Origin of the sequence: Streptomyces sp. NPDC050418 (assembly GCF_044458745.1) — a bacterium.
Lineage (GTDB): Bacteria > Actinomycetota > Actinomycetes > Streptomycetales > Streptomycetaceae > Streptomyces.
Genome location: NZ_JBITIG010000010.1, coordinates 286,939 through 373,496, shown reverse-complemented (window position 1 = coordinate 373,496; position 86,558 = coordinate 286,939). Strand labels below are relative to the sequence as shown.

Sequence of the window (86,558 nt, the reverse complement as noted above, 5' to 3'; positions counted from 1 at the left end):
ATTCCGAACCCGGAAGCTAAGCCTCACAGCGCCGATGGTACTGCAGGGGGGACCCTGTGGGAGAGTAGGACGCCGCCGAACTAATTTTGATAAAGACGCTGGTCCCCGAACTTCGGTTCGGGGACCAGCGTCTTTTTGTTTTGCGTCACTTGCCGTTCACGTTGCCCCGACAGCATCCGCGGCATGGGGACTAGCGCACTGCTCAAGGCCGCAGGGATCGGACTCGGTGACGAGGTGATCGTGCCGGCCTACGGGAACGTCGAGATCGCCGAAGCCGTGGTGTCCGTGGGCGGGCTGCCCGTGTTCGCCGACATCGACCCCGGGACGTACTGCCTCGAGAGCGAGGCCGTCACCGCGGCCATCGGGCCGTGCACCGCCGCGATCGTCGCGGTACGGCGCTTCGGAGGTGCGGCAGGTCTGCGGCGGGTCCACGAAGTCGGTTCGGACAAGGGTCTGTTGGTCCTGGTCGAGGATGACGAGACCGCTCCTGTGCCGGCCGGCGAGATCATGCAGCGACAGGCGCAGGCAGCGTATTTGTCGGCCCGGCTGCGGGGTGTGGATGCTCCGGTGCACAACGAGGGGCACACGTACGGGCAGTACGTGGTGCGGGTGCCCGGGAACGGGCGGCCCGACCGGGATGCCTTCGCCCGTGCCGTACGCGCCAAGGGTGTGCGGTGTTCGGTGCCGGTGAAGACGCCCGTACACCGGCTGCCCGAGTACCGGCGCGATGTCGAGCTGCCCGAGACCGAACGTGCCGCCGACGAGACGCTGGCGCTCCACATCGGCGGCGGGCTCGGGCGGCGGGACCTGCAGCGGATGGTGTCCGCGTGCAATGCGCTCGGCGGCCTTCTGGTGCCTGCCTTTTGAAGAGGGCTCAGGGCAACGCGTCCAGGAACGCGCGGGTCGCGGGTGCCGGATTGAAACGGCTCCAGGCCACGTACTCGACCCGTTGCGGGCCGTCGACGACCGACAGGACGTGGACCTCCCGGTGGGCGTGGGCGATCGGCGGTGGGAGCATCGCGACCGCGAGGCCGCGGCTGACGATGCGCAGCATCAGCTCCGCCGACATCAGCTCGTAGGCGACTTCGCGCTCCAACTCGGCCGCCTCGAAGGCGAGATCGCTCTGGGCGCGGCCCTGTGAGCCGACCGGGAAGTCCGCGAACGGGGACTCGGCGAGACGGCGCAGGGTGACCTTGCTCTGGTCCGCGAGCGGGTGCGTGGGGGAGACGACCGCCACGAGTTTTTCGCGGGCCAGCTCGCGGGTGTCGACGCCTTGGGGTTCCCGGCCGGCAGGGAGGCCCAGGAAGGCGACGTCCAGGTTGCCCGCCGCCACGTCGGCGCTCATCGCATCGCTCGCTGCCACGTGCAGGCTGACGGAGACCTGTGGATACAGCTCGCGGTAGCGCTGCAGGACAGCGGGGATGTCGACCGCTGACACCGTCGGGATGATGCCGATCCGCAGCCGTCCGCGGACCTGGCCCACCGCCGCGGCCGCTTCCGCCGCGGCCAGGTCGGCGGCCTCGATGCACTGACGGGCCCGTACGAGGAACGCCTCGCCCGCGGGGGTCAGTTCGACGCGGCGGCTGGTGCGGGCGAAGAGCTGGACGCCCAGCTCCCGCTCCAGGGAGCCGATCTGGTGGCTCAACGCGGACTGGGCCACGAAGCACTGGCGGGCGGCACGGGTGAAGTTGCGGGTCTCCGCCACCGCGAGGGTGTAGCGGAGTTGTCTGAGCTCCATGCGATCTATCGTGCAGCGCGATCGGTTCGATGACAACCATGTGTTGGACCGATGGATAGGTGCGGGCCGAGACTCTTCCTATGACCACAGTGATGAGCCCACAGACCGTGAAGTCCGCGCAGCCGGTGAAGTCGCCGCAGCGTGCGGCAGTTGTCGGCGGTACGTTCGCCCTGATTCTCGCCACCGCTCTCGCGCCGATGGCGTGGGGGACGACGTACGCGGTGACGACGGAGTTCCTGCCCGCCGATCACCCGCTGTTCGCCGCCCTGTTGAGGTCGCTGCCGGGCGGGTTGCTGCTGCTTCTGCTCACGCGTGTCCTGCCCAGCGGGGTGTGGTGGTGGAAGGCCGCCGTGCTCGGGGTGCTGAACATCGGGGCCTTCTATCCGCTGCTGTTCCTCACCGCGGAGCTGCTGCCCGGAGGGGTGGCGGCCACGCTCGGCGCCGTGCAGCCGCTGATCGTGGCGGGACTCGCGGTGGGGGTGCTGCGGGAGCGGCCGTCGGTGTGGCGGATCGGGTGGGCGGTCGCGGGCGCGGCCGGGGTCGGGCTGGTCGTGCTCGGTCCGGCGGCCGGGCTGGGGCTCGCCGGGATCGGTGCCGGGTTGCTGGGGACGGCGTCCATGGCGCTCGGGGTCGTGCTGACCAAGCACTGGAAGGCGCCCGCGGGTGTCGGGCCCATGACGATGACCGCGTGGCAGCTCACCGCGGGCGGCCTGTTCCTGCTGCCGCTGGTGTTCGTCTTCGAGGGCGCGCCGCCGCAGATCGACGGTCCTGCGGTGCTCGGTTACCTGTGGCTCGGCACGGTCGGCGGCTTCATCGCCCACACGCTCTGGCTGCGGGGGATCGGACGGCTTCCGGTGACCGCGACCGCGCTGCTCGTCCTGCTGTCGCCGCTGGTGGCCGCCGTGATCGGCGCGACGTTCCTGGGGGAGTCCTTCACCGGTCTGCAGACCGTGGGCCTGGTCCTTGCGCTTGGAGCGCTGGTCGCGGGACAGCTCGCCCCTCGGCGCCGTACGCGCCGGAACAGCTGACGACGTCCACGATGCAGAAGGGAATGAGTGGGATGAGGATCGCAGTCATCGGAGCCACGGGGATGGTCGGCAGCCGGGTCACCGCCGAGGCCGTACGTCGGGGGCATTCCGTTGTCGCCGTCTCGCGCAGTGCGCCCCGGGAGCTGCCCGAGGGGGTCGAGTGGGTGGGTGCGGACGCGGGGCGGCCCGAGGAGCTCAAGCCCGTCGTCGCCTCGGTCGATGCCGTGGTGCTGGCCGTCCGGCCGGCGCCCGGGGCCGAGGCGGAGCTCGCGCCGCTCACCGCGCGGCTGCTCGACGTGACCGCAGGGACGCCGCTCCTCGTGGTCGGCGGTGCGGGTCCGCTGCGCAGTCCCTCGCGGGGACGCGTGGTCGATGATCCCGCGTACGTCCCCGAGCAGTGGCGGGCGATCGCGCGCGCCAGTGCGGAGCAACTCGAAGTGTGCGCCGGACACTTCAGTACCGACTGGACCTACCTCAGCCCGCCCGCGCTGCTCGAACCGGGCGAGCGGACGGGAACGTACCGGCGCGGTGGTGACACCCTCCTTGTCGGTGCCGACGGGCGTTCGCGGATCAGTGCCGAGGACCTGGCAGTCGCCGTGCTCGACGAAGTCCAGGCCCCCTGCGGGCTGCGGCATCTGACGGTCGCGTACTGACGCAGGTCAGCGGGCTAAGCGGCCTTCTTGGGGTGGGACTTGAAGAACTCCCACATCAGGTCGGTGGCGCTCACCGCCGCGTCCCGCTCGGCCATGTCCGACTTGCCCTGCGGCCAGGCGTGGCCCATCTGCGGCATCCGGTAGACCTCGACCGCGGAGCCGTCCGAGCACTTCGCCGCGGTGTGCGTGATCTTCTGCTTGAGCTTCGCAGGGGGCCCGGTCCTGCAGTCGAGGCGGGACTGCCAGGTCTTGAGGCCGTCGTCGAACGCCGGGTACCACTTGTCCTCGCCGCCGATGAACGTGATCACCGAGACCGGGGACTTGGGCATGTACGAGTCCTTGGTGGTGGGACTACCGCTGTAGCCGCCGCTGACCGGGGCGATGGCGGCGATCGTGTCCGAGAGTTCCACGGCCAGCTTGAAGGCCATGTCGCCGCCGTTGGAGATACCGGTCGCATAGATGCGCTGGGGATCGGCGCCCCAGGTGTCCACCAAGGACTCGGTCATCGTCTTGAGGAAGCCGACGTCGTCCTCGCTGCCGCAGCAGACCAGCGCGTTCATCCCGCCGTTGAGGCCCTCGGGGTAGACGGCCAGGAAGTTCTCGCGGTCGGCCTTCGCGGAGAGGTCGCTGAGCTTGGCGACGTGGGTGGCCGTGCTGGGGTACGGGTGCATCACGATCACCAGCGGGAGCTTCTTGCCCGGGGTGTACGAGGGCGGGGCATGGACCGTGTACGTGCGCTTCTGGCCCTTCCAGTCGAGGGTGACCGACTGGTCGCCAGGCGCCGGATTCACCTTCGGCGCCGAGGACTTGGACGGCTTCTTCGGCTTCTCGCTCTTACCGTCCCCCGAGTCGGAGGAGCAGCCGGCGAGCGCGAGGACCAGTGCGAGCAGGGCTGCGGTGAGGACGCGGCGTGGACCCGTGGGCGGCATGCGCGCATGGTGCCAGCGGCCGGGGGGTCGGTCCAGAGGAAGCGGTGGTTCTGCCCAAGCTGTGATCCGGGGTATGATCTGTCTCGTTGCCGCGCGGGAAACCGTGCAGGTCAACAGGCCCCTATAGCTCAGTCGGTAGAGCGTCTCCATGGTAAGGAGAAGGTCTGCGGTTCGATTCCGCATGGGGGCTCAGGAGAGCGAAGACCCCGCCCGGATCCGGGCGGGGTCTTCTGCGTAGCGGGACCGGAACAGGCCCGGCCGGGCTCAGTCCGTATGCGGCTCGGGGACGCGCATCGCGAGGATCGCCATGTCGTCGGAGGGCGCGTCGGTAGCGAAGCGCTCGACCGCGCGCATGACGCGGGAGGCGACCGCGCCCGCGGTGAGGCCGGTGCAGGTGGTGAGGACGTCCGTCAGGCCGTCGTCGCCGAGCATGCGGGTGCCCTCGCGGCGCTCGGTCACTCCGTCCGTCACGCAGAGCAGGACGTCGCCGGGCTCCAGCGTCATCGACTGCTCGTACAGCTCCAGGTCCTCCATCACACCGAGAAGCGGCTGCGGTTCGGCGAACGGCTCGACCGTGCCGTCCTGGCGCAGGCGCAGCGGCAGCGGATGGCCGGCGCAGACCAGCTTCAGGATCGCCGAGCCGTCCTCCTGCGGCCACAACTCCCCGTACAACAAGGTGAGGAAGCGGCTGCGGGCGCCCTCGTCGAGGATGGCCGCATTGAGGCGCTCAAGGACCGCGGGGCCGCCGAAGCCCTCGCGGGCGAGGAGCCGCAGCGCGTGGCGGGCGAGGCCGGTGACCGCGGCGGCCTCCGGGCCCGTGCCGCAGACATCGCCGATCGCGAAGCCGTACGCGCCGTCGCGGATGGGGAAGAGGTCGTAGAAGTCGCCGCCCACCTCGTTGCCCTCGCCGGCCGCGCGGTAGATCACCTCGACCTCGACGCCCGGGACCTGTGGGAGGCCGGGCGGGAGCAGGCTGCGCTGGAGGGACTGGCTGATGGCCATGCGCTCCGAATACAGGCGCGCGTTGTCGAGGGCGAGGGCCGCCCGGCGGGAGAGGTCCTCGGCGAGTTCGAGGATCTCCTGGCGGAAGTGCTCCTCGGAGGGCTTGCCGAGGGTGAGCATGCCGATGACGCGGTTGCGGGCGACGAGCGGCAGCACGACCGTTTCGCCGCCGACCGCGGAGGCCGTGGCGAGCGTGGTGCCGATGCCGGCCGCGAGCCGCGTGGGCTCGCCGAGGCCCAGGCTGCGCATCGAGGTGCGCAGGGCGGCGCGGTGGGCGGCCTCCGACGGCGCGTTCCACACGCGGGCGCCGGGGGTCGGGACCGGGTCCGGCGGATCGATGCGCTGGAGCAGGGCCTTGAGGCCGTCGATGCGGTCCTCGTCCTCGTGCAGTACGTAGGAGAGGTACGGCTCCGAGGACTGGTCCGCGATCGTGTAGACCGCGCACCAGGTGGCAAGCGTCGGGACCGTCATCTGGGCCATGAGCGCCAGGGTCTGGTCGCGGTCGAGGGTCCCGGCGAGCAGATCGGAGGCCTCGACGAGGAAGCTCAGCGAGCCGCGGCGCAGGCGCTCCAGCTCGCCCAGGCGGGCCGATTCGACGTTCAAAGCGATGCGGTCGGCGGCGAATTGGAGGCGGAGCGCCTCCTCGTTCGAGTACCGGCCGGGGGCCTCGGCCGCCACACCCAGCGAGCCGGTGAGCCGGCCCTCGACCTTGAGCGGGACGGTGACCACGGAGCGCATCCCGGTCCCGTTGAGCAGCGGGGCCGCGCCCGGGACCACGGTGAGGTCCTCGTGCACGGCAGGCATCCGCGCCGATCCGTACCGCCCGGTGCCCGCCTCGACCGGGACGCGGGCGAAGCGCTGGCGGGCGGAGGGCAGGCCGGTGGAGGCGCGGACCTCCAGTTCGGTCTCGTCGTCGGTGGCTAGCAGCAGGAAAGCGGCGTCGCCGTCGAGCATGTCGCGGGCGCGCTCGACCGTGCGCTGCAGGAGACCGTCGAGGTCGTCGGGCGCGGGGGAGCCGATGAAGGTGTCGAAGGGGTCGGCGGGGCCGCCCGTCTCCGGCAGGGTCGCCGCGTCGGGGGCGGGGCCGCGGTGCGGGGTCTGCAGGACCGCGCGCTCCTGGTCGCGCACGAGCAGACAGACCGTGGACGGATCGCCCTCGCTGTCCCGTACGCGCAGATGGGAGGCGTAGACGGGGATCACCCGGCCGTCGGCGCCGCGGATGCCGTAACTGCCTTCCCAGCGCGACAGCTGGAGCGCCTCGGCGATACCGGTGCCGGTGCCGGGGGTGTGCGGCCAGGCCGCGAAGTCGGTGAGCGGACGGCCGAGGACCTTCTGCGCCTCGTATCCGAACAAGCTCTCCGCGTCGTCGCTCCACGCGGTGATCGCGGCATCGCGGTCGAGCTGGACGACGGCGACGCGGACGCGCGGGTCGGTGACCGGCAGGAGTTCGACAGGGAGCGCGGGGCCCGCGGTGCGGGTGCCGACCGGGCGCTCGGGGAGGTCGAGGCGGAACCAGACCTGCTTGTGGGTGGGCGTGTACTCGACGCCCCAGCGGCTGGCGAGCGCGGCGCAGAGCTGGAGGCCGCGGCCGCCCTCGCGGTCAGGGCTGCCGAGTGTGCGCAAAGACTGCTGAAGCGGGATCTCTCGCTCCGGATAGCGGTCGGCGACCTCGATCCGTACAGCATCTTCACTGCGCAGGCACAGCACATCGGCGTTGGTGCCCGCGTGGACCACTGCGTTGGTGACGAGTTCGCTGGTCAGGACCACCGCGTCGTCGATGATGTCGGTGTGGCCCCAGCCCTGGAGGGTGTCGCGGACGAAGGCGCGGGCGCTCGCCACCGAGCGCCCGACCGGGTCGAATGTGGCGGCCGCTCGCGCGGTGATCACAGCACTCCTTGTCCGCGTGTCGGTCCCGGATCCGTCGACGTACACGTTTCCCCTGCCCATCGTGCGGCCGCCCCTCCGAAAGCGCGTCAGCCCGTGTGTTTCTCGTAACCACCGCCCAGGCCGGGCGGACCGGGGTGGTTGGACAGCCGGATGCCAGATTACTTACCTTCGCGGTTCATGCGGATGCCGGTTGCCGTGTTTTCGCCCGGAGGGTGCCTGCGGTGGCGATTTCCGTGGTGTACGAAGCTGCCGAAGTGTTATGGCCTGGTTCGGGCAGGGTGAAACACTGGGCAGGCTTCAATCGAGCGAAGTGGTCGACCCCTGCGGGAGGGACACGGTGGAGTCCGGTACAGCTGCGCGAGGCAAGGCCTCGCGCGCGAAAGGCGCTCAGCCCCGTGGCAGTCGCGGGAACGGGACCGTCGAGGTCGATGCCGCGGCCCTGAACAAGCTGGTCGCCGCGCTCGCCGCGATGCGGGACGGCAACTTCCGCAGGCGGCTGACCGTCGGCAACGACGGCGTGATGGGCGAGATCGCGGCGCTCTACAACGACGTCGCGGACCGCAATCTGCATCTGACCGGCGAGCTCTCGCGGGTGCGGCGGATGGTCGGACGTGAGGGAAAGCTCACGGAGCGGCTGGAGAGCGGCGCGTACGAAGGCTCGTGGGCGGTCGCGATCGACGCGTCCAACGCGCTGGTCGACGATCTCGTACGGCCCGTCTCGGAGGTCGGCCGGGTGCTCTCGGCCGTCGCGGAGGGCGACCTGGAGCAGCGGATGGAGCTGCGCGCGCCCGGGCCCGACGGCTCGGTGCATCCGTTGCGCGGGGAGTTCCTGAAGGTCGGACGTACGGTCAACAACCTCGTCGACCAGCTCTCGCGGTTCACCGACGAGGTCACACGGGTGGCCAGTGAGGTCGGTACCGAGGGCAAGCTGGGCGGTCAGGCCCGGGTGCGCGGTATGTCCGGTTCGTGGAAGGACCTCACGGATTCGGTCAACACGATGGCGTACCGGCTCACGGCGCAGGTGCGTGACATTGCTCTCGTCACCACCGCCGTCGCCAAGGGCGATCTGTCGCGCAAGGTCACGGTGCAGGTCGCGGGCGAGATGCTCGAGCTGAAGAACACCGTGAACACCATGGTCGACCAGCTCTCCTCCTTCTCCTCCGAGGTCACCCGCGTGGCCCGCGAGGTGGGCACCGAGGGCGAGCTGGGCGGGCAGGCGCAGGTGCCCGGGGTCGCCGGTGTGTGGAAGGAGCTCACCGACTCGGTGAACCTGATGGCCGGCAACCTCACCGCGCAGGTGCGCGGGATCGCCGAGGTCACCACGGCCGTCGCCAACGGTGATCTGTCCCGCAAGGTCACGGTGAGCGCGCGCGGCGAGGTGGCCCAGCTCGCCGAGACCATCAACCAGATGACCGAGACACTGCGTACGTTCGCGGACGAGGTCACCCGCGTGGCGCGCGAGGTCGGCTTCGACGGGCAGCTCGGCGGGCAGGCGCTCGTGCCGGGTGCGGCGGGCACGTGGAAGGACCTCACCGACTCGGTGAACACGGTCTTCCGGAATCTGACGACGCAGGTGCGCGACATCGCGACCGTGACGACCGCGGTGGCCAGCGGCGATCTCTCGCAGAAGGTCACGGTCGACGTGGCCGGCGAGATGCTGGAACTCAAGAACACCGTGAACACCATGGTCGACCAGCTCTCGGCCTTCGGTTCCGAAGTGACGCGGGTGGCGCGCGAGGTCGGCGTCGAGGGCGAACTGGGCGGCCAGGCCGAGGTGTCCGGCGCGGCGGGCACGTGGAAGGACCTCACCGACTCGGTGAACACCGCCTTCCGCAACCTCACCGGTCAGGTGCGCAACATCGCCCAGGTCACCACGGCGGTGGCGAACGGCGACCTGTCGCAGAAGGTCACGGTCGACGTCTCCGGCGAGATGCTCCAGCTGAAGAACACCGTGAACACGATGGTGGACCAGCTCTCCAGCTTCGCCGACCAGGTGACCGTCATGGCCCGTGACGTGGGTACGGAGGGCCGGCTCGGCGGCCAGGCACGCGTGGACGGCGTCTCGGGTACGTGGAAGGACCTCACCGACTCCGTCAACTTCATGGCCGGCAACCTGACTTCACAGGTGCGGCAGATCGCCCAGGTCACCACGGCCGTGGCGCGCGGCGACCTCTCGCAGAAGATCGAGGTCGACGCGCGCGGCGAGATCCTGGAGTTGAAGAACACCATCAACACGATGGTCGATCAGCTCTCCGCCTTCGCCGACCAGGTGACGCGCGTGGCCCGCGACGTGGGTACGGAGGGCCGGCTCGGCGGTCAGGCGCAGGTGCCCGGGGTCGCCGGTGTGTGGCGCGATCTGACCGACTCCGTGAACGGCATGGCCGGCAACCTCACCGCCCAGGTGCGCAACATCGCGCAGGTCGCGACCGCGGTCGCCCGAGGTGACCTCTCGCAGAAGATCGAGGTTGATGCGCGCGGCGAGATCCTGGAGCTGAAGAACACCCTCAACACGATGGTGGACCAGCTCTCCAGCTTCGCCGACCAGGTGACCCGCGTGGCACGCGAGGTGGGCACCGAGGGCATCCTCGGCGGCCAGGCCGAGGTGCAGGGCGTCGCGGGCACGTGGAAGGACCTCACGCAGTCCGTGAACTTCATGGCGAACAACCTGACTTCACAGGTGCGCAACATCGCCGAGGTCACGACCGCGGTCGCCATGGGCGACCTGTCGAAGAAGATCACGGTCGACGCGAAGGGCGAGATCCTCGAACTCGTCACCACCGTCAACACCATGGTCGACCAGCTCTCGAATTTCGCCGAGCAGGTCACCCGCGTGGCCCGCGAAGTGGGTACGGAGGGCCAGCTGGGCGGTCAGGCCCGGGTGCCGGGAGTCACCGGCATCTGGAAGGACCTCAGCGACAACGTGAACCTGATGGCGTCCAACCTGACCAGCCAGGTGCGCAACATCTCGCAGGTCGCGATGGCGGTCGCCAACGGTGACCTGACCCGTACCGTCACGATCGAGGCGCGCGGCGAGGTCGCGCAGCTCGCCGACACCTTCAACACCATGGTGCGCACGCTGAGTTCGTTCGCGGACCAGGTCACCAAGGTCGCCCGCGAGGTGGGCACCGACGGAATCCTCGGCGGGCAGGCCCGCGTCCCCGGCGTCGCCGGGACGTGGAAGGACCTCACCGAGTCCGTGAACCAGATGGCCGCCAACCTGACCGGCCAGGTGCGCAACATCGCGATGGTCACGACCGCCATCGCCAAGGGCGATCTCACCAAGAAGATCGACATCGACGCGCGCGGCGAGATCCTGGAGCTCAAGACCACCATCAACACCATGGTCGACCGGCTCTCCGCGTTCTCCCAGGAGGTCACCCGCGTGGCCCGCGAGGTGGGCACGGAAGGCCAGTTGGGCGGCCAGGCCCGCGTACGCGACGTCGACGGCACCTGGCGCGACCTCACCGAGTCCGTGAACGAGATGGCCGGGAACCTGACCCGCCAGGTGCGCGCCATCGCCGCGGTCGCCACCGCGGTGACCCGCGGCGACCTCAACCTGAAGATCGACGTCGACGCGGCGGGCGAGATCCAGGACCTGCAGGACAACATCAACACGATGATCGCCAACCTGCGCGACACCACCATCGCCAACAAGGAGCAGGACTGGCTCAAGGGCAACCTGGCCCGTATCTCCGGCCTCATGCAGGGCCGCCGCGACCTCGCGGACGTGGCCGGTCTGATCATGAGCGAGCTGACCCCGGTGGTCTCCGCGCAGCACGGCGCGTTCTTCCTGGCCGCGCCCACGGACGACCTGGGCGGAGCCGCCGAGGAGGACGCGTACGAACTGCGCATGATGGGCAGTTACGGCTACTCGATGGGCTCGATGCCCACGTCCTTCAAGCCGGGCGAGACGCTCATCGGGACGGCCGCGCAGGAGCGCCGCACGATCCTCGTCGAGAACGCGCCCTCCGGCTATCTCAAGATCGCCTCCGGTCTCGGGGACGCGCCTCCGGCGCAGGTCATCGTTCTTCCGGTGCTCTTCGAGGGGAAGGTACTCGGAGTGATCGAGCTGGCGTCGTTCCAGCCGTTCACGCAGATCCAGCGGGACTTCCTCAGCCAGATCGCCGAGATGATCGCGACGAGCGTCAACACGATCTCCGTCAATACGAAGACGGAGGTGCTGCTCAAGCAGTCGCAGGAGCTGACCGAGCAACTGCGCGACCGCTCCGAGGAGTTGGAGAACCGGCAGAAGGCGCTGCAGCTCTCCAACGCCGAACTGGAGGAGAAGGCCGAGCTGCTCGCCCAGCAGAACCGCGACATCGAGGTCAAGAACACCGAGATCGAAGAGGCCCGCCAGGTGCTCGAGGAGCGCGCCGAGCAGCTCGCGGTCTCGATGCGCTACAAGTCCGAGTTCCTCGCGAACATGTCGCACGAACTCCGTACACCGCTCAACTCCCTGCTGATCCTCGCCAAGCTGCTCGCGGACAACGCGGAGGGGAATCTCTCGCCCAAGCAGGTCGAGTTCGCCGAGACGATCCACGGCGCGGGCTCCGACCTGCTCCAGCTCATCAACGACATCCTCGACCTCTCCAAGGTCGAGGCGGGCAAGATGGACGTCTCGCCCACACGGATCGCGCTCGTCCAGCTCGTGGACTACGTGGAGGCCACGTTCCGTCCGCTCACCGCGGAGAAGGGCCTCGACTTCTCGGTTCGGGTCTCCCCGGAACTGCCCGCGACGCTGCACACGGACGAGCAGCGCCTGCTCCAGGTGCTGCGCAACCTGCTGTCGAACGCGGTGAAGTTCACCGACTCCGGCGCCGTCGAGCTGGTCATCCGGCCCGCGGGCGCGGACGTACCGCACGAGATCCGCACCCAGCTCCTGGAGATGGGCACGCTGACCAGCCCGGACGCGGACGTCATCGCGTTCTCGGTCACGGACACCGGTATCGGTATCCCGGGCAGCAAGATGCGGGTCATCTTCGAGGCGTTCAAGCAGGCCGACGGCACCACGAGCCGCAAGTACGGCGGTACGGGCCTGGGTCTGTCGATCAGCCGGCTCATCGCGCGGCTGCTCGGCGGCGAGATCCACGCGGCGAGCGAACCGGGCCGCGGCTCGACGTTCACGCTGTACCTGCCGCTGCACCCGAGCGAGCTGCCGCCGCAGGAATACGCCCAACTGGCCACCGCCATCGAGCCGGAGGGCCAGACCGGGCTGCCGCCGCTGCCCGCGCTGCCGCCCGTGCCGGCCGACGAGCCGTTCACGGTGAGCGACAACAACGGCCGGCCCGAGCCGGTCGCACCGGAGCCGGTGTCCGGACACGGGACGCTCTTCAGGCGCCGCCGCCGCTCGGTGCAGGCCGTGGAGCCGCGGGCCGCGCTGCCGGGCCAGACGGCCGGGCAGACGGGCCAGGGTCCCGGCGGACAGGATCAGTGGGCGGAGCCCGAGCAGCCGGCGCCGCAGCCGCGGCCGAGCTTCCACTTCGGCGGCGAGAAGGTCCTGATCGTCGACGACGACATCCGCAACGTGTTCGCGCTGACCTCCGTCCTCGAGCAGCACGGACTCGCGGTCCTGTACGCGGAGAACGGGCGCGAGGGCATCGAAGTCCTGGAGCAGCACGACGATGTGACGCTCGTCCTGATGGACATCATGATGCCGGAGATGGACGGCTATGCGACGACCACGGCGATTCGCCGGATGCCGCAGTTCGCGGGCCTGCCGATCATCGCGCTCACCGCGAAGGCGATGAAGGGCGACCGGGAGAAGGCCATCGACTCCGGCGCCTCCGACTACGTCACGAAGCCGGTCGATCCCGATCACCTGCTGTCGGTGATGGAAAGCTGGATGAACGAGAAGTGATCGCCGGCCGGTCGGTAAGCGTCCGGCCGGTGATCAGGATCGTGCATGATCTGCCCGTGTGCGGCGTCCCCCATGGTCCGCCGCACACGGGAACCGCACAGAATCCGCTGACGGAACGTGTCCATTACCGTGTAGAAGTGCGGGATTCGGGGAACCTTCTGGTCTCCGCTTGCGTTTCTGCTACGTGCACAGTGACATCGCGGTGACAGGGTGTGGCGACGGGCGGGGTGCGGCTACCATGACCGGCACAAGGACGGGCGGCGTGACGGAGTCGTCCGCTGGGGTGGCGAGAGGTGCTGCCCCAAGTCCTTCGGACAGGGGAGGCCCCGTACCGGGGCGAGGAGGACGGGCCATGGTGCAGAAGGCCAAGATCCTCCTGGTCGATGACCGGCCGGAGAATCTGCTGGCGCTCGAGGCCATCCTCTCTGCGCTCGATCAGACACTGGTGCGGGCATCGTCCGGGGAGGAAGCGCTCAAAGCACTGCTCACGGACGATTTCGCGGTCATTCTGCTGGACGTCCAGATGCCTGGAATGGACGGTTTCGAAACCGCGGCGCACATCAAGCGCCGGGAACGGACCCGTGACATCCCGATCATCTTCCTCACGGCGATCAATCACGGTCCGCACCACACCTTCCGCGGGTACGCGGCCGGTGCGGTCGACTACATCTCCAAGCCCTTCGACCCGTGGGTGCTGCGCGCGAAGGTCTCGGTGTTCGTCGAGCTCTACATGAAGAACTGCCAACTGCGCGAGCAGGCCGCTCTGCTGCGGCTTCAGCTCGAAGGCGGCGGCAAGGCGCCGGTCGGGGACAGGAGCGAGCCCGCGGGTCTGCTCGCCGAGCTGTCGGCGCGGCTCGCGGCCGTCGAGGAGCAGGCCGAGGCGCTCTCCAAGCAGCTCGACGACGAGTCCGCGGACGCCGCGGCCGTGGCGACGGCGGCACACCTGGAGCGCAAACTCACAGGCCTGCGCCGGGCACTTGACGCGCTGGAGCCGGGCGCCGGCCCCGGTGCCCCCGCGGTTCCCCCGCAGAACTGAGCTCACTCTCCTCGCTCCACCTGCGCAATTGATCCGGCGTCAGTTCTGCGCCTCGGTATGCCGACACGAACGGGTGAAGCAGTAGGCACACGTGTCCGCAGGGGTTCGCACCGGTAACCTCACCCCCATGGCCTCACGTCCCTCCGCAGCCAAGAAGCCGCCCGCCAAGAAGGCGGCCGCGCCCAAGAAGGCTCCGGCGAAGAAGGCCGCAGCATCCAAGGCGCCGGCCAAGAAGGCGCCGGCGAAGAAGGCCCCCGCCAAGAAGGCCGCGGCCAAGCCGGCACCGAAGCCCGCCCCGAATCCGACCGGCGGCGTCTACAAGCTGGCCCGCGCGGTCTGGCTCGGGCTCGCGCACGCGGTGGGGGCGACGTTCCGCGGCATAGGGCGTGGCGCCAAGGGGCTCGACCCGGCCCACCGCAAGGACGGGCTCGCGCTGCTCCTGCTCGGCCTCGCGCTGATCGTCGCGGCCGCCACCTGGTCCCAACTCCGCGGCCCCGTCGGCGATCTGGTGGAGCTGCTCGTCACCGGCGCGTTCGGCCGGCTCGACCTGCTCGTGCCGCTGCTGCTCGGCGGGATGGCCGTACGGCTGATCCGCCACCCCGAGCAGCCGGAGGCCAACGGCCGTATCGTCATCGGGCTTTCGGCGCTCGTCCTCGGTGTGCTCGGCCAGGTGCACATGGCGTGCGGCGCGCCCGGGCGCGGTGAGGGGACCGAGGCCATAAGGGATGCCGGCGGGCTGATCGGCTGGGGTGCGTCCCGTCCCCTGATCTTCACGATGGGCGAGGTGCTCGCCCTGCCGCTCCTCGTCCTGCTCACCGTCTTCGGGCTGCTCGTGGTCACGGCCACGCCGGTGAACGCGGTGCCGCAGCGGCTGCGGCTGCTCGGCCGGAAGCTCGGCATCCTCCAGCCCGAGCCCGCGACGGACGCGGACTTCTCGGAGGACGACGCGCGCTACGACGACCAGTGGCGCGAGGCGGTGCCCGCGTCCGGCGCCCGCCGCAAGCAGACGCCCGCCCCCGAGTCGTACGACCCGGACAGGGCCGAGGAGGAGGCGCTCACCAAGCGGCGCAGGCCGCGGCGGACCAGCGTGCAGCCCGAGATGGAGCCCTCGCTCGACGCCATCGACGTGGCCGCGGCGGCCGCCGCCGCGCTCGACGGCGCGGTGCTGCACGGGATGCCGCCCTCGCCGCTGGTCGCCGACCTCACGCAGGGCGTGACGGTCGAGCGGGAGCCCGAGCCGACGCCCACCCCGCTGCCGGGCGCACGCGTCCAGGAGCCGCTGCCGGCCGCGCGCGCCCAGGAGACCCTGCCGGCCACCGGGACAGCCGTCCCCGACCTCACCAAGCCCGCGCGCGAGGAGCCGCGCGATCTGCCGCCGCGTGCCGAGCAGCTGCAGCTCTCCGGTGACATCACGTACGCGCTGCCCTCGCTCGACCTCCTGGAGCGCGGCGGTCCCGGCAAGTCGCGCAGCGCCGCGAACGACGCCGTCGTGGCCTCGCTCAGCAACGTGTTCACCGAGTTCAAGGTGGATGCCGAGGTCACCGGCTTCACGCGTGGCCCGACCGTCACGCGCTACGAGGTCGAGCTCGGCCCGGCCGTGAAGGTCGAGAAGATCACGGCACTCGCGAAGAACATCGCGTACGCCGTCGCCTCGCCCGACGTGCGGATCATCAGCCCGATCCCCGGCAAGTCCGCGGTCGGCATCGAGATCCCGAACACCGACCGCGAGATGGTCAACGTCGGCGACGTGCTCCGCCTCGCGGACGCCGCCGAGGACGACCACCCGATGCTCGTGGCCCTCGGCAAGGACGTCGAGGGCGGCTATGTGATGGCGAACATCGCGAAGATGCCGCACGTCCTGGTCGCCGGCGCCACCGGCTCCGGAAAGTCCTCCTGCATCAACTGTCTGATCACCTCGATCATGATGCGGGCAACCCCCGAGGACGTCCGGATGGTCCTCGTCGACCCGAAGCGCGTGGAGCTCACCGCGTACGAAGGCATCCCGCACCTGATCACGCCGATCATCACCAACCCGAAGCGGGCCGCGGAGGCGCTGCAGTGGGTCGTGCGCGAGATGGATCTGCGCTACGACGACCTCGCGGCGTACGGCTTCCGGCATATCGACGACTTCAACGAGGCGGTACGGAACGGGAAGGTCACCGCGCCCCTCGGCAGCGAGCGGGAGCTCCAGCCGTACCCGTACCTCCTGGTGATCGTCGACGAGCTCGCCGACCTGATGATGGTCGCGCCGCGGGACGTCGAGGACTCCATCGTCCGGATCACCCAGCTCGCGCGCGCCGCCGGTATCCACCTCGTGCTGGCCACGCAGCGGCCCTCGGTCGACGTCGTGACCGGTCTGATCAAGGCGAACGTGCCCTCGCGGCTCGCGTTCGCCACCTCCTCGCTCGCCGACAGCCGGGTCATCCTGGACCAGCCCGGCGCCGAGAAGCTGATCGGTAAGGGCGACGGGCTCTTCCTGCCGATGGGGGCGAACAAGCCGACCCGTATGCAGGGCGCCTTCGTCACCGAGGCCGAGATCGCCGCCGTCGTGCAGCACTGCAAGGACCAGATGGCGCCCGTCTTCCGCGAGGACGTCACGGTCGGCACCAGGCAGAAGAAGGAGATCGACGAGGAGATCGGCGACGATCTGGATCTGCTGTGCCAGGCCGCCGAGCTGGTCGTCTCGACCCAGTTCGGATCCACGTCGATGCTCCAGCGCAAGCTCCGGGTCGGGTTCGCGAAGGCGGGGCGCCTGATGGACCTCATGGAGTCGCGCAACATCGTCGGGCCCAGCGAGGGCTCGAAGGCACGGGATGTTCTGGTCAAGCCGGACGAATTGGATGGAGTGCTGGCGGTGATCCGCGGGGAGGCTCACCCTTAAGGGAACAGGAGGCAACCGTTTCTCTTCGGGCTACGTCAAGTTGGATGGAGAGACGGCAACCTGTCCCACCATCAGGATGTCCGGTCATGGTGAAGGTCCGGCCAGCCTGATGGCGTACAAAGTGCTCCCGCCCGGTTGCCTCACCCTTTCGTACCCCCCCTAGACTGAACGTCCAGCAGGTGGCTACACGCTCGAAAGGCGCCCCCGTGTCCATCGGCAACTCCCCTGAAGACGACCGGCCTTCGATCCCGGAAGTCGACGACGACCGTCCCTCGATCGGACGGGCCCTCCAGCTCGCCCGCCTCGAGGCGCGACTCACGGTCGACGAGGTCAGTGCGGCGACCCGGGTCCGCGTTCCGATCGTGCATGCGATCGAACAGGATGACTTCTCGCGCTGCGGCGGCGACGTCTACGCCCGCGGGCACATCCGTTCCATCGCGCGCGCCGTCGGCATCGACGCAGCTCCGCTGCTCGACCAGTTCACCGCGGAGCATGGCGGCCGGACCACTCCGACCCCCGCCGCACCCCTGTTCGAGGCCGAACGCATCCGGTCCGAGCCGCGGCGGCCCAACTGGACCGCGGCCATGGTCGCGGCCATCGTCGCCGTGATCGGCTTCGTCGGGTTCACGATGTTCAGTGACTCCGGCACCGGCGGCAAGGACTCCGTGGCGGAAGGCTCGGTGACCCCCTCGCCGGAGGCGGGCAAGGACACCGGCAAGCCCGCGCCGTCCAAGCCCGCCGACCCCAAGCCGGACCCGGCCGACAGCGCCATCGCCAATGCGCCCAAGGACAAGGTCACCGTCCTGATCAGCGCGGATGCCGGCCAGAGCTGGATCTCCGCCAAGGACCACAACGGTGTGACGATGTTCGACGGGCTGATCAACAAGGGCCAGACGAAGACCTTCACCGACGACGACCGCATCGATCTCGTGCTCGGGAACGCGGGAGCCATAAAGCTCTTCGTGAACGGCAAGGAGATCAAGGACGACTTCCAGCAGGGACAGGTCGAGCGGCTCTCCTACACCAAGGAGGACCAGCAGGAGGCCGACCCCCAGGCCGGCTGACGCCCGCCATCGCCTCGAGAACGCCCCCGCCGGCCGTGTGCCGGCGGGGGCGTTCCCGTGTCCGCGGGCCCTCGGCGGGCGGCGTCCGGACGCGCGGCGAGGGGTGTCAGAGGAACCAGATACTCTGGACGTTATGCCCGAACGCCGTACCGTCGCCCTTGTCACTCTTGGCTGCGCCCGTAACGAGGTGGACTCGGAGGAGCTCGCAGGCCGCTTGGAGGCGGATGGCTGGGAGCTCGTCGAGGACGCCTCGGACGCCGACGTCGCCGTCGTCAACACCTGCGGATTCGTCGATGCCGCCAAGAAGGACTCCGTCGACGCCCTCCTCGAGGCCAACGACCTCAAGGACCATGGCCGGACCCAGGCCGTCGTCGCGGTCGGCTGCATGGCCGAGCGGTACGGCAAGGAGCTCGCCGAGGCACTGCCCGAGGCCGACGGTGTGCTCGGCTTCGACGACTACACCGACATCTCCAGCCGCCTGAACACCATCCTCAGCGGCGGCAATGTCGAGGCACACGCCCCGCGCGACCGCCGCAAGCTGCTGCCGATCACGCCCGCCGAGCGCCAGGCCGCCGCCGCGGGCACCGCGCTGCCCGGGCACGCACAGGCACCCGAGGACCTCCCGGAGGGCCTCGCCCCCGAGTCCGGTCCGCGCGCGCCCCTGCGCCGCCGCATGGGCACCGCGCCCGTCGCCTCCGTGAAGCTGGCCTCCGGCTGCGACCGCCGCTGCTCGTTCTGCGCGATCCCGTCGTTCCGCGGCTCCTTCATCTCGCGCCGCCCGAGCGATGTCCTCGGCGAGACCCGCTGGCTGGCCGAGCAGGGCGTCAAGGAGATCATGCTGGTCTCCGAGAACAACACCTCGTACGGCAAGGACCTCGGCGACATCCGGCTCCTGGAGACGCTGCTGCCCGAGCTCGCGGCCGTCGACGGCATCGAGCGGGTGCGCGTCAGCTACCTGCAGCCCGCCGAGATGCGTCCCGGCCTCATCGACGTCCTCACCTCCACCGAGAAGGTCGCCCCGTATTTCGACCTCTCGTTCCAGCACTCCGCGCCGAACGTGCTGCGCGCGATGCGCCGCTTCGGCGACACCGACCGGTTCCTGGAGCTGCTCGACCAGATCCGCGCCAAGGCGCCCTCCGCGGGCGTCCGGTCCAACTTCATCGTGGGCTTCCCCGGTGAGACCGAGGCCGACGTGGACGAGCTGGAGCGCTTCCTCACGGGTGCCCGCCTCGACGCCATCGGTGTCTTCGGGTACTCCGACGAGGACGGCACCGAGGCCGCCACGTACGAGAACAAGCTGGACGAGGACGTCGTCGCCCAGCGTCTCGCGCGGATCTCGCAGCTCGCCGAGGAGCTGACCTCCCAGCGGGCCGACGAGCGCATGGGCGAGACCCTGCAGGTGCTCGTCGAGTCCGTCGACGGCGAGGACGGCGCGACCGGCCGCGGTGCCCACCAGGCACCGGAGACCGACGGACAGGTGGTGTTCACGTCGCGTCAAGGCTTGACTGTCGGTCGTATGGTCGAGGCAAAGGTCGTCGGAACCGAGGGCGTCGACCTGGTGGTCGAGTGTCTTGAGGAGGCAGGCAGATGACGGGAGTCCCGGCATCCGCGGCGGGCGGGGCCGGCGGTAAGCCGGTGCCCGGCGGCAAACTGGGTGCTGCGGCCGTCAATCAGGCCAGTCTCTGGAACATCGCCAACATCCTCACCATGATCCGGCTCCTCCTGGTGCCGGGCTTCGTGCTGCTGCTGCTCGGCAACGGGGGATACGACCCCGCCTGGCGCTCCTTCGCCTGGGCGGCCTTCGCCATCGCGATGATCACCGACCTCTTCGACGGTCATCTGGCGCGGACGTACAACCTCGTCACCGACTTCGGGAAGATCGCCGACCCGATCGCCGACAAGGCGATCATGGGCGCCGCGCTGATCTGCCTCTCCTACCTCGGTGATCTGCCGTGGTGGGTGACCGGAGTGATCCTCGGCCGGGAACTCGGCATCACGCTGCTTCGTTTCATCGTCATCCGGTACGGCGTCATCCCCGCCAGCCGCGGCGGCAAGATGAAGACCCTCGCGCAGGGCACCGCGGTCGGGATGTACGTGCTCGCGCTCACCGGCCCGCTGGCCACGCTGCGGTTCTGGGTGATGGCCATAGCGGTGGTGCTCACCGTCGTCACCGGCCTGGACTATGTGCGCCAGGCCGTCGTGCTGCGTCGGCAGGGAATCGCGAAGGAGCGGGCACAGGCCCTGGAGCGGGCCGAGGCACAGGAGCGGGCCGAATCGTGACGGTCGGGGCGGAAGCGGGCGCTGGGGCGGCCGAGGCTGCCCTGATCCCCGAGGCTGCCCTGATCCCTGAGGCTCTCCTGGTACAGAAGCTTCTGGTCGAACGCGGTCAGACGCTCGCCGTCGCCGAGTCGCTGACCGGCGGCATGGTCGCGGCGGAGATCACCGCCGTGCCGGGCGCCTCGAAGGTCCTGCGCGGCTCCGTCACCGCGTACGCCACCGAGATCAAGCACCAGGTGCTCGGTGTGGACGATGCTCTGCTGGCCGCTCGCGGCGCGGTCGATCCCGACGTCGCGCGGCAGATGGCCCTCGGGGTGCGCCGGCTGCTCGGCGCCGACTGGGGAATCGCCACCACGGGCGTGGCCGGTCCCGATCCGCAGGACGGCCAGGAGGTCGGCACCGTATTCGTGGCCGTCGCCGGACCGGGCGACACGACCTTCGCCGGACCGGGCGAAGAGGTCACGGAAGCGGACGAACCCATCGGGCGTGCGCGTCCGGAACATGGGAAAGTCGCTGCTCTGAGGTTGAACGGCGACCGTACGGAAATTCGTAGGGAGAGTGTACGCAGCGTGCTCGGACTGCTCGTGAGCGAACTGACCGGGAACGCGCGGGCACAGGATACGGAACAGAACGGGGGGAATTGATGTTTGCAGCCCTGAGTGAACACGACATCGCTCCCCGCACGGCCGCCCCGCGAGGCGGTACGGTGGGGCGTGAAGGATGCGGCTACGCGGTCCGAGGAGGGAGCCACCGATGATTCTGCTCCGTCGCCTGCTGGGTGACGTGCTGCGTCGGCAGCGCCAGCGCCAGGGCCGTACTCTGCGCGAAGTCTCCTCGTCCGCCCGAGTCTCGCTCGGCTATCTCTCCGAGGTGGAGCGGGGGCAGAAGGAGGCTTCCTCCGAGCTGCTGTCCGCGATCTGCGACGCGCTGGACGTACGGATGTCCGAGCTCATGCGGGAGGTCAGCGATGAGCTGTCCCTCGCCGAGCTGGCCGAATCGGCCGCCGCGGGCGAGACCGCCGCGCGCGAGCCGGTGCCTGCGGGCGTTCCTGCCGGAGTGCGTCCCATGCTCAATTCCGTCTCCGTGGCCGGTGTGCCTCCGGAGCGGGTCACCATCAAGGCGCCCGCCGAAGCGGTGGACGTCGTCGCCGCCTGAGCGATCTTCGGGACAGCCCCGGCCGGGATTCCGGCCGGGGCTTTCTCATGCCCGGGGTTCTCCTGAGCCCTGGATGTCCGCTTTAGGTCGACTATGCGAAGGTGGGGTGCGTCAGGGGGTCGTCTCTACGGGAGAAACGTATGTACGTCGTGAAGAGCCCGCTGTCCGACACCGACCTGAAGACCGTCTCCGAGGCGCTGCAGGGCGCGCTCGTCGATCTGGTCGATCTCTCGCTGGTGGCCAAGCAGGTCCACTGGAACGTCGTCGGGCCCCGCTTCCGCTCCGTCCATCTGCAGCTCGACGAGGTCGTGGACACCGCGCGGCTGCACTCCGACACGGTGGCCGAGCGCGCCTCGACCCTGGGCGTCTCGCCCGACGGGCGGGCCGGGACCGTGGCGGGGACCAGCGGTATCGGTACGGTGCCCGCGGGCTGGGTGAAGGACGTCGATGCCGTACGGACCCTCGTGGACGCGCTCGGCGCGGTGATCACACGGATGCGCGAGCGGGTCGGTGCGACCGGGGACGCGGATCCGGTGAGCCAGGACATCTTCATCGGGATCACGGCGGATCTGGAGAAGCATCACTGGATGTTCCAGGCCGAGAACGGCTGAGGGCGGCCGTCCTTCCGGCCGGGGGGCAGGCCCCGGCCGGAACGGCCCGTCGTCAGGCGTTGCCGAACTTCTGGCGGTCCGGGGCGGCCTTGGCCAGCCAGTCCGCCGCCTCCTGCGGGGCGAGGACCCGCTCCAGGGCCAGGTTGCCGTACATCCCGGGGAAGAAGCGGCCTGCCGCCCAGCCGCGCTCGTACGGCGGCGGGTCCAGGACGATCAGACGGGCGCCGTCGACCGTGGGGATGTCGTCCGGGCAGCCCTCGTTCCAGATCCACTGGCCGGCCGCGTCGACCAGGTTGAAGGACCCCGTCGTCTGGACCTGGCCCGGGGCGTCGCGGCAGACCGCGATCTCCTCGGCGGACGGGGCCCTGCCGGGCAGGTGACCGCCGGCGATGAGCGCGCCGGCGAGCAGCGTGTGGAGCTGGAAATTGTCGCCGATCCCGCTGATCCGCAGCGCGAAACCGGCGCCTGTGGCGCGGTGCAGCACGATGACGGGCTCGTCGTCGAGGGCGCGCAGGGCGTAGGTGAGGCACTTGAAGTCATGGCCGGAGCGCTCGGTCACCCGCTCGGCGGCGGCAAGCAGCTCCGGCTTGCCGGGCGCGCTCTTACGGACGGCCTGGGAATTGAGCATGGCGACGCTCGCCATCTCCCACTGCGGGAGCGTGCACCAGCCGATCGCGGTGTCGAGGCCGGTGCGCTCGATGATCTCATCGTTCAGGCCTTCCTCCGGGTCCGGCAGATCGTCCGGTGTGCCGCCCGTCGCCGACCAGCGGGTGCAGAACTCCGCGGCGGCATCGAAGGCCTCGCGGGCCCCGGCGAAGATGTGCGGTGCGCAGGCCGCCGCGTCCGCGCCGTGCTCGACGCAGGCCCCGGTGAGGACGGCGAGATGGCTGCGCGGGCCCGGCGGTATGCCGGGAAGCAGGGCCGCGAGGCGGGGTGCCGCCTCGCGGTACTCCGACTCGTCGGCCCCTCCGTAGTGGCGGGCGAGCTCGTTGAAGGCCTGTTCGGCGGCTTCGGAGTCCTGCTGTCGTACGGCCTGCTCGAAGGTGGTGACGGCGCTGAGGAATGTCTTGTCTCCGGATATCACCCGCACATCCTGCACGGCTCCCGGCCTGCGCACAGCCCTCGTACGGGAGTTGGGGGCGCGGGAGCCGGGCCGCGGTGGCATGGTCGGGGTATGACGTCCGGACTCTCGGCGCGGTTGGCCGCGGTGGTGGAGGCGCTGCCCCTCGTGCCCGGCATGAAGGTGTTGGAGATCGGCTGCGGGCCGGGGGCCGCGGCGCGTGCGGTGGTCGCGCGGATCGGGGACGGGAGCGTGCTCGCGATCGACCGGTCCGCCACAGCGGTGGCACAGGCCGAGGCGGCCTGTGCGGCGGAGATCGCCGCGGGGCGGCTCCGGGTCCGGCAGGCCGCCGTGGAGGACTTCGTGGCCCAGGACGGTGAGGGCCCGTTCGATCTCGTCTACGCGGTACGGGTCGGGGCGCTCGACGGGCGCCATCCCGAGGCAGGGCGGCGGGCCCTGGAACGGATCGCCGTGGTGCTGGCGCCCGGCGGGCGGGTCTTCGTGGACGGCGGGGATCCGTTGCGGGAGGTGTCGGTGGGGGAGTGAGGCGTTGCGTTCCTGGATGCGGTGCGGGCGTGAGGTGTCCCGTTCCTGGATGCGGTGCGGGAGCGGGCGTCGGAGACTGGGGCCAAGGCGGCGCTGGGTGCCCGGGCTGGGAGGTGGTGGCCGTGGCCGGTGGGATCGTGGCGAAGGTTCCGCGCCCCGCGCTGGCCGTGCTGGCGCTGGCCGCGGGTGCCGTGTGGTGGTGGGCGATGGGGCGGCTTGTGTTCGCGACCGGTGACGCCGGAGCCGTCGAGGCGTCCATAGTCGCCGGCGGGTGGGGGCTGAGCCTGCTGCCCGTGCACACCGTGCCGTGGGCGCGGGCCGTCGGACCGCGGCGCGTACGGGCCGCCTACCGGGCCAAGGCGCGACGGCAGACGCAGTGGCGGCGGGGTGTGCGGGCGGTGCGGGGGCGATGGGGCGGAACACAGGCGCGGGCGCGGCTCACCAAGGCATCGCGACGCCGCCGTTCGGGCGGAGGATCTGGCCCGTCGTGAACGAGGCCGCGTCCGAGGCCAGGTGCAGCACCGCGTGCGCGATCTCCTCGGGGAGACCGACCCGGCCCAGCGGGGACATCCTCGACATCAGGGCCTCGGTGTGGTCCTGGACCTCGCTGTTGTTGTGGCGCAGGGTCATCGGGGTGCGGATCCAGCCGGGGGCGACCGCGTTGACGCGGATGCCGTGGCGGCCGATCTCGGTGGCGAGCGTCTTGGTCAGCTGGACGACCGCGGCCTTCGCGGCGCCGTAGCAGAGAAGTCCGGGGCCGCCGGTGTCGACCGCGCCGGAGGCCATCGTGATGATGCTGCCCCGCGTGCCGTTCGCGATCATCACGCGGGCGGCTTCCTGGCAGGCGTAGAGGATGCCCTTGAAGTTGATCGCGAGGACACGGTCGAGGTCCTCGTCGGAGGTCTCCAGGACCGGGCTGCTGTGCATGACCCCGGCGACCGCGGCGAGGATGTCGGGCTGCGCCTCGACGATCGCCGCCTTGACCTGGGCCCGGTCCGTGACGTCGAGGACGTGCAGCTGCGCCGTACCGCCTTCGGCCTTGACCGCCGTGACGGTGGCGTGCAGGCCGTCCGCGTCGCGGTCGGCGCAGTGCACGACGGCGCCCGCGCGGGCGAGGAGGAGCGCGCTCTCGCGCCCGATGCCGCTGGCGGCTCCCGTGACGAACGCGGTGCGGCCGGTGAGGTCGTACGCCTGGAGGACGGGCATGGGAGGACGGTACGGAGGTTTCTGACGGGTCGTCAAGACCGGGGCGTCGGGCCCGATTGGCAGCGTGGGCACCAGTACGTGGGACGGTCGCGGCTGCCGTCGCCCTGCTGGGCCGTGCGGATGGGGGTGCCGCAGCGCAGGCACGGGCGCGCGGCGCGGCCGTAGACGTAGAGGCGCTGGTCGCGGCGGTTCGTGGTGGTGCGGAGCGGGTGGTCGCGGTTGGCTTCGAGGACGCGGTGGGCGGCGGCGACCAGACGCGGGGTGAGGCTGTCGGGGAGGTCGCCGACCGGGGTCCACGGGGTGACCGAGGCCATGAAGCAGAGCTCGCTCTTGTAGATGTTGCCGATGCCGGCGAGGTTGCGCTGGTCGAGGAGGGCCTCGCCGAGTTCGCGGGCGGGGTCCGCGAGGAGGTTGGCGAGGGCCTGGTCCGGGTCCCAGTCCGGGCCGAGGAGGTCGGGGCCGAGATGGCCGACCGCCTTGAACTCGTCCGTGGTGCGCAGGAGTTCGAGGACGGGGAGGCGGTAGCCGACCGCTGTATTGTCCTCGTTGCCGAGGATCGCGCGGATCTGGTGGGCGGCTCCGCCTGTCCAGCGTTCGGTGGTGGTGAACACCTTCCACGCGCCGTCCATGCGCAGGTGCGAGTGGAGGGTGAGGCCGCCCTCGATCCGGGTCAGCAGGTGCTTTCCGCGGGGGGTGACGTCCAGGACCGTACGGCCCGTGAGGTCGGTGGTGGCGTACTTCGGAACGCGCAGATCGCTGCGGGTCAGCCGCCGGCCGGCCAGGGCGGTGTGGAGGCGGGTGGCGGTCTGGTGGACGGTGTCGCCTTCGGGCATGGGGCAATTGTGCGGGCGGGAGGGCGAAGTGTCGCTTTCTCGCTCGCGGTCGGTGGGTGGTGCGGGCGAGGGCTGGGCCCCGTGGGTGCGGGCTCAGCCCTCGCCGTTGGCGCGGACGCCGTGGTGCTTCTTCAGGGCCCCGTCTCGCATGGGCTCGGCCTTCACAGGCTCCGTGCGGTGATGTTGCCGTACGACGTGGTGGCCTTGATCTCCAGCGTCGGGGTGGCCGCGGCGTTCTTGAGCGCGTTGGTGATGCGGCCGTAGCCCGTGCCCGCGTCGAGGGTGGCGGAGGCGTCCTGGGCGGCGGTGAGGGTGATGTCGCCGTGCTCGGTGCGGAGTTCGAAGCTTCCGCTCACTGCCTCGGCGATCTCGATCGTGCCCTTCTGGGTGGTGATCTGCGCCGGACCGCCGAGGCGGCCGACCGTGACATCGCCGGCCATGAGCGTGAGCTTGGCGCCCGCGGTCTCGTCGAGCTTCACGGTGCCGTGCGCGCCGTCGAAGGTGACCGCGCCGAGGCGGCCCACGCCGCGGAGCTCCGAGCTGGCGGCCTTGGCGTCGACCTGCGAACCGGCCGGGAGCTGGACGGTCACCTCGACGGAACCCGGGTGGCCGAGCGCCTTGTGCTGCGCCGGGTCGGACGTGATGCGCAGGACGCCGTCCTCGAAGGCGACGGTGACCTGCTCGGCGGCCTTGGCGTCGCGGTCCGAGGCGGTCGCGGGGAGGACCTCGACCGTGGTGTCGGCGCGGTCGGCGGCTATGAAGCGGAGGTTGCCGGCGGCGATGTCGATCACGGCGGAGATCGGGGCGGGGGTGGCGAAGGTCTGCATCGTTCTCTCCTCTTGAGTTCCGCGTGAGTGCGGTGTGGGCGCTGCTGTTTCTGACATGTGAAACGCTACGTTGCGTTCGCGGGGGTGGCAACGTGCTTGCTGGGCTCAACTTGCGTTATTGCAGGTGGGAGTTGGGAAATCATTGCAATGGAGTTGAATCGAACGCAACGTGCGAACTGGGTTCGCATTGCAATGAGTTCGGAGTGAACGCTATGTTGAGCCGCGGTGGAGGCGGGCGGGTGTGAAGGAGGGGCCGCGATGCCGGGAGGCAGGCTCACACAGCAGGAACGGCAGCAGATCGCGGGGGGCTTGGCCGACGGTCTCGCGTACGCGGAGATCGCCCGGCGCCTCGACCGGCCCACTTCGACGGTGACACGTGAGGTGCTGCGCAACGGCGGGCCCGCCGCCTACCGCGCCGATCTCGCGCATCGCGCCACCGAACGCCGCGCGCGCCGGAGCCGGCAGCACGTGCCGCGTCGCGTTCCGGCGCCCGCGCGCGTGACGGACCACGTGGCCGGACGGGACGGTGCGGCCGTGCACGCGTACGAGGAGAGCTTCGCGGAGCTGCTGACGCAGCAGGGGCTGCCCCGGATGATGGCCCGCGTCCTCACGTGCCTGTACATGGCCGACGAAGGCAGCCTCACCGCGGCCGAGTTGGTGCGGCGGCTCCAGGTCAGTCCGGCGTCCGTGTCCAAGGCCGTCGCGTTCCTCGAAGGGCAGGGCCTGGTCCGGCGCGAGCGGGAGGAAGGGCGCCGTGAGCGCTACAGCGCGGATGACGACGTCTGGTACCAGTCGACGGTCGCCAGCGCGCGGGCCAGCCTTCGGCTCGCGGAGACCGCGCGGCAGGGCGTGCAGGTGCTCGGGCCGGGGACCCCGGCCGCGGTGCGGCTCGAGAACATCGCGCGGTTCGTCGACTTCATCGGCGAGAGCATCAACCGGGCCGCGGAGCAGGCGCGGGAAGTGCTGCACATCAAGGGGGAGGGGCCGGGCGGGAGTTAGGGCGCACCACGGCCGGTACGAGCGAGGCCCGGCGGGCAGGCCCTCTTGTCTCCGTCCACCGCCCCCGCGGCCCTCACGCCCTCAGCCGCAACCCCCGAGGTGTCGCCAGGAAGCCCGCTTCCTCCAGGAGGCGGCCCAGGGGTGACGTCAGGGACGCCACGCCGTTGATGCGTTCCACCGTGACCGTGCCCAGGGTGCCTGCGCGGGCCGCGTCCGCCAGGGCGGCGGCAGCCGTTTGCAGCCGGGGGTCGTCCGGGCCCGGAGGTTCCTCCGGGGTGGTGGGCCAGGCCAGCAGGGTCTTGCCGCCGCGCTCCATGTAGAGCGTCAGCTCGCCGTCGACCAGGACGACCAGGGAGCCCGCCTTGCGGCCGGGCTTGTGGCCCGCGCCCGTCGGAGGCTCGGGCCAGCTCAGGGCCGCGCCATAGGCGTTCGCGGGGTCGGCGGCCGCGAGGACGACCGCCTGGCCGCTCTCGGCGTCGAGGCCGCGCTCATGTGCCGTGGCGGCCGCGCGCAGCCGGTCCACCGCGCCGTCCATGGCGAACTGGGCCGCTCCCAGCCCCTCCACCACGTACCCCCTGCGTGCCTGGCCGCTGTCCTCGAAGGCGGACAGGATGCGGTAGACCGCGGAGAATCCGCCCTCGACGCCCTCGGCGGCGACCGCTCCGCGCGTGACGACGCCATGGCGGTCGAGGAGGGTGCGGGCCAGCGCGTGGGCACGGACCGTCGGGTCGCTCTCGCGGGCCGGGATCAAGGACCAGCGGCCCGCGACGGTCGGCGGCCCCGTACGGGAGGCGGGCCGGGCGGTTCCGGCCAGTGCTCCGTAACGGCCGCGCGGGACCTGGCGCTTGGCGCGGTGGGCGGTGGATCCGGCGGTGCGGCCCGAGCCGAGGAGTGCGCGCAGCGGGGCGAGGGTGTCGTTGGTGAGGCGGCCGGACCAGGCCAGTTCCCAGAGGGCGTCGGCCAGTTGGGGGTCCGTCGCGTCGGGGTGGGTGGTGGCGCGGACCTGGTCGGCGATCTGCCGGAAGAACAGCCCGTAGCCGCCGGAGAGCGCCGTCATGACCGATTCCTGGAGGGCGGTCGGTTCCATGGGGTGCGGGTCGGGGAGCAGGAGCGGGGCCGCGTCGGCGAGGTACAGGGAGATCCAGCCGTCCTTGCCGGGGAGCGCGCCCGCGCCCGCCCAGATCACCTCGCCGGTGGTGGTGAGCTCGTCGAGGAGCGCCGGGTGGTAGCCCTGGACGCGGGACGGCAGGACGAGCTTCTCCAGCGCCGAGGCCGGGACCGAGGCGCCCTGGAGCTGCTCGATGGCGCGCACCAGGCCGTCGGTGCCGCGCAGTCCGTGGCTGCCGAGGTGCTGCCACTGCGGCAGGAATCCCGCGAGGGCCGCGGGCGGTACGGGTTCGAGCTCCTGGCGGAGTGCGGCCAGGGAGCGGCGGCGCAGTCGGCGCAGGACGGTGGCGTCGCACCACTCCTGGCCGATGCCCGCGGGGTGGAACTCCCCTTGGACGACCCGGCCGTTCGCCGCGAGGCGCTGCAGCGCCCCCTCCGTGACGGCGATGCCCAGGCCGAAGCGGGCGGCCGCCGTCGCCGAGGTGAACGGGCCGTGGGTGCGGGCGTGGCGGGCGAGGAGGTCGCCGAGCGGGTCCTTGACCGGTTCGGTGAACGCCTCGGGGACGCCGACGGGGAGCGCGGTGCCCAGCGCGTCCCGCAGCCGGCCCGCATCCTCGACGGCCGCCCAGTGGTCGGCTCCGGCGATACGGACCCGGATGGCGCGGCGGGCGCCGGCGAGCTCCTCGGGCCAGGTCGGGTCGGCGCCGCGCTCGGTCAGCTCCTCGGTGGTCAGCGGTCCGAGGAGGCGCAGCAGGTCGGCCACGCCTTCGGCGTCCTTGACCCGCCGGTCCTCGGTCCGCCACTGCAGCTCCTGCTCCAGCTCGGCGAGCACCTCGGCGTCGAGCAGCTCGCGCAGCTCCGCCTGGCCGAGCAGTTCGGCGAGGAGCCGGGAGTCCAGGGAGAGGGCGGCGGCGCGCCGTTCGGCCAAGGGTGAGTCGCCCTCGTACAGGAACTGCGCCACGTATCCGAAGAGCAGCGAACGGGCGAACGGGGAGGGCTCGGGGGTGGTGACCTCGACCAGGCGGACGCGGCGGGACTCGATGTCGCCCATCAGCTCGGTGAGGCCCGGCACGTCGAAGACGTCCTGCAGGCACTCGCGTACCGCTTCGAGGACGATCGGGAACGAACCGAACTCGCTCGCCACTTCGAGCAGTTGGGCGGCGCGCTGGCGCTGCTGCCACAGCGGGGTGCGGCGGCCGGGGTTGCGGCGGGGGAGCAGCAGGGCGCGGGCGGCGCACTCGCGGAAGCGGGAGGCGAACAGGGCCGAGCCGCCCACCTGGTCCGTCACCAGCTGGTTGACCTCGCCCTTGTCGAAGGCGACATCGGCGGCGCCCACCGGGGCCTGCTCGCTGTCGAACTCGGTGCCGAGCTTGGCGGGCTCCTGGTCGAGCAGGTCCATGCCCATCAGGTCGGCGTCGGGCAGGCGCAGGACGATGCCGTCGTCGGCGTGCATGACCTGGGCGTCCATGCCGTACTTCTCGGTGAGCTTCGCGCCGAGCGCGAGGGCCCACGGGGCGTGCACCTGTGCGCCGAACGGGGAGTGGACCACCACGCGCCAGTCGCCCAGCTCGTCGCGGAAGCGCTCGACCACGATGGTGCGGTCGTCGGGCACATGGCCGCAGGCCTTGCGCTGCTCATCGAGGTATGCGAGCACATTGCCCGCCGCCCACTGGTCGAGGCCCGCGGCGGCGAGCCGCGCCCGGGCGTCGTCCGCGCCCAGGCCGCCGATCTCGCGCAGGAACGCGCCCACCGCGCGGCCGAGTTCGAGCGGGCGGCCCAGCTGGTCGCCCTTCCAGAACGGGAGACGGCCGGGCACTCCGGGGGCGGGGGAGACGAGCACGCGGTCGCGGGTGATGTCCTCGATGCGCCACGAGCTGGTGCCGAGGGTGAACACATCGCCGACCCGCGACTCGTACACCATCTCCTCGTCGAGCTCGCCGACCCGTCCGCCGCCCTTCTTCGGATCGGAGCCGGCGAGGAAGACGCCGAAGAGACCGCGGTCGGGGATCGTGCCGCCGGAGGTGACGGCCAGGCGCTGGGCACCCGGGCGTCCGGTGATCGTGCCCGCCACGCGGTCCCACACCACCCGCGGGCGCAGCTCGGCGAACGCGTCCGAGGGATAGCGGCCCGCGAGCATGTCGAGGACCGCGGTGAAGGCGGACTCGGGGAGCGAGGCGAAGGGGGCGGCCCGGCGCACGAGGGCGAGCAGGTCGTCCACCTGCCAGCTGTCCAACGCGACCATCGCGACGAGCTGTTGGGCCAGCACGTCCAAGGGGTTGGCGGGGATGCGCAGCGACTCGATGCCGCCCGTACGCATCCGCTCGGTGACCACGGCGGCCTGCACGAGGTCGCCGCGGTACTTCGGGAAGACCACGCCGGTGGACACCGCGCCCACCTGGTGGCCCGCGCGGCCCACGCGCTGCAGGCCGGAGGCGACGGACGGCGGGGACTCGACCTGGACCACCAGATCCACCGCGCCCATGTCGATGCCGAGCTCCAGGGAGGACGTGGCGACGACAGCGGGCAGCCGCCCTGCCTTCAAGTCCTCCTCCACCAACGCCCGTTGCTCCTTCGACACCGAGCCGTGGTGGGCGCGGGCCAGCACCGGAGGGGCGCCTTTAGCCGCGCCCGAGCCGCCCATCAGCTCCGCCGGGGAGTGGTCCTCGGGCAGGGTCGTGCCGGAGGCGCGCGAATCGAGTACAGCGCCGGTGGCCCGCTCGTACGCGATCTCATTGAGCCGGTTGCACAGGCGCTCGGCGAGACGGCGGGAGTTGGCGAAGACGATCGTGGAGCGGTGCGCCTGGACCAGGTCGGCGATCTTCTCCTCGACATGCGGCCAGATCGAGGGGCGCTCGGCCTGCCCGCCGTCGTCGGTGACCGGGGACCCGGCCAGCTCCCCCATGTCCTCGACCGGGACGACGACGCTCAGGTCGAACTCCTTGCCGGAGGGCGGCTGCACGATCTCCACGCGCCGCTGCGGCGAGAGATAGCGGGCCACCTCGTCGACCGGCCGGACGGTCGCGGACAGGCCGATGCGGCGTGCCGGGCGCGGCAGCAGCTCGTCCAACCGCTCGAGGGACAGGGCGAGATGGGCGCCGCGCTTGGTGCCGGCCACCGCGTGCACCTCGTCGAGGATCACCGTCTCGATGCCGGTCAGGGCCTCGCGGGTGGCCGAGGTCAGCATCAGGAACAGGGACTCGGGGGTGGTGATCAGGATGTCCGGCGGACGCGTGGTGAGCGCGCGGCGCTCGGCGGCCGGGGTGTCGCCGGAGCGGATGCCGACCTTGATCTCCGGCTCGGGCAGCCCCAGCCGGACGGATTCCTGGCGGATTCCGGTCAGCGGGCTGCGCAGATTGCGCTCGACATCGACCGCGAGGGCCTTCAGCGGCGATACGTACAGCACCCGGCAGCGCTTCTTCGTGTCCGCGGGCGGTGGTGTGCTCGCCAGGGAGTCCAGCGCCGAGAGGAACGCGGCGAGGGTCTTGCCGGAACCGGTCGGGGCGACCACGAGCACGTCCGACCCCTCCGCGATGGCCCCCCACGCGCCCTCCTGGGCGGCGGTGGGCGCGGAGAAGGCTCCCGTGAACCAGCTGCGGGTCGCGGGGGAGAACGTGTCGAGCGCTGTCCCGGTCATGCAGTCCATCGTGCACGGCGGGACTGACAATCGGGGCCGGGCGCGGAACCGGACCCGGCCGGAGGCCGCCGCGTCATGCACCGGAAGGCAGCCACGCCACGGACCGGAGGGCCGCCGAGCCAAGGAGCGGCGGCCATCCGCCCGCCCCTCACTTCGGTGTGTTCAGGAACCAGCGGTGACCGAACGGATCATGGAAGACGGCCACGCGCCCCGCGTACTCGTCGTCCTCCGGCTCCCGGTCGAGGGCGACGCCCGCCGCGGTGACCTCGGCGCAGACAGCGTCGACGTCGGCGACCGTCAGGTGCAGCGAGACCGCCGCACCCCGGCCGGCGGGCGGCGGGGCGACCCCGGCCTCCGGGAACTCCTCGGCCATCATCCAGCCGGCCCCGTCGATGCTCAGCTCCACATGTCCGATCCGGCCGTCCGGCATCTCGATCGGCGCGTAGGTCACCTCGGCGCCGAGCACCTCGGTGTACCAGGCGATCGCGGCCCGTGCGTCGGCCACGCACAGGTGCGGTGTCAGCTCGCTCATCGTTCCTCCTCGGTGTGCAGGGGCTGCATGAACGACCACAGCCCGCCTTCGGTGTCGCGTGCGCCGTACTCGCGCACGCCGTACGGCATGTCCGTCGGCTCGTAGACGATCCGGCCCCCGGCCTCGCGTACCCGGGTGCAGTGCGCCTCGACGTCGTCGACGTGCACCGCCATGCAGTGGCTCGCGCCGCCGAGCGTGGCGGGCGAGGCCAAGCCGTGCCCGGCCGACTCGCGGTGCATCCAGATCAGCCCGTCGCCCGCGTACACCTCGCCGTGCACCACGGCTCCGGCGTCGTCCCGCGTGAGCTCGCCCGGGGCGAACCCGAAGACGTCCACGAGGTGGCGCTGGGCCGCCTCGATGTCCCGGTAGACGAGCAGGGTCAGGCGCCGCGTCACCGCCGCGTCCGGGTCGGCCAGGGCCGTCAGTACGCCGAGCAGCTCCTCGTCGGCCGGTGCCTGCCCGCCCATCAGGCGCTCCTCCACCGTGCGCACCCGCTCCCGCTGGCGCGCCAGGCCGGCGATGCGGTGGTCGAGGTCGGCCAGGTGACGGCTGGTGAGTGTCAGGAGATCCGTGCCGTCCGGGTCGATCTCGGCGACCGGCGTGCCGAGGGCGCGCAGCAGACGGATCCGGTAGAGCCGGTCGATCTGTTCGGCGCCGTACAGGCGGCGGCCGGCGCCGTCGCGCGCGGGCGCGAGGAGGCCGAGCTCCTCGTAGTAGCGCAAGGTGCGTTCCGTGACCCCAGTGCGGTGGGCCACCTCACCGATCGTGACGTCCATGACCGCACGCTAGGACTTTCCGTTACGTCAGGTGCAAGTCTTCCCGGCGGGCGTGGCGGGCGTGGCGGGCGTGGCGGGCGCGGGCCGTGCGCCTGGGGTCCGGGGCCTGAGCCTGAGGCCTGGGACGGGAGGCGGGAGGCGCCCGCCTGAGAGAATGGGCGCATGGCCGAAGGGGAGTGGGCGAGGTACTGGCAGCACGAGCATCTGCCGGGCATCGACCTGCTCAAGGCGCACTATGTGCGGCACACCTTCACCCGGCACAGCCATGAGGGCTATGTGTTCGGGGCGGTCAGCGGCGGCGTCGAGGATGTGTTCCTGCCCGAGGGGACCGTGCACGCGGGGCCCGGGTCCGTGATCCTGATCAACCCCGAGGTGCCGCACTCCGCGCGCGCCGGGGTGCCCGAAGGCTGGATCTACTCGACGCTCTACCCCTCCACCGACGTGGTCGCGCGGATCGCCGAGGAGACCACGAACCTGCGCGGCACCCCCGGCTTCGCCGAGGTGGACGTACCGGATCCGGAAGGCGCGCACCTCATACGGGAGGTGCACCGGGCCGCCGAGGAGGGCAACGCCCTCGCCGCCGACACCGTCCTCAAAGTCCTGGTCGCCCGGCTCCTGCAACGGCACGGCAGCGCCCTGCCCGCCCGCGCCCAGCGCTCGGCCGGGGCGCGCAACGCGCAGCGGGCGCGGGCCGTGCTCGAGGAGTGCATGGCGCAGCCGCCCACGCTCGAAGCGCTCGCCGCCGAGCTCGGGACCAGCCCTTTCGCGCTGCTGCGCGCCTTCAAGCAGCAGTACGGGATGCCTCCGCACGGCTGGCTCACCAACGCACGCGTACGCCGGGCGCGCGAGCTGCTCGACGCGGGGACGGCGCCCGCGGAGGCCGCCGCGGCCGTCGGCTTCACGGACCAGCCGCACCTCAACCGGCACTTCAGCCGGATTGTCGGGGTGCCGCCGGGCGCGTACCAGAAGGGGCGGGGGAGTCCGTACGAGATCGGGCGTCCGGTGACACGGGCGGTGGGCCGTGAGGGCGCGACCAGGGCGGTCCGGGAGCGCGCGAACGGTGCCCGCAAGAACGTACAAGACCGGACCGAACCCCTCCGCGTACCGTCGAACGTGTGGCAGAACAGCAGACACCCGCACCTATACGTGCCCAAGGACGAACCCCGGACCCCGCCGGGGCAGCAGCCCCCGACCCCTTGACTGCGGACGGCGGCAAGCCCGACTCCGCCGTCGTACGCGATGCGCTCGGCGTCGGCGTGGCCGTCGGACTCTCCGGCTTCGCCTTCGGCGTCACCTCCGCGAGCAATGGCCTCAGCCTGCTGCAGACGTGCGCGCTCAGCCTGCTCGTGTTCACGGGTGCCTCGCAGTTCGCGCTCGTCGGGGCGCTCGCGGGCGGCGGCAACCCGGTGACGGCCGCGGCGGGTGCCTTCTTCCTCGGCGTACGCAACGCGTTCTACGGGCTCCGGCTCTCGCAGCTGCTGCAACTGCCGCGCTGGGTGCGCCCGTTCGCGGCGCAGTGGGTGATCGACGAGACGACCGCGGTGACGCTGGCGCAGCCGACGCGGCGCGCGCGGCGGCTGGGCTTCGTGGTCACCGGACTCACGCTGTACGTGCTGTGGAACCTCACCACCCTGCTCGGCGCGGTGGGCGCCGAGGCCATCGGGGACACGCAGGCATGGGGGCTCGACGCGGCCGGGCCCGCCACCTTCCTCGCGCTGCTCGCACCCATGCTGCGCACGGCGACGGAGCGCGCTGTCGCCGCGCTGGCCGTCCTGCTCGGGCTCGGGCTGCTGCCCGTGCTGCCGAACGGTGTGCCCGTTCTCGTGGCAGCGCTCGCGGCGCCGCTCGTGCTGTTCGCGCAGGGGCGGCGCAAGGGGGATGTCCCGGCGACCGCGGCCGGGGCGGAGACGGCGCCGCCGTCCGGCACCTCCACGACCTCGGAGCCCAGCCCCTCCGAACCCGGAAACTCCCAGGAAGGAACCGACCGTTGAACGTCTGGATCGCGATTTTGGTGACCGCGGTCGGCTGCTACGCCGTCAAGCTGGCCGGACTGCTCGTCCCCGCGGGCGTACTCGAGAAGCCGCTGGTCCGGCGCATGGCAGCCCTCCTGCCGGTGGCGCTGCTCGCGGCCCTCACGGCGCAGCAGACCTTCGCCGAGGGTCAGGAGCTGATCCTCGACGCGAAGGCGGCCGGGCTGCTCGCGGCGGCGGTGGCGTTCGTGCTGCGCGCGCCGTTCCTGCTGATCATCGGGGCTGCCGTGGTGGTCACGGCGGGGGTGCGGGCGATCGGGGGCTGAGCGCGGCCGCCGCCCACGGAAGGCTCACCCCAGCTCCCGCCCGTGCGCCCGCAGCGTCCGCAGCGCCTCGATCGTCACGATCGGGCGCCACTCCAGGGCGGTGCCCGGTGCCCACTGGCGCCACGGGACCGGCCAGCCGCCGTCCGGTTTCTGTTCGGCGGCGAGGTGGTCCAGGGAGCGCTCCATCTCCTCGTCGGTGAACCAGGCGCGCGCCAGCGAGTCCGGTACCCGCGCGTAGTCGTGCGGGAAGTGGTGCTCGCCCGGCGCGTAACCGGCAGCCACCGGGTAGTCGTCGCGGCGGCGCGGATCGAGCACCGCGAGGCGCTGGGCGCGCACGAGCCGGCCCAGACGGTCCGCGGCGGCCTGGGCGCGGGAACGGTCGGGGGCACCGTCCAGGAACGCGACGGCCGCGTGGATCTCGTACGGATGCGACTTGTCCAGCGCCTCGACCGCCGCCCAGCAGTAGTCGGTCGCGCGGAACAGCCAGGCGTGCCAGACCTGGTTGCGGTGGAGCAGACCGACCACGGGACCGGTGGCGAGCAGATCGCTCGGCGGGTTGTCGACGACCGGCACGAACGGGGCGTACGGATAGCCACGCTGGCTCGGGTGGATCGCGGGGAGGGCGCCGTCCGGGGTCGAGACCTCGGAGAGGTAGCGGCAGACGCGCTCCACGCGCTGTCCGCCGCAGCGGCCGATCGCGTCGAGGACGCGCAGCGCGTGCGCGGTGTGCAGCGGCTGGCTCACGGGGCCGCGCAGATCGGGTTCGAGCGCGTGGCCGTAGCCGTCGTCGTCGGTACGGAAGGCGGCGAGGGCGGTCTCGACCGGCTCGGCGGCGGCGCCGAGGAAGTGGTACGCGAAGCGGCGCTGCTCCAGGACCCGTGCCGTGAGCCAGACGAACTCCTCGGCGCGGGCGAGTACGGACCGGTGCGGTGACGGTTCTGCACCGGCGCGGTCCGCGGGTGGTGTGGTGGGGGACTGCCCCCGGGCTACGGATTCAGCCATGCACGGCACCGTAGGCCGCAAAGCACTCCGGGCAAGGACTTCGGGGCAAGGCCCACCCGCACGGGCTGGATACTGGAGTCATGCGGTTGACGGTCTTCTGGCAGCGGATGGCGGAGCACTTCGGTGCGGGGTACGCCGACACCTTCGCGCGCGATCATGTGATGTCCGAGCTCGGCGGGCGGACGGTGCACCAGGCGCTGGACGCGGGCTGGGAGGCGAAGGACGTGTGGCGGGCCGTGTGCTCGGCGATGGGGGTGCCGGCGGAGTCGCGGTGACGGTTGTCCCGAATGTGACGCGGGCGTCACCCGGCCACCTGCCCGAACCCCGGGCGCGTAGGCGAGACTGACCCCGTGGCAGCCACCGAAGACACCGCAGCAGCGCAGGACACCGGACCGCCCACGGCCGAGGAGCCGTCGGGGCGGCCGCAGACGATGCCTCGGTGGCTGCCGCGCGCCATGGTGCTCGCGCTGGCGCTCTTCGCCTGCTTCCAGCTGGGCAGTTGGGCCTTCCACCAGCTGACCGGGCTGCTGATCAACGTCCTGATCGCGTTCTTCCTCGCGCTCGCCGTCGAGCCCGCCGTCAGCTGGATGGCACACCACGGCCTGCGCCGCGGGGCGGCCACCGGAATCGTCTTCCTCGGCGTGATCGTCGCGGGCGCCGGGTTCATCACGCTGCTCGGCTCGATGCTCGCGGGCCAGATCGTGGAGATGGTCGAGGACTTCCCGAAGTACCTCGACTCGGTGATCAACTGGATCAACACGACCTTCCACACCGAGGTGTCCCGGGTCGAGCTGCAGGACAGCATCGTCCACTCGGACTGGCTGCAGAAGTACGTCCAGAACAGCGCCACCGGCGTCCTCGACGTCTCGGCACAGGTGCTCGGCGGCCTCTTCCGGCTGCTCACGATCCTGCTGTTCTCGTTCTACTTCGCCGCCGACGGACCGCGCCTGCGCCGCGCGCTCTGCTCGGTCCTGCCGCCCGCCAAGCAGGCCGAGGTGCTGCGGGCCTGGGAGATCGCCGTCGACAAGACCGGCGGCTACCTCTACTCGCGCGGTCTGATGGCGCTGATCTCCGGAGTCGCGCACTACATCCTGCTCGTCTCGCTCGATGTGCCCTACGCACCCGCGCTCGCGGTGTGGGTCGGTGTGATCTCGCAGTTCATCCCCACGATCGGTACGTATCTGGCGGGCGCCCTGCCGATGCTGATCGCGTTCACCGTGGACCCCTGGTACGCGCTGTGGGTGCTGATCTTCGTGGTCGTCTACCAGCAGTTCGAGAACTATCTGCTGCAGCCCAAACTCACCGCCAAGACCGTCGACATCCACCCGGCGGTCGCCTTCGGTTCGGTGGTCGCGGGCACGGCGCTGCTCGGTGCGGTCGGCGCGCTGATCGCCATCCCGGCCGTCGCCACGCTGCAGGCATTCCTCGGCGCGTATGTGAAGCGGTACGACGTGACGGACGATCCGCGCGTGCACGGCCACCGGCGCCGTGGCGGCCCGCCGCTCGCCCGGCTGCGCAAGGCGCTGCGCGGCGAGGAGACCGGGACGCCGGTGGACCGGACGGACACCGGGAACGAGGCGGCCGCCGCCGCCGCGGGCAGGCACACCGCCGAGGACGGGACGGGCCCGGCCGCCGGGGATCCCGACGACCGGACCTGATCTCCCTCACCCGGGGGCGACTCAGTGCCGCTCCAGCTCCACACGCGGCAGCACCCTGCCCAGCCACGCGGGCAGCCACCACGCGCGCCTGCCGAGCAACTGCATCACGGCGGGCACGATCAGACAGCGGATCACGACCGCGTCGAGCAGGATCGCCACCGCGAGCCCGAGGCCGAACTGCTGCAGCATCCGGTCGGGGCTCAGGATGAACGCCGCGAAGACGACGATCATGATGGCCGCGGCCGCCGTGATCACCTTCCCGGTCGCCGCGAGCCCCTCGCGTACCGCCGCCTGCGGGTCCTTCGTGCGCTCCCACTCCTCGTGGATGCGGGAGAGCAGGAACACCTCGTAGTCCATCGACAGACCGAAGACGATCGCGAAGATCATCACCGGGATGAAGGCCTCGATCGGACCGGGCTCCACACCGAACCAGCCGTGCTGGAAGACCAGCGTGATCGCGCCGAGCGCCGCGCCGATGCTCACAAGATTGAGCAGGGCCGCCTTGAGCGGGATCAGGACGCTGCGGAAGACGAGCAGGAGCAGCAGTGCCGACAGCCCGACCACGATCGCGACGAACAGCGGCATCCGCTCGGAGACGGTGGACGCGAAGTCCTCGGTGGCGGCGGTCGATCCGCCGACCAGGAGCCGTGCCCCGGTCTCGTCCTCCAGCGGCGGCAGTACGTCGCCGCGCAGATCCTTGACCAGCGTCGAGGTCGCCTCGTCCTGAGGCGCCGACTCGGGGAAGACCAGCAGCGTGCCGGACTCGCCGTCCTTCGACGGGATCGGTCCGCCGACGGCGGCGACGCCCGGGGTGTCCGCGAGGGCCGTACGCACCGGACCGAGGTCCTGGGCGCCCTCGGCGACCACGAACAGCGGCCCGTTGAAGCCCGGTCCGAAGCCCTCGGCCAGCAGGTCGTAGGCCTGACGGCTGGAGGTCGTCCGGGCGTCGTTGCCCGCGTCCGCGAAACCGAGCCGCATACCCGCGGCCGGCGCGGCGAGCGCACCGAGCGCCACCACGGAGACGATCAGCGCGACCCACGGCCGCCGCTGCACGCCCGTGGCCCAGCGCCGCCAGCCCGCTCCCTCGACCCGCTGCGACTTGGCCGCGCGCTTGGCGACCTGGCGCTGGATCCGGGCGCCGAAGATCCCGAGCAGCGCGGGCAGCAGGGTCAGGGAGGCCGCCATGGTGACGAGCACGGTGAGTGCGACGGCGAGCGCCACGCCCTGCAGCGACCCGAGGCCGAGCGCGACAAGGCCCATCAGGGCGATGATCACGGTGCAGCCCGCGAAGAAGACCGTACGGCCCGCGGCGTCCAGGGCGGAGCGCGTGGCCTGCTCCGGTGCGGCGCCGCGCAGCAGTTCGGTGCGGTAGCGCGAGAAGATCAGCAGGGCGTAGTCGATCCCGACGCCGAGGCCGACCAGCATCATGATCGGCGGGGTGAAGTCGGCGACGTTCGCGAGATGCGAGGCGAGCGCGATCAGCCCGATCGACGACCCGACCGCGAACAGCGCCGTCAGCACCGGCAGGCTCGCCGCGACCAGCGACCCGAACAGGAACACCAGGATCACCAGCGCCCCGAGGATCCCGGCCCCTTCGGCCGCACCGCCCCCGGCCTCCTCCGCGCCGCGCGCGGCGTCCCCGCCGACGGCGGCCTCGGTCCCGTCCCCGTCCAGGGAGTCGGCGGCCTCGATGATGGCGAGGACATGTTCCTTGGGTACGTTTTCGGCGGCGCCGTCGAGCGTCACGGTCGCGTAGCCGACGGTGCCGTCTCGTGAGACCGCCGCCTCGTCCTCGTACGGGGAGATGACGCCGGTGACGCTCGGCAGGCCCTCGACCTTCGCGAGCACCTCCTCGACCCGGTCGCGTACGCCGGCGTCCCGTACGCCGCCCGGGTCCTTGACCACGATCTGCACGGAGGCGTCGGCCTGCGCGGAGCCGTGCCGCTCCAGGACGCTCTGCGCGGTCTGGGAATCGGTGCCGGGCAGCGAGAAATCGTTGTGGTACGCGCTGCCGACCGCCATGGACACCCCGGTGATCCCGGCGACGAGCACGACCCACAGGACGAGGGCCCGCCACCGGTGGCGGTGCGAGAGGACGGCGAGCCGCTCGAAGACGCTCGACTGCCGGGGTGGGCGCGTGAGTTGATCAGTGGACATGAGGGGCTCCAGGATCTCTGTGAAGGCCGGTGGTCAGAGGTAGGAGGGCCGTGTCACGCGGCCCCGGAACGTGTGCCACATCCACGCCTGGACGGCCACGAGCAGTGGCGTCACGACGAGCAGGGCGGGCACGAGCAGATCGATGGACGAGCCGGCCGACTCCGTGAGGGGCAGCCGGAGGCCGGCGAGCAGCGGAAGGGCCGCCATCAGGGCGGCCGTCAGCGCGAAGGACTGCCAGGCGCGGGCGGTGCGGCCGACCAGTACGCGTGCACGGGCGTACGGGTCGCCGGTCAGCCGCAGCACCGCGAAGCCGAGCCCGTGCGCGGCGAAGAGCGCGGCGACCGCGAGGGCCGTGAGCGCGGCGACGGGACCGTTCGCGGGCGCGTCGAGCGAGCCGCTGAACAGCCCGGCGAGCAGCCAGCCCCACGCCAGCGCGACGGCCCAACTGCCGCCTGCCACCGCCGTATCGCAGACGAGACGCCAGGTGCGTCCGTCACCGCTCTCACCCGGGTGTCCGCCCACGCGGCCGCGCAGCCACAGCCCCATGTCGCGCACGATCCAGCCCGCGAGCAGGGCCACGACGACCGGGAACTGGCCGCTCAGCAACTCCCCTTCCAGATCGGGGAAGCAGCCGATGAGCAGTCCGGCGGTGGCCACCAGCCACACCTCGTTGCCCAGGAAGAACGGGGCGAACGAGGCGATCACCAGACGGCGTTCGCGGTCCGTGCGGCCCAGGTACGGGGCGAGCATCCCGGTGCCGATGTCGGCGCCCGCGAGGACGAAGTAGCCGGCGGCGAAGAAGCCGAGCAGGGCGATGGCGAGGGTTTCCATGGTGGCGGCTCCTAGTAACGCGCGGCGGGCAGGGCGACGGCGGGGTCATCGGCCTCGCGTTCGTCGAGGCCCAGGTCGGTCTCGACGGGGCCGCGGCGGGCGTGGCGCGCGATCAGCCAGAAGTTGAGGACGGCGAGCAGCGCGAAGAGCGTCGTGAAGACGATCAGCGACAGCCGCATCGAGCCGGGGGAGACCTGCGAGACGGCGTCCTCGGTCTTCAGCAGGCCGTACACGACCCAGGGTTGGCGGCCCGCCTCGCGGAACACCCAGCCGCTGATCATCGCGAGATAGGGCAGCGGCACCGCGGCCATCAGGACCACGTGCCAGAACCGGAAGCGGAGGACGACCTTGCGGAAGAGGGCGAGTACCGCGCCGCCGATGCAGAGCCACATCATCAGCGCGAACGCGAGCAGCATCAGGATGCCCGCGGTGCGCGTGACCGCCTCCGAGGGCACGTAGTCACCGGGCCCGAACCGCTCCACCATCTCGGCCTGCAGCTTGGCGATCTCGGCGGTCTTGGCGCTGAACACGGCCTCCTTCATCGGCTGCATCCCCACGAACTGCAGCCCGCCGAAGGTCGCCGTCACGAACAGCGCGGGCAGCGCGAGGAACACGCCGATGCGCAGGCTCTTGCCGAAGAACTCCCACTCGGCGGTGCGCTTGAACAGGTGGTACGCGGAGACGCCCGCCATGAAGAACCCGGCCGTGAGCAGCGCGCCGCCCAGGACGTGCCCGAAGGCCAGCAGCGCGGAGGGGTTGGTGAACACCTCGACCGAGTTGTCGAGGACGAGGCGGCCGTTCTCCTCGCGGTGTCCGACGGGGTTGTTGAGGAAGCCGTTGGCGACCAGGATCCAGTACGCCGAGGCGTACGCGGTGAGCGTGACGCCCCAGATCAGCGCCAGGTGCACCCACTTGTTGAAGCGGTGCCAGCCGAAGATCCACAGTCCGAGGAACGTGGACTCGACGAAGAAGGCGATGACGGTCTCCAGCGCCATCGACGAGCCGAAGACATCGCCCGCGTGGTGGGTGAGACCGCTCCAGCTGAGCCCGAACTGGAACTCCATCACCAGACCGGTGACGATGCCGACCGCATAGTTGATCACGTACAGCTGGCCCCAGAAGCGCACCATCCGCGGGTACAGCGGCCGGTTCCCCAGCGTCGCCGCCGTCTGGAGACAGGCGACGACGGTCGCGAGGCCCAGGGTGAGCGCGACGAAGAGGAAGTGGCCGCCCGCGGTGAGCGCGAACTGCAGCCGGGCGAGATCGAGCGTTTCCGGATTCACGCCCTCAGCGTCGGACTACGGCTTGGGGCGGGGCGTCGGGCCGGGGTGGACAGTGGGGGTACTACCTGGGTTGTGGGGTGGGGTGGGGGTGTACCACTGGAGTTGTGTCGGGGGTGGTGGTGGTGTCGGCGTCGGGCCGGGGTGGCGGTGTCGGCGTTGGTGGTGGTGGCGTTGTCAGTGGTGGCCGATAGCCTTGAACGGGCCGGTGGGCCCCCGGGCGGGAGGGGTCTGTCCGGCCCGGGAGGTCCGGCCCGTCAGCCCAGCCACCCCGGCGTGATCATCCCCGACTCGTAGGCCAGGATCACCAGTTGGGCGCGGTCGCGGACGTCGAGCTTGGTCATGATCCGGCTGACGTGGGTTTTCGCGGTCGCGGGGGACAGGACCAGGCGCTGGGCGATCTCGTCGTTGGACAGACCGGCCCCCACCAGGCCCATCACCTCGCGCTCGCGGTCGGTGAGCGCGTTGAGCCGCGGGCTCGGGTCGGGCTGCTTGGCGCGGCCCGCGAACTCCGCGATCAGGCGCCGCGTCACGGCCGGGGCGATCAGGGCGTCGCCGCGCGCCACCACGCGTACGCCGTGCAGCAGCTCCATCGGCTCGGTGTCCTTGACCAGGAACCCGGAAGCGCCCGCGCGCAGCGCCCCGTACACGTAGTCGTCCATGTCGAAGGTCGTCAGGATGATCACGCGGACGCCTTCGAGCGCCGCGTCCGCGGTGATCCGCGCGGTCGCCTCCAGGCCGTCGAGCACGGGCATACGGATGTCCATGAGGACCACGTCCGGTCGCAGCTGCTTGGCGAGCGCACAGGCCTGCTCGCCGTCCGAGGCCTCGCCGACCACCTCGATGTCGTCCTCGTCGTCGAGCATCGAGCGGAAGCCCGCGCGCACCAGCGTCTGGTCGTCGGCGAGCAGGACGCGGATCGCGTCGGTCCCCGTACCGCCGGCTGCCTGGTTCATTCCGCCCCCTGGGTCGTGGTGATGGACGAGAACGGCAGCCGGGCCGTGACCCGGAAGCCGTGCTCGGTGTTCTCGGTGCTCAGATCGCCGCCGAAGGCCCTGGCCCGCTCGGCCATTCCGCGGATCCCGCTGCCCTGCCCGTTCTCGTCGGGCGCCCCGAGCCCGTTGTCCTCGATCACCAGCCGCAGCTCGTCCGTACCGTAGCCGAGCTCGATGACGGCTCCGGTGGCCTGCGCGTGGCGGGTCACGTTGGTGAGGGACTCCTGCACGATCCGGTACGCGGCCAGGTCCAGGGGCGGTGGCAGCGGGCGCGGGTCGCCTTGTGTCCTTGTCTCCACGTCGAGCCCGGCGCTCCTCGCCCGCTCGACGAGCTCGGGCAGCCGGTCGAGGCCCGAAGCGGGCGCGGTCGGTGCCGCCTCGCCCGCGCCGCGCAGCATTCCGAGTGTGGAGCGCAGCTCGCGCAACGCGTCCTTGCTGGTGGACTTCACGGCCTCCAGGGCCTCTTCGGCGGTGACGAGCGCGGTCGCGGGGTCGGCCGCGTGCTGCTTCTTGCCCAGCTTGTGCAGAGCGGCACTCGACTGGACGTTGATCAGCGAAATGCTGTGCCCGAGCACGTCATGCACCTCGCGTGCGATCCGCAGCCGCTCTTCGGTCGCGCTCTGCTGCGCCCGCGCCTCCTGCTCGCGCGCGGCGGCGAGCGCACGGGCGCGTACCTCCTCCAGATAGGCGGTACGCGTGCGTTGGGCCCGGGCGAGCACCAGGATGCTCAGGAGCCAGCCCGCCAGCATCATCACCGACTCGTCGCTGACGTGCCGCTGGTCCGCCGGCCCTCGCACCTCCCCGTAAGCGATCATCAGCATCACCCCGATGCCGAGCGCGACCGCCGCGGCGAACCGGCCCTCGGCCGCTGTCGTGTACAGCGCGATCACGAAGGTGATCAGTAGTGGGCCGTCGGACACGCTGAGCGGGTAGTACGCGGCGCAGGCGGCGAGCGTGAACAGGGCGACGGCGACCGGACGGCGGCGGCGGAAGTACAGCGCGCCGCAGGCCAGCGCGATCAGCGCCCAGCCGAGCGCGGCCTGCCAGAACGTCTCGCTGCGGCCCCGCATCGACCAGAGCGTTCCCCCGGTCACGATCACCGCGACGGTCACCGCCACGGCGATGTCCGTGCCGCGTTCCGACAGACGGCCGGCGAACGGGCGGGGCGGGGAGTCAGACATGGTCGAAGGATATTCGTGCGCCGCGGGGGCGGCCCGGCCCATCCTGGACGGATGCCTTTTCCTGATGAAGCAGGGCCCGTGGCCGTGGTGGACCACCGGCCGCAATGGGCGGCGGACTACACACGGCTCGCCGGGGTCCTGCGCGACGCGCTCGGTGACCGGGCACTCGCCGTCGACCACGTCGGATCCACGTCGGTGCCGGGGCTGGCGGCGAAGGACTGCATCGACGTGCAGGTCCTCGTCGAGAGGATCGACGAGGACGCACAGACGGCGCTCATGGCGGGGATCGGCTTCCGCTGCCGCCCCGAGCCGTGGAACCGCTCGGAAGTGTCGAGTGGCCTGCACCTTCCCAAGCTGGTGTTCGCGCCGCCTGTGGGGGCGCGCCGCTGCAACGTCCATCTCCGCGTGGCGGGCGGTGCGGGCGCCCGGTTCGCGCTCCTGTTCCGCGACTATCTGCGCGCGGACGAGACGGCGCGTGAGGCATGGGGCGCGTTCAAGCAGCGGCTCGCCGTGAGCGTGACCGACGCCCCGGACTACGGGCAGATCAAGGTGCCGGCCACCGTGGTCCTGATGGGGGCTGCCGAGCGGTGGGCGGCCGCTGCCGGATGGGAGGTCGCACCCGCGTGGTGCGCTTGACACGTAAATCGAACATCCATTCTCATTGATGTACCGGCCTCACACCAGGCCCACGCACAGGCCTCGCGCAGGCCCAGGATTCCGGGGTTCTGCCGGGGTCGCTCCGGGAATCCGCGCGGGAGTTATCCACAGGCCGGACGGGCGTCGGGACGGATTGTCAGTGGCAGGCGATAGCGTCTTTGACGTGAAGCGATCGACTCAAGCAAATCGGGTGGAACCCATGGCAGGAACCGACCGCGAGAAGGCGCTCGACGCCGCGCTCGCACAGATTGAACGCCAATTCGGCAAGGGCGCAGTGATGCGCATGGGCGAGCGGCCGAACGAGCCCATCGAGGTCATCCCCACCGGGTCGACCGCCCTCGACGTCGCGCTCGGCGTCGGCGGCATCCCGCGCGGCCGCGTCGTGGAGGTCTATGGGCCGGAGTCCTCCGGTAAGACCACGCTGACCCTGCACGCGGTGGCCAACGCGCAGAAGGCCGGCGGCCAGGTCGCGTTCGTGGACGCGGAGCACGCGCTCGACCCGGAGTACGCGAAGAAGCTCGGCGTCGACATCGACAACCTCATCCTGTCCCAGCCGGACAATGGTGAGCAGGCCCTCGAGATCGTCGACATGCTGGTCCGCTCCGGCGCCCTCGACCTCATCGTCATCGACTCCGTCGCCGCGCTCGTGCCGCGCGCGGAGATCGAGGGCGAGATGGGCGACAGCCACGTGGGTCTGCAGGCCCGCCTGATGTCCCAGGCGCTCCGCAAGATCACCTCGGCGCTCAACCAGTCCAAGACCACGGCCATCTTCATCAACCAGCTCCGCGAGAAGATCGGCGTCATGTTCGGCTCGCCGGAGACCACGACCGGTGGCCGCGCGCTGAAGTTCTACGCCTCGGTGCGAATGGACATCCGCCGTATCGAGACCCTGAAGGACGGCACGGACGCGGTGGGCAACCGCACCCGCGTCAAGGTCGTCAAGAACAAGGTCGCGCCGCCGTTCAAGCAGGCCGAGTTCGACATCCTCTACGGGCAGGGCATCTCCCGCGAGGGCGGCCTGATCGACATGGGCGTGGAGCACGGCTTCGTGCGCAAGGCCGGTGCCTGGTACACGTACGAGGGCGACCAGCTCGGCCAGGGCAAGGAGAACGCCCGTAACTTCCTGAAGGACAACCCCGATCTCGCCAACGAGATCGAGAAGAAGATCAAGGAGAAGCTGGGCGTCGGTGTGAAGCCGGCGGTCGAGGGCGAGCCCGGCGCTGACGCCGCGGGTCCCGCGGCCGACGACAAGGATGCGGCCGCCAAGACGGTCCCGGCACCGGCGGCCAAGGGCAAGGCGACCAAGGCCGCGGCGGCCAAGAGCTGATCCGTGGTACGTCGCACCGAATGGCCCGGGGAGCCGGAGGACTCCGGCTCCGGGCCGCCCGCGTCCCGGGGGCGCGGGCGCCGTGGAGGCGGACGCCGACGGGGGTTCGGCGAACAGGACGGACGCCGGAGCGCGTCCGGTGATGAGGACAGCGGTTCCCCCGCTCCGTCGAGGGCCGGGGAGGGGGAGCCGCGCCCGCCGAGGGGCGGATCCGAGCGGGAGGCGGATCCGGCCGAGCGCGCGCGGAACATCTGCCTGCGCCTGCTCACGGGCACCCCGCGCACCCGCAAGCAGCTCGCCGACGCCCTGCGGAAGCGGGAGATCCCCGACGAGGTGGCCGATGAGGTGCTCACCCGCTTCGAGGAGGTCGGGCTGATCAACGACGCGGCGTATGCCGACGCGTGGGTCGAGTCCCGGCACCACGGCCGGGGGCTCGCCCGGCGCGCGCTGGCCCGTGAGCTGCGCACGCGCGGGGTCGACTCCATGACGATCGACGAGGCCGTCGGGCAGCTCGACTCCGACCAGGAGGAGGAGACGGCCCGCGAGCTGGTCGCCCGCAAACTCCGCGCGACCCGCGGCCTCGACCGCGACAAACGCATCCGCCGCCTCGCAGGCATGCTCGCCCGCAAGGGTTATCCCGAAGGGATGGCGCTGCGGGTGGTTCGGCAGGCGCTGGAGCAAGAGGGGGAGGACGTGGAGGAGTTGGGGTTCGGGGAGGAGTGAAGGGGCGCCCGGGTGGGGGCCGGGGCGGGGGGTCCGGAGGGGGAGCGGGTTCGGTCGGGTGTGAGGGGCTGGGGCGATTTCGTCCCAGGGTATGGGGACGAATCGGGCGCTGTGTGGGACGAAGACGCCACCAGCCTTGGGTCAGTGGCCGATCGGCAGCACAGGACGGTCAATCGGCGTCCACGGCCTGGATCGCCGGACGTGCCACGACCCCTTCGGACGCACCCCGGCCCACCGCCTTCGCCCCCTCCGGCCCAGCGCTCTCCTCCGCGGACCGCTCCTCGGAGCCGGCCTCCGCCACGCCGGCCTCAATCACGCCGGTCTCCGCCACGCCATCCTCCGGCGACCGGCCCGCCGCCCGCCGCGCCCCCGAAGCCGGGGCGGGCAGTCCTCCGCGCGCCGCGTCCGCCGCCTCGTACAGCTCCGCGGGCCGTACGCCGCCGAGCGCCGTCACCAGATGGCCGTCCGGACGGATCAGGAGCACGGTGTGCGCGACCGCGCCGGGATAGCCCTCCGCGACCAGGAGTTCGGCCGGCAGCGGCAGCGCCGTCACCGCCGCCGCGAGCCGGGGCATCACCCCGGCGGTCAGCCAGTGCCGCCGGTCCCACACGCCCGTGCCCGGCGCGACCAGGACCACCAGCATCCGCCCGCGCCCCAGCCGCTCCCGCAGCGGCACCAGCGCCCCGTCGGGCGCGGTCACCGGCACGTCCGTGACCGGCGCGCCCTCCGCCGTACCCACCACGACCCGGGACGCGGCGGGTTCGTCGGGCGCCAGCGGCGACGCCTCGTACGAGGGCAGCGCGCCCAGCGGCCCGCGCCCCAGGTGCCCGTCCGTGAGCAGCGCGTCATGACCGCGCGCCGTCCCCGGCACGTACGCCCGCAGCCCTCCGCCGCCGCGCAGTATCGGCAGCGCCTGGTCGGCGGCGCGCAGCCGGGCCGCGACCGCCGTGCGGCGCTCGGCCTGGTAGCTGTCGAGCAGCAGCTCCGACTCGCCGTGATCGCGGCACAGCGCCAGCTTCCACGCGAGGTTGTCCGCGTCGCGCAGACCCTCGTCCACCCCCTGTGTGCCGAGCGCGCCGAGCAGATGCGCCGCGTCCCCCGCGAGGAAGCAGCGGCCCACGCGCCAGCGCCGCGCGAGGCGGTGGTGCACGGTCTGCACACCGGTGTCGATCAGGTCGTACGGAGGGGTCGCACCGCACCAGCCCGCCAGGGTGTCGCGGACGAGTGCCACCAGTCGCTCGGGCGTGACGAGTTCGCTGCGGGCGGGCAGCAGCCAGTCCAGGCGCCACATGTCGTCGGGCAGCGGACGCGCGGTGATCTCGGCCGGTGCGCCGCGCCAGGGCGCCATCCGGTGCAGCAACGCCTCGCCGGGCCACGGCAGTTCGGTGCGCAGCGCCGCGACCGCGTGCCGCTCCACGGCCGTACGGCCCGGGAAGCGGACGTCGAGCAGCTTGCGCACTGTGGAGCGCGGGCCGTCGCAGCCGATCAGATAACTGCCGCGCCACCACGTGCCCTTGGGGCCGCGGGTGTGCGCGGTGACCCCGCCGGCGTCCTGCTCGATCGAGTCGAGGCGGCTGTTCACGGCCACCTTGACCAGACGCTCCTCCTCGGCGGCGGCCCGCAGGGCGGCGGTCAGCGTGTGCTGGGCCAGGTGCGCCGGGCCCGGATCGGCGGTGTCGAAGGTGACCTGCCGCAGCTCCTGCTTGCGGCGCAGCGAACGCCAGCCGGTCCAGCGGGCGTCGCTCAGCGTGATCCCCGTGAGCCGTTCGGTGAGGGCGGCGGTGTCCTCGCGCAGCACCACGGTGCGCGCGGGACGCTGTTCGTCCTTGCCCGGTCCCTCGTCGAGGACGACGGACGGGACGCCATGCCGGGCCAGGGCCAGGGCCGATGTGAGGCCCACGGGCCCGGCGCCCACGATGATCACCGGGTCCACGGTGCGGCGCCTCCTGCCGGGAGGGTGCTGCAATGCTGCGGACAACGGGCAGTTGACGCGGGGTGCACGATCACAGAACGTATGCAACCGACTGCATGCCTCCCTAGTCAAGCCGCGCCCCCCAAGCCCACGGAACCCTTCCCTCCGGAGAGCCGCCGTGTTAGCGACGGGCACCCGCACCCGGTGTGACCTCGGCCCTGGTGTTCACCGTCCGTGACCTGGCAGGATCGCCCGCATGCAGCTCGCACTCCCACGCATCGGCAGGCGCCGAGCCCTCCAGGGGGCGGTCGCCGGCCTTGTCGTGTTCGGGCTGCTGCTGTGGTGGCTGCTGCCGTTCGGCGAGGACCGGCCCGGTGGGCGCGTGGTCTTCAGCACCGGCGGCGTCGGCGGTGTCTACGAGGAGTACGGCAAGCTGCTCGACCAGGCGGCCGCCGACGATCTCCCCGATCTCGACATCGACCTGCTGACCAGCAAGGGCTCCAAGGAGAACGTCGAACGCGTCGCCGACGGCGAGGCCGACTTCACGATCGCGGCCGCCGACGCCGTGGAGCAGTACAAGCTCAGCGGCGCGAGCGGCGCGGCCCGGCTGCGCGGCTGCGCCCGGCTCTACGACGACTACGTCCATCTGGTCGTCGCGGCCGACTCGGGTATCGAGGAGGTCTCGCAGCTGCGCGGCAAGCGGGTCGTCGTCGGTCCCGAGGGGTCGGGCGTACGGATCATCGCCGACCGGGTGCTCGCGGCGGCGGGTCTCGACCCGGCCGAGGACATCGAGCCCTTGGAGGTCGCCTCGCAGGACGGTGACGATCTCCTGGAACAGGGCGAGGTCGACGCGTTCTTCTGGTCGGGCGGTCTGACCACGCCGTTCGTCGAGAAGCTCTCCGAGCGGATGCAGATCTCGCTCGTCCCGCTCAACGAGATCGTCGACAAGCTGCACGACCAGCCCGGACCCTCCGGGTACTACCGGGAGTCGGTGATTCCCGCCGACGCGTACAGCAAGGCCCAGCGCGGCAAGGACATCGGCACGATCGCCGTGGCGAACCTGCTGATCACCACCGACCGCACCGACGACCGGCTCACCGAGTGGCTGACACGCGTCGTCATAGGGCACCGGGACAGCATCGGCAACGAGGTGCACGCGGCCCAGGTCGTCGATCTGCGGACCGCGCTGTACACCGATCCGCTGGATCTGCACGACGGGGCGCGGCGCTACTACCGCTCGGTCAAGCCGTAACGCCCGGACCGGAGCGGGCCACCGAAACGCCGCCCGCCCTCACGTCCCTCACGTCCCTCACGTCCCTCACACCCCGTCCGGCCCCACGCGAGGCACCGTCACGGTCACCTTCAAGCCGTGCGGCACGTTCTGGGCGTATGCGATCGAGCCGCCGCAGGACGTGAGCAGGGCCCGGGTGATGGACAGGCCGAGGCCCGAACCCTTGACGTTCTGATGGCGGTTGCTGCGCCAGAAGCGGTCGCCGACCCGGGTCAGTTCCTCCGGGGTGAGCCCGGGGCCGCCGTCCGCGATCTCGACCGTGACCGTCGAGCCGTTGGCCGCGACCGCCACCGTGACCTGCTCGCCGGACGGCGTGAACTTCAGGGCGTTGTCGACGACCGCGTCCAGCGCGCTGGACAGCGTGACCGGGTCCGCCCAGGCCGTCGCCGCGCGCAGCCCCTCCGAGCGCAGCACGACCCCCCGGTCCTCGGCGAGCGCGCCCCAGGCCGCGACCCGCTCGGCGACCAGCTCGCCGACGTCCGTCAGCTCCGGCTCCACCCCCGCGTGCTCCGCGAGCGCCAGGTCGAGCAAGTCGTCGAGGACCTGCGCGAGCCGCTTGCCCTCCGTGCGGACGGAGGCGATCTCCTCGTTGCCCTCGGGCAGTTCGAGCGCGAGCAGCTCGATCCGCAGGAGCAGCGCGGCGAGCGGATTGCGCAGCTGGTGCGAGGCGTCCGCGACGAAGGCGCGCTGCTGCTCCAGGACGTCCTCGACGTTGTCCGCCATCTCGTTGAACGAGTGCGCGAGCCGCCGCAGCTCGGGCGGCCCGCCGGCCACCGCGACCCGCGACTTCAGCCGCCCCGTGGCGATGTCGTGCGTCGTCGCGTCCAGATCGCGTACGGGACGCAGCACCCAGCCCGTCAGGCGCAGCGCCGCCCCGATCGCCAGGAACATGGCCGCCGTCTCACCGGCCGCGATCAGCACCCAGCCGCGCAGGATCTCCGACCGCATCTTGCCGGTGGGGGAGTCGGTGAGGACGACCGCGATCACATCGCCGTCCCGTACGACCGGTGCCGCCACGAACAGCCGGCGCTGCTGCCAGGGCCAGATCTGCTGCGGATCCTGGTTGCTGTGGCTGTAGAGCGCGTCGTCGAAGGCCTCGCGGCCCTCGCCGTCGAGCGGAACGTCCCAGGCGTGCGAGCGCGCCATCACCTCGCCCTCGCGGTGGAACACTCCGGCCCGGATCCCGTAGACCTTGTAGTAGCGCTCCAGGTCCCGGCGGAGGGTCTTGAGGCGCTCGCCCTCCTCGGTCGTCGGATGGGACTTCTCCGTGACGAACTGGGCGAGTCCGGCGAAACGGGTCGCGTCCTCGATCCGGTCCACGACCACGCGCTGCTGCTGCGCCGCGGCCAGGCTCACCGCGAGCGGGAAGCCGAGGGCCAGCAGGATCGCCGCCATGAGCACGATGAGCAGCGGCAGCAGACGCGTACGCACGAAGGGGTCCTATGCGGCAGGGGTGACGAGCCGGTAGCCGACCCCGCGCACCGTCTCGATCAGCGCGGGCATCCGCAGCTTCGAGCGCAGCGAGGCCACATGGACCTCCAGGGTACGGCCCGTGCCTTCCCAGCTGGTCTGCCAGACCTCGCTGATGATCTGCTCGCGACGGAAGACCACGCCGGGGCGCTGGGCGAGCAGCGCGAGAAGGTCGAACTCCTTGCGCGTCAACTGCACTGCCTCACCCGAAACGGTGACCTGGCGGGTCGGCAGCTCGACGTGCACGTCGCCGAGCGTGATGCCCGTCTCGACCGGCCCGGTGGAGTCGTCCTGGTTCGTCCGCCGGCTCACCGCGTGGATACGGGCCAGCAGCTCGCCGGTGTCGTACGGCTTCACGACGTAGTCGTCGGCGCCGAGGTTCAGACCGTGGATCCGGCTGCGGATGTCGGCGCGTGCCGTCACCATGATCACCGGGGTCGTGCTGCGCTTGCGGATCTTGCCGCAGACCTCGTAGCCGTCCTGGTCGGGCAGGCCGAGATCGAGCAGGACGACACCGAAGGGCGGCTTGTCCGTGGGGAGAAGGGCGCGCAGCGCCTCCTCGCCGTTGCGGGCGTGCACCACGTCGAAGCCGTGCCGGGCGAGAACGGCGGACAGCGCGGCCGCCACGTGGTCGTCGTCCTCGACGAGCAGCAGTCTCATTGCGTCCCCCCTCCGTTCACCCGGTCCTTATGCACTAGGGCAGTCACGCTGATACAGCGTGACGGCGTCAAGGCCGGTCCTGTTACATACGGGTTCCGTTATCCAGCCGGTACGCGCGACGGGCGTCCCCTTCACGCAGTGTGTCCGGTTGCGGCCGGATCGTTATGCTCAATTTCCCCTCAGATGTAATGACGCTGGTTAGGTGGGGTTACTACTGTCCTCCCAACCGATGAGGACGGAGCAAGAACCCCCATGGCCGAAGTATCGGTGACCAAGGACGCCGCACCGGCGGCGGACGAACTGGTCGTGCTGAAGAACGTCAACAAGCACTTCGGCGCGTTGCATGTGCTCCAGGACATCGACCTGACCATCGTCCGCGGCGAGGTCGTGGTCGTGATCGGGCCCTCGGGCTCGGGCAAGTCGACGCTGTGCCGGGCGATCAACCGCCTGGAGGGCATCGATTCCGGGAGCATCACGCTCGACGGCAAGCCGCTGCCCGCGGAAGGGCGTGAGCTGGCCAAGCTCCGCGCCGACGTGGGCATGGTCTTCCAGTCCTTCAACCTCTTCGCGCACAAGACAGTGCTGGAGAACGTCACGCTGGGCCAGATCAAGGTCCGCAAGAAGAGCAAGGCCGAGGCCGAGACCAAGGCCCGAGAGCTCCTCGACCGGGTCGGCGTCGGCACCCAGGCCGACAAGTACCCCGCTCAGCTCTCCGGTGGCCAGCAGCAGCGTGTGGCGATCGCCCGCGCTCTGGCCATGGAGCCGAAGGTCATGCTCTTCGACGAGCCGACCTCCGCGCTCGACCCGGAGATGATCAACGAGGTGCTCGAGGTCATGCAGCAGCTCGCGCGCGACGGTATGACCATGGTCGTCGTTACCCATGAGATGGGCTTCGCCCGCTCGGCGGCGAATCGTGTCGTCTTCATGGCGGACGGGCAGATCGTCGAGCGCGCGACGCCGGAGAAGTTCTTCACGGCGCCCAAGAGCGACCGCGCCAAGGACTTCCTGTCGAAGATCCTGCACCACTGAGCCCGCGCGTCATCTGGCTTGCGCATCATTGAGCTGCTGCAACTCACCGAAAAGCAAAGGATGTTCACCATGAAGTTCCGTAAGGCCGGCCTCGCCGCCGCTTCCGTCCTGACCCTCGCGCTCACCGTTTCCGCCTGTGGTGACGGCGGCAAGAAGGACAGCGGCTCGGGTGGCACCGACGGCGGCGGCAAGGACAGCATCAAGATCGGCATCAAGTACGACCAGCCGGGCATCGGCCAGAAGACGCCGGACGGGTTCGCGGGCTTCGACGTCGACGTTGCCACGTTCGTCGCCAAGGAGCTTGGCTACGACGAGAAGAACATCGAGTTCGTCGAGACGCCCAGTGCCGACCGTGAGCAGGCGCTGAGCCGCGGGGACGTGGAGTTCATCGCCGCTTCGTACTCGATCAACGACGAGCGCGAGAAGCTGGTCGACTTCGCGGGCCCGTACCTGCTGGCCCACCAGGACCTGCTGGTCGCCGCCGACTCGGACATCGCCAAGGGCACCGACCTCAACGGCAAGAACCTCTGCTCGGTGACCGGCTCGACCTCCGCGCAGAACGTCAAGAAGACGATCGCGCCGAAGGCGAACCTCAAGGAGCTCAGCACCTACTCCGAGTGCATCGAGGGCCTGGCGTCCGGCAGCATCGACGCCCTGACCACCGACGACTCGATCCTCGCCGGCTACGCCTCGCAGCCCGCGAACAAGGGCAAGTTCAAGCTCGCCGGCCTCAAGCTGAGCAACGAGAACTACGGCATCGGTGTCAAGGAAGGCAACACCGAGCTGAAGGACAAGATCAACAAGGCGCTCGAGAAGATGGTCGCCGACGGTGCCTGGGACGAGGCCGTGAAGAAGAACTTCGGCCCGGCCAACTACAAGAACGAGCCGGCGCCGAAGATCGGCAACATCGTCAAGTAACCCTTGACCAGCGGCCCTTGCGGTGCGCCCGGCTCCTGGCCGGCCCGCCGGCCGCGTTGAACTGACGGTGCGCCGCCCGGTCTCCGGGCGGCGCACCTCACCAACGACACGCGGAAGCGCGGGAGATCGTGTTCGACTTTCTTGAAGGCTACGACCTGCTCGGGGCGTTCTGGACGACGGTGCAGCTGACCGTGCTCTCCGGAATCGGTGCCCTGGTCTGGGGCACCATTCTGGCCGCCATGCGGGTCAGCCCCGTGCCGCTGATGCGCGGGTTCGGAACCCTGTACGTGAACGTGGTGCGGAACATTCCGCTCACCGTCATCATCGTCTTCACGTCGCTGGGTCTCGCCGACATCTTCGGCATGACGATGGGCGCGGCCGACGACTTCCCGACCCAGGCCTTCCGGCTCTCGGCGCTCGGACTCGCCGCGTACACCGCCGCGTTCGTCTGCGAGGCGATCCGCTCGGGCATCAACACGGTGCCGGTCGGTCAGGCGGAGGCGGCCCGGGCCATCGGCCTCAACTTCACTCAGGTCCTGAGCCTCGTGGTGCTTCCCCAGGCGTTCCGTGCAGTGGTGGGTCCGCTCACCAACGTGCTGATCGCGCTGACGAAGAACACGACAGTCGCTTCCGTCATCGGTGTCACCGAGGCGGCACTCCTGATGAAGGAAATCATCGAGACCGAGGCGCAGTTGCTGATCACCACGGCGATCTTCGCGCTCGGGTTCGTGATTCTCACCCTGCCGACGGGGCTCTTCCTCGGCTGGATCGGCAAGCGCGTGGCGGTGAAGCGATGAGTTCCGTTCTGTACGACATTCCCGGCCCCCGGGCCAAGCGGCGCAATCTGATCTTCTCGGTCGTCTTCCTGGCCGCGATAGCGCTCGGTACGTGGTGGGCGATCAGCACCCTCGGTGAGGAGGGCCAGCTCGAATGGGCCAAGTGGGAGCCCTTCGTCAAGGGTGAGGCCTGGACCACGTACCTGCTGCCCGGCCTGGCCAACACGCTCAAGGCCGCCGCCCTCTCGATGGTCATCGCGCTGCCGCTCGGAGCGGTGCTCGGGATCGCCCGGCTGTCCGACCACGCCTGGGTCCGCGCCCCGGCCACGGTCGTCGTGGAGTTCTTCCGCGCCATTCCGGTCCTGATCCTGATGGTCTTCGCCAATGTGTACTACTCGCAGTACTGGTCGCTGACCATCAGCAACGAGGACCGCCCGATGTACGCGGTGGTCACCGGTCTGGTGCTGTACAACGCGTCCGTCCTCGCGGAGATCGTGCGGGCGGGCATCCTGGCCCTGCCCAAGGGCCAGACCGAGGCGGCCAAGGCGATCGGTCTGCGCAAGAGCCAGACGATGCGGACGGTCCTGCTGCCGCAGGCCGTGACCGCGATGCTGCCGGCGATCGTCAGCCAGCTCGTGGTGGTCGTGAAGGACACCGCGCTCGGCGGCGCGATGCTGAGCTTCACCGAGCTCCTCAACTCGCGCAAGACGCTGGCCTCGTACTACAGCAACGTGATCCCCAGCTTCATCGTCGTCGCGGTGATCTTCATCGTGCTCAACTTCCTCCTGACGTCGTTCGCCTCCTGGCTGGAAAAGCGGCTGCGGCGGGGCAAGAAGAGCACGGGTGTGGTGCTCGGGGCCGGTGACGCCGGCGAGGGCCTGGCAGGAGCGCCGACGCCTCTGGTCCCGGACGACGGCCGGGCAACGTAGCCGAGGGTGACGCAGAGTGGATTTGGGAGGGCAGCGGTGACGACACCGCTGCCCTCCGCGTATGCCCGCACGGGTCCGCACGGCTGGCAGCAGGACGCCCCCCACGCCTCGTAAACTGGATGACCGGCCGTCCGTCCGAGCGGGTGGCCGATAGCCCCGGACCTCCCGTAGACCTTCGTTTGGACTGATCTCTCGCATGTCGGCCACCCCGCGCACGTACGAAGTAATGACCTACGGCTGTCAGATGAATGTCCATGACAGCGAGCGGCTCTCCGGGCTCCTGGAGGACGCCGGCTACGTCCGCGCGCCCGAGGGCGCCGACGGCGACGCCGACGTGGTCGTCTTCAACACCTGCGCGGTGCGCGAGAACGCCGACAACAAGCTGTACGGCAACCTCGGCCGGCTCGCCCCGCGCAAGACCACGCGCCCGGGCATGCAGATCGCCGTCGGCGGCTGCCTCGCGCAGAAGGACCGCGACACCATCGTCAAGAAGGCCCCGTGGGTCGACGTCGTGTTCGGCACGCACAACATCGGCAAGCTCCCGGTCCTCCTGGAGCGCGCCCGCCTCCAGGAAGAGGCGCAGGTCGAGATCGCCGAGTCCCTGGAGGCCTTCCCGTCGACGCTGCCGACGCGTCGCGAGAGCGCGTACGCGGCGTGGGTGTCGATCTCCGTGGGCTGCAACAACACCTGCACCTTCTGCATCGTCCCGGCCCTGCGCGGCAAGGAGGAGGACCGCAGGCCCGGCGACATCCTCGCCGAGGTCGAGGCCCTGGTCGCCGAGGGCGTCTCGGAGATCACCCTGCTCGGCCAGAACGTCAACGCCTACGGCAGCGACCTCGGCGACCGCGAAGCCTTCAGCAAGCTTCTGCGCGCCTGCGGCGGGATCGAGGGCCTGGAGCGCGTGCGCTTCACCTCGCCGCACCCGAAGGACTTCACCGACGACGTGATCGCCGCGATGGCCGAGACGCCGAACGTGATGCCGCAGCTGCACATGCCCCTGCAGTCCGGTTCCGACACCGTGCTGCGGGCGATGCGCCGCTCGTACCGGCAGGAGCGTTTCCTCGGGATCATCGAGAAGGTGCGGGCCGCCATGCCGTACGCCGCGATCTCGACCGACATCATCGTGGGCTTCCCCGGCGAGACCGAGGAGGACTTCGAGCAGACGATGCACGTGGTGCGCGAGGCGCGCTTCACGAACGCGTTCACGTTCCAGTACTCGAAGCGTCCCGGGACCCCCGCCGCCGAGATGGACGGGCAGATCCCGAAGGAGGTCGTGCAGGCGCGCTACGAGCGTCTCGTCGCGCTCCAGGAGGAGATCTCGTGGGACGAGAACAAGAAGCAGGTCGGGCGGACGCTCGAGCTGATGGTCGCCGAGGGCGAGGGGCGCAAGGACGACTCCACGCACCGGCTCTCCGGGCGCGCGCCCGACAACCGCCTTGTGCACTTCACGAAGCCGGAGGAGGCCGTACGGCCCGGTGACGTGGTGACCGTCGAGATCACGTACGCGGCGCCGCACCACCTGCTGGCCGAAGGCCCGGTGCTCTCGGTACGGCGGACGCGGGCCGGGGACGCGTGGGAGAAGCGCAACGCGGCGCCCGCGGCTGCTCCGGCCGGCGTGATGCTCGGTCTGCCGGGCATCGGCGCTCCGGCTCCGTCGACCGTTCCCGCCGGGTCGGGCTGCGGCTGCGACTGAGGTTCCGCGGACACCTCGTATCGAGGCTTCGTACGGATCCGGGTCACGCCGGACGCCGGCAGCCCGGCTTCGTGCGGATCCGCCTCAACGTCACTCGGACTGTTGGGTACCCTGCCGATCATGCTCGTAGCCGCAGCCGTCTGTCCCTGTCCGCCCCTGCTCGTGCCCGCCGTGGCCGCCGGGGCGGCGCATGAGCTCGATGGGGCGCGTGCCGCCTGCGCGGACGCGCTCGGTGTGCTGGCCGCCGCGCGGCCGGACCGGCTGATCGTCGTCGGGCCCGCCGAGCAGAGCGGGCGGGGTCCGCACGCGCAGGGATCCGTCGGCACCTTCGAAGGCTTCGGTGTGGATCTCTCCGTACGACTCGGGGCCGGGGAGGCGACGGACGGCGTGCTGCCTCCCTCCCTCGCCGTCGCCGCCTGGCTGCTGGAGCGGGCGCAGTGGGCCGGACCCGTCGAGGGGCTCGGGGTCGGGGAGCCGCTCGCGCCCGAGCGCTGCTTCGAGGCCGGCGCCGCACTCGCCGGGCAGGCCGAACGCGTGGCGCTCCTTGTGATGGGTGACGGCAGCGCGTGCCGGACGCTCAAGGCACCCGGCTACCTCGACGAGCGCGCCGAGGGCTTCGACGCGGAGGCCGCCCGCGCGCTCGGTGCGGCCGATGTCGCGGCCCTGAAGGCGATCGACGCGGAGCTCGCGTACGAACTGAAGGCGGCGGGCCGCGCTCCCTGGCAGGTGCTCGCGGGTGCGGCGGAGGGGGCCGGGCTCGGGGGGCAACTGCTGTACGAGGACGCCCCGTACGGCGTGGGGTACCTGGTCGCGGCCTGGAGCTAGTGCCGCCGCCCCCGGAAGGATTCCGCCGCTCTGCAGGCGAGGACGAGAGACGGCCGCGGGGCAGGTGCCCCGCGGCCGTCGTCATGCGTGCGGCCCGCGCCCGTCGCAGGAAGTCCGGCCAGGCGGCTGCCTCGTCAGGAGGCCGGCGGCGTCGGCGTTCCGCCGGCAGCCGGAGGCGTGCCCTGACCCGGTGAACCGGGCCCCTGGCCGGGAGAGGACGACGGGCCCGAGTCCGATCCCGCGGCCAGCCGGTCGAGGGCGTCCTTCGCCTTGCCGGTGCCGGTACGGATCTTGTCGCTGTACTTGCCCTTGGTCTTCTCGTCCACGGTCTTCGCGGCCTTGTCGAGGCCGTGCTCGATCTTGTCCCCGTGCTCCTTGGCGAGGTCGCCGACCTTGCCCTTCGCCGGGGCGAGCCTGGCCTTCAGTGTGTCAAGGAGGCCCATGGCGCACCTTCTTCGTCGGACCGCCGCGGCCGCTGCCGGTCACGGGGACCTGCGCGTGCGCGGTCGGCTACTTGCGGGCGCCGTCACCGGCCTCGTTGTCCGCCGCCTGGTCGGCCGACTGCTGCTTCGGGATCTCCACCGACTCGGCGGTGGCCTCCTCGGCCTTCTCCTCGGCCGGTTCCGCCGCGACCTCGGCGGTGGCCTCGGCCTCGGGCTCGGCCGTCAGAGTGGCCGTGGATCCCTCGGCCGTTGACGCGGCCTCGGTCTCCTTCGCCTTACGACGGAACCGTGCAAAAACGCCCATTTCTACTCCAAAAGTACTCGTGCGAGCGAAATCCCGCCCCACCCGGAGCGTCTCCTTGCGACTCCCGGGGTTCCGGTCCTCGAAACCGGCGGCCGAAACCTCGCAACAGGCAACGAAGGCGAACGTGTGGCGTCACGTAGCTCGTTCGAGGACTTGCCGGGCGCCTGCGAGACTGGTCCGGTGAGTACCGCAGCAGCCACGCCCGCCCCAGGGCCCCGTGTCATCGCCGTCGTCGGCCCGACCGCCGCCGGCAAGTCGGATCTCGGCGTCTTCCTCGCGCGTGAACTCGGCGGTGAAGTCGTCAACGCGGACTCCATGCAGCTGTACCGCGGGATGGACATCGGCACCGCCAAGCTGACGCTCGACGAGCGCGCGGGCATCCCGCACCACCTCCTCGACATCTGGGACGTGACCGAGGCGGCCAGCGTCGCCGAGTACCAGAAGCTGGCCCGCGCCGAGATCGACCGGCTGCTCGCCGCGGGCCGCTGGCCGGTCCTCGTCGGCGGCTCGGGCCTGTACGTGCGCGGCGCCGTCGACCAGCTCGAATTCCCGGGTACGGACCCGGTGGTGCGCGCCCGCCTGGAGGAGGAGCTCGCCCTGCGCGGCTCCGGCGCCCTGCACGCACGGCTCGCCGCCGCCGACCCCGACGCGGCCAGGGCGATCCTGCCGAGCAACGGCCGGCGCATCGTGCGCGCCCTGGAGGTCATCGAGATCACGGGGCAGCCCTTCACGGCGAACCTGCCCGGCCACGACTCGGTCTACGACACCGTCCAGATCGGCGTGGACGTCGCCCGCCCCGAGCTCGACGAGCGGATCGCGGTGCGCGTCGACCGGATGTGGGAGGCCGGTCTCGTCGACGAGGTGCGGGCGCTGGAGGGGCAAGGGCTGCGCGAGGGCCGTACGGCCTCGCGGGCGCTCGGCTACCAGCAGGTCCTCGCCGCGTTCGCGGGGGAGTGCACCGAGGAGGAGGCGCGCGCCGAGACCGTGCGCGCCACCAAACGCTTCGCGCGCCGCCAGGACTCGTGGTTCCGGCGTGACCCGCGGGTGCACTGGCTCAGTGGGGCGGCCGCCGACCGGGGGGAACTCCCGGCCCGTGCAATGGCGTTGGTCGAACGAGCGGTTACAGCCTGATCACGTGATGGCATCGGGACGCTCCGGCGGTCATCGGGGCCTGACCGCCCGTGCCATCATCGAGCTTCGATCGACCGTGGAGTCCAGTTGGGAGGGCGTGTGGCAATGGAGGCCGGCCCTCGCGACACCGCACATGAGGAGCAGGGAAAGCTGAGCTCCGATGGTCCTGAGGCGCTGCCCGGACCCGGTTCCGACGCGCTCGCGGACCACGAGCTGACGGACGGCGGCGTCGTGTCCGACGGACCCGATCCCGAGGAGGAGGCCGCCGCGCTGGCGGGCTCCGAGGTAGAGGTCGAACTGCGGCCGCAGCGCAAGCTCCGGATCTGGCAGATCGCCCCGATCGTGGGTCTGGCGACGCTCGGCTCGCTGATGTTCGCCTTCCCGCTCGCCTTCGAGTTCGGTGACGGCGGGGCCGTCGTCGCCATGCTCGGCCTGCTGATCAGCTGCTGTGCGGCCGGCTGGGGTGTGATGGCCGCGCGGCGCGTGGGGCACACCTGGCCCGGGCTACCGGCCCGCGGCTCCGGCCGGCGTCCGGACTGGCGGGTCGTGCTGGCGTACACCGCCGTCGTCGGAGTCCTCGCGGTCCTGGCCGTGTGGCGGGTCGCCCGCCTGCGCTGAGGCGGCTGCCTCAAGAGGCCCCGTGCACGACCCGCGCCCGCGGGAACGGTGCGCGCACCCCGTACGATCGAGGGATGAGCATCGCCTTCCTCAAGGGTCACGGCACGCAGAACGACTTCGTGATCGTGCCCGATCCGGACAATGCCGTCGCCCTGAGCCCCAGCGCGGTCGCCGCGCTCTGCGACCGGCGGGCCGGGATCGGCGGTGACGGCCTGCTGCATGTGGTGCGCTCGGCCGCCCACCCCGAGGCCGCGCACCTGGCGGGCGAGGCCGAGTGGTTCATGGACTACCGCAACGGCGACGGCTCGGTCGCCGAGATGTGCGGCAACGGCGTCCGCGTCTTCGCCCACTACCTGCAGCGCACCGGACACGTCGAGGCGGGCGACCTCGCCATCGCCACGCGAGGCGGCGTCAAGCGCGTGCACATCGCGAAGTCCGCCGACGGCGAGGAGGTGGCCATCACGGTCGGCATGGGCAAGGCCGTCCTGCCCGAGGAGCAGGCGACCGTCACCGTCGGCGCGCACCAGTGGCCCGCGCGCAACGTGAACATGGGCAACCCGCACGCCATCGCGTACGTCGAGGACCTCGACCAGGCCGGCGACCTGTTCACCGCCCCCGCCACATCGCCCGCGTCGGTCTACCCGGACGGGGTGAACGTCGAGTTCGTCGTCGACCGCGGCGAGCGCCACGTCGCGATGCGCGTGCACGAGCGCGGCGTCGGCGAGACCCGCTCCTGCGGTACGGGGGCGTGCGCGGTGGCCGTCGCCACGGCCCGCCGCGACGGCCTCGACCCGGCGGTGACCGGGTCCCCCGTCACGTACACGGTCGATGTGCCCGGCGGCCGGCTCGTGATCACCGAGCGGGCCGACGGGGAGATCGAGATGACCGGTCCGGCCATGATCGTCGCCGAGGGCGAGATCAGTTCCGAATGGTTCGAAACCCTTGACGCCTGAACCTTCGCTCGAATGGGTGATCCGTTTCACGCTCGGCGAGAGCTGGTGAGCAGCGCGTGATGAGGTCGGTAGCATCAAGCACCGGCCCGGAGGGCGTACTCACACCGGAGATACGCCGTCCTGATCCCGAGGGTGCCGGTCGACGCAGCCGGAGGTGCCCAGCATGAGTGCAGAGGCGACAGGCCCCGCAAGTCCCGGCGCGCCCCGCAGGCGCGGCCGGTCCCGGCTCGATCTGCGCCGCCTCGGGCGCGCCGCGCTCCTCGGCTCCGCCTCCCGCGACCGGATGCCCGACGCCATCGGCCATGTCGTCGAGGCCCATCGCGCCCACCACCCCGACGCGGAGATCGACGCGCTGCGCCGCGCCTATGTGCTCGCCGAGTCCTCGCACCGCGGGCAGATGCGCAAGAGCGGCGAGCCGTACATCACGCATCCGCTCGCCGTGACCCTGATCCTCGCCCAACTCGGCGCGGAGACCACCACGTTGGTGGCCTCGCTGCTGCACGACACCGTCGAGGACACCGACGTGACCCTCGACCAGGTGCGGGACGGGTTCGGCGACGAGGTCTGCTATCTCGTCGACGGCGTCACCAAGGTGGAGAAGATCGATTACGGGGCCGCCGCCGAGCCCGAGACCTTCCGCAAGATGCTCGTCGCCACCGGCAACGACGTCCGGGTGATGTCCATCAAGCTCGCCGACCGCCTGCACAACATGCGCACTCTCGGTGTGATGCGCCCCGAGAAACAGGCGCGGATCGCCAAGGTGACCCGCGATGTGCTGATTCCGCTCGCGGAGCGGCTGGGTGTGCAGGCGCTGAAGACCGAGCTGGAGGACCTGGTTTTCGCGATCCTGCACCCCGAGGAGTACACGCGCACCAAGGCCCTGATCGCCGAGAACGAGCGCGCCTCCGACCCCCTCGCCGTCATCGCCGACGATGTGCGCGAGGTGCTGCGCGAGGCCGACATCGAGGCCGAAGTCCTGATCAGGCCACGGCACTTCGTGTCCGTGCACCGCGTGCGGATGAAGCGCGGCGAGCTGCGCGGCGCCGACTTCGGACGTCTCCTCGTGCTCGTGAACGAGGACGCGGACTGCTACGGCGTGCTCGGCGAGCTGCACACCTGCTTCACGCCGGTGGTCTCCGAGTTCAAGGACTTCATCGCCGTACCGAAGTTCAACCTGTACCAGTCGCTGCACACCGCCGTCGTGGGACGCGAGGGCGGGGACGTGGCCGAAGTCCTCATCCGTACGCACCAGATGCACAAGGTCGCCGAAGCCGGCGTCGTCGCCCTCGGCAATCCGTACGCGCAGCCCGCACCGGAGGAGCCGGGACCCGACGGCGAGCGCGCCGACCCCACCCGGCCCGGCTGGCTCTCGCGGCTGCTCGACTGGCAGCAGGCGGCGCCCGACGCGGACACCTTCTGGTCCTCGCTGCGCGAAGAGCTCGCCCAGGACCGCGAGATCACCGTCTACCGCGCCGCCGGCGGCACGCTCGGACTGCCCGCGGGTGCGACCTGCGTGGACGCGGCGTACGCGCAGTACGGCGAAGGCGCGCACTTCTGTATCGGCGCGCGGGTCAACGACCGGCTTGTCGCGCTCAGCACGGTCCTGCGCGACGGTGACACGGTGCAGATCCTTCTCGCGCCCCGCGAGACCGGCTCAGGACCCGACGCGGAGTGGCTGGACCACGCGCGCACCCCCGCGGCCCGGATCGCCATCAAGGGCTGGCTGGCCGCGCACCCCGAGGAGCCTGTCAGCGAGCCCGCCGCGCCGCGGCCCGGGCTCACCGTCGCGGGCGCGCGGCACAGCGCCGCCAACGCCGTGGTGGATCTGCCGGGCGCCGCGGTCCGCCTCGCCGGCTGCTGCACCCCCGTGCCACCCGACGCCGTCACCGGCTTCGCCGTGCGCGGCAATGTGGTGACCGTGCACCGGGTCGGCTGTCCCGCCGTCGGGCGGATGGCGGCCTCCGGGCGCGGGCCCGTGGGCGTGCACTGGGTGGACTCGGCGCAGTGCCGCGTCACGCTCACCGCCGAGTCGTTCGGGCGGCCGCATCTCCTGGCCGACCTCACGGAAGCCATCGCGATCGAGGGCGTGGCCATCGTCTCGGCCACCGTCGAGCCCCCGACCGAAGGCCGCGTACGCCACACGTACACGCTGCAACTCCCGGACGCCGCGCGCCTTCCCGGCCTCATGCGGGCCATGCGCAAGGTCGCCGGGGTGTACGACGTGAGCCGGGCGCAGCACCGGGCGGCCGCCACTTCGTAGCCTCGTTCGGGTGGGTGGCGCTCGTGCCGTCCACGTTCGGCGGCGTCGCGCTGATAGCGGTAATCCATGCTGCTCACGCCCCGCCTCAAGGCCGCGCTCCTGGCCGCCGCCTCGCTGTCCCTGATCGCCGCGAGCGCTCCCTCGCCCGCCGTGCCGCTCGGCATCGGCGATCCGCTCTTCCCGCACCTCGGCAATCCGGGCTACGACGTCCGCTCGTACGACATCGCGTTCACCTACCGAGGCTCCAACACGAAGCCGCTCGACGCCGTCACCAAGATCGACGCGCTGACCACCGAGTCCCTGGACCGGGTCAACCTCGACTTCGCGCAGGGCACGGTGCGTTCGGTCGAGGTCAACGGGGCCGAGGCCGACTTCGTGGGCAAGGGCGAGGACCTGGTCGTCACGCCCGGGCAGCCTCTGTTCGCCGGGAGCCCGCTGCGGATCACCGTGCGGCACACCAGCGACCCGACGCCGGACAAGCGGTACGAGGGCGGCTGGGTGCGCACCGGCGACGGGCTCGTCATGGCGAACCAGGCGGACGCCGCGCACCTGGTGTTCCCCTGCAACGACCACCCCTCCGACAAGGCGCAGTTCACCTTCCGGGTGACGGCGCCGCGCGAGTACACCGCGGTCGCCAACGGCCTGGAGGCCGGGCGCGAGCGGGCCGGTGCCGCCACGACGTGGACGTACCGCACCGAGCACCCCATGGCGACCGAACTCGCGCAGGTGGCCATCGGGGACTCGGAGGTCGTGCGCCGCGAGGGCCCGAACGGACTGCCCGTACGCGATGTGGTGCCGCGCGGGGACAAGAGCAGGATGGAGCGCTGGCTGCGCAAGACGCCCGGCCAGATCGCCTGGATGGAGGGGAAGATCGGCCGCTACCCGTTCGAGACGTACGGGCTCCTGATGGCCGACGCCGAGACGGGCTTCGAGCTGGAGACCCAGACGCTGTCGCTCTTCGAACGGTCGCTGTTCACGCGCCCCGAGTTCCCCGAGTGGTACGTCGACTCGATCATGGTCCATGAGCTGGCCCACCAGTGGTTCGGCAACAGCGTCAGTCCGCGCGGCTGGTCCGACCTGTGGCTCAACGAGGGACACGCCACCTGGTACGAGGCGCTGTACGCGGAGGAGAAGGCCAAGCAGCCGATGGTGGACCGGATGCGGGACGCGTACCGGCTGTCCGACCAGTGGCGCGCGCAGGGCGGCCCGCCGGCCGCGCCGAAGAAGCCCGCCCCCGGCCAGAAGATCAGCCTGTTCCGGCCGGTCGTGTACGACGGCAGCGCACTCGTCCTGTACGCGCTGCGCCAGGAGATCGGCGCGAGCTCCTTCGAGCACCTGGAGCGGCTGTGGGTGGCGCTGCACGCGGACGGGGTGGCGACGACGGCGGACTTCACACGACTCGCCGCCCAGGTCTCGGGCCGCAATCTGGACGACTTCTTCCAGGCATGGCTGTACGGGGCCAGGACGCCCGCGATGCCGGGCCATCCGGAATGGACAACCTCCAGCCCCGCCGGCGTTTGAGGCGATCCGAGCGAAGCCCGGATGCGCACATCGATACGGCCGGGAAGGGGCGGGGTGGGGGAAAAGCCGGATGACGAGACGTCCCGTGCCGTGCGACCATCGATGCCGTCGACACCGCACGGGGCCCCGGGAATCCTGGAACAGCCCCGATCGTTGACCTAAGCGCGGGTCCCGGACAACGGCACCCGTATCCATCACGACGTAAAGGATCCAATTGACCTTCTCTTCCGCTTCCCAGGACGCGCAGGACCCGCAGCACGCCGAAAGCGACCACCTCGCGCCGAGCCTCCCCGAAGGACTTCGGGCCGAAGCCCTGATGGAAGAGGACGTCGCCTGGAGCCAGGAGATCGACTCGGAGCGGGATGGTGAGCAGTACGACCGTTCCGAGCGAGCCTCCCTTCGACGCGTGGCGGGCCTGTCCACCGAGCTCGAGGACATCACCGAGGTCGAGTACCGCCAGCTCCGCCTGGAGCGAGTGGTGCTCGTGGGCGTCTGGACCGACGGCACGCTGCAGGATGCGGAGAACTCCCTCGCGGAGCTCGCCGCCCTCGCCGAGACCGCCGGTTCCCAGGTGCTCGACGGCGTCTTCCAGCGCCGCGACAAGCCCGACCCGGCGACCTATATCGGTTCCGGCAAGGCGCTGGAGCTGCGCGACATCGTCCTCGAAACCGGAGCCGACACCGTCGTCTGCGACGGTGAGCTCAGCCCCGGCCAGCTCATCCACCTCGAAGACGTCGTCAAGGTCAAGGTGGTCGACCGGACCGCTCTGATCCTCGACATCTTCGCCCAGCACGCCAAGTCCCGAGAGGGCAAGGCGCAGGTCGCGCTCGCGCAGATGCAGTACATGCTGCCGAGGCTCCGAGGCTGGGGTCAGTCGCTCTCCCGTCAGATGGGTGGCGGCGGCGGTGGCGGCATGGCCACCCGTGGCCCCGGTGAGACCAAGATCGAGACGGACCGGCGACGGATCCGCGAGAAGATGGCGAAGATGCGCCGTGAGATCGCGGAGATGAAGACGGGCCGCGACATCAAGCGCCAGGAGCGCAAGCGCAACAAGGTGCCGTCGGTGGCCATCGCCGGCTACACCAACGCGGGCAAGTCCTCGCTGCTCAACCGCCTCACCGGCGCGGGTGTGCTGGTGGAGAACGCGCTGTTCGCCACCCTCGACCCGACCGTCCGCAAGGCGGAGACGCCGAGCGGCCGGGTCTACACCCTCGCCGACACGGTCGGCTTCGTCCGGCATCTGCCGCACCACCTCGTCGAGGCGTTCCGCTCCACGATGGAGGAGGTCGGCGAGTCCGACCTGATCCTGCACGTGGTCGACGGTTCGCACCCGGCGCCGGAGGAGCAGCTGGCCGCCGTGCGCGAGGTGATCCGGGATGTCGGCGCCACCGACGTACCGGAGATCGTGGTGATCAACAAGGCGGACGCGGCGGACCCGCTCGTGCTGCAGCGCCTGCTGCGCACCGAGCGGCACGCGCTCGCCGTCTCGGCCCGTACGGGCGAGGGCATCGACAAGCTGCTCGCGCTCATCGACGCCGAGCTGCCGCGGCCCTCGGTCGAGATCGACGCCCTGGTGCCGTACACGCAGGGCGCGCTCGTCGCCCGCGCGCACGCCGAGGGCGAGGTCCTCTCCGAGGAGCACACCGCGGAGGGCACGCTGCTCAAGGCGCTGGTGCACGAGGAGCTGGCAGCCGAGCTGTCGACCTTCGTGCCGGCCAAGGGCTGATCACGGCGCTTCGGCGCGGGGCACTGCCCACGCACATGGCGAAGGCCCGCCTCCCTCGGGGGAGGCGGGCCTTCGTGCTGCCGTGGGGAGCAGGGCGCGGACTGCGGCGCCCCGCTCCCCGTACGACTAGCTCTTGCCGTACTTCTCGCTCATCTGCAGGAACAACTCCTCGGCGCCGGAGCCGAGTTGCGGACCGGCGAGCCAGCCCGAGCCGCCCGCCGGGCCGATCGAGGTGTTCGAGACCAGGTAGGTCTTCTTGCCCTTGACGTGGAACCAGCCACCGCCGGACGAACCGGCCGTCATGGTGCAGCCGATACGGAACATCGTCGGCGCGGACTGCGTCAGCGACAGACGGACCGGCTTGTCGAGGCACTTGTACATCTGGACACCGTTGAACGGCGGCGCCTGCGGGTAACCCCAGGCCCCCATCGTGCCGATCTCGGTCGCGGACGGAGCGCCGAAGTCGACCGGCAGGGCCGCGCCGACCGTCTCCTCCAGGGACTTCCCGCCGTTCTCGGGCTTCACGTGCATCACGGCGTAGTCGTACTCGTACGAGGCACCGGACGTCTCCGCCGTCGTGCCCTCGATCCACTCACCGGACGTGGAGACCCAGTCCGCCCAGAACTGTCCGTACGGCGCGACCTCCTCGGCCGGCGCACCCTGCAGCTGCTCCGGGGACTTGCCCTCGCGGTTGTACGCCGGGATGAACGCGATGTTGCGGTACCAGCCGCCCTCCGCGCCGCCCGCGTGCACACAGTGGCCCGCGGTCCACACCAGGTTGGACTTGCCCGGGTTGTTGGGGTCCTTGACGATCGTGCCGGAGCAGACCGCGGGGCCCTCGGGGGTCTCGAAGAAGATCTTGCCGACCGGAGCGGCGTGCTTCCAGTACGGCTTCTTCTCCTCCTGCGCCTCCACCGGAGCGGGCTCCGGGTCGGTCACGCCCGCGTCGCTGCCCGAGGCGGCCTTGGTGTCGATGGTCTCGACCGGGTCCTTGGCCTTGTCCATCCGGTCGCGCTTCCAGTGGTCCTCGATGACCGGGTTGACGAAGTCCCCGGCCTCACGCAGCCACTTGTCCTTGTCCCAGTTCTTCCAGCCGCCCTTCTCCCACTCGTCCAGGTCGATGCCGTGCTCTTTGAGCCGGTCGGTGAGGTCGGCGGGGATCTCGGGCAGCTCGTCGGAGCCCTTGTCGGCGCCCTGGGACGTGTCCGGCTTGCCGTTCGCCTTGGAGTCGTCCTTGCCGCCGCAGGCCGTCAGGGCCAGCGCCGAGACGAGACCTACCGCGACCAGGCGCAGGGCAGTTGGTCGGATGGAGCGCATGGTGGTGTGACCCCCGTTGATGCTCGTGGTGCTTGGTTGGATGCGTGCCAGGACGTTGTCGCCAGGGCGTATGCCGCCAGGGACGTATGTCGTGCACGCCTGTCATGGATGCGTCAGGGCGACGCGTGAACGCGCCCGCGTTCAGGCACGAGAACCCACTATGCACGGTGAGTTGTGGGTACTCGACGGCGGGTGCGTGAAGATATCGGCAGGGCGCGCAACCTGTTGGCGCGCGCCCTGCCGGGGCGTCAGCCCGCGTACTTCTCGGACACCGCTTCGTAGATCCCCTTGGCCTCGTCACCCAGCCGCGGACCGGCCAGCCAGCCGGCCGTCACCGGGCCGATCGAGGTGTTGGAGACCAGGGCCGGCTTGCCGTTCTTGCCCTTGGCGACCCAGCCGCCACCGGACGAACCGCCGGTCATGGTGCAGCCGATGCGGTACATCGTCGGGTCCTCGGCGTTCAGCGACAGACGGCCCGGCTTGTCGGCGCAGGCGAGCTGGCGCTGACCGTCGTAGGGCGGAGCCGCCGGGTAACCCGTGGCGGTCATGGAGTCGATCGAGGACACGGCCGGTGCGCTGAACTCCACCGGGAGCGCGCCGCCCACGGTCTCCTCCAGCGACTTGCCGTTGTCCTTCTCCGGCTTCACATGCAGCACCGCGAAGTCGAACGGCGCACCCGCGCCGCCCGTCGGACCACCGGTCTCGATCCACTGCTGCGAGGTCTGCGCCCAGTCCGCCCAGTAGAGGTCGTGCGGAGCCATCTCCTCGCGCGGCGCGCCCTCGATCTCGGCGGCCGACTTGCCCTGGTTGTTGTACGAGGGCACGAACATGATGTTGCGGTACCAGCCGCCCTCCTTGCCCGCGTGCACACAGTGGCCCGCGGTCCACACCATGTTGGACTTGCCGGGGTTGGCCGGGTCCGTGACGACCGTCGCCGAGCAGACCATCGAGCCCTCGGGGCCGTCGAAGAACAGCTTGCCGGTGGCGGGGGAGGACTCGGTGTACGGCGTGCCGAGCGCGGCCGCCTCGACGGGCGCCGGGGTCGGGTCCGTCTTGCCCTGATCGCCCGAGATGTCGTCCTCGACCGGCTTCGCGGGCTGCTTGTCCGCGTCGCGCATCCGGTCCTCGTCCCACAGATCATCGATGATCGGGTTGACGAAGTCCTCGGCCTCGCGCAGCCAGTCGTCCTTGTTCCAGTTCTTCCAGGCCCCGCCCTTCCAGTCGTCGAGGTCGATCCCGTGCTCCTTGAGCCGGTCCTTGACGCCGTCAGGAATGGTGATGCCGTCCTCGGCGGAGGCCGAGGGATTCTTGTCCGCCGCGTCACCGCCGTCGTCGCCGTTGCAGGCGGTGGCGGTCAGCGCGAGAGCGGCACAGAGCGCGAGCGCGGACAGGGGAGTGCTGCGACGGCGTGCGGCTCTGCTGCCCGCGCCCCTCCTCGCGCGTACGGCATGCAGCGGGCGTATGGGTCGCATATCCGGATCTCCCCCTGGTCGGAAGTTCGTTGGGCTGTCGTGCGGTGTTCTGCGCCGATCCATGGGCGGATCGGGCGGCCACCACCCTATGCCGGTGCCGTTGGGGACTTCCGACGGATCCGCAACGGTTCCGTCACGGCAAGGATCTTCTCCGTGACCGTGATCCCCCGCTCTCCGCGTCGTTGGTACGTACGGGGGATTCACGCACTGCGTTCAACTCCCCAGCTGTCCGCGGACATCCGCGCCTCTTTCGCCGTACGGAGAGGGCTGAGCCCTTCGTCGTACGGGCTGCGTACATCGGTCGAACCCGAAGTGTGCGGCCTGTCACTCGTACGAGGAGGGGGAGCGGCGTCCGCACCGCCGCCGCACCAGGGGAGGACCGAACGCCGTGGCCGTGACCGAGCCGACGGTGAGCGCCGACGCGCCGCCAGTGAAGACCGGGGGAGGGCTGCCGGCCGCGCGGCAGAGCTCCTTCGGCGAGGGGGCCGCCGCCCACGGCGCCGAGGGGATCCTGCGGCGCCAGTCGTCGCGGGAGTCGGCGGCGCGCACGTATGCGCGCTCGCTGCCGATCGTTCCCGTGCGGGCCAGAGGGCTCACGATCGAGGGCGCGGACGGGCGGCGGTATCTCGACTGCCTGTCCGGCGCGGGGACCCTGGCGCTCGGGCACAACCACCCGGTGGTGCTCGAAGCCATCCGTGACGTACTGGACTCCGGGGCACCGCTGCACGTCCTCGACCTCGCGACCCCCGTCAAGGACGCCTTCACCACCGAGCTGTTCGCCACCCTCCCGAAGGAGCTCGCCGACCGCGCCCGCGTGCAGTTCTGCGGGCCGGCCGGGACGGACGCGGTCGAGGCCGCACTGAAACTGGTGCGCACGGCGACGGGACGCGGCGGGTTGCTCGCGTTCACCGGGGCGTATCACGGGATGACCGCCGGGGCCCTGGAAGCGTCGGGCGGTGCGCAGGACGTACGGGTCACACGGCTGCCGTTCCCGCAGGACTACCGCTGTCCCTACGGGGTCGGCGGCGCCCGGGGCGCCGAGCTCGCCGCGCACTGGACCGAGTCACTGCTCGACGACCCCAAGTCCGGGGTGCCCCGGCCCGCCGGGATGATCGTGGAACCCGTGCAGGGCGAGGGCGGCGTACTGCCCGCGCCGGACGACTGGCTGCGGCGGATGCGGTCCCTCACGGCCGCGCGCGGGATCCCGCTGATCGCCGACGAGGTGCAGACGGGGGTGGGGCGCACCGGGGCCTTCTGGGGCGTGGAGCACAGCGGGGTCGTGCCCGATGTGATGGTGCTGTCGAAGGCCATCGGCGGCAGCCTGCCGCTCGCCGTCGTCGTCTACCGCGACGACCTCGACGTCTGGGAGCCGGGCGCGCACGCGGGCACGTTCCGGGGGAACCAGCTCGCGATGGCGGCGGGCGCGGCAACACTCGCCTACGTCCGCGAGAACCAACTGGCCGAGCGTGCCGCGTCGTTGGGGGAGCGGATGCTCGGGCAGCTGGGGGAGCTGGCGCGTGCGTATGAGTGTGTCGGGGATGTGCGGGGGCGCGGGCTGATGATCGGGGTCGAGTTCGTGGATCCGGAAGGGGGTGGGGTGGGTGGTTCGGGTGGTTCGAGTGGCCCGGGATGTTCGGGTGGCTCGGGCGGCCTGGGTGGTCCGGGGCGTTCGGGTGGCTCGGGCGACCGGGATGGCTCGGGTGCGGGTGCGGGGGCGTTGCCTGCCGCGCCGGGGCTTGCGGCGGCTGTGCAGCAGGCGTGTCTGGAGCGCGGGCTGATCGTCGAGCTCGGCGGCCGCCACGCGAGCGTCGTCCGCCTGCTTCCGCCGCTCACGCTCACCGACGAACAGGCCGACGCCGTCCTCGACCGGCTCGCGGACGCGGTGAGCGCGGCTTGCGCCCGCCACCGCCCCGACCGCCCGGAACGTTCGCTGTCGCGAGGGACCTCGGCGCCCGTTGCGTCAGCTACGGCCTCGCCACCCGTTGCGTCACCGACGGCACCGGCTCCACTCGTGTCACCGACGGCACCAGCTCCCCACGCGTCTCCCATGTCGCCGGACTCGCTCGCGTCTCCGGCGACATCGGCTGACCACCGCTTCGGATGACGCTGTGTGTCCAGGATTTCGGGCGGCGTCGGCTGTCCACGATGTGGCGGATGGCGTCCGCTGCCCGCGAGTTCGGGCGGCGTCGGCTGTCCACGGCTGTGGGCGGCATCGGCCATCCACGGCCTCGGGTGGCGACGCAGTCCACGACCGTGGATGGCGTCGTGTCACCACGGCCACGGGCGGCGTCCGCTGTCCACGATTTCGGGCGTCGTCGGCCTCCGAGGCCGCGGATGGCCGACGTCATCCACGACCGCGGGTGAAGTCGGCTGACCACCGGTTCATTCGCGCCACCTTCAACCACCGCACAAGGAACCCCTCTTGAACCGCACACCGACACCAGACGGCACGGCGCACTCCACCGGCTCCGCCACGGACACCGCCCCACCCCCGGCAACCCTGCCCCGCCAGAAGACGGGGGAGGGGGCGACGAGCGGCACGACGGGGCAACCGCGCTCGGGGGCAGGCCGACAGGCAGGGATGACCGAGAGGGATCGGGCGGCCGAGGGGGATCGGGCGGCTGACGGGGGTCGGACGGCTGACGGGGAGCAGTTGGCTGAGGTGACTGCTGTGGCGGTTGCCGTGGTGGAGCCGCAGCCGCAGCGGGAGTCGGAGTCGGAGTCGGAGCCGCATCCGCTGTTGGGGCTGGGGCCGGAGGGCGAGGGCGACGCGGTGCGGCGATTGGGCGCGGGAGCAGGCGGCGGCGTTGGTGCGGAGTCCCGTGCAGGTGTAGGCGGCGGCCGTACGGCGGCCAGGGCGGGCGTAGGTGGTGGCGGCGCGGGGGCCAGGGCAGGCGTAGGCGGCGTCCGTACGGAGGCCGGGGCGGGCGCAGGTGAAGGCGCGGAAGCCGGGGCCGGCGTGCGTGGTGGCCGGGAGTCCGCCCCGTTCCCCGCACCGCGCCGCGAACTGAACGCGTACGTCGACCAGTTGGAGCACCCCGACGCGGGCGCCGCGGCGAATGCGGCGGGTGTGGAGAACCTCCTCCGCTGCTGGATCCGTGAGCGCAACCTCATCCCGAACGCGAGCGGCCACACCCTCCGCGTCGACCTGCCCGCAAGCGGCACGGCACTGCACGTCCCCGTGCACTACTGGTCCCCGACGGGCTGGCACCGACTGGGCCCGCCCACGTTCGCGGCGGGCCCCGTCGGCGCACCCCCTCTCGACGCCGTCACTGTGGCCGCACTCCTGAGCCGTGAAACGGCCGTCCCGGCCCCGCACCCGGCGCAGGCGAACCCGGCCGGACAATCGGGCACACCGGCCACCCCCGATTGCCAGGCCACCGAGCCCAACGCCCCTGCAGCCGGGACCGCCGCACACACGAACGGCACCCCCACGACCCCGCACCCCGCCCTCCCCAGCCACCCCGTCACCCCGTGGGCGCAGCCCGGTGACGGCAGTGATCTGGTGGGGCGTGTGGCGGACTCCGTGCGGCGGACCGCGGAGTTTCTGGTGGTTCGGCGTCGGCGTGAGGAGCAGGCTGGGACCGATCTGTTCCTGACGGCCGAGCAGTCGCTCGTTCTCGGGCACCCCCTGCATCCGACCCCGAAGAGCCGTGAGGGACTCTCCGAGGCGGAGGCCGAGCGGTACTCGCCCGAGGCGTACGGGTCCTTCGCGCTGCACTGGATGGCGGTCGACCGCTCGGTGCTCGCCCTCGACTCGGCCTGGACCGAGCGCGGCCGCACCGTCGCCGCCGATCAGCTCATGGACCGCCTCGCAGGTCCCGCGGCAGAACAGGCAGGCGCCGAGCGCGCCGCCGAACTACCGGAGCACTACGCCTTGTTGCCCGTCCACCCCTGGCAGGCGAGCGATCTGGCGCACCGCCCCGAGGTCGCCGACCTCATCGCGCGCGGACTGCTCACCGACCTCGGTCCCCTCGGCACCCCGTGGTACCCCACCTCCTCCGTCCGTACCGTCTACCAGCCCGGCGCCCCCGCCATGCTGAAGCTCTCCCTCGGCCTGCGCATCACCAACTCCCGTCGCGAGAACCTGCACAAGGAACTCCACCGCGGTGTGGAGGTCCACCGACTGCTGCGGTCCGGCCTGTCCGCCCAGTGGCAGGCCGCGCACCCCGGCTTCGACATCGTGCGCGACCCCGCCTGGCTCGCGGTCGTCGACGCCGACGGCGCCCCCGTCCAGGGCCTGGACACCGTCGTCCGCAACAACCCGTTCGCCGCGGCCGACGACGTGACCTGCATCGCGGGCCTCGTCTCGCCGCGCCCGGCACCGGCGGACCACGGGACGGGAGCCCCCATGCGCTCACGCCTCGCCGAACTGGTCGGCACACTCGCGGCCCGCACCGGACGCCCCCGCAGCGCCGTGGCCACGGAGTGGTTCCTGCGCTACCTCGAACAGGTCGTACGCCCTGTCCTCTGGCTCGACGGCGAAGCGGGCATCGCGCTCGAAGCCCACCAGCAGAACACCCTCGTGGTCCTCGACGCCGACGGCTGGCCCGCCGGCGGCCGCTACCGCGACAACCAGGGCTACTACTTCCGTACCTCCCGTCGCACCGAACTGACCCGCCGCCTCCCCGGCATCGGACTGCACAGCGACACCTTCGTCGCCGACGACGTCACCGACGAGCGCTTCGCCTACTACCTGGGCATCAACAACGTCCTGGGCCTCATCGGAGCCTTCGGCTCGCAGCAGCTCGCCGATGAGCAGCTGCTCCTCGCCGCCTTCCGCCGCTTCCTGACGGAGTGCGCCGCCGGATCCCGCAGGCTGCGCAGCCCGCTGCCGGCCCAATTGCTCGACACACCGGTGCTGCGCTGCAAGGCCAATCTGCTGACCCGGCTGCACGGCCTCGACGAGCTCGTCGGCCCCGTGGACACCCAGTCCGTCTACGTCACCATCGCCAACCCCCTTCATTCATCTCGTACATGACCATCTGCCTGTGAGAGGAGCGTCGCCGTGCCGTCCACCGACGCGAGCACCAACTCCCAGCCCTCCCCGACCGGAACCGAGCCGAGCACCACGTCCGACGACACCCTGGACCTCCGTCTGCCGCCCGAGTTCCTCGCCCTCTTCGCGGAAGAGGGCGCAGACGCGAGCCCGGCCGACGAGGTCACCGCCGCACCGGACGCGAGGACCCTGGACGAGCACGACCGCCCCGCCGACCTGGCGGCACCCGACGCGCACGCCCCAGCCGTCCGCCCCTGGCCCACCGACCTCGTGCACGGCTACCCGCCCCTCGAGGATCTGCTCGACGGTGTCTCCGGCTGGGGGCCAACCGCAACCCCCGTCGGCGCGTTCCAGCTGGTCCCCGTCGTCCTTGAACGCGATCTCGCGCTGATCAGCGGCTGGATGAACGACCCCGCCGTCGCCGCGTTCTGGGAGCTCGACGGCGACCTGTCTGTCACCGCCGACCACCTGCGCCCCCAACTCGACGGCGACGGCCGCAGCGTGCCCTGCGTCGGACTGCTCGACGGCACTCCGATGAGCTACTGGGAGATTTACCGGGCCGACCTCGACCCTCTCGCCCGGCACTATCCGGCGCGCCCGCACGACACCGGAATCCACCTGCTCATCGGGGGCGTCGCCGACCGGGGCCGGGGCGTGGGCACGTCCCTCCTGCGCGCCGTCGCCGACCTCGTACTCGATCGCAGACCCTCGTGCACCCGCGTTGTGGCCGAACCCGACCTGCGCAACACCCCTTCTGTGTCAGCCTTCTTGAGCGCAGGGTTCCGCCTCAGCGCCGAGGTGGAGCTTCCCGACAAACGCGCCGCGCTCATGGTCCGCGACCGCGCGCTGCGCGACAGGCTCTGACCGCCGCAGGACCGGCCTCCTCCCCACGGCAGCGGACTGCCCCACCCGGCATCCACCGCACGGCCGTCGACCGCATGCCCCTCACCTCCAATCCGCCGGATCCCCACCGGCGTTCGTGTCTTCGCACTTCTGATACACCGCCCGGTCCGACCGGGTTCCCGTTCTCGGCTCACGAGTTTCCGCCGCCGCCGACCCGCTCTCGCTCCCCGTACGCCTCACTCAGTCCCTCCAGGGCCCACCCCACGCCCCAAAGGCCCTGTGCAAGCCCCACCCAGGCCCGCACCCCGCTTGATTCCGGAGACCCCGTGCACAATTCCGCCGCCGCCCCCGATTCGGCAGAGCGCCCCTCGCTCTACGATCCGCCGGAGCTCAGCCGGGCGGCCTGGCACCTGGCAGGCCGTCGGCTGCTTGCCAAGATGCTGGGCGAGTTCGCCCACGAAGAGATCATCCAGCCGCAGCCGCAGCCGCAGCCGCAGCCGCAGCCGCAGCCGCAGCCGCAGTCGACTTCGCCGGACGCCCCAGCCGGCCACCGCCACACCATCCCCCTGGACGACGGCCGCCGGCTCGCCTTCCACGCGAGCCGCGGCGCATACGACTCCTGGCGTGTGGACCCGGAGAGCATCACGGTCGCGGACCTCCCCTATACCGACCCCGTCCGCTTCGTCATCGAGGCCCGGCACACGCTCGGCCTCGACGGCACCACCCTCGGCCACCTCATCCGCGAGTTGAACGCCACGCTGGCCGCCGACACCCGCCTCGACCACACCGCGCTCACCGCGGCCGCGCTCGCCGATCTCGACTACGCCGCGCTCGAAGGCCACCAGACCGGCCACCCCTGGCTCGTCCTCAACAAGGGCCGCCTCGGATTCTCGGCACAGGACTGCGCGCGATGGACCCCCGAGGCACGGCACGCCACGCACCTGCCGTGGATCGCCGTGAGCCGCGACCTCGCCTCGTATCGAGGGGTCCGCTGCCTCGACACCCCCGACCGCCTCTACGCGCGCGAACTCGACGACGCCACCCGCACTTCCTTCGACGAGGCACTGCACGCCCGCGGCCTGGACCCCGCCCGCTATCTGCTGCTCCCCGTGCACCCATGGCAGTGGGACGAGATCGTGCTGCCGCTGTTCGCGCCGTCCGTGGCGGCCGGCGACATCGTGCCGCTGCCGGCCGACGGCGACCTGCGGCTGCCCCAGCAGTCCATCCGTACGTTCCTCAACGTGTCCCGGCCCGAACGGCACACGGTCAAGCTGCCGCTGTCGATCCTCAACACCCTGGTGTGGCGCGGTCTGCCCACCGAACGCACCGCCGCCGCTCCCGCCGTCACCGCGTGGGTGCACGCCCTGCGGGACGGCGACCCGTTTCTGGCCGACGAGACGCGTGCCGTGCTGCTCGGCGAGGTCGCCTCGGTCACGGTCGAGCATCCCGTCTACGACGGCCTCGCGGAGGTCCCGTACCAATACAAGGAGCTTCTCGGCGCCATCTGGCGCGAGCCCCTCAGCCGCTATCTGGACCCGGGCGAGCGGGCCCGCACCCTCGCCTCGCTGCTGCACGTCGACCCCGCGGGCCGGGCGTTCACCGCGGAACTCGTCTCCCGCTCGGGCCTCGCGCCGGAGGTCTGGCTGCGCCGCCTCTTCGGCGCGCTGCTCCCGCCGCTGCTCCACTTCCTCTACCGCTACGGGACTGTCTTCTCACCCCACGGCGAGAATGCGATCGTCGTCTTCGACGAGCACGACATCCCGGTCCGCCTCGCGGTCAAGGACTTCGTGGACGACGTGAACATCAGCGCCGAGCCGCTGCCCGAGCACGACGCGATGCCCGACGACGTCCGGGCCGTGCTGCTCACCGAGCCGCCCGGTTTCCTGACGCAGTTCATCCACTCGGGACTCTTCGTGGGGGTCTTCCGCTACCTCGCGCCGCTGTGCGAGCAGCAACTCGGTGTGTCCGAGGCTGATTTCTGGTCGCTCGTACGCGCCGAGATCCTCCGCTACCAGGCGCGGTTCCCCGAGCTCAAGGACCGTTTCGAGACCTTCGACCTGCTCGGCGAGCGCATCGAGCGGCTGTGTCTCAACCGCAACCGCCTCCACCTCGACGGCTACCGCGACCGGCCCGCACGCCCGCACGCGGCCGTCCACGGCACTGTGCCCAACCCTCTCCACCGGCCGTGGGGCGGCTCGGGACGATGATTGTCAGTGGACCCGTTTAGGGTGGTCGGCCTATGACGAAACCCTCACTCCCCGAACTCCTGCATGCCGCCGTCACAGCCGTCGGCGGCACGGAGCGCCCTGGCCAGGTGACGATGGCCGAGGCGGTCGCCGAGGCCATCGACGGCGGCTCGCATCTCCTCGTCCAGGCGGGCACGGGCACCGGAAAGTCGCTCGGCTATCTCGTCCCCGCGCTCGCCCACGGGGAGCGCGTGGTCGTCGCGACGGCCACGCTCGCCCTCCAGCGCCAGCTGGTCGAGCGCGATCTGCCGCGCACGGTGGAGTCGCTGCATCCGCTGCTCCGCCGCAAGCCGCAGTACGCGATGCTCAAGGGCCGCTCCAACTATCTGTGTCTGCACCGGCTCCACGAAGGGGTGCCGCAGGACGAGGAGGAGGGTCTCTTCGACCAGTTCGAGGCCGCCGCGCCCACCAGCAAGCTGGGCCAGGACCTGCTGCGCATGCGGGACTGGGCGGACGAGACGGAGACGGGCGACCGCGATGACCTGACACCTGGCGTCTCCGACCGCGCCTGGGCGCAGGTGTCCGTGTCGTCGCGCGAGTGCCTGGGCGCGACGAAGTGTGCGTACGGGGCCGAGTGCTTCGCGGAGATGGCGCGCGAGCGGGCCAAGCTCGCGGACGTCGTCGTCACCAACCACGCGCTGCTCGCCATCGACGCCATCGAGGGGGCGCCGGTGCTGCCGCAGCACGAGGTGCTGATCGTCGACGAGGCGCATGAGCTGGTGTCCCGTGTGACGGGTGTGGCCACGGGCGAGCTCACTCCGGGGCAGGTCAACCGGGCCGTGAAGCGCGCGGCGAAGCTGGTCAACGAGAAGGTGGCGGACCAGCTGCAGACCGCTGCCGAGGGGTTCGAGCGGCTGATGGAGCTGGCTCTGCCCGGGCGCCTGGAGGAGATCCCGGAGGATCTCGGCTATGCGCTGCTCGCGCTGCGGGATGCCGCGCGCCATGTGATCTCGGCGCTGGGGTCGACCCGCGACAAATCGGTGCAGGACGAGGACGCGGTCCGCAAGCAGGCCCTCGCCTCCGTGGAGTCCATTCACGACGTGGCGGAGCGGATCACCAACGGGTCGGAATGGGATGTCGTCTGGTACGAGCGGCACGATCGCTTCGGTGCGTCGCTGCGCGTCGCGCCCATGTCCGTCTCGGGCCTGCTGCGCGAGAAGCTCTTCACCGACCGCTCGGTCACGCTGACCTCGGCGACGCTGAAGCTTGGCGGCGACTTCAACGGGGTGGGTGCCTCCCTCGGCCTCGCTCCGGAGGGCTCGGCGGGTGCGGCGGGCACGGAGTCCGAGGACATGCCGGTGTGGAAGGGCGTGGATGTCGGCTCGCCCTTCGATTACCGCAAGCAGGGAATCCTGTACGTGGCCAAGCACCTCTCGCGCCCGGCGCGCGACGGGGACCGTACGGACATGCTGGACGAGCTCACCGAGCTGATCCAGGCCGCCGGCGGCCGCACCCTCGGGCTGTTCTCGTCGATGAGGGGTGCCCAGCAGGCGGCCGAGGAGCTGCGTGCGCGGATCCCCGAGTTCCCGATCCTGCTGCAGGGCGAGGAGACGCTCGGCGAGCTGATCAAGAACTTTGCGGCGGATCCGCGGACCTGCCTCTTCGGCACGCTGTCGCTGTGGCAGGGCGTCGATGTGCCGGGTACGGGCTGTCAACTGGTCGTCATGGACAAGATCCCGTTCCCGCGGCCCGACGATCCGCTGATGAGCGCGCGGCAGAAGGCCGTCGAGGAGAACGGCGGCAACGGGTTCATGGCCGTCGCGGCCACCCACGCGGCGCTCCTGATGGCGCAGGGCGCGGGCCGTCTCGTACGGGCGACGGGGGACAAGGGCGTGGTCGCGGTGCTCGATCCGCGGCTTGCCACGGCGCGGTACGGGAGCTACCTCAAGGCCTCGATGCCGGACTTCTGGTACACGACGGACCGCAACCAGGTCCGCCGGTCGCTGTCGTCGATCGATGCGGCGGCGACGGCGGCGGAGGGCGCCGAGGCATCGGAGGTCACCGAGGCCGCGGAGGCGTAGGCGCTGAACGTAACTGCACAGCACAGGACCCCGGAACCGGCGCAGGTGGTTCCGGGGCCCGGTCAAGGGCGGCCGCTGGGGCCGTGGCTCAGACGCGGCGCAGGACCGCGACGACCTTGCCGAGGATGGTCGCCTCGTCACCAGGGATCGGCTGGTACGCAGCATTGTGCGGGAGCAGCCAGACATGGCCGTCCTCGCGCTTGAAGCGCTTCACCGTGGCCTCGCCGTCGAGCATGGCGGCGACGATGTCCCCGTTCTCCGCGACGGGCTGGCGGCGGACCGTGACCCAGTCGCCGTCGCAGATCGCGGCCTCGATCATCGAGTCACCCACGACCTTGAGGACGAAGAGCTCGCCGTCGCCCACGAGCTGGCGCGGCAGCGGGAACACGTCCTCGACCGACTCCTCGGCGAGGATCGGGCCACCGGCCGCGATCCGGCCGACGAGCGGGACATAGGACGCGGCCGGCTTGCCGGTGGTGTCCGTGGGCTGGCTGCTGCCCTGGTCGGAGCCGCGCACCTCGTACGCCCGCGGGCGGTGCGGGTCGCGGCGCAGGAAGCCCTTGCGCTCCAGGGCCATCAGCTGGTGCGCCACGGAGGATGTGCTGGACAGGCCCACGGCCTGGCCGATCTCGCGCATCGACGGCGGGTAACCCCGGCGCTGCACCGAGTCCCTGATGACCTCGATGACGCGGCGCTGGCGGTCGGTGAGGCCTGAGCTGTCCGCCCTGATCCCGGGAGGTCGGCCAGGAAGCGAACGTGCCGGCTTCTGGCCCTCAGGGCTCATGCCTGAGTCATTCATGGCGTGCACCGCCTCAAGTCGGCCCTGGGAGCGGTCCTGGGCGGTGATGCTGGCGCTGTCTGCGGTGGTGGTCACGGCGGCCCCTTCCGAGATGGTCTCCCTGGCTGGACAACGGTAGTAGCTTTCGAAAGGTTGCGCCAAACACACGTTCGAGTGAAAAACCCGGGATTGCCTGACGTGATCATGTGCTCGGGTGTACTGCCGACGCTCGAACACGTCCGTGAAGCAGCGAGGGTCCACAGTCTGCCATCCCGCCTCGCCGGTTGGCCCGACCCTTCACGTACCCTCTTCAAGGCCTCCCGCCGCGGACTCCCGCGGGCGGCTTCCGCACCCCTTCGGCGCGGGCGGCGCGCGACCTTCCGTACGCCACGCCCGGACGACACGCGATGGTGCCGAAAATGCGGCCAAACCCCAGATCTAGTGGTTGGATTGGCGCAGCCGCCCAGAAGTTGTGGTCCCTGGTCCTGTGAGCCTCGGCCATCGCCTATGCTGGGGGTCGCTTCGAGAGGGGCAGCGGTGGGATTCCGCGCCTTGCGAGAGGCCATTCAGTCGTGCTGTGAAGGAGGGTTGGGAGCGATGCACTGTCCCTTCTGCAGGCACCCCGACAGCCGGGTCGTCGACTCGCGTACGACCGACGACGGCACGTCGATCCGCAGGCGCCGGCAGTGCCCGGACTGCACCCGCCGCTTCACCACCGTCGAGACGTGCTCGCTGATGGTGGTCAAGCGCAGCGGAGTGACCGAGCCCTTCAGCCGTACCAAGGTCATCAATGGTGTGCGCAAGGCATGCCAGGGGCGGCCCGTCACGGAGGACGCACTCGCCCAGCTCGGCCAGCGGGTCGAGGAGGCGGTGCGTGCCACCGGCAGTGCCGAACTGACCACCCACGACGTGGGCCTGGCCATACTCGGCCCGTTGCAGGAGCTCGACCTCGTCGCGTACCTGCGTTTCGCTTCCGTCTACCGGGCGTTCGACTCGCTCGAGGACTTCGAGGCCGCCATCACTGAGCTGCGGCATGCGCAGGACTTCACCGAAGCCGACGCTGCCGCCGATGCCCAGGGCGTGCCCGGAGCGGATCAAGCGGGATCCACGGGGGCCGAGGTCCCTGTGCCCGCCACCGCCGCCGACTGACCGGCGGGCCGGACCGCGCAGCCCCGCAAGGGGCCGGGCACGGGGCCGGGCCGGCGGCCGATCGGCGGCCAGAAGACCTGTTGCGGGTGGCAGTGCGGCGCCCGCGGCACCAGACACACACCACAGCCTCGGGAAGAACGGGGCACTTGAGGGCGTTTTGCCCGATATAGGGAGGCGGCATGACCGAGACGACGAGCGGCCCGGCACGAGGTTCCCGCGCCAAGGGATCCAAGGCCAGTAAGGGTCTGCGTATCGAGCGCATCCACACCACCCCCGGCGTGCATCCGTACGACGAGGTCCAGTGGGAGCGCCGTGACGTCGTCATGACCAACTGGCGCGACGGCTCGGTCAACTTCGAGCAGCGTGGCGTCGAGTTCCCCGACTTCTGGTCGGTGAACGCGGTCAACATCGTCACCAGCAAGTACTTCCGCGGCGCCGTGGGCACCCCGCAGCGCGAGACCGGTCTGAAGCAGCTGATCGACCGGATCGTGAAGACCTACCGGAAGGCCGGCGAGGACTACAGCTACTTCGCCTCGCCCGCCGACGCCGAGATCTTCGAGCACGAGCTGGCGTACGCCCTCCTGCACCAGATCTTCAGCTTCAACTCCCCGGTGTGGTTCAACGTCGGTACGCCGCAGCCGCAGCAGGTCTCCGCGTGCTTCATCCTGTCCGTCGACGACTCCATGGAGTCGATCCTCGACTGGTACAAGGAAGAGGGCATGATCTTCAAGGGCGGCTCCGGCGCCGGCCTGAACCTCTCCCGTATCCGCTCCTCCAAGGAGCTCCTGAGCTCGGGCGGCAACGCCTCGGGTCCCGTCTCCTTCATGCGCGGCGCCGACGCCTCCGCCGGAACCATCAAGTCCGGCGGCGCCACCCGCCGCGCGGCCAAGATGGTCATCCTCGACGTCGACCACCCCGACGTGGAGTCCTTCATCGAGACCAAGGTGAAGGAGGAGGAGAAGATCCGCGCGCTGCGCGACGCGGGCTTCGACATGGACCTGGGCGGCGACGACATCACGTCCGTCCAGTACCAGAACGCCAACAACTCGGTCCGTGTGAACGACGAGTTCATGAAGGCGGTCGAGACCGGCGGCAAGTTCGGTCTGCGCGCCCGGATGACCGGCGAGGTCATCGAGGAGATCGACGCCAAGTCGCTCTTCCGCAAGATGGCCGAGGCCGCCTGGGCCTGTGCCGACCCCGGCATCCAGTACGACGACACCATCAACGCGTGGCACACCTGCCCGGAGTCCGGCCGCATCAACGGCTCGAACCCGTGCTCCGAGTACATGCACCTGGACAACACCAGCTGCAACCTCGCCTCGCTGAACCTCATGAAGTTCCTCAAGGACGACGGCAAGGGCAACCAGTCCTTCGAGTCCGAGCGCTTCTCCAAGGTCGTCGAGCTGGTCATCACCGCGATGGACATCTCGATCTGCTTCGCGGACTTCCCGACGCAGAAGATCGGTGAGAACACCCGCGCCTTCCGCCAGCTCGGCATCGGCTACGCCAACCTCGGCGCCCTGCTCATGGCCACGGGCCACGCGTACGACAGCGACGGCGGCCGCGCCCTCGCCGGTGCGATCTCCTCGCTCATGACGGGTACGAGCTACAAGCGCTCCGCCGAACTCGCCGCGGTCGTCGGCGCGTACGACGGCTACGCCCGCAACGCCACGCCGCACAAGCGCGTCATGAAGCAGCACGCCGACGCCAACGCCAAGGCCGTCCGCATGGACGACCTGGACACCCCGATCTGGGCCGCCGCCACGGAGGCCTGGCAGGACGTGATCCGCCTCGGCGAGAAGAACGGCTTCCGCAACGCGCAGGCCTCGGTCATCGCCCCGACCGGCACCATCGGTCTCGCGATGTCCTGCGACACCACCGGCCTGGAGCCCGACCTCGCCCTGGTCAAGTTCAAGAAGCTGGTCGGCGGCGGCTCGATGCAGATCGTCAACGGCACCGTGCCGCAGGCCCTGCGCCGCCTGGGCTACCAGGAGGAGCAGATCGAGGCGATCGTCGCCCACATCGCCGACCACGGCAATGTGATCGACGCCCCCGGTCTGAAGACCGAGCACTACGAGGTCTTCGACTGCGCCATGGGCGAGCGCTCCATCTCCGCGATGGGCCACGTCCGCATGATGGCCGCGATCCAGCCGTGGATCTCCGGCGCGCTCTCCAAGACGGTCAACCTGCCGGAGACGGCGACCGTCGAGGACGTCGAAGAGGTCTACTACGAGGCGTGGAAGATGGGCGTCAAGGCGCTCGCCATCTACCGCGACAACTGCAAGGTCGGCCAGCCGCTCTCCGCGAAGACCAAGGAAGCGGAGAAGGCCGAGGTCACCGCGAAGTCCGAGGCGACGATCCGCGAGGCCGTCGAGAAGGTCGTCGAGTACCGCCCGGTCCGCAAGCGTCTGCCCAAGGGCCGCCCGGGGATCACCACCTCCTTCACGGTCGGTGGCGCCGAGGGCTACATGACCGCCAACTCCTACCCGGACGACGGTCTCGGTGAGGTCTTCCTGAAGATGTCCAAGCAGGGCTCGACCCTCGCGGGCATGATGGACGCCTTCTCCATCGCCGTCTCGGTCGGCCTCCAGTACGGCGTCCCGCTCGAGACGTACGTTTCGAAGTTCACCAACATGCGCTTCGAGCCGGCCGGTATGACGGACGACCCGGACGTGCGGATGGCGCAGTCGATCGTCGACTACATCTTCCGCCGCCTGGCGCTCGACTTCCTGCCGTTCGAGACTCGTTCGGCGCTCGGTATCCACTCCGCCGAGGAGCGTCAGCGCCACCTGGAGACCGGTTCGTACGAGCCGTCCTTCGACGAGGCCGAGGTCGACGTCGAGGGCCTGGCCCAGTCGGCGCCGCGCACCCAGGAGCTGAAGGCCGTCGCCGCCGCGCCGAAGGCCGTGGAGACCCCGGCCCCGAAGCAGGCCCACACCAGCGCCGAGCTGGTGGAGATGCAGCTGGGCATCCAGGCCGACGCCCCGCTCTGCTTCTCCTGCGGCACGAAGATGCAGCGGGCCGGCTCCTGCTACATCTGCGAGGGCTGCGGCTCGACCAGCGGTTGCAGCTGATCGCAGCAGCACCACCGCTGACCTGCGGTGAGTAACTGAAGGGGACCGGCCGACGGCTGGTCCCCTTCGGCGTGCCGCTCACGGATCAGTGGTCGAAACCGCGTACGCGGGCCCCGGCGGGTGGCAGGGTCTTGCAGGTGATCAAGAGTGAGGGGTGGGCGAGGCGTTGATGAGGGGTGGGGGTGGGGCCTCCAGTGCGCGGTCTTCGTTGTTCGAGCGGGTGCGGGAGGCGCATCTGGCGGGGCCGGACGGGCCGATTCCGCGGGCCGTGCTGAGACCGTTGGAGCGGATGCACCCGGAGCATCCGAAGCACGAAAGTCCCCGGGACTACCGGCAGGCGGGGAAGAACGCGGCCGCCGTGCTCGGTGAGCATTTTGCGCGGCCCGGGGCGCATCCCGCGGAGCTGATGCATCGGCTGCACGAGGTGTACGTGCCGACGCATCGCAACCAGCATG

General features: G+C 71.0%; 68 protein-coding genes, 1 tRNA gene and 1 rRNA gene (1 of these 70 running past the window's edge). 46 read left to right on the top strand and 24 right to left on the bottom strand.

Translation table 11 applies throughout. The features are described 5' to 3' along the window. Positions 1-81 (top strand): 5S ribosomal RNA (gene rrf, locus ACIBI4_RS25665); the annotation flags it as partial. A gap of 102 nt (positions 82-183) precedes the next feature. Beyond that, the gene (locus ACIBI4_RS25660; protein ID WP_399206379.1) at positions 184-867 is read left to right on the top strand and encodes a DegT/DnrJ/EryC1/StrS family aminotransferase; all 684 of its coding nucleotides are present in this window, start codon (positions 184-186) and stop codon (positions 865-867) included. A 7-nt stretch (positions 868-874) separates the two neighbouring features. Here the strand turns inward: ACIBI4_RS25660 and ACIBI4_RS25655 are convergent, their stop codons facing one another. Next, a complete protein-coding gene (locus ACIBI4_RS25655; protein WP_399206378.1) occupies positions 875-1,738 on the bottom strand; it encodes a LysR family transcriptional regulator in 864 nt (287 codons plus the stop codon). 92 nt (positions 1,739-1,830) lie between these two features. Here ACIBI4_RS25655 and ACIBI4_RS25650 point away from each other — a divergent pair, with 92 nt between their 5' ends. Together ACIBI4_RS25650 and ACIBI4_RS25645 are read left to right on the top strand one after the other, a co-directional pair. Further along, positions 1,831-2,766 (top strand): EamA family transporter, encoded by a 936-nt coding sequence (locus ACIBI4_RS25650; protein ID WP_399206377.1) that lies wholly within the window; start codon positions 1,831-1,833, stop codon positions 2,764-2,766. Positions 2,767-2,798: 32 nt separating this feature from the next. Next, positions 2,799-3,419, top strand: a complete 621-nt coding sequence (locus ACIBI4_RS25645) for an NAD(P)-dependent oxidoreductase (RefSeq protein ID WP_399206376.1) — start codon at positions 2,799-2,801, stop codon at positions 3,417-3,419. Positions 3,420-3,433: 14 nt separating this feature from the next. Here ACIBI4_RS25645 and ACIBI4_RS25640 read toward each other — a convergent pair whose 3' ends face one another. After that, a complete protein-coding gene (locus tag ACIBI4_RS25640; RefSeq protein WP_399206375.1) occupies positions 3,434-4,348 on the bottom strand; it encodes an alpha/beta hydrolase family esterase in 915 nt (304 codons plus the stop codon). A 117-nt stretch (positions 4,349-4,465) separates the two neighbouring features. Between ACIBI4_RS25640 and ACIBI4_RS25635 the strand changes: the two genes are divergently transcribed. Further along, positions 4,466-4,538: transfer RNA gene (locus ACIBI4_RS25635), tRNA-Thr, on the top strand. A 74-nt stretch (positions 4,539-4,612) separates the two neighbouring features. Here the strand turns inward: ACIBI4_RS25635 and ACIBI4_RS25630 are convergent. After that, positions 4,613-7,297: a SpoIIE family protein phosphatase gene (locus tag ACIBI4_RS25630; protein ID WP_399206374.1), complete on the bottom strand. Its 2,685-nt coding sequence runs from the start codon at positions 7,295-7,297 to the stop codon at positions 4,613-4,615. 277 nt (positions 7,298-7,574) lie between these two features. Between ACIBI4_RS25630 and ACIBI4_RS25625 the strand changes: the two genes are divergently transcribed. The 9 genes from ACIBI4_RS25625 (at position 7,575) to ACIBI4_RS25585 (ending at position 22,118) form a co-directional block, all read left to right on the top strand. Then, positions 7,575-13,094 (top strand): HAMP domain-containing protein, encoded by a 5,520-nt coding sequence (locus ACIBI4_RS25625; protein WP_399206373.1) that lies wholly within the window; start codon positions 7,575-7,577, stop codon positions 13,092-13,094. Between the two features lie 352 nt (positions 13,095-13,446). Continuing rightward, positions 13,447-14,130 carry a two-component system response regulator gene (locus ACIBI4_RS25620; RefSeq protein WP_399206372.1) on the top strand — a complete coding sequence of 228 codons (684 nt, stop codon included), beginning with the start codon at positions 13,447-13,449 and terminating at the stop codon, positions 14,128-14,130. Positions 14,131-14,257: 127 nt separating this feature from the next. Continuing rightward, positions 14,258-17,011: a DNA translocase FtsK gene (locus tag ACIBI4_RS25615; protein ID WP_399206371.1), complete on the top strand. Its 2,754-nt coding sequence runs from the start codon at positions 14,258-14,260 to the stop codon at positions 17,009-17,011. Between the two features lie 206 nt (positions 17,012-17,217). Next, positions 17,218-18,075, top strand: coding sequence for a helix-turn-helix domain-containing protein (locus ACIBI4_RS25610; protein WP_399206370.1), 858 nt, complete (start codon positions 17,218-17,220; stop codon positions 18,073-18,075). 133 nt (positions 18,076-18,208) lie between these two features. Continuing rightward, on the top strand, positions 18,209-19,666 hold the full coding sequence (gene rimO, locus ACIBI4_RS25605) for a 30S ribosomal protein S12 methylthiotransferase RimO (protein WP_399206369.1): 1,458 nt from the start codon (positions 18,209-18,211) through the stop codon (positions 19,664-19,666). Further along, positions 19,663-20,355 (top strand): CDP-diacylglycerol--glycerol-3-phosphate 3-phosphatidyltransferase, encoded by a 693-nt coding sequence (pgsA, locus tag ACIBI4_RS25600; RefSeq protein ID WP_399206368.1) that lies wholly within the window; start codon positions 19,663-19,665, stop codon positions 20,353-20,355. Before rimO ends, pgsA begins: the two co-directional genes overlap by 4 nt. A 62-nt stretch (positions 20,356-20,417) precedes the next feature. Continuing rightward, a complete protein-coding gene (locus tag ACIBI4_RS25595) occupies positions 20,418-20,996 on the top strand; it encodes a CinA family protein (RefSeq protein ID WP_399206393.1) in 579 nt (192 codons plus the stop codon). Positions 20,997-21,105: 109 nt separating this feature from the next. Next, positions 21,106-21,507 (top strand): helix-turn-helix domain-containing protein, encoded by a 402-nt coding sequence (locus tag ACIBI4_RS25590; RefSeq protein ID WP_399206367.1) that lies wholly within the window; start codon positions 21,106-21,108, stop codon positions 21,505-21,507. Positions 21,508-21,647: 140 nt separating this feature from the next. Next, positions 21,648-22,118 carry a Dps family protein gene (locus ACIBI4_RS25585; RefSeq protein ID WP_399206366.1) on the top strand — a complete coding sequence of 157 codons (471 nt, stop codon included), beginning with the start codon at positions 21,648-21,650 and terminating at the stop codon, positions 22,116-22,118. Between the two features lie 52 nt (positions 22,119-22,170). On the opposite strand, the gene ACIBI4_RS25580 is transcribed toward ACIBI4_RS25585, so the two are convergent. Continuing rightward, positions 22,171-23,202 carry a hypothetical protein gene (locus tag ACIBI4_RS25580; RefSeq protein ID WP_399206365.1) on the bottom strand — a complete coding sequence of 344 codons (1,032 nt, stop codon included), beginning with the start codon at positions 23,200-23,202 and terminating at the stop codon, positions 22,171-22,173. A gap of 90 nt (positions 23,203-23,292) precedes the next feature. On the opposite strand from ACIBI4_RS25580, the gene ACIBI4_RS25575 reads away from it, so the two are divergent. Continuing rightward, the gene (locus tag ACIBI4_RS25575; RefSeq protein ID WP_399206364.1) at positions 23,293-23,724 is read left to right on the top strand and encodes an SAM-dependent methyltransferase; all 432 of its coding nucleotides are present in this window, start codon (positions 23,293-23,295) and stop codon (positions 23,722-23,724) included. 122 nt (positions 23,725-23,846) lie between these two features. After that, the gene (locus ACIBI4_RS25570; protein WP_399206363.1) at positions 23,847-24,215 is read left to right on the top strand and encodes a hypothetical protein; all 369 of its coding nucleotides are present in this window, start codon (positions 23,847-23,849) and stop codon (positions 24,213-24,215) included. Here the strand turns inward: ACIBI4_RS25570 and ACIBI4_RS25565 are convergent. The 3 genes from ACIBI4_RS25565 to ACIBI4_RS25555 form a co-directional block, all read right to left on the bottom strand. Then, on the bottom strand, positions 24,163-24,930 hold the full coding sequence (locus ACIBI4_RS25565) for an SDR family NAD(P)-dependent oxidoreductase (RefSeq protein WP_399206362.1): 768 nt from the start codon (positions 24,928-24,930) through the stop codon (positions 24,163-24,165). The genes ACIBI4_RS25570 and ACIBI4_RS25565 overlap by 53 nt on opposite strands. 32 nt (positions 24,931-24,962) lie before the next feature. Next, positions 24,963-25,763, bottom strand: coding sequence for an Fpg/Nei family DNA glycosylase (locus ACIBI4_RS25560; protein WP_399206361.1), 801 nt, complete (start codon positions 25,761-25,763; stop codon positions 24,963-24,965). 161 nt (positions 25,764-25,924) lie between these two features. After that, positions 25,925-26,590 (bottom strand): DUF4097 family beta strand repeat-containing protein, encoded by a 666-nt coding sequence (locus ACIBI4_RS25555; protein ID WP_399206360.1) that lies wholly within the window; start codon positions 26,588-26,590, stop codon positions 25,925-25,927. Positions 26,591-26,848: 258 nt separating this feature from the next. On the opposite strand from ACIBI4_RS25555, the gene ACIBI4_RS25550 reads away from it, so the two are divergent. Beyond that, positions 26,849-27,589 (top strand): MarR family transcriptional regulator, encoded by a 741-nt coding sequence (locus tag ACIBI4_RS25550; protein ID WP_399206359.1) that lies wholly within the window; start codon positions 26,849-26,851, stop codon positions 27,587-27,589. Positions 27,590-27,662: 73 nt separating this feature from the next. Here the strand turns inward: ACIBI4_RS25550 and ACIBI4_RS25545 are convergent, their stop codons facing one another. From ACIBI4_RS25545 to ACIBI4_RS25535, 3 genes are all read right to left on the bottom strand, one after another. Further along, positions 27,663-32,330 carry an ATP-dependent helicase gene (locus ACIBI4_RS25545; RefSeq protein WP_399206358.1) on the bottom strand — a complete coding sequence of 1,556 codons (4,668 nt, stop codon included), beginning with the start codon at positions 32,328-32,330 and terminating at the stop codon, positions 27,663-27,665. 148 nt (positions 32,331-32,478) lie between these two features. Beyond that, on the bottom strand, positions 32,479-32,862 hold the full coding sequence (locus ACIBI4_RS25540; RefSeq protein WP_399206357.1) for a VOC family protein: 384 nt from the start codon (positions 32,860-32,862) through the stop codon (positions 32,479-32,481). Further along, positions 32,859-33,638 (bottom strand): MerR family transcriptional regulator, encoded by a 780-nt coding sequence (locus ACIBI4_RS25535; protein ID WP_399206356.1) that lies wholly within the window; start codon positions 33,636-33,638, stop codon positions 32,859-32,861. Before ACIBI4_RS25535 ends, ACIBI4_RS25540 begins: the two co-directional genes overlap by 4 nt. A 162-nt stretch (positions 33,639-33,800) precedes the next feature. On the opposite strand from ACIBI4_RS25535, the gene ACIBI4_RS25530 reads away from it, so the two are divergent. From ACIBI4_RS25530 to ACIBI4_RS25520, 3 genes are read left to right on the top strand one after another with little or no spacing between them, the layout of a single operon-like run. Then, on the top strand, positions 33,801-34,838 hold the full coding sequence (locus tag ACIBI4_RS25530; protein WP_399206355.1) for an AraC family ligand binding domain-containing protein: 1,038 nt from the start codon (positions 33,801-33,803) through the stop codon (positions 34,836-34,838). Further along, entirely contained in the window at positions 34,754-35,629 is an 876-nt protein-coding gene (locus tag ACIBI4_RS25525; protein WP_399206354.1) for an AzlC family ABC transporter permease, read from the top strand. The genes ACIBI4_RS25530 and ACIBI4_RS25525 overlap by 85 nt, the downstream gene beginning before the upstream one ends. Next, entirely contained in the window at positions 35,626-35,934 is a 309-nt protein-coding gene (locus ACIBI4_RS25520; RefSeq protein WP_399206353.1) for an AzlD domain-containing protein, read from the top strand. Before ACIBI4_RS25525 ends, ACIBI4_RS25520 begins: the two co-directional genes overlap by 4 nt. Positions 35,935-35,958: 24 nt before the next feature. Here the strand turns inward: ACIBI4_RS25520 and ACIBI4_RS25515 are convergent, their stop codons facing one another. Further along, a complete protein-coding gene (locus ACIBI4_RS25515) occupies positions 35,959-36,936 on the bottom strand; it encodes a hypothetical protein (protein ID WP_399206352.1) in 978 nt (325 codons plus the stop codon). Between the two features lie 80 nt (positions 36,937-37,016). On the opposite strand from ACIBI4_RS25515, the gene ACIBI4_RS25510 reads away from it, so the two are divergent. Further along, positions 37,017-37,211, top strand: a complete 195-nt coding sequence (locus tag ACIBI4_RS25510) for a DUF3046 domain-containing protein (protein WP_399206351.1) — start codon at positions 37,017-37,019, stop codon at positions 37,209-37,211. Positions 37,212-37,367: 156 nt separating this feature from the next. Further along, on the top strand, positions 37,368-38,594 hold the full coding sequence (locus ACIBI4_RS25505; protein WP_399206392.1) for an AI-2E family transporter: 1,227 nt from the start codon (positions 37,368-37,370) through the stop codon (positions 38,592-38,594). A gap of 21 nt (positions 38,595-38,615) precedes the next feature. Here ACIBI4_RS25505 and ACIBI4_RS25500 read toward each other — a convergent pair whose 3' ends face one another. The 5 genes from ACIBI4_RS25500 to ACIBI4_RS25480 form a co-directional block, all read right to left on the bottom strand. Further along, positions 38,616-40,751: an MMPL family transporter gene (locus tag ACIBI4_RS25500; RefSeq protein ID WP_399206349.1), complete on the bottom strand. Its 2,136-nt coding sequence runs from the start codon at positions 40,749-40,751 to the stop codon at positions 38,616-38,618. A gap of 33 nt (positions 40,752-40,784) precedes the next feature. Then, complete coding sequence (locus ACIBI4_RS25495) at positions 40,785-41,582, bottom strand: cytochrome d ubiquinol oxidase subunit II (RefSeq protein ID WP_399206348.1); 798 nt, start codon at positions 41,580-41,582, stop codon at positions 40,785-40,787. Between the two features lie 11 nt (positions 41,583-41,593). Then, on the bottom strand, positions 41,594-42,865 hold the full coding sequence (locus ACIBI4_RS25490) for a cytochrome ubiquinol oxidase subunit I (RefSeq protein ID WP_399206347.1): 1,272 nt from the start codon (positions 42,863-42,865) through the stop codon (positions 41,594-41,596). A 254-nt stretch (positions 42,866-43,119) separates the two neighbouring features. Next, positions 43,120-43,818: a response regulator gene (locus ACIBI4_RS25485; protein WP_399206346.1), complete on the bottom strand. Its 699-nt coding sequence runs from the start codon at positions 43,816-43,818 to the stop codon at positions 43,120-43,122. After that, a complete protein-coding gene (locus ACIBI4_RS25480; protein WP_399206345.1) occupies positions 43,815-45,038 on the bottom strand; it encodes a sensor histidine kinase in 1,224 nt (407 codons plus the stop codon). Before ACIBI4_RS25480 ends, ACIBI4_RS25485 begins: the two co-directional genes overlap by 4 nt. A gap of 51 nt (positions 45,039-45,089) precedes the next feature. On the opposite strand from ACIBI4_RS25480, the gene ACIBI4_RS25475 reads away from it, so the two are divergent. The 3 genes from ACIBI4_RS25475 (at position 45,090) to recX (ending at position 47,745) form a co-directional block, all read left to right on the top strand. Next, positions 45,090-45,674: a GrpB family protein gene (locus tag ACIBI4_RS25475; RefSeq protein ID WP_399206344.1), complete on the top strand. Its 585-nt coding sequence runs from the start codon at positions 45,090-45,092 to the stop codon at positions 45,672-45,674. A 220-nt stretch (positions 45,675-45,894) separates the two neighbouring features. Further along, positions 45,895-47,022 (top strand): recombinase RecA, encoded by a 1,128-nt coding sequence (recA, locus tag ACIBI4_RS25470; RefSeq protein WP_399206343.1) that lies wholly within the window; start codon positions 45,895-45,897, stop codon positions 47,020-47,022. Between the two features lie 3 nt (positions 47,023-47,025). Then, positions 47,026-47,745: a recombination regulator RecX gene (gene recX, locus ACIBI4_RS25465; protein ID WP_399206342.1), complete on the top strand. Its 720-nt coding sequence runs from the start codon at positions 47,026-47,028 to the stop codon at positions 47,743-47,745. Between the two features lie 169 nt (positions 47,746-47,914). On the opposite strand, the gene ACIBI4_RS25460 is transcribed toward recX, so the two are convergent. Next, positions 47,915-49,678 carry an FAD-dependent monooxygenase gene (locus tag ACIBI4_RS25460; protein WP_399206341.1) on the bottom strand — a complete coding sequence of 588 codons (1,764 nt, stop codon included), beginning with the start codon at positions 49,676-49,678 and terminating at the stop codon, positions 47,915-47,917. A 235-nt stretch (positions 49,679-49,913) separates the two neighbouring features. Here ACIBI4_RS25460 and ACIBI4_RS25455 point away from each other — a divergent pair, with 235 nt between their 5' ends. After that, the gene (locus ACIBI4_RS25455; RefSeq protein ID WP_399206340.1) at positions 49,914-50,909 is read left to right on the top strand and encodes a TAXI family TRAP transporter solute-binding subunit; all 996 of its coding nucleotides are present in this window, start codon (positions 49,914-49,916) and stop codon (positions 50,907-50,909) included. Between the two features lie 66 nt (positions 50,910-50,975). Here ACIBI4_RS25455 and ACIBI4_RS25450 read toward each other — a convergent pair whose 3' ends face one another. Beyond that, a complete protein-coding gene (locus ACIBI4_RS25450) occupies positions 50,976-52,379 on the bottom strand; it encodes an ATP-binding protein (RefSeq protein WP_399206339.1) in 1,404 nt (467 codons plus the stop codon). A 9-nt stretch (positions 52,380-52,388) separates the two neighbouring features. Further along, entirely contained in the window at positions 52,389-53,078 is a 690-nt protein-coding gene (locus ACIBI4_RS25445; protein WP_399206338.1) for a response regulator transcription factor, read from the bottom strand. Between the two features lie 252 nt (positions 53,079-53,330). On the opposite strand from ACIBI4_RS25445, the gene ACIBI4_RS25440 reads away from it, so the two are divergent. From ACIBI4_RS25440 to ACIBI4_RS25415, 6 genes are all read left to right on the top strand, one after another. Then, on the top strand, positions 53,331-54,107 hold the full coding sequence (locus ACIBI4_RS25440; protein ID WP_399206337.1) for an amino acid ABC transporter ATP-binding protein: 777 nt from the start codon (positions 53,331-53,333) through the stop codon (positions 54,105-54,107). A gap of 69 nt (positions 54,108-54,176) precedes the next feature. Further along, on the top strand, positions 54,177-55,025 hold the full coding sequence (locus ACIBI4_RS25435; RefSeq protein ID WP_399206336.1) for a glutamate ABC transporter substrate-binding protein: 849 nt from the start codon (positions 54,177-54,179) through the stop codon (positions 55,023-55,025). A 128-nt stretch (positions 55,026-55,153) separates the two neighbouring features. Next, positions 55,154-55,822: an amino acid ABC transporter permease gene (locus ACIBI4_RS25430; protein WP_399206335.1), complete on the top strand. Its 669-nt coding sequence runs from the start codon at positions 55,154-55,156 to the stop codon at positions 55,820-55,822. After that, positions 55,819-56,730: an amino acid ABC transporter permease gene (locus tag ACIBI4_RS25425; protein ID WP_399206334.1), complete on the top strand. Its 912-nt coding sequence runs from the start codon at positions 55,819-55,821 to the stop codon at positions 56,728-56,730. Before ACIBI4_RS25430 ends, ACIBI4_RS25425 begins: the two co-directional genes overlap by 4 nt. Before the next feature lie 196 nt (positions 56,731-56,926). After that, the gene (gene miaB, locus ACIBI4_RS25420) at positions 56,927-58,423 is read left to right on the top strand and encodes a tRNA (N6-isopentenyl adenosine(37)-C2)-methylthiotransferase MiaB (RefSeq protein WP_399206333.1); all 1,497 of its coding nucleotides are present in this window, start codon (positions 56,927-56,929) and stop codon (positions 58,421-58,423) included. Positions 58,424-58,543: 120 nt separating this feature from the next. Then, positions 58,544-59,248, top strand: coding sequence for a class III extradiol dioxygenase subunit B-like domain-containing protein (locus ACIBI4_RS25415; protein ID WP_399206332.1), 705 nt, complete (start codon positions 58,544-58,546; stop codon positions 59,246-59,248). Positions 59,249-59,382: 134 nt separating this feature from the next. On the opposite strand, the gene ACIBI4_RS25410 is transcribed toward ACIBI4_RS25415, so the two are convergent. Both ACIBI4_RS25410 and ACIBI4_RS25405 read right to left on the bottom strand, forming a co-directional pair. Next, positions 59,383-59,691 carry an antitoxin gene (locus tag ACIBI4_RS25410; RefSeq protein ID WP_399206331.1) on the bottom strand — a complete coding sequence of 103 codons (309 nt, stop codon included), beginning with the start codon at positions 59,689-59,691 and terminating at the stop codon, positions 59,383-59,385. Between the two features lie 67 nt (positions 59,692-59,758). Then, a complete protein-coding gene (locus tag ACIBI4_RS25405; RefSeq protein WP_399206330.1) occupies positions 59,759-59,995 on the bottom strand; it encodes a hypothetical protein in 237 nt (78 codons plus the stop codon). Positions 59,996-60,175: 180 nt separating this feature from the next. Here ACIBI4_RS25405 and miaA point away from each other — a divergent pair, with 180 nt between their 5' ends. From miaA to hflX, 6 genes are all read left to right on the top strand, one after another. Next, the gene (miaA, locus tag ACIBI4_RS25400; protein WP_399206329.1) at positions 60,176-61,126 is read left to right on the top strand and encodes a tRNA (adenosine(37)-N6)-dimethylallyltransferase MiaA; all 951 of its coding nucleotides are present in this window, start codon (positions 60,176-60,178) and stop codon (positions 61,124-61,126) included. A 105-nt stretch (positions 61,127-61,231) separates the two neighbouring features. After that, on the top strand, positions 61,232-61,744 hold the full coding sequence (locus tag ACIBI4_RS25395) for a hypothetical protein (RefSeq protein ID WP_399206391.1): 513 nt from the start codon (positions 61,232-61,234) through the stop codon (positions 61,742-61,744). A gap of 74 nt (positions 61,745-61,818) precedes the next feature. Beyond that, the gene (dapF, locus tag ACIBI4_RS25390; RefSeq protein ID WP_399206328.1) at positions 61,819-62,697 is read left to right on the top strand and encodes a diaminopimelate epimerase; all 879 of its coding nucleotides are present in this window, start codon (positions 61,819-61,821) and stop codon (positions 62,695-62,697) included. 163 nt (positions 62,698-62,860) lie between these two features. Continuing rightward, complete coding sequence (locus ACIBI4_RS25385) at positions 62,861-64,957, top strand: RelA/SpoT family protein (protein WP_399206327.1); 2,097 nt, start codon at positions 62,861-62,863, stop codon at positions 64,955-64,957. Between the two features lie 66 nt (positions 64,958-65,023). Beyond that, the gene (locus ACIBI4_RS25380; RefSeq protein ID WP_399206326.1) at positions 65,024-66,478 is read left to right on the top strand and encodes a M1 family metallopeptidase; all 1,455 of its coding nucleotides are present in this window, start codon (positions 65,024-65,026) and stop codon (positions 66,476-66,478) included. A gap of 214 nt (positions 66,479-66,692) precedes the next feature. Continuing rightward, entirely contained in the window at positions 66,693-68,204 is a 1,512-nt protein-coding gene (gene hflX, locus ACIBI4_RS25375; RefSeq protein WP_399206325.1) for a GTPase HflX, read from the top strand. A gap of 126 nt (positions 68,205-68,330) precedes the next feature. On the opposite strand, the gene ACIBI4_RS25370 is transcribed toward hflX, so the two are convergent. Further along, on the bottom strand, positions 68,331-69,521 hold the full coding sequence (locus ACIBI4_RS25370) for a trypsin-like serine peptidase (protein WP_399206324.1): 1,191 nt from the start codon (positions 69,519-69,521) through the stop codon (positions 68,331-68,333). A gap of 248 nt (positions 69,522-69,769) precedes the next feature. Further along, positions 69,770-70,993, bottom strand: coding sequence for a trypsin-like serine peptidase (locus ACIBI4_RS25365; protein WP_399206323.1), 1,224 nt, complete (start codon positions 70,991-70,993; stop codon positions 69,770-69,772). 448 nt (positions 70,994-71,441) lie between these two features. Here ACIBI4_RS25365 and ACIBI4_RS25360 point away from each other — a divergent pair, with 448 nt between their 5' ends. The 5 genes from ACIBI4_RS25360 to ACIBI4_RS25340 all read left to right on the top strand — a co-directional run bounded on the left by ACIBI4_RS25360 (position 71,442) and on the right by ACIBI4_RS25340 (position 81,102). Continuing rightward, the gene (locus ACIBI4_RS25360; protein WP_399206390.1) at positions 71,442-73,097 is read left to right on the top strand and encodes a diaminobutyrate--2-oxoglutarate transaminase family protein; all 1,656 of its coding nucleotides are present in this window, start codon (positions 71,442-71,444) and stop codon (positions 73,095-73,097) included. Positions 73,098-74,000: 903 nt separating this feature from the next. Next, positions 74,001-75,974, top strand: coding sequence for an IucA/IucC family protein (locus ACIBI4_RS25355; protein ID WP_399206389.1), 1,974 nt, complete (start codon positions 74,001-74,003; stop codon positions 75,972-75,974). 27 nt (positions 75,975-76,001) lie between these two features. Then, positions 76,002-76,856 carry a GNAT family N-acetyltransferase gene (locus ACIBI4_RS25350; RefSeq protein ID WP_399206322.1) on the top strand — a complete coding sequence of 285 codons (855 nt, stop codon included), beginning with the start codon at positions 76,002-76,004 and terminating at the stop codon, positions 76,854-76,856. 305 nt (positions 76,857-77,161) lie between these two features. Further along, the gene (locus ACIBI4_RS25345) at positions 77,162-79,042 is read left to right on the top strand and encodes an IucA/IucC family protein (RefSeq protein ID WP_399206321.1); all 1,881 of its coding nucleotides are present in this window, start codon (positions 77,162-77,164) and stop codon (positions 79,040-79,042) included. A gap of 32 nt (positions 79,043-79,074) precedes the next feature. Then, the gene (locus tag ACIBI4_RS25340) at positions 79,075-81,102 is read left to right on the top strand and encodes an ATP-dependent DNA helicase (protein WP_399206320.1); all 2,028 of its coding nucleotides are present in this window, start codon (positions 79,075-79,077) and stop codon (positions 81,100-81,102) included. 88 nt (positions 81,103-81,190) lie between these two features. On the opposite strand, the gene lexA is transcribed toward ACIBI4_RS25340, so the two are convergent. After that, positions 81,191-81,976 carry a transcriptional repressor LexA gene (lexA, locus tag ACIBI4_RS25335; RefSeq protein WP_399206319.1) on the bottom strand — a complete coding sequence of 262 codons (786 nt, stop codon included), beginning with the start codon at positions 81,974-81,976 and terminating at the stop codon, positions 81,191-81,193. Between the two features lie 501 nt (positions 81,977-82,477). On the opposite strand from lexA, the gene nrdR reads away from it, so the two are divergent. The 3 genes from nrdR to ACIBI4_RS25320 all read left to right on the top strand — a co-directional run. After that, positions 82,478-83,029: a transcriptional regulator NrdR gene (nrdR, locus tag ACIBI4_RS25330; RefSeq protein WP_399206318.1), complete on the top strand. Its 552-nt coding sequence runs from the start codon at positions 82,478-82,480 to the stop codon at positions 83,027-83,029. A gap of 179 nt (positions 83,030-83,208) precedes the next feature. Continuing rightward, positions 83,209-86,103 carry a vitamin B12-dependent ribonucleotide reductase gene (locus tag ACIBI4_RS25325; RefSeq protein WP_399206317.1) on the top strand — a complete coding sequence of 965 codons (2,895 nt, stop codon included), beginning with the start codon at positions 83,209-83,211 and terminating at the stop codon, positions 86,101-86,103. Between the two features lie 208 nt (positions 86,104-86,311). Continuing rightward, positions 86,312-86,558, top strand: partial view of a hypothetical protein gene (locus tag ACIBI4_RS25320; RefSeq protein WP_399206316.1) — the beginning only. Its footprint extends 902 nt past the window's final position; only the first 247 of its 1,149 coding nucleotides appear in the window; the start codon lies at positions 86,312-86,314; the stop codon falls past the right edge of the window.

Excerpts from the sequence above, each read along its gene's own strand:
- ACIBI4_RS25660 (WP_399206379.1), top strand. The coding sequence starts at position 184 with ATGGGGACTAGCGCACTGCTCAAGGCCGCAGGGATCGGACTCGGTGAC.
- ACIBI4_RS25655 (WP_399206378.1), bottom strand. The coding sequence starts at position 1,738 with ATGGAGCTCAGACAACTCCGCTACACCCTCGCGGTGGCGGAGACCCGC.
- ACIBI4_RS25650 (WP_399206377.1), top strand. The coding sequence starts at position 1,831 with ATGAGCCCACAGACCGTGAAGTCCGCGCAGCCGGTGAAGTCGCCGCAG.
- ACIBI4_RS25645 (WP_399206376.1), top strand. The coding sequence starts at position 2,799 with ATGAGGATCGCAGTCATCGGAGCCACGGGGATGGTCGGCAGCCGGGTC.
- ACIBI4_RS25640 (WP_399206375.1), bottom strand. The coding sequence starts at position 4,348 with ATGCCGCCCACGGGTCCACGCCGCGTCCTCACCGCAGCCCTGCTCGCA.
- ACIBI4_RS25630 (WP_399206374.1), bottom strand. The coding sequence starts at position 7,297 with ATGGGCAGGGGAAACGTGTACGTCGACGGATCCGGGACCGACACGCGG.
- ACIBI4_RS25620 (WP_399206372.1), top strand. The coding sequence starts at position 13,447 with ATGGTGCAGAAGGCCAAGATCCTCCTGGTCGATGACCGGCCGGAGAAT.
- ACIBI4_RS25615 (WP_399206371.1), top strand. The coding sequence starts at position 14,258 with ATGGCCTCACGTCCCTCCGCAGCCAAGAAGCCGCCCGCCAAGAAGGCG.
- rimO (WP_399206369.1), top strand. The coding sequence starts at position 18,209 with ATGCCCGAACGCCGTACCGTCGCCCTTGTCACTCTTGGCTGCGCCCGT.
- pgsA (WP_399206368.1), top strand. The coding sequence starts at position 19,663 with ATGACGGGAGTCCCGGCATCCGCGGCGGGCGGGGCCGGCGGTAAGCCG.
- ACIBI4_RS25590 (WP_399206367.1), top strand. The coding sequence starts at position 21,106 with ATGATTCTGCTCCGTCGCCTGCTGGGTGACGTGCTGCGTCGGCAGCGC.
- ACIBI4_RS25585 (WP_399206366.1), top strand. The coding sequence starts at position 21,648 with ATGTACGTCGTGAAGAGCCCGCTGTCCGACACCGACCTGAAGACCGTC.
- ACIBI4_RS25575 (WP_399206364.1), top strand. The coding sequence starts at position 23,293 with ATGACGTCCGGACTCTCGGCGCGGTTGGCCGCGGTGGTGGAGGCGCTG.
- ACIBI4_RS25565 (WP_399206362.1), bottom strand. The coding sequence starts at position 24,930 with ATGCCCGTCCTCCAGGCGTACGACCTCACCGGCCGCACCGCGTTCGTC.
- ACIBI4_RS25560 (WP_399206361.1), bottom strand. The coding sequence starts at position 25,763 with ATGCCCGAAGGCGACACCGTCCACCAGACCGCCACCCGCCTCCACACC.
- ACIBI4_RS25555 (WP_399206360.1), bottom strand. The coding sequence starts at position 26,590 with ATGCAGACCTTCGCCACCCCCGCCCCGATCTCCGCCGTGATCGACATC.
- ACIBI4_RS25550 (WP_399206359.1), top strand. The coding sequence starts at position 26,849 with ATGCCGGGAGGCAGGCTCACACAGCAGGAACGGCAGCAGATCGCGGGG.
- ACIBI4_RS25545 (WP_399206358.1), bottom strand. The coding sequence starts at position 32,330 with ATGACCGGGACAGCGCTCGACACGTTCTCCCCCGCGACCCGCAGCTGG.
- ACIBI4_RS25540 (WP_399206357.1), bottom strand. The coding sequence starts at position 32,862 with ATGAGCGAGCTGACACCGCACCTGTGCGTGGCCGACGCACGGGCCGCG.
- ACIBI4_RS25535 (WP_399206356.1), bottom strand. The coding sequence starts at position 33,638 with ATGGACGTCACGATCGGTGAGGTGGCCCACCGCACTGGGGTCACGGAA.
- ACIBI4_RS25530 (WP_399206355.1), top strand. The coding sequence starts at position 33,801 with ATGGCCGAAGGGGAGTGGGCGAGGTACTGGCAGCACGAGCATCTGCCG.
- ACIBI4_RS25515 (WP_399206352.1), bottom strand. The coding sequence starts at position 36,936 with ATGGCTGAATCCGTAGCCCGGGGGCAGTCCCCCACCACACCACCCGCG.
- ACIBI4_RS25510 (WP_399206351.1), top strand. The coding sequence starts at position 37,017 with ATGCGGTTGACGGTCTTCTGGCAGCGGATGGCGGAGCACTTCGGTGCG.
- ACIBI4_RS25505 (WP_399206392.1), top strand. The coding sequence starts at position 37,368 with ATGCCTCGGTGGCTGCCGCGCGCCATGGTGCTCGCGCTGGCGCTCTTC.
- ACIBI4_RS25500 (WP_399206349.1), bottom strand. The coding sequence starts at position 40,751 with ATGTCCACTGATCAACTCACGCGCCCACCCCGGCAGTCGAGCGTCTTC.
- ACIBI4_RS25495 (WP_399206348.1), bottom strand. The coding sequence starts at position 41,582 with ATGGAAACCCTCGCCATCGCCCTGCTCGGCTTCTTCGCCGCCGGCTAC.
- ACIBI4_RS25485 (WP_399206346.1), bottom strand. The coding sequence starts at position 43,818 with ATGAACCAGGCAGCCGGCGGTACGGGGACCGACGCGATCCGCGTCCTG.
- ACIBI4_RS25480 (WP_399206345.1), bottom strand. The coding sequence starts at position 45,038 with ATGTCTGACTCCCCGCCCCGCCCGTTCGCCGGCCGTCTGTCGGAACGC.
- ACIBI4_RS25475 (WP_399206344.1), top strand. The coding sequence starts at position 45,090 with ATGCCTTTTCCTGATGAAGCAGGGCCCGTGGCCGTGGTGGACCACCGG.
- recA (WP_399206343.1), top strand. The coding sequence starts at position 45,895 with ATGGCAGGAACCGACCGCGAGAAGGCGCTCGACGCCGCGCTCGCACAG.
- ACIBI4_RS25455 (WP_399206340.1), top strand. The coding sequence starts at position 49,914 with ATGCAGCTCGCACTCCCACGCATCGGCAGGCGCCGAGCCCTCCAGGGG.
- ACIBI4_RS25445 (WP_399206338.1), bottom strand. The coding sequence starts at position 53,078 with ATGAGACTGCTGCTCGTCGAGGACGACGACCACGTGGCGGCCGCGCTG.
- ACIBI4_RS25440 (WP_399206337.1), top strand. The coding sequence starts at position 53,331 with ATGGCCGAAGTATCGGTGACCAAGGACGCCGCACCGGCGGCGGACGAA.
- ACIBI4_RS25435 (WP_399206336.1), top strand. The coding sequence starts at position 54,177 with ATGAAGTTCCGTAAGGCCGGCCTCGCCGCCGCTTCCGTCCTGACCCTC.
- ACIBI4_RS25425 (WP_399206334.1), top strand. The coding sequence starts at position 55,819 with ATGAGTTCCGTTCTGTACGACATTCCCGGCCCCCGGGCCAAGCGGCGC.
- miaB (WP_399206333.1), top strand. The coding sequence starts at position 56,927 with ATGTCGGCCACCCCGCGCACGTACGAAGTAATGACCTACGGCTGTCAG.
- ACIBI4_RS25415 (WP_399206332.1), top strand. The coding sequence starts at position 58,544 with ATGCTCGTAGCCGCAGCCGTCTGTCCCTGTCCGCCCCTGCTCGTGCCC.
- ACIBI4_RS25410 (WP_399206331.1), bottom strand. The coding sequence starts at position 59,691 with ATGGGCCTCCTTGACACACTGAAGGCCAGGCTCGCCCCGGCGAAGGGC.
- ACIBI4_RS25405 (WP_399206330.1), bottom strand. The coding sequence starts at position 59,995 with ATGGGCGTTTTTGCACGGTTCCGTCGTAAGGCGAAGGAGACCGAGGCC.
- ACIBI4_RS25395 (WP_399206391.1), top strand. The coding sequence starts at position 61,232 with ATGGAGGCCGGCCCTCGCGACACCGCACATGAGGAGCAGGGAAAGCTG.
- dapF (WP_399206328.1), top strand. The coding sequence starts at position 61,819 with ATGAGCATCGCCTTCCTCAAGGGTCACGGCACGCAGAACGACTTCGTG.
- ACIBI4_RS25385 (WP_399206327.1), top strand. The coding sequence starts at position 62,861 with ATGAGTGCAGAGGCGACAGGCCCCGCAAGTCCCGGCGCGCCCCGCAGG.
- ACIBI4_RS25380 (WP_399206326.1), top strand. The coding sequence starts at position 65,024 with ATGCTGCTCACGCCCCGCCTCAAGGCCGCGCTCCTGGCCGCCGCCTCG.
- ACIBI4_RS25370 (WP_399206324.1), bottom strand. The coding sequence starts at position 69,521 with ATGCGCTCCATCCGACCAACTGCCCTGCGCCTGGTCGCGGTAGGTCTC.
- ACIBI4_RS25365 (WP_399206323.1), bottom strand. The coding sequence starts at position 70,993 with ATGCGACCCATACGCCCGCTGCATGCCGTACGCGCGAGGAGGGGCGCG.
- ACIBI4_RS25340 (WP_399206320.1), top strand. The coding sequence starts at position 79,075 with ATGACGAAACCCTCACTCCCCGAACTCCTGCATGCCGCCGTCACAGCC.
- nrdR (WP_399206318.1), top strand. The coding sequence starts at position 82,478 with ATGCACTGTCCCTTCTGCAGGCACCCCGACAGCCGGGTCGTCGACTCG.
- ACIBI4_RS25325 (WP_399206317.1), top strand. The coding sequence starts at position 83,209 with ATGACCGAGACGACGAGCGGCCCGGCACGAGGTTCCCGCGCCAAGGGA.